The following is a 93,525-nucleotide window of genomic DNA, read 5'->3' as shown; positions in this document are numbered from 1 at the left end:
TGCAATAATCTGACGCCTAATCAGGCTCATTTAGCCAGTGGAGCATTAAAGCGAAGATGGATCGCTAAAAAGAAGGTAAAAACAACAGAAATAGCAGTGTAAAGCTTAATTTGCACATCTGTAAAGCAAATAATGAATTATTTCAATAACCTGTAAAGTCAATCCTGAAACTTCTTGCAAAAACTGTAAAGTTTTTCTGTACTAAGACAGATACCGTCTTGATACCCTTTAGATACCGCTAATCCTACGTTAATCCTACGTTTTTAAACGTAGGATTAACGTAGGATTAGCGGTATCTAAGCGGTGTCAAAGCGGTATTTAAGCGAGACAACAAGAGTGTCCGAAAAGTACTTGATTTTCTCTATTTTGTCTTTATGTTATTAATTGTTTGTAAATCAGATTGTTGTGCTGTTTTTTGAAGGAAGAAAATGCGTATTTTCCGCATGTGTTTTCTTCTTAGCTTTGTGATGTAATCAGAAAAGATCGTTAAACATTCGTATCACTTTTACTTGTGTTTGTCCGACATATTTTGGAAAAATCCGTGCCATTGGCGCGTCTAAATAAATCAGTGTTTCGTTACTGGGGCGGGTGCATAATAGCATCTGTGCTACTAAGCGGAAGCACTAACAATAAACATTTGGTACCTCTCTAAGAGCATTTCGGCAGAGCTAATATTGAGGTAGCAGATAGATCGAATTGGAAGTACCGCTTCCTTTAAAGTTTGATCCTTTTGTCGACTATTGCCTGGATGTGGAACTGTTGGTAAAACAGGTGAGTAAAGATAGATAGGCAAAGAGTAATAGCAGTAAACGTTTATGATGAAAGCAGGATGAAACATGGATACGAGGTAGGTTAGTCGTAGGTTGATCGTATATTGATCTGTTTTAAGCAAACAACATGCGACCAACATACTGATGCTGTAACGAAAATTATGAATTTATTAAACCTGGATACCCCAGTTTGCAATCGCCATTTTTTTGTATATTCGATATACAACCTGTGTTCTTAAAGTTATCAACCCGACTGCTCAAACCATTATTCCCCCCGACCCAGAACTTGACTATAGGACCCAGGCCTGACCGGCGTTTTGTATCAATCATCATATCTTTCTTAACCTACCCTAAATCAAGCAAAACATGAAACCCAAAATCTCCCTCTTAATGATCCTGGCAATCTGCTGGTTCGGTTGCAAGGAAAAGGAAAGCGCTGTTCCTGAAAAGAAAGAGGCGCCTGGTCGTGAAATCAGCGGCAAAGGAAACAATTTCTATTTTCCGAAAGATTATGTGCCTGGTGAGGTGATAAAGATCACCAAAGGGAAATCAGTCCTGTATGTTGAAAAGGCCGGCGACCATTACCGCCTCGAAGGCGATATAATGCTCACACAGGAACAGGTCAATGCATTCCGATCTGACACCAGTGCCCGCGCCGTAATAGGTGATGCCGCAAAACTGTGGCCGGGTGGAGTCGTTCCTTTTACAGTTAATTCAAATGTGACAGGCACAGGCATGAACATGATCAACTGGGCCATCCAGCATTGGGAGGCAACAACAGGCATCGACTTTGTGCCAGGCACCGGTCAGGGTGATTACGTTGAGTTCGAGGGCAGTACTGAGAATTCTTCCGCTGTGGGGCGTTCCGGCGGCAAACAGACGATCAGGTTTACGCAGACTTCCGGTCTTGAATGTGCCCTGATCCATGAAATAGGTCATGCCGTAGGACTGTTTCATGAACAGTCGAGAGCCGATCGTAACAACTTTATTGCCATTAACTGGGACAATATCAGGCCCGGGATGGAACACAATTTCCAAACCTATGTTGATAGGGGTATGAATGGTTTCGATATCGGCACCTTTGACTTTAATTCCATCATGTTATATCCCTCCGTTATAACAGATCCTAATTTCGTTTTTGATGTAACCATTCCTACTATTGAAAGAGTAGATGGTAATCCCTATTGGCCCAACTTCTGCGGCCTCTCTGCGGGAGATCTCGAGTCTGTCGACGCCCTTTACCGGCCTGTTTTCTTAAAGGCGATATATAGCTATGAAGATTACAGCAGTGATTGGGAACAGTATAATATAAGCCATCTTAGTGTAAAGGTGTATGCTGATGCCGCATGCACGGTGGAAATTAATCTCCCTCGCAGATTACAGGTAAAATACAGGCTCTCGCAGTCTATCCATCCCGGGCAATCCGGAGGCTATGATGGTTCTGTGACCATTGAACCGGGTCAGAACCAATATTATATCGCTTCCGCTACAACACATTGCCGTTACGATGGAAGCATGAACCCTGTGCCTGGTTGCACCTGGTCTTCCGTGGGCATATTGGCCGGACCGGGGTATACGTATGCCGGATGGTAGGTGTATGATGATCAGGACCCGTGTATCGGTAGAAGATGATAAAACAGGTAGCTGTATGTAGATGTCCATAAAACAGCGGGAAGAAAGCGGCTTCAAGGTGCCTTCTTCCCGCTGTTTTATGCTATCTATGCCCAGCCGGGCTCATTTTTTCACTAATTGATTATGACTAAAGCAGAATCTTGCGCATATTTTTCTCATAGCTGTTCCATGGGATGTTTCCCTAAGCCATATCTTTGCTCCAGTGTTCTTCTGGCTGGCATGATGGTTCCAAACACGGTCCTTACAAGCTCTAAAAGGGCAGTTTGAGGGGCAGGACAAAGAGGAGTTGATGGATGCCGCTGCAGAACAACGGAACTATATTATATTTAAAAGAAATTCGCTGTGGTGGTGGGGTGAACTGCCGGTTGAACCAAATTGCCAAATAATTGACCTGATTCACAAAGTATTTGTATTCCTGAGATTTCAATTTTGTTTTGTCAATATTGATAATCAATTTTAAGGTAACTACGCGATACAATAAATAAAATAGCTAAATGGTTACTGACTATAAAAAATTTGAGTTGTTTGGGAAAACATTCATTCAAAAGGTAGATATTAAGCCGCCTTTTGAATTTGCTTTCCCTGTGGCAGAACAGGCTTGTTTATTGTACATGTTGAAAGGAGAGACCAAATTTCAATTTGATAATGACTCTATCAATATCCCTGCCAACCACGCATTATTGCTAAACTGCCTGAACTCGGGGAAACAGATTGCCGATTCCAATAACAGCGATGGCGAAATTGTAATCGTCACTTTCCATCCGGACATACTAAAGAAAATTTACGAGAGAGAGCTTCCATCGATATTTCAGAAAAGGGAAAAGATCTCCAACCAGTCAAGCGGAAAGATCAACAACGACTTTTTGATTCAAAAATATATAGAGGGCCTGCTATTTTATTTTGAAAACCCATCTTTGGTAAATGATGAAATTTTAGTTTTAAAACTGAAGGAGATCATTCTTTTGTTATCACAGACACAAGATGCCGAAATCATACAGGTCATACTGTCCCAACTTTTTTCACCAGCAACTTATACGTTCAAACAAGTAATAGAAGCTAACCTGTTTTCCCAGGTCAATGTCGATGAATTAGCACAAAAAACTAATTTGAGCGTTTCTTCATTTAAAAGGGAATTTAAAAAGATATATAATGATTCTCCTGCCAGTTATATTAAAAACAAAAGGCTGGAAAGAGCTGCAGAACTGCTTTTAGTTTCCGATGCACGTATCACAGATATAGCTTTTGACTGTGGATTTAATGACCTGGCCAATTTTACGAAAAGCTTTCATGATAAATATCACACACCACCTTCAGACTTCCGTTTACTAAATAAGACAGATAAGAAAAGATAGAAGGATGATTACGTTTGTACTTTTTCCTGATCTCATTCGTATGTTTTAACCCAAACGCTATAAGGACGCTGTATATCTGTTTGTTGATCCATATTCCCTAAAAATTGAGCTTTTTCACAAAACGCATCTCTTCTTTGTACTGCAACTTTGCCTTGTCAAGGTGATATAACAAAACAACTCGTAAACTGAGCTGCCTTGTGCTGTTACGGTAGTTGTTGTTACCAAAAGGTGAGCATATTGGAGCTGCATAATGCCTGGTCTTACAAAATAGGAACAGGTCAATTCCTTCCTGGTTCATCTTCTCCTGAAGATAAATTAAACAAAGATTTATATAAATATGAAATACGTTAAAGACATAGCGCTTTTATTACTATTGATACTATCCTTAAATTCCTGTTCGAAGGATAACGATGAAGCAGCAAAAGACGGGAATCATTCCACTTTTGTTTTGGTGCATGGTGCCTGGCAGGCATCTTTTGTATGGGATAAGGTAAAAGCATCTTTAGAAGCTGACGGAAATAAAGTTGTTTTGGTGGAATTGTCTGGCCATGGTAACGATCAAACACCTGTTAATGAAATAACCTTTGATGGATATGTCAAACAGGTGACTGATGTTATCAATAGTTTGAATGGTCCTGTGGTCCTGGTCGGACATAGCCTGGGTGGTGCAATAGTTACACAGGCAGCCTGTAAAGTTCCTCAGAAAATAGGAAAATTGATATACGTTGCAGGATTTATTCCTCAAAGCGGTAGCAGTGTGTTCGATTATTCAGCAAAGGACAAAGGAACATCTATTCCTTCTGTATTAGCATTTTCTGCTGATGGAAGTACGGTAACGATTGCAAATCCTGAGGTAAATATGCGTGAGGTATTCTGTAAAGACGGATCGGATGAAGATATTGATCTATTGGTACAAAAGCTTCGCCCGGAACCTGTTGGCGCTGCCGGAACTCCTCTGAATTATAGTAATGAAGTTTACAGCACCATCGCTAATAAATACTACATCTATACAATGGAAGACAAAGCGATCAGCTTTCCGTTTCAACAACAGATGGTTGCTGAAGCACATATTTTAAACACTTATGAGATCAAATCAGGCCATAGTCCTTTTCTATCTAAACCTGGTGAATTAGTTCAGATACTTAACACTATTATAAAAAAATAATAATTCTCTTTTTATAAAGAAGAATAATCCGGACAATATTTAAAGATAGACGGGAAGCGTAATTCAGTCAATATGAAGAAAATTATTTTTAGTTATCTGCTGGCGATAATATCTGTTGGTGCTTGTGCCCAAAACCAGAGATCTGCTAAAGGGCATGAAAACAATCCCTACTATTCAATAACAGACACTACAAAGCTGAACGTGTCCAATGCTGAATGGAAGAAAGTGTTGCCTGCAGACCTCTACGCAGTAGCCAGAGAGAAGGATACCGAGCGGCCATTTACCGGAGCATACTGGAAAAGCAAAACGAAAGGGACTTATTACTGTGCAGCTTGTGGAAACATACTTTTCAGGTCGGATGCCAAGTTTGCCAGCAGTTGTGGTTGGCCGAGCTTCTATGAGCCGTTAAGAAAGAATAGTGTAAGATATGTAGAAGATCATTCTCATGGAATGGATCGTACAGAGGTGCTTTGTGGACGCTGCGATGCCCATCTGGGACACATTTTTGATGATGGCCCTCCTCCAACTTACAAAAGATACTGTATGAATTCCATTAGCCTTGATTTTGAACCAGACAAGATGCCTGCGGATAAATAAACCCTCTACCAAATACATATGACTATAAACAGCATGAGAATACAAGTTTTCCTTTTATGTTTCCTATTGTTGCCTGGTATCATGCAGGCACAGAACATGATTAGCATGTCTTCTTTACATCCCCGAACTGATACGATCGGTGCAGCTATGAAAGAACTCGCCATTCGTTACCCTGGTTTAAGAAAATTCAGCATATCGTTCGATGGTTTTGGTTACAGTGATTTTGATGCAAAACTGGATGATCGTGATTTTGCCAGCGGAAAGATAAAAACCGAACGCATAAGTACTTTTTTCAACGTACCTGTTGTTAAATGGAAAGGGAACTCGTTGTCGGCCAGTATCTATTACGCCTATACATCCACAACGCTAAAAGACATCAGCAATAAGTTTCCAGAGGTCCCATTAACTCCTCTGACCTCAGATAAAAGTACATTCGATCTTGCTTTAAATTATGCCAGGTCGGGCAGGATATTTAATCACCCGGTGGTTTATGCATTAGTTGTCAGAGGAATTACGGACGGAGTAAATAGTTTTCGCCGTTTCAATTTGAATGGTAGTATCAATTTGCCCTTGAAAAAAACCGAAAACACTACATTCTCCGTTGGGTTATTAGCTTTGATAGATCCATCTTCGCCAATACCTGTTGAGCCTATTGTTAACTATTATCATAAATTCATTTCATCCGGACTTGAACTGATCGTAGATCTTCCCACGGGTGTTAACTTGAAAAAAGAGATAGCTAAGAACGCCTGGGTGTCAATCGGTTCCAATCAGCATTCATATTCTATTTTCTATGATCGGCACAATGCTTTCTTAGATGGTAAGGTAAGCTACAATACGATTGAGCTGAAAAATGGGGCAGCGTTTGAATTGCTGTTCGCGAAGACTATTATGCTAACGTTGGATGGTGGACTTAATAGCTTCCTGTCTGCTAAACTATTTAAAGAAGGAGAAAACTATAATAACGCATCCATAACCAGTAGCAATAAGAGTGCTCCTTATGTGAATGTTGGCTTATCACTGGTATCTTTCTAGGGAGATAAGACTTGCTAGCGTTTTCTTTCTGGCGCCAGACGTTTCTGAACCATATTGCCAAATAATTGACCCGGTTCACAAAGTGCATTTCTTCTATTGTTACAATATTTGCAATATTAATTACACATTCAAAAGTTAAGATCATGGGATTATCAATCTTGGGGATTTTCCATACTGTTATAGGCATTATTGCGATTGTCGCTGCAGTTATAGCTTTTACCAAAGGCGGAAAAATAGATCTGGGCAAACTTCCGGGGAAGATCTATTTTTATTTTACACTGATCACTTCATTGACCGCATTAGGATTATCAAGCGTTAAGGGAGTTAATCCGGGACATATTCTTGCATTATTAGTTGTGATACTGGTATTGGTGGCATATCTTCTTTATGCCTGGAAACCTGGAAATAACCGTGCTCGTTATATAGAGACTTTCTTCCTTTCTTTCAGTTTTTTCTTATCGATGATCCCAACTGTAAATGAAACGTTTAACCGTATTCCTGTAGGTCATCCGCTGGCCCATGGGCCTAGTGATCCTTTGATCGCAAAAACACTTCTTTTGCTTTTGATCATGTTTATAATTGGTGCCGTTTTGCAATTTAGGAAGATATATAGGACTAATAAGGCGGTATAAAACCAGGAGTGGAGTTTTTTTTGATACCAAATTGAGGGTAGCAGGGGACATCGGGTCATTTATTGGAATTGGCTCAAAATTGAAAATCCTCCTGATGTTGTTTATTCAACATTGGGAGGATTTTATCTGAGCGGGAAACGGGACTCGGACCCGCGACCTTTAGTTTGGGAAACTAATGCTCTACCAACTGAGCTATTCCAGAGTCTTTTAAATTTTGATTCAGTGCTGGCAATCTTGATAAAAAGCAATTTCTGCTAACTGCTGAGCCCCAGTTCTGCGACTTTTTTAATAAAATATTGGGCGCTGGGACATGCTGGATGCTCTGCTGAAATGCAAAGATCAAGTTCGTGTTGCTCTAACAATCGTTTTACCAATCTCATTTTACCTGCCGCTTTATTACCAATACCTTTTCCCGTGTAATCAACCATTAGGCGATTAATGGTTTGATAAGGTGTTTGCTCAGCTTGAGGAAGTGGAAAGAAAAATTCATCAGTTTTGAGCAGTTGCCTCATTGCAGGAGTACAGGCTAGAAACCATGCTTCAATTTGCTGAACAGCTATTACTACGAGATCTTGCGGACGGGCCTTGATCCGATCTTTGGTGATTGTTATACAAGCATCCTGGTCAAGATCTGTAAGGATAACGATTTTTTTGGCACCGCTTTTTTCTAATAGTTGGATATACGCCTGTATGTTGTGTGGTAGCAAGTTGCCGGAGCCTCCAGCATTAATAACATTCACCAACTCGATGTTATTCTTTAGTAGGAACTCATTAAATAGAGCAGATTTAAGCAGGAAGAATTCTGTATTCCCTTCAACGATGAAGCCTACTTTGATCATAAGACACCTCCTCCAAAAGCGTTTGTAAGCCAGGCTTCATCTGTTTTTATATTAACCGCATCCCCTTTAGTCAGCTGTTTTGCGATAGTAGCCCCATTTACTTTATTCACGAGTATAATTTCCTGTGGTTCCAGACATCTTACCAACGTTCGCGAATGCGTATTAAGTAAAATATGATGCCCTTTTTCTTCGCTTTTTTCCCGGAGAAAATCTACTAATAACTCTATAGCCTGTGGATGAAGTCCATTTTCGGGTTCTTCAATACATAAAAACTGGGGGCTGTCGGTTTGGAACACTACAGCCATTAAGGCGAGTATATTGTTTGTACCGTCGGATATTAGATGTTTGGAGAAAGGTCGGTCTGACGTCTTTTCATACAAGAAAAACTCAGAACTCCCATCAAGGTTAGATTTTCTTATCTCAATATCGTTAAACTCCGGAATAAGTATCCGCAACCATTCTACGAATTCGTCTTTTTTTTCGTTATCCTCAAAGATTTGTGCCAGAATCTGTGACAAGTTTGATGCATCTGTATGCAGTCTTGATTGTAGCTGAGAACTTCTGTTCAAAAAATTTTTACCAACGAATAACCTTGAAAAGTTATCGATGAATATTTCAAATTCATTGTTATACGGAAGTTGTTTCTTTTTAAGGATCTCCAGGAAGTTTGCGCGTTTCAGCTTATCTCTTATATCAAGGAATGAAAACTTTTCTTCTTCCAAATCCAACACAGGGTCATGGCCAATGCCATATGCATCATCAAAGCTAGCAATCTTTCTTTGTGGTGTCGGCAATAGTTCGAATTTTATCTTGAGATTGTCATCAAATTGATAATGGAAGCTCAGATTACTGCGAAGTGGCGCCTGATAGGAATAGATATTTTTTAATCCTCCAAAGAAGGATGTAGCTTCATATGGAAATCTGCAGACATAATTGGTAAACTCCAATGCTTCAAAAATATTACTCTTACCGCTGGCATTCGGTCCAACGACCGCGGCAAAAGAAGGTAGATTCTCCAATTTGAAGTCTACAAGAGATTTAAAGTTCCTGATGTAAAGCTGCTTAATTCTCATGGGCTAAAAATACATCTTATGTAGCTAAAACGGAAAAAGGCTATAGCAAAGTTCGCCTTTTTCTTTGGTAGCGTTGGGTCCGTGAGGGTAAGTTTTTGAAGTTGTATTCGTGATTTGCATCCGTGGAATGCCATTTGAGCGGGAAACGGCACCGGCTCCGCAACCTAGTATCTTTGTTGAAGATATGACAATTACTTAACTACTGTATTTCCGAAAAAGAAATGACATCAGGATATCCCTTAAAAACGGCAGTATCCCAAAGTTCTTCGGTGCAGTTTTTGAGTGTTTTATAAGGAATCTTGTCTTTCCCTTTATAGAATACAAGTAAGGATTCTCCCATCGGTGAAAGGACCTGGAATGATGCTCCGCGGACAAACTTCTGTGCGTCGTTCTCCCATTGGTTATGTTGAATTCTGGGGGGAAATCATTGTTGTATGTTCCCGTGAAGTTTCGCCATAGTCGCAAGTGTTATGGAATAATTGGACCTCATTGCTATGATGGTTAGTCAATATCTTCCGGGAAAACCACAGGTGACCAGGAAATAGGACAGTTATTTCTTATCTTCCTCTTGTACGATTTTATCAATCTTTCTGACAATTTCATCCCGGGATTGATAGAAGGTTTTTGGAAAGTCATAGTCCGGATCATCATTTAATCGTCTTCTTTCGAAAAAATAATTCCGGATAAATATCAGATTCTCCAATGATTTGGCATATACTTTCCGGTCACCAATAGGCACCTGGTAGTAATAATGTTCATTTGTAAAACTAAAAGAAGCATTGATATAGCCACAATGCCCACAGCGGACTTCTCCTTCTGTAGCGTGGTGATATTTTACATTTCGGTGTTCGCAGAAAAAGAGTGCTTTCTTTTCACAGGTTGGGCATACGATTTCAATCGTGTCTATAAAAGTCATGCTGATAGATGTTCTCTGAGCGGGAAACGGGACTCGGACCCGCGACCTTTAGTTTGGGAAACTAATGCTCTACCAACTGAGCTATTCCCGCTTGTATTACCTGTTCCAATTTCTATTTCAAGTGGAACAATGGCATTTTTCATGAAAAATAATGATAGGATAAAATTGACCAATTACCTCTTAGGAAGAAAATCTTTAATTCTTTCCAGCTGCCTATTGGCAATTTCTTGTTTTTTCGGTGCTAATTTCTTTAGATCAAGCGCATTAAGCTTCTCACTAACAGTCAATGTTACTTTCTGCCGAAAAAACTTGTTGTCAAATTTTACACCTTTAGTTTTCATGCTTTAAATTTAAACTTTTTTACAAACTAAATAATTTTTCGCTTCGATATTTTTTTCAAATGGAACAATACCAGATTCAGTTTCGCAGTAAATATCGAATTTTTTTGAGAACTCAGTATAGTTCAAACTTATAACTATCCGGTAAAGCCTGAGTCTTCCCGCTGTACTACCAGTAAAAAACACAATCCTCTTAGGATAAGCTTCTAAGTAAATACTAAGAACATAAATCACTGTTGCAAGAATTTTGTTTCTATCAACATTGTCACTAATTACTTCATCGTCTATCTCACCCTCCACATTGATATCACCAAATACAAGGTTATAAACTGCTTCAAGATCTGTTGGGATGAAAGCTATTCTTTTGGGTGCCACTCCTCTTTTGCCAATACTGAAAAATTCAAACGCCTCATATCCATCTGTGATATATAGATCCTTGTAAATATTATGCTGCATATATTGATTAGATGGTTAACAAATAAATGGTAGCAAACATTCTTCCCCCGTTAGTCTTTGTATACAGTAGTGATCTATATCACTGGGTGAAAGCAATGGTATACTTGTTTTCAAATTTAATGGCAGGCATCGATACAACTTTCATCTGCCTACGAAATGAACAAAATGAACATCTGGCGATGCCTGACTCATAAATTGCTTTGATAATATAGTGGCATATATTTGCGCATCGAATCAGTTATATGCAGCCTCCCGAACAAACTAATTTTTATCTTGTCTCACAGGATCTATCTGTGACGAAATGCGAGAGCTTTGAAGATTGTATCACTTATGAGGACTTCTTTTATGTCATCAAAGAAGTAACAAATCATATTAATAGGTTTAATGTCGAATTGCTGAGTGCATCCGGTGATAAGTTTGTAATGGAAGAAAATGGATGGAAAGTAACAGCAATAAAAGCGGAGTTATTGCTGAAGGGAAGCGAAACCGCACAGATATATGTTAGCATGATGATTGCCGATTCCCTGGGCAATGTTGACGTTATATCTGCCAATAGAGCATATTACAAAGGGATTGTTCAGCTTCACCAACGCCTGAGATATTTATCACTTTCTTCTGATTGGAATACTGCGAATAAACGCAACTACCATATTAGTCTGAAAAATATATTCACCAGGATAAAGAATAGCGGCACTATCCATTATTATTTTAATATAAACCCGGACGAAGACTATTCTATAAACTTATCTTTTAAGAAAGGGCTATTTGTCATGAGCAGTTGTATAAGGACTGGAGATTTTTTGATGGAATATAGAAACGAAGAGGTATACACAAACGCTGACTTCTATCAGTTTATAAAATTTGTATTGAAAAAATTTCCGGAAATTGATCTCAGAGGTCGTTAGTTTACACGCCAAGCCGGTGAGGGCCACCGGTTGCTGAATAGAAAAATCCTGCACCACCAATCCGGTAATGCAGGATTTTTTATAATATCATCAACACTTACGCTATCGAAAATTTCTTCGCCAGCCAGCTCTCCTTCAACGGCAACAGCCAATTCTTCTCCATTTCACCTTTCGTCAGCACCGTATTATTCAAATAGAGCGTATTCTCATCAATAAACCCTTTTTCCAGCGCATAAGGCACCTGTTGCATTGGCAACAGCTGTAACTTATCTTTTACCAGAAAACCCAGCAAAAGCCTGTCAAAAAGGTTCACACTATACTGGCGCTCGATACTCTTAATAATACGCACAGAACTATCCGTGCTACAACCACTCACGGCAACATCCGATTCATCTGCAATCATCACGATCACCTGTTCAAACAGCAATTTGCCCCAGCCCTTCACCGGAGCGCCATGAGCCTGCCATTGTGAGGTGAATTGATGTAATTGTTCATTTATTTCCAGTTGTTCCTTTTCGCTGAAAGGACGGTTACTCTGATATATCCATACACGGGAAGACGGGTGAAAGTCAGCCGGTAGTAATTGTTGAATTTCCTGTTTCATGATGCAAAATTACCGAAAAATTGAGTACAGACTACTGACGAGCGTCATTTTGGTGTCAGGATACTTATAGTAGGGCCTGACGGCGGACATTACTTTTCTGTCCCCTTTGACAGAAACACCTCAAAAGACCCATCCGACCAGGCATTGGAGAAGTATGGCTTATAGGGCGGATAGCGCTTATATCCCATGTACGGCTTCTGTCGCTTATAGCTTTTATAAGGCTCATACTGGGTATACCCTGTAGCCGCCTTTTTCGTATTACCGATCCTCTTACCATCATGATCCCTCACAACGCCCTTTTCATACCAGCCCAGGTGCTTGCCGTTGAAGCCATAGACATCGGCTTCCGAGATGACAGCGACCGGCTCACCGCTGTACAGGTAGATCGTCCGGTCTTTATCTTTGGTGTCAATGTAGGCGATAGCCTTCCCGTCTTTGTTAAACAAGGCCACATCCTGGGCTGCAGCTGTGCAGCAAAAGACGAGCATCAGGAAGGTAAAGAGATGTTTCACGTTATCTGCTGTGCTATCATTTCTGCGATATCCAGCACCTGTACGCTATCTTCCTTTCCTTGTTCTTTCACGCCATCCGTCAGCATGGTCATACAGAAAGGGCAGTTGGATGCAATAACAGCAGCGCCGGTTTCCACCGCCTCTTTGCCACGTTCAAAGTTGACACGGGTAGCGCCTTTTTCTTCCTCCTTGAACATCTGGGCGCCACCTGCTCCGCAGCACAAGCCATTACTACGGCAGCGCTTCATTTCCACTAATTCTGCATCCAGGGCTTCCAGCACTTTGCGGGGCGCTTCATAGATATTGTTGGCACGACCGAGATAGCAGGAGTCATGGTAGGTGATCTTGCGTCCTTTGAATGAGCCGGACTCTTTCATCCTGATCTTGCCTTCATCGATCAGTTGTTGGAGGAAGGTAGTGTGGTGGATCACTTCATAGTGTCCGCCCAGTTCAGGATATTCGTTACGGAGTGTATTAAAGCAGTGAGGGCAGGCGGTAACGATCTTTTTTACCTCATAACCATTCAGGACGGCTATATTGTTCTGCGCCATCATCTGGAAGATGAATTCATTGCCGGCCCTGCGGGCAGGATCGCCGGTACAGCTTTCTTCTTTACCGAGTATTGCGAAGCGAACGCCTACTTTATCGAGGATAGTGGCAAAGGCTTTGGTGATTTTCTGCGCACGTTGATCAAAACTGCCGGCACATCCCACCCAAAAGAGGATTTCAGGTGTTTCGCCGTTGGCGGCGTATTCGGCCATCGTTTTTATTTGCATTGTATATCAGTTTAACTTAACGCTATTATCCATTCATTTCTACGGCCCATTTGTCCCTGTCGTCCGGACTCATTTTCCAGGGGGCCATATTGTTTTCTATGTTGCTGAACATCATGTTCCATTCCTGCGGAGCGCTGGATTCTTCCATCACCAGGTGACGGCGCAGTTGCAGGATGATGTGCAGGGGATTGATGCTCACCGGGCACTCCTGTACACAGGCGTTGCAGGAGGTACAGGCGCGGAGCTCTTCTTCAGTGATATAATCGCGGAGCAGGGTCTTACCGTCTTCAGTAAAGGAACCTGTTTTTGCTATCTGAACACCAATGGCTTCCGCACGGTCGCGGGTGTCCATCATGATCTTACGGGGCGACAGCTTCTTGCCGGTGATATTCGCCGGACAAGCGGCAGTACAACGGCCACATTCCGTACAACTATAGGCATCCAGTAAGTTCTTCCAGGTAAGGTCAGGTACATCTTTGGCGCCGAATTTAGGAATATCCCCGCCGGGAGCCTCTGCCGCGAGGTCTGGCTGCAACATGAGCTGTACTTCCTTCTGTACGGCCGGCATGTTTTCCATTTTACCTTTCGGCCGCAGATCACCGTAATAGGCATTCGGGAAAGCCAGTATAATGTGCAGGTGCTTGGAGTAGGGGAGGTAGTTCAGGAATGCCAGAATACCCAGTATGTGTAGCCACCAGCACGTACGTTCTATGGCGATGAGTGTACTGTCTGATAAGCCTGTAAACAGCGATACAAAAGGGCCTGTCACCCAGAAGGCGCCGGTATTCATATAATGTTCATGCCCATGTTGTTGCAGGGCCTGATCTGCCGTATTCATGGTCAGGAACAGGAGCATCAGCACTATTTCCGTGATCAGGATATAGTTGGCGTCTGAACGGGGCCAGCCATCCAGTTCATGTTGATTGAGACGTTTTACCTTCACAACGTTCCTGCGCACCAGGAAGATGGCGCAGCCAATGAGCACCAGGGCGGCCAATATCTCGAAACAGCCGATCAGCACCGCATAAAGGCTTCCTAATAAAGGGGCGAACAGGCGGTGGGTGCCCAGTATGCCATCCAGGATGATCTCCAGGATCTCAATATTGATAATGACAAAACCCGCATACACGAAGAAGTGCAGCACAGCAACGAGGGGATTGCGGAACATTTTCTTCTGTCCGAATGCAAGCAGTAACATATTCCGCCAGCGAGTGGCAGGTTCGTCATTCAATTGTACATCCCTGCCAAGCAGAATGTTCTGCCTGATCTGCCTCGCTTTCCTGTAAAACAGATATACAGCAATGCCGAAGGCAATTACAAATAATAGCTCCTGAATTATATGCATACGTCAGATTTGACTTCCTAATTTATAGCAATGTAAGGAAAAATAGATCATCCGCCATAGACTATGACCTGCCGACTATGGACTCTTTTTCCTAATTTTACCCCGCTAAACAACCAACATGGAAACTAAGAACGTGATCCTGACCCAGGATGTGATAGAGAAGAAGATCAAACGTATCGCCTACGAGATCTACGAACATAACAGTGATGAACAGGAAATTATCCTGGCAGGTATCTGGGACAGGGGAATGATACTGGCAGAGAAGATCGCAGCGATACTGCAGGAGATCTCTCCCTTGCGTATCAAGCTCTTACAACTGAACCTGGATAAACAACGTCCGGAAGCGGTGAAGCTATCTGAAGAGATGGATTTCAACGGAAGGGCGATCGTGCTGGTAGATGATGTGGCTAACTCAGGCCGGACCATGTTGTATGCCCTGAAACCTTTCCTGCAGTTCCTGCCTAAGAAAATACAGACTGCCGTGCTGGTAGACCGTAAACATAAATCTTTCCCATTGTCAGTGGATTTCGTAGGACATTCACTCTCTACTACCATGCAGGACATGGTGATGGTGGATATGGAAGAGAATGAGATCCGCTCAGCATACCTCGTATAACACTCAGAAATGCAGGAGATGCCCGCGGAATACGCCCCTGGAGGTGAGCTCCAGTGCAGGGGCGGGGAACTTGAACATATTCAGCACCTGGAATAATACTTTAACTCCTTTTCTACGTGTAGGTATCCGGGTGAAATCTATATCAGGTGAAAGATAGAACTGCCGGTAACGGGGAATAGCCGAATAATCGTGTTCAATACCATTGCCGTCCTTCCATATATTATTATCCCCTTTGAGCATGCCGTTGGCGCCATATCCTGCAGCAATATTGAGCCATGCAGGCAGGCGGCTGTGCGGAATGAAAGCATGCAGATTCACTGATACCCAGTATGTTTGTGCATTATAGTCTTTTAAGGTCCGCTCTGCCAGATTATCTCCAAACAACTGATCTGTACGCGTTTTCAGGTAAGGGTCCTGGTATCTTTTGGGATAGGCGGAGAACTTAAGCTGTATCCTTTGCTCATGCCATACCAGTTCCTGACCTATCATGAGTGCCGAGCCACCGGCATTGGCAGCCATATCTGTCCAGGAGAAGCCCCATTCGGCAGAATAGGCGTCCAGGATCTCTATAACAGATTGATAAACAAATCCGCTAAGTCCGCCGATCCAGATCTGCTGCTTTTCCGGCAGCCCGGTGCAGCGCCACATTTCCCTGCTGATCTTCCCTTCCATATAAGCACTGTAAAAGTGGCCGGCCTTGTCCATCTGCAGCCATTCAGGCGTATCATTGAAAGAATGGAAACGCGATCGGGGGTACTGATTGTACCAGGTATTATTGAGAATAGCCAGTGCTCCTCCATACAGCGTGGTGGTAACACCAGCCATCAGCCAGATATTTGAGCGGTTGATGTGGGTAGGTGACTGCGTATCTATAGTGGTATCTCTTTCTGAAGTAGGATTTTGCTGCCCTGCCAGGACGGGGTAGTACAATAATACTACCAGGATAAATAGAAGTATTCCTCTTAAATGTGGCACAGCTGCGGTTTTCATAAGGTATAAAAAAATCCCGGTACTGACGGGTGTATCAGTACCGGGACAAAGATAAAAGAATAATGAAGGATTATTTCAGCTTCATATCCTTAATAATATCCTGAACGCGTTGATCAAGCGCCTGAGTGGCAGCATCAAAGCCGGCTGCATTCTCAAGCTTCTGATTTACACTGAAGTAGAATTTGATCTTAGGCTCAGTACCTGAAGGACGAGCGGAGATCTTGCTACCATCTTCCAGTACAAATTGCAGTACGTTGGATCTTGGCAGATCGATCGGTTTTACTTCACCTGTTTTCAGGTTTTTCACCTGCTGCAGTTCATAGTCGTACAGCGTTACAACCTTAGAACCGTTGATAGTACTTGGTGGGTTCTCACGATAACCACGCATCATATCGGCAATTTCCTCTGCTCCCTTCATTCCTTTTTTGGTGATGGAGATCAGGTTCTCTTTATAATAACCGTATTTTACGTAGATGTCTATCAGTTGTTCATACAGTGATCTTCCCTGACTACGTGCATAAGCCGCCATTTCACAGATCAGTGCAACAGAAGCGATAGCGTCCTTGTCGCGTACATTGTCGCCGATCATGTAACCGTAAGATTCCTCACCACCGCAGATGAATTTCTCTTCACCTTCCTTGCGTCTGATCAGGTCAGCGATCCATTTGAAGCCGGTCAGTACGTTATAGCATTTTACATTATTGCTTGCAGCAAATACATCGATGAGGTCAGAGGTCACCACTGTTTTACATACATAGTCAGTATCGCCAGCCAGACCTTTACGTCTGCGGCCTTCGATGATGTAGTTAAAGAGCAGTACGGCTGTCTGGTTACCATTCAGGAGTGTCCATTCGCCTTTAATATCTTTAACAGCAATACCTACACGGTCAGAATCAGGGTCAGTACCCAGCAGGATAGCTGCATCCAGTTCTTTGGCTTTCTTCAGACCGATGCTCATCGCTTCAGATTCCTCCGGGTTAGGATATACTACGGTAGGGAAGTTACCGTCCGGAGTAGCCTGTTCTTCCACCACATGTACGTTGGTAAAACCATAACGCTTCAGGATCTCAGGCACCAGGGTAATGCCTGTACCGTGGATGGGGGTATAAACTATTTTCAGGTCGTGCTGTTCTTTGATCACTTCCGGCTGGATGCTGAGGTTTTTCAGTTCCTGCAGATAGGCTTCGTCAACTTCCTTACCAATACTAGTAATATTGGCTTCTCCGCCGGACCATTTTACTTCATCAATGGAGGCGATCTTCTCTACTTCACGGATAACGTTTTTATCGTGAGGAGGCACCAGCTGGGCTCCATCGTTCCAGTAGGCCTTGTAGCCGTTATATTCTTTAGGATTGTGGGAGGCTGTCAGCACGATACCACCCTGGCATCCCAGGTGACGGATGGTGAATGACAGTTCAGGGGTAGGGCGGAGGCTTTCGAACAGGTATACCTTAATACCATTGGCTGCCAGTACATTAGCGGCAACTTCTGCAAAATAGCGGCTGTTATTGCGGCTGTCATGTGCGATGGCCAGCTTTATTTCACCGCTAAAGGCCTGCTTCAGGTAGTTGGCAAAACCCTGGGTAGCCATACCAACCGTGTATTTATTCATACGGTTTGTGCCTACACCCATTACCCCGCGCAGACCGCCTGTTCCAAATTCCAGGCTGCGATAAAAAGCATCAGCTAATTCGTCGGGGTTATCCTGTTGCAATTGCTTGATCGTGGCCACGGTATCTGTGTCAAATTGGCCACTGAGCCACTGTGATACCTTACTTTCAATGATATTATCCATAGAACGATTTCGATTTGTTTTCTTATTGAGAAAAAACAAGTGTGTAAATTAAAGCTAAAATCCGGAGAAAATGAATAGCTGGGAAAGAACTCAGCAATTATCAAACCAAGTTATTTTCGGCAAACAAAACAGTAATGTTGATAAATAGAAGTATTCCACACTTAATTGAAAATTGGGGGTATTGGTTAATTTTGCGGGTATGAGGCGGTACGAAGATTCTTACAAGCAAAAAGGATTACGCAGGCAACTGGTCGATAGTATCCGGCAGAAAGGCATTACAGACGAAAATGTATTAACGGCTATCAACAACATCCCACGGCACTATTTCCTGGATACAGCTTTTGAAGGCATTGCCTACGAGGACAGGGCTTTCCCTATCGGGGAAGGTCAGACCATTTCACAGCCCTATACTGTGGCTTATCAGTCACAGCTGCTGGAAGTGAAACCTTTTGAAAAAGTACTGGAGATCGGTACCGGCAGCTGCTACCAGGCTTGTGTGCTGGCTGAGCTGAAAGCTAATGTATTTACTATAGAACGCCAGAAAAGACTGTTTGACCTGGTAAAGCAGTTCCCTTTTAAATCAAAGTACCCTACCATCCGCTTCTTCTATGGCGATGGTTATGAAGGACTTCCCACTTATGCGCCTTTTGATAAGATCCTGGTGACTGCGGCAGCCCCTCAGATCCCGGAAAAGCTGCTGCAGCAATTGAAAGTGGGCGGAAAAATGGTCATCCCGGTTGGCGGTCAGGAAGTACAGCGGATGCTGCGCATCACCAAGATCAGCGATACCGAATATGACCAGGAAATGTTCGATAACTTTTCTTTCGTGCCCATGCTGGCGGGCAAGAAATCATAAAGTGCTGTCCACGGGCTTTTTATCCTTATCTTTTTCCTTATCATCAACATCTTCTTCAGGCACCTCCTGTTTCTTTTTCTTCTTAAACATATCCGGATCCATTTTCCCGAAACGGTAGCGTATGTTCAGACGGATGAAACGGGTGGTCCTTTTACGGGTATAATCCTGGATAAAAGCAGCAGTTTCGTAATGCGAGCTGTAATCCTGCGTATTAAGTACGTCTGAAATGTTCAGGGCGATAGCCAGGGCATTGTTTTTAAGCATTTCCTTACGGATACCCAGATCGATACCGTTCATGGCCTTAAAAGTACCCTGTGGCGCCACTCTTGGTGAACGGTAATGCCCATTCACCTGCAGATTGATCTTTGCCGGCAGGCGTACATTGGAATTAACGGTTACTCCATAGGTGACATACTCATTACTGATACTCGGACCAGTCAGCTTGCTGTACTCCATATTGAGGTTGGTGGTCACATTCCAACCGCGGATAATATGCAGGTTGTAGGTGAAATTAGCTCCCCAGTCCTTATCTGTAGCCAGGTTCATTGGCAGCGTGGTGGTAACACCCGTAGTTGTGTCCAGGAGGCTGATACGGTCTATATCGTCATTCGCCTGGGAATAATATACACCTGTATTCAGGTAGTCTTTTGTACCGGGGAAATACCTGGAATAATTCGCTTCAAATTTATGGGTCAGAGACGGCTTCAGGTCAGGGTTCCCCGCCCGGATATTCTGTGGATCTGAGTTGTTGATATAAGGCAGCAGCTGGTCAAAGCCTGGCCTGTCTATTCGTGTGGAATAGTTGAATATCAGGCTCTGGTTCTCATTCCGCGGCAGGTTATACTTCAGGAATACGCTGGGGAATACGTTCAGGAAACGGTTGTTTACCGAAGTATCCTTGGTGTAGGAGAAGCCCTTAAGATTGGCCTGCTCAATCCTGGCGCCCACCTGGTACCCGAGATTACCGAAAGCATTGGAAAAGTTCATATATCCTCCGTACACGTCCTGCTGATAATAGTAGGTGTTGGAGAGGTCCAGGCTTTTCTCATATTGCTGGGTGGTAAAATTGAACAGCTGGGCATCATAATCGTTGTTGTTATTCTGAAGGGTCACCTTGGCGCCGGTTTCAAACTTCCCCTTCTTGCCTACCGGAGTGGTATAGTCCGTCTGGATATTCCAGAACTGGTTCTGGGAGATCCCTAAATTTCGCTGTAATTGGGCATTTCCAGGCGTACCATCGGCATTTTGATACCGGGTGCTGTAGTTACTATTATTCCGGCCTTTATTGTTACTATAACTGATATATGCCGTCCATTCCTCGTTCTGTTTGTCGGTGGTATGGCGGAAGTTCAGGCTGGTATTATTGTTCGGATTGCGGTAATTGCTCGTATTATGACGCTCGCCGGTCTGGAGGGCAGATTTGTGGGCATCCAGGTAGTTCAGCATAATGTCGTCTGCGCTGTTGCCGGTATTGACATTCAGTCCTTCGGAGATCGTGATGGTATTGTAGTCGTTCAGGTAATAGTCAAGCCCGATACGGCCACCATTGCCGGAGTTGCTGTTCTTATTCCGGCTGTCCTGGGTAAAGAAAGCCGTACCGGCAGTATCGGTCACCAGGTTCTGACGGTTACTGTAACCATAACCTGTCTGGCTGCCATACCAACCGTTATAATTGGCAAAGAAGTTAAATTTCCGGATACGGAGGCTGGCATTGACATTCCCGTTGAGTTGTCCGCGGGTGGCTACGCCGGCGTTGAACATCACATTATAACCAATTGCCTTGTCCTTTTTCAGTACGATGTTGATGATACCGCCGCCGCCCTGGGCCTCAAATTTGGCGGAAGGGTTGTTGATGATCTCCACGCGGTCTATGGTAGACGCAGGGATCATCTGAAGGGCGGTTTTAGCGTCTCCGAACGGGGATGGCTTACCATCTACGTAGATGGTCACGCTTTTGCCACGGAGGGTAATATTATCATCAATATCCACGTCTACGCTGGGAACGTTTTTCAGCACGTCGGTCCCGGAACCGCCTTCCGCAGTCACCATACTGGCGGCATCAAAGACCTGGCGGTCTATCTGCATGGAAAAGGCGGGTTTCTCCGATTTAATCTCCACGGTAGCCAGCACTTTACCGGCGGGTTGTAACCTGAGGGTGCCTGCAAACTGTACCGGCTTGTTGGGAATGATCTTTACGGCTTGTACAAGCTTGTCATACCCCATAAAGGTAATACGGAGCACATAAGTGCCTGCAGCTACGGTATTGAAAGTGAAATCGCCATCCGGTTGCGTGTACATGCCTGTCACTACGGAAGAATCCTGCGGGTTGAGTAAAACAACAGAAGCATATTCCACGGGTTTGCCGGTAACGGCATCCAGGGCTTTACCAACGAGTTTAGCGGAATTATTACCGGTTTGAGCCATAGCAATACTGCCACAGCACATAAACGCTGCCAGGAGTAGACGTTTAAGCATGCATGATGGATGTTAATGAGACCTAATTGTTGAGACCAGGACAAAAATATCTATCTCATATGTAAAGTATTGCTATTTGTGATGAATGGTCAGTTATTGTGGTGTAGGGCAATCCACAGCTGCAGTAATCCGAGGAAAAAACCGATTGCAGCACCTGCGATTCCGGCCAGGCGCAGTTCCCGGCGCAATGAAACAGTGATCAGATTCTTTAGCTGGCCGGCAGAAATGGTGCTGATCTTCCTGCTTACGATAGCCCGGACGTCCAGTTCTTTCTGCGTGCGCTGGAGGTATTGATCGATGATTTCGGGGAACATATTATCCAGTTCTGCGACCAGTACTTTTTTTACCTGCTGGATGGTGCTGTCACCAATGAACATTTTAAAAACGGGCATAGCTTCCGGTAGTTTTTCCCTGAGGAAAGTATCCATATGTGCTTCGACTACCGGGATCATACTTTTAATTTTTTCCGGGTCAGCGAGCTGCTGACGAACATCGTCAAACGAAAATAGTTGCGTAGCAACAAATTCGCCTGTTTGATCTGCCAGTTGCTGCTGGCGTCCGGAGAAGGAGCGGAGCAGGAAGAAGATGGTAATTTTGTTGGTTAGCCAGCCTATAAGCGCTGCAAAAAAAGGAATGATATATATTGACATAGTATGATGATTGAAAAAAGTATGCAAAGAAATGAGAAAATATTTGGAAGTTAAAAATACATTTCGTTATCTTTGCATCCCAATCAAACAAACGGTGGTCGTAGCTCAGTTGGTTAGAGCATCAGATTGTGGTTCTGAGGGTCGAGGGTTCGAAACCCTTCGATCACCCAAAAAGCAGGAAGGCAGCAGAAATGCTGCCTTTTTTTGTGCCCTGAAATGTCACGTGGGGATGGGTTTAGTGACATTCTAGAAAGTTATACCTATGGCAACCAGAGAAGAACTAAAAGTGCAGGTTTACGACGTTCTTTATGAAGAAGAATATGCATTGTTAAGTAAAACTGCCAAAGCTTTTGATGCGGAACCTGACATCCGGCATACAGGACGCTTCGTAAAGAAAAATAACGCAATTATTCCCGATACCGTTACCGCCAAGCTTTTCCCGGAAAGTATGGAACATAGGATGGGCCCTGCAATAGTTGGTATAATAGCATGTGCATTTATTGTATGGTTTATTTTTTTTAATGGCCCGCATGTGCCTGTATGGATCCGTATTTTAGGCGTAGTCTTCTTTTTGGTGGCTACTGGTATCCTCATCGCAAGGGTGATGAAAGCTGATCCTGAAATTTATATTGAAGTATCATCTGCGGGAGTAGGCTGGAATGGTTATAGTTTTACCTGGCAACAAATCCTGGATACCTACATTGTTAAGAGGCCAGGTAGAAACGCACCGGCGGAACTGGTATTACTTTTAGACAATGGCAGCATTTTTAGAGAAAGTCTGAGGAACTATAAAACGGCGTCTTCCATCTGGGCGCCTCAACATGATGAGTTATGCTTTTACATTGAACATTTTAAGGGTAAGATGGTGAACCCGTAAGTTGGCTTGACTATACGAGCGCTTTATTATCTTTAACCGTAAAGAATTTTGGCAGAGGATTCGAAAGAATCGCTTTCTTGTGTCCTTATACTGATATTACCTATGTTGACCAGAGAACAAATCAAGGCTCATTATTATAAGTTATTTCTGGACGATGAGCTATCCTGTCGGGGTTTCGTGAATAGCTTTGTTGGTAGCAAACCAACGATTAAAGATACCACCAGTTATGTGCGCCCCGGCCGCACTCATTTTCCTGACAATGCGACAAGCCGTGTGTTCCGTGAAAGTTTCCTTTACAGGCTACAACTGTTCTTACTTGTAGGAGTGCCGGCTATTGCCCTGATAGGCGTTATTTTTCAGGTAGGTGAGGAGCGCCCTTTGTGGTTAAATAGGTTAGCTGCATTACTGATGCTACTTGCCCTTGTTATTTCCTGGTGGAAAACAATGCAAAGGAAGGAACACAGACGGCTCGAAATTTCTGCAGCTGGTATATCCATAGGACACAGGCATTTCCCATGGATGAACATTGTGGGCACGATGATGGTACGCAGGTTGGGTGAAAATAAAAAATACAAACTTGTGTTGTTACTGGATAACGGAAAAATTATACGGCATGATGTTGAATATTACTATTCATTTTTGTCCCGTTCCCGGAGGGATATCAGTGTGGCAATAGAACATTTTAAGAGTAAAGTACCTGGCTGGTAGGTAATATTTTTTCCTTTTCTCAGCTAATTTCTGTAGATTCACTTTATCCAAAGTGTTATTATACATGTGATTGTGAACAAGAATATTCAAGTTACTCCAAAATAATCTGTCATCCTCTAAACTCCACCGCAATGAAACCGTTCCTTTCTTTGTCATGTCTCATTCTGCTCGTTACTGCCTGTAACAACCCTGAAAGAAAAACTGAAACAATGGGTACCGATAGTACGAAAGCAGCTACGGAATCTTCATCAGATGAAATGAACTACCCGTACACGCTTGACAAGCCATATAAGAATTGGAAACCTGGGGATAAGAAACATACCCTGACTGTATTAAAGATGCTGAAGGCATGGGAGACAAAAAACGCAGCTGAATGTGCTTCTTATTTTGGTGATAGCGTAGATCTGGCGGTTGATTATTTTCATAAAGTGATACCGCATGATAGTCTTATCAGTATGCTGGAAGATTCCTGGAAGGATTATCCCAATGTGAGACTGAAGATGGATGACTGGGAATCTGTTATATCCGATGATAAGAAACACGAATGGGTAACAGTCTGGTACAAACAGACCTGGACCGATAGCAAAGGTAAAACGGATTCCCTCGCTGTAGTCAATGACGCCAAGATCGTGAATGGAAAGATCGTGGTATTTGATGAAAAGATCCGCCACTTTCCGTCCGCTAAAAAATAAACACATTGGCAGGGCTGACCAAAAAGTAATGGTCAGCCCTGTTTTATTCGGCTACCCGATGGAGACTTCTTATTATTTAAGCAATGCAAGAAGCCTTCATTTTACTTTTTGGTCAGCCCCTACTTATATCATCTCGTAGCAGCATCTTTCCCTATCACTGTCCAGTCGTCACCACCATGCCCTTTTGCTATCCATTTGTCCATTTCTGCCGCTATAGCAGGAATGACGGCCAATGTGGTGCCTCCCTCGGCAGCAGCGTCCATGAACAGCTGTGTATCTTTTCTGGCCATATTTAATTCCCAGGATGGCTGATCATATTTTCCTCCGGCTACCCGCTGCAACCTGGCGGCTAACAGTGCACCGGGATTCCAGGAGTCAAACAGCGTGTTCAGATCATCCAAGGGTACATGTAGTGCTTTCGCCAGTGAAAGTGTATCTGCTATGCCGGCTGTAAAGGTGACCAGGAAAAGATTACCTATCAGTTTCATACTGGCGGCTTTGCCTTCTTCTATGCCGAAATTAAGCACCTTGCCTGTCATTTCTGACAGAACCGGCTTCAGTTTGCTGATAACAGTCTGATCGCCGGATACCAGCATATAGCCTGTGCTTTCCAGTGCATTCACGGGGCCCATAAAAACGGGCGCATGTAAATAAATAAATCCCTGTTCCTTCCACTCACGGGTCCGTTGTATGGCGCCTGCGGAAGATGTAGTGGTATGATCGATAATGGTGGCGCCCGGCTTTAACCCTCTGCGGGCCAGGGCCAACACTTCGTTTACGGCGGCATCGTCTTTTAAAGTAAGATGAATAATATCTGCTCCCTTTACTGCTTCCGCAACATCCGCAAATGCTTTAGCGCCGTCAGCTTCCAAAGCTGCTGCTTTTGAAGGGGTGCGGTTCCATACCTGTACGGGTGTTCCCTTTTTCAGGAGTGCTTTTACAAAGTTGGCTCCTAATAGTCCTATACCTAAGAATGCTACCATTGTTTATGTTATTTGTATAAAAATACTACTAGTCCCTTATTTCGAAAAGTGTAAATTAACGGTGAAATGTTGCCGTTTTAGCGCTATTCTTATGATATACATTACCCAGTTGATCTACATTCATGAAGGACAGGAGCATACCTTCCACCAGTTTGAAGATGTTGCCATACCGCTGATAGAGAAGTATAAGGGGAAGTTATTATTACGTCTTCGTCCCTCTGCGGGACAGTTCATTGCAGGAGAGCTGGAAATGCCCTATGAAGTACACCTGGTCAGTTTTCCCGGTGAGGAAGATTTTGATGCATTCAAGCTTGATAAGGAAAGAGAAAAGTTCCTGCATCTTAAAGACGCGTCGGTAAGAAAGATGTTGTTAGTACGGGGGAACGCGTTATAATGTTTAATTAAATTGCAGGCAGGCCATAGGGCCCGCCTGCGAAATTTGTTATTCCGTTCTTAATGCTTTCACAGGATCCATAAGCGCTGCTTTTACCGCCAGCAGGCTTACTGTCAGCAATGCCGTTACCACTGCCAGTATTCCCGCTATCGCTATCATCCACCACTGAATGTTTATGCGGTATGCATATCCCTGCAGCCATTCCTGCATCGCCCACCATATTACCGGCGTAGCGATCAGTATTGCTACCAGTACCAGCTTGATAAAATCCGAAGAAAGTAAGTGCACAATGTTGGTCACTGATGCACCCAGTACTTTTCGTACCCCGATTTCCTTTACACGTTGTTCGGTAGCATAGGTAGCCAGTCCGAAGAGGCCGAGGCAGGCAATGAAGATCGTCAGGCCCGCGAAGGCTGCGAATAATTCACCAAAGCGTGCGTCTTGTTTGTATTGTTTATTGAATGACTGGTCCAGGAAGCTATACAGGAACGGGCGATTTGGGGCAAGCATGCTCCACGTCTGCTCCAGTTCTTTTAAGGTCTGCGATAAATGGTCTGTTTTTATACGGAGTGATAACTTGTTCAGTGACTGCTTTGGCGCCATTCTTATTGCCAGTGGTTCCACCTTCTTATGGAGTGACTGATAGTTGAAATCCTTGATGACGCCAATTACCGTACCCTTGCGTCGCCATTGTTCGAAGCGTTTACCCACTATATCCGCAGGGTTTGAATAGCCGAATTGTTTAGCAGCCGCTTCATTGATGATGAGCGCTTCTTCGGCATCTGTAGGAAAATCGCGTGAATAGGCTCTGCCAGCAGCCATTTTCATCTCGTAAGCGGGGATGAAGTCAAAGTCTATTTCATAGATGGCAGGCGTTTCGTTTTTCATTTCCCCGTTCGGGGATGCTATGAATGTGGTGCCATTGGGGTAGAAATCGCCGGGTACAGCCCTGGATGCGGTGATAGATTGTACCGCAGGATTTTTCGCCAGCATGGCTTTAATAGCCTCAACAGACTCGTTCACCTTCTGATCACCACCATAGTCGATCACCAGCATCTGGTCCTGGCGGAAGCCAAGGGAATGCGACCGGAGATGTTTGAGTTGTGAATAGACTATCATGGTGCCGGCAATGAGCGCTACGGATAAACTGAATTGTACTATTACCAGCGCTTTCCGCAATGCAATGCCTTTATTGGAAGAACGGAACTGTCCTTTCAGCACATCTACAGGCCTGAACCGTGCGAGTACAAGGGCGGGATAACTGCCTGCCAGCAAGCCCAGTAAAAAAGGCATCAATAGGAGTATAGGTGTGATCTTCCAGGAGAGCAGCAGGGAATAATTGAGCGGTTTGCCGGATATTTCCCGGACAACGGGTAATGCTAATATTGTGAATATAATGGCCAGCAATACAGCTGAAAGTGAAATCAGGATAGACTCTGTCAGGAACTGATATATCAGCCCTTGCTGATATGCGCCCACCGCCTTCCTAACACCTACTTCCCTGGCTCTTTCCATAGACCTTGCTGTAGACAGGTTCACGAAATTGATACAGGCGATAAGTAGTACGAATATGGCAATGATCGAAAAGATATAAACATTAGACAGGCTTCCGGTAGGCCCCGGTTGTCGTTGGGCCTTAGAGTGCAGGTATGCTGCTGACAATGGCTCAAATGCGATGGTATAAATGCTGCGATCACTTTCGGGATAATGACGTGCTGCAAATGCCGGGATCTTTGCTTCCAGTGTTTTAATATCCGTATGTTCCGGCATGAGGAAGTAGGTATAGAAATCAATATACCCCCATTCATCGAAGATTTCGGGTCGCCACTTTCTGAAAGTGCTCATGGAAATAAGGCCATTAAAACTCAAATGCGAATTAGCAGGAACATCCTCCATCACACCTGTAACAATAAATGTCTCCTGATTATCCACGCGTAGTGTTTGTCCCAGGGGATTCCCGTTACCGAAATATTTCTGTGCAATGCTCTTCGTTAATACGACGCTGTTAGGCGCTACAAGCGCCACTTTGGGGTTGCCAGCCAGCAGCTTCCAGCTGAAAATATCAAATACGGTTGAATCGGTGAATACGAGCCCTTCTTCCTGGAAACGCTGTTCACCATGTTCCAGCAGGAAGGTATTAGGACTGGTGAACCGTACCATTTTCTTTATCTCCGGAAAATCTGCTGCCAGTGAAGGCGCTACCGGTGCATTGCCCCATACCTGGTAGTCTTCCGGAGCAGGAGCGGTGTTCCTGTCAACATTTTTAGGATTACGGTAGGCATGCAGCACCCGGTATATTTTGTCGAAATTGGTGTTATAGCGATCATACGACAGCTCATCCTGTACGTACAAGGTAATCAGTATACAGCAGGTAATGCCTATTGCGAGACCGGTTATGTTAATCGCGGAATAGGCTTTTTTCCTTAACATGTTGCGCCAGGCAATTTTGAGATAATTTTTCAGCATAAAGCGAGCATTATAGCGGTGATCTTAGAAGTCGGGGGCATAAAGTACAAAAAGATTGCCATTCGGGAATGTTCGCTGCTGTGGCTCATTTCAATTGTCGGCCGGGTGGACGGATGTCCATCAGCGCACGTTAGAGTGGCCGGAAATGGACAGCCCGGGCAGCGGTTGAAAATTTACCTACCTTGCACCGCTATGAGAACGGAAGATGCTATTGAATTTATCAGACATGAAGAACTTGTAATTTCAGGTCCTTCCAACTGGGCCGACCTGGGTTGTGGTTCAGGGACCTTTACCACTGCACTCGCACACTTTTTACAATCGGGTAGTGTAATACATGCGGTAGATCAGCAATTAGCTGCAAACTTGCGTATACCTGTACCGGCAGGCGTTCAGGTAAATACCCTTGAACTCGATTTTGTGAAAAATGAATGGCCATTTGAACAGCTGGACGGCGTTGTAATGGCCAACGCGTTGCATTATGTCAAAGATCAATCTGCCTTCTTAGAGAAGCTAAAAAGATATCTGAAGCCGGAGGGGAAAGTACTCATTGTCGAATACAATACAGACCGGCCCGTGCCTACCTGGGTGCCTTATCCACTGAGTTATCGTTCCCTGGAAAAGCTGTTTAAAACACGTGGTTATAGCCATATTGAGATGATAGGAGAAAGACCTTCCGTTTATGGTAATGCCAACTTATATACGGCGATAATCAGGAAATGACCATTATCAAGAAAGATCTATAGGTTACTAATTTTAGTAAGACAGTGATATGTGTATTCGGATTAATATGTCCGGACAGAAGAGCGCTGTGGAAAAAAAGAAATATATTTTTTTAAATAAATAGTAATTCGTTTCAATCCGTAAGGAGGTACTTCTCTTTTTATTGCCTTCCGAATTTTCATGCCCTTACTTATTTAAGCCCCTTGAACAGACGTGATAACATCTGACAACTTTCTATTATCCAATATGTTATAGTAATTTATGCCCGATAACTTCGAAAAGCAGGATGAGCATTACTCGAAATAACGTTTGGAAGATTTCCCATTTTATTAACCAGTAAGAACGATATACCGTGAAACTAATTTTTCTCTGTGGTTCGCTGGAGCCGGGTAAGGATGGTGTGGGCGATTATTCAAGACGACTGGCGTGTGAGTTGATCCGGAAATCGCACGAGGTAGCAATTATAGCCCTAAATGACAGAGTGAGCGCTTCCCTATATGATGGTCTTCAAAGTAGCAATGGTACTGAGGTGCCTGTTCTCCGTTTACCGGCATCAATGGATGAAAAGGAGCGCTTTTCCCATGCAGGTGACTATATCAGGAAATTTGGTCCTGAGTGGGTTAGTCTGCAATATGTACCTTTCTCTTTTGAGAAAAGAGGATTACCTTTTTCATTCGGCAAACATCTGAAAAGTTTAGGCAGCAATATCAAATGGCACTTCATGTTCCATGAGCTCTGGGTAGGGCTTTATGGATATAGCAGCTTTAAACTGAAGATGCTCGGACTGATGCAAAAGGTGATCATCAAACAGATGCTGGCAGCTATCAATCCCGAATCTGTCACTACCTCCATTGGTATTTATAAAAAGAACCTGGGATGGAAAGAGGTGAACCTGATACCCCTGTTCAGCAACATACCGGTGGCTGGTATGCCGCAGGAAGAGACACGGAATCCTGGTAACCTGACTGCTGTTCATTTTGGCTGTTTTACAGGAGCGTTGGATGATTATAAACGACAGGTGGATTTTCTGACAGCCATAGGAGAGAAGACCGGTAAAACCGTATGCCTGGAGATCATGGGGAATGGCGGACATTATAAAGAAAAGGCGCTTGATATTTCCCGGCGTGCTTTCGGTGAAGAGAATGTAATAGACTGCGGTTTCCTGCCAGAAGAATCTATTTCCAATCATTTGCTCAGGGCTGATATCGGCATCTCACGTGCCGACTATACGCTGTTTGGAAAAAGCGGTTCCGCGATGGCAATGCTGGAGCATGGGCTCCCCTTGCTGCTGAGAGGAGAGCGGCCAAAGGAAGATATTATTGGTAATAACTTTCCGTTTAAGGAACAACTGGTATATCCTGATGATCCTTCGAAGGAATTTGCAAAGAAAGAGCCCGTCTATTTTATCGGTGAAGTTTCCGATATTTTTATGGAAAGTCTTTCTGATAAGGAACATGGCCAACTTGTACTAATAACCGGGTAAATACAAAAAGGCGTCCACTAAACCGGACGCCTTTTTCATTCATCACTTAATGGACTTGAAGAATGAAACATTCCCTGCCATGTCAACCTTAACAATTAGTACTTCACTGTTCTTTCTTAATTCTACGAAATAGTTATCGGCATCGTCAAATGCCATATCAAATAAAGTCATATCCGTTTCGTTGGCTTCATTGTCATCGTACAGGAACGCCCTTTCTACCTTGTAGTCGCCGTATTTTTTCTGAAGGGTACGTTGAGCATTTTCAGGCAGGTCAGCCAATGTCTTGGTTTCCGTTGTGCCGACGAGGTTACTATGGATATCATAGTAAGCTCTCATATCTTTTTGATCCATCGTAAAGGATACTTCCTCGAAATAGTTTGTTTTCTCGTAGCGTATATTAGTCGCTGTTGGGAAATCCTGATAGAACTGGTTCTTTGTAAAAATACTCACGTCCGCATTGTTTTCCCTGCGTATTTCCTTTCTCTCCGCTTTAGTTTTTTTACCTTCGCCCTGAGTATGTGCAAATGTTATGTTAACTGACATGAGCAATACGCCTGCTGCAAAAAAAATCTTTTTCATGACTCATTGGTTTAGTGTTTTTTGAGAATGTGGTACGAAGTTACCAGCGTTGAAGGCACTACTTTTTTCGGAATCGGTCAACAGGCGTTTCCTGTCGGTAGGGAAGGACGACCTGTTGGTAAGAGAATCACAAGTAATGACAAATATTATTTCATCCCTGTTACTGCTGATATCATTCAATATGATGTCTGTTCAAACAGCAGCCCAGACACCCCGTAACCTGTTAAGCAGATTTTCCCGGCAGGAGATCGCCGATGCCTTGCTACCTAAAGCTCTATGGCATCCTTTTCCTGTAAGTATTGCGGAATGGCAGAAAGTGTTGCCCGACTCCGTCCGTCAGAGCATTATGAGGCAGGCGGAAGTATACCAGAAGATCCCTTTTGTGGCTATTCCCGCCACCATGATGATGGAATATCAGCAAAGTGGCGACCGCTCACACTATGAAGAAGTTTCTTTCAGAAAAAGGGACCAGCTGTTTACAATGGCGGTGGCTGAGTCTATAGAACAGAAAGGCCGCTTTATGAATGCTATCATAAACGGCATCTGGTCTTTATGTGAAGAGAGTTACTGGGGAACGCCAGGGCACCTCTATCTGCAGAAAGCAGGCATCAACCTGGCAGATGTCGAAGATCCTTCGGTGGACCTGTTTGTGAGTGAAACTGCCACTGTGCTTGCCCTTACCGATTATCTGCTGGGTAAGCAACTGGATGCTTACTCGATATTGTTGCGTAAGCGCATCTACTACGAGGTAAACAGAAGAATGCTGGCGCCACTGGAGAAAGACAGCGATAGATATTTTTACCTGAAGAAAGGCACAAAAGAATATCCCATTAATAACTGGAATCCGTGGGTGATCAGCAACTGGATGACCAGCCTGCTGTTACTGGAAAAAGATCCTGAACGGCGGATCAGTGAGCTGGAGCATGCACTGCATCTGCTCGATCATTACGTCAATTTTATCGGAGATGATGGTGCGATAGATGAAGGACCTGTTTACTGGTCGGGCGCAACAGGCAGACTGTTTGATGGCCTGACGATCCTGGAAAGCGCTACCGGCGGTAAACTGACGATCTATAATGCGCCTATCATAGCGAACATGGCCGCTTATATCTATAAAATGTATATCGCCGGCAGTTATTATATCAACGTTGCTGACGCTTCGCCCGTGATCAGTACAGATGGTTTACTGTTGTACCGTATGGGACGAGCCCTGCGGGATACTACGCTGACCAGCTTTGGCGCCTGGGCTTTTCATCAATATCCGGTAAGAACACCCATTTCCGGAGATTTTGCCAAACCCAGGATGTTGTTCAATATGCAGGCCTGGACTGACTGCAGCAATAGCAAGGGCCAGGCGCCGGCTATCCCGGATGTCTGGCTGGAAAGTATTCAACTGATGGCGGCAAGGACGGATAAAGGATTGTTCGTTGCCTCCCACGCCGGGCATAATGGCGAAAGTCATAATCACAATGATGTGGGCGATTTCATTGTATTTGCCTCCGGGCAACCCGTTATTATAGATGCAGGGCTGGGCACCTATACCGCTAAGACCTTCTCAAAAGAACGTTACCAGCTCTGGTATAACAGTTCAGCTTATCATAATCTGCCCACTATAAATGGGGTGCAGCAAAGTGCTGGCAGGAAATTCGGCGCCAGGGAGGTGCAATACGTGAAAGACGGCAATAATGTTACCCTGCATATGGATATTGCCGGAGCTTATGGGCCGGGGGCTGGCGTAAACCAATGGAAGCGGGATGTGACCATGGACCGGCAGCAGAACAGGGTAAGGGTTACGGACGATTTTGTGCTGAATGCAGCTGCAACGCTGACACAAACGTTTATGACGGTTTGCCCGGTAGATATACAGCGAGGTACTATCCGGTTTAATATACCCGGAGAAAGGCCGGTGATACTGGAATATGATGCGGACATCTGGAATGTTAAAAAGGAGCAGATAGATTGTAGTGCCCCGGATGAAAAGCGGTTGGCAGATAACTGGTCCCACCGGCAGATAACCCGCCTGCTGTTGCAACGGAAAGAGGGGGTTAGCAGCGGAAGGCATGAATTTATAATACAGCAGTTGTAGGGGATTATTCCGGATCGACGTTTTGTTGTGGTTACCGGATTCCCGGGGTTAAAACCCCGGGCTACAAACACACAACCCCTAGCGGGGTTGATCGATGTTTTGTTGTGGTTACCGGATTCCCGGGGTAAAACCCCGGGCTACAAACACACAACCCTTCCCGGGTTGATTCAATGTTGTTTGGTTACTGGATAATATCCCATAAAAAAAGGACGGCCCATTAAGACCGTCCTTTTCTATATAAAGCAATGATTTTTAGGCCGCTGCGGTTTCTGTTTCCTTGTTGATTTTCACTTTTTCCTTTCTTAATACACGGGAGTAAAGCGACAATTTCGGATCAAAAATGAAGGTAAAGAATAGCTTGGTCCATGATGCGTGCGACAGCAATGTGTCGTAGAAGGCAGGCGCTTTACTTTTGATCTGTGGTAATTTATTCCATGGAATGGATGGAAAGTCGTGGTGTTCGTTATGGTACCCTACGTTAAAGGCTACGGTGTTCAGCGGGCCATAATAACTGTACGTTTCCTGGATTGGGTCCAGCGTCAGGTAGTGTTCCTGTATCCAGCGGGCGCCCAACGGGTGGAGGCCTACGGAAAAGAAGAAACTGATCAGCATGTAAAGCAGGGCTTTAGGTCCGAGGAAGACCACAATTGCCACGTCGAAAGCGATCTGTACGATCCAGTTCACCACGATCCAGCGGTCCAGCAGGGAAATGTTTAACCTGGCGGTACGACAGATCTGGAATACGGGGAAGAAAAGGAACCACAACATCTTTTTGATCGGATTGTTGCTCACCAGGGCTGCCTCCCAGAAATCAGGCAGGTCAGCATCCAGGTCATGCTCTCCCTGATGGGCATGGTGCTTCAGGTGATAGCGCTGAAAAGAAACGGAGCTGGGAAATATATGCGGCCAGTTTGCGATCATGCCGGCAAACAGGTTCGGTGCTTTTCCTTTAAATATGAGTCCATGGGCGGTCTCGTGGATCATCACCCACAATGCATGGCTGATAAAGGCGCCTACGGCATAGGCTACCAGGAAGATCAACCACCAGGAGGCGTCACGTAGCCAATAAGAAAGCCCAACCTGTGCTGCTACCAGGCCGATGATCATATAAATCGTATAGGGGTTTTTCCCTATAAGTTCCTTTACATCAGGATGTTGTTTCAGGATCTGCCTTACTCTAACATGATGTGGGTTCGGCTCATTACTCCACGTGAAGTCAGTCGGTTTGTTACTCATATTCTACAGTGTAAATCTTTTGTTTGAAGGTATCATAGCACAATCCCCGGAGGTTTCCCCCTTACAGTGTTCGCATACTAATTACCTGATAATCTGTACAAATTGGCGAAATTATTTCAGAAAAGGTATAGATTTTCAAATTCACCGGTTAAAATTAAGATTTTTTTATAAATCTGGCTGGCTGATAATGATCATAAAAAAAGAGCCTGCCCTGGTATGACCGGGACAGGCTCTCACTTTTTATTCAATCTTACTATCTGAACAGGTGGACGGTAGCGCCTATTTCAAAGGTACCGTCAACGTAGGTCTTGATGCCTCCTGTCTGGGTGGTATACATCGCCTGTATGCCTACCGTTTTCAGGATATTCACGCCAACACCCGCTGTTACGCTCTTTGTGGTGTGATACATCGCCATGACGTTGGCCACATCATTCAGGAAGGAGACGTTAACGCCTGCATCGAGAATATTGTCAAAACCACGTACGCCACGGTAGCAGACCTTCGGCTCTATAGAAGTGATCGCTTCATTCACCGCAAACCTGTAGGAGGCTGCTGTAAAGAAGATACCACCGCCGTCTACTTCCTTATCGTCGCCGGTAAAGAGACTTCTTACGTTGGGCAGGGATGCCTGGATGGTCAGCTTTGTATCTGTGTAGGCCATACCGTACTCTGCTTCGAAGTAATTGTCGCGGCGGTTGAATCCACTTACGGAAGGATCGTTCGGGTCGCCATTCAGGTTCTTATAATCAATGCGTTGTACGTTCCATGCCAGCGACAGACCGAAGTGCAGTTGCTGGTCAGGATTGGTCAGCGGCAGGTGATAAGCATAGGTGAGGCCAACACGTGTTCTGTTGATGAGGCCTGCCACGTCGTTAAAGACGTGTAAGCCTGCGCCCACCCTGTTACCTACGGCATAGTCGGCAGAGAAGAACTTGGTGACCGGAGCTCCTTCGATGCCATTCCACTGATTGCGGTATGCTGCATTCAGGTGTAGCCCTTTCTCGATCCCTGCCATAGCAGGGTTAGCCAGGTACTGGTTCTGGAAGTACTGGGTAGCAGATGGCTCCAGTAAAGCCTTTGCATTACTGAGCGACTGGCCAACGACCTGGTTGTTAATGCCAGCAGCCAATAAAAGGCTGCTGACAATGAACGAACGTATATTTAGTTTTTTGCTCATAATAAATAGTTGTTACCGGATTAATTTCTGTCTCTAACAATTGTGATATAACCTTTCGCTGTTTTCGCACCACCTTCGATCGTTAAGATATAGTAGTAAGTGCCTTCAGCCAGCGGGCTGCCATTCATAGTACCATCCCAGTCATTGCTGTAATTCCTGCGGGTATATACAAGACGGCCTGCGCGGTCGAAGATCTTCACTTCATTATTAGGATAGCTATCCAGGTTACGGATCACCCATTTATCATTCTTACCATCGCCATTTGGCGTCAGGAGATTTACCGCATCTACTTTGAAGTCTGCCACTACTGTAACTGTGAAGTCAGCAGTATTGGTACAGCCTGCGTCGTTGCTTGCGGTAACATGGTAAGTAGTGTTCTGCATTGGCCTTACTTCCAGTACGGCGCTCTGCTGACCACTGATGATGCCATCGGCATTATCCCACTGGTAGGTAGTACCACCTGTTGCGGTGAGGTGTACAATATCTCCTTTGGAGATGGTGTTGCCCTTATCGCTGCTGATAGTGATTGCTCCCAGGGTAGCCACTTCAATACTGAAGGAACGGCGTAATGTATCAGTACCACCGTTTGCAATACCACCATTATCCCTGATGGTAACTGTTACTGCCGATGTACCGGTTGCGCTGCTCTTCAGCTGGTAAGTGATGAGACCTGCTGCGCTTACGCTCAGCTTGTCGAAGTTGGCCGCTTTGTCGGTGATGATGGTGAAGCCATAAGTCTGACCTGGCTCAACCGCAGAAGCGCCTGACAGCTGGATGGTGTGTTCCTGACCATCGGGACAGATCGTTACGTTGTCTATCGCGTCGAGGGTTGGAGACTGGTTCACCATTAGCACCTGTATAGTTACCGGTGCGGCAACGCTGGTGTTCAATCCGTCGCTGACAGTGACAGTCAGGGTAACGGTGGTGTTCACCTTGCTGTTCAGTTTAGCCTGATCGGCCACCTGGATGTTACCATTGGCATCTATTGAGAAGGCGCCGTTGGAATCATCAGATGCGATGGTCCAGTTCTGGAATATGCCTGATGCATCGGTGGCGGTTACCTGACCAACCTGTGTACCTACTGCGCTTCTTTCCAGGATGTTGAATGACAGACCGCCATCAATAGCTGGTGCAGTTGCGTCGTAAGTAAGCGTCAGTGTGTTGGATGCTGTGTTGCCGTTAGACACAACGTTCTGTGCCTGAGCGGCTGGCAGCTGGATGGTAACAGCACCTTCTGCAGCTGGTGTTACCGTTAATGTGTAAGTGATATTGTCTGTTGTTTGCAGAGCGCTGGCGGTACCGTTGGTCACGGTGAAGTCGCCTGCTGCCAGACCAGTTACTGCTTCATTGAAGACAGCAGTTACTGTAAACGGAGCGTTCACGCGGGCTGCAGCAGTAGTAGACAATTGTACTGATGGAGATCCTGTGTGAACAAATACGTTGGTAGTGCTACCCACATTATTCAGGGTAAGGATCGCGTCATTCGTTGCGTCATCTTTAATGGTGCTGCCATTTAAGTTGAGCGTACCGAGTGCGATGCCGTCCAGATCCATATCCCCTGGTTGTACTGTGTAGCTGAATGACAGGCTGTTCGCGGTAGCGACAGTGTAATCAGCTCTCACAGTACCTGAGCCAAGGACAACATTAAGATAAGGAGCACCGCCTGCGGTGTTGAGGCTGATGTTTTCACTGAAGGATAAAGTGAAGTTCAGTACATCACCTGCTTTATAGTAAGCACTTACAGGTACGACTACAGCCGTTACATTTGGCTTAGTGCCATCGTAAGTGAAGTTGAGCGTATTGGAAGGAGTGTTAGCATTACCTCCAATGTTTACAACTGCATTAGCTGGCACCTGTATGGTTACCGGGCCATCGGCAGTTGGTGTTACGGTGATGGTGTAAGTGATGTTGTCTGGAGATGACAGGCCGGAAAGCGCACCGTTGGTGACTAAGAAATCACTTGCGGTCAATACTGTCACTGCTTCACTGAAGGTCGCTGTTACGGTGAACGGTGCGTTGACCAGCGCATTGGCAGTAGAAGACAGTGTCACGCTCGGGTTAGTAGTGTTTACTCTTACCTGAGTGGTGTTACCGATGTTGTTCAATGTCAGATCTGCGTCGTTATCAGCAGCGTCTTGTATTGAGCTGCCGTTTAAAACAAGTGTGCCAACAGTGATACCGTCCATATCCTGATCTCCATTCACTACAGTATAGCTGAAGTTCAGTTCTCTTGCTGAGGAAGCACCGGCGTAAGTAGCATTTACAGTCGCGGCACCGATAGTCAGTGTGAGGTAAGGATCAGCAGCTGGCGGCATGTTCAGGTTGACGTCTTCATCGAAGTTAACGGTGAAGTTCAGTACCTGACCTGCGTTGTAATATTTATCCGCTGGTACTGTTACGGAAGTAACAGTTGGTTTAGTGATATCGTAAGTGATACTTAACGTATTGGATGCAATGTTGCCATTGTGTCCAATGTTCTCAGCCACATTTGCCGGAATGTTTACGGTCACTACACCTTCTGTTGTCGGCACAACAATGATGCTGTAATGCGCATTGTCGATCACCGTTACAGGGCTTGCGTTTCCATTTGTAACCGCAACGTCAGCGCTGGTAAAGCCGGTCACGTTTTCGCTGAAGGCGATATCTACGGTGAATGGTGTGTTTACGCTTGCAGTAGCTGTGGTGCTGATAGTTACTGACGGATGGGCAGTGTTCACAAATACACCGGAGGTGTTGCCAACATTATTCAGCGTTAAGTCTGCGTCGTTGGTAGCGGCGTCTCTGATAGTGCTTCCTGCGGCGTTGAGGGAAACCACCTGAATACCGTCCATATCCATCTGGCCGTCCAGCACAACATAACTGAAGTTCAGTCCATCTGTACCGTTTGTACCCGTGTATGCAGCATTAACCACTGTACCGCCGATGTTGAGTGCCAGGGTTGGCGTACCACCGGTAGTATTGATGATCACAGGTTCATTGAAACGAACGGTGAAGTTAAGTGGTGCACCTGCGTTGTAGTAGTCATTTACCGGAACTGTCACAGCTGTAACTACCGGAGTGGTACCATCTACGAGTACACCTGAAGTAGGCGCTATGTTGTTAAGCGTGAGGTTAGCGTTGTTGGTAGCTGCATCCCTGATAGTTGCACCGTTTAATGTCAGTGTATTTACTGTGATACCGTCTGTGTCCAGATCGCCGTTTGCTACGGTATAGGTAAATACCAGTGCGTCAGTACCAGCAGTACCGGCGTAAGCAGCCTGCACCGCAGTAGTACCTATAGTAAGGCCCAGGGTAGGTGTACCGCCTGTGGTATTCAGGATGATGTCTTCGCTGAAATTAACAGTGAAGCTGAGTGTTTCACCCGATACATAATACCTGTTGGCAGGTACTGCTACAGATGTAACCGTTGGCGCGGTAGCATCATAGACGCGGGTCAGCGTATTGGAAGCCGTGTTGCCATTGTCGCCGATGTTCAACGTTGCATCTGCTGGTAAGCTGATACTTGTCAGTCCGTTGGAGGCTGGGAAGAACAGCAGCGTATAGGTGATATTGTCTGCAGTGTTCAGGCTGCTGAGTGTCGCATTTGACACATTGAAATCAGCTAAATCCAGGCCGGTCACTGCTTCGCTGAAGGTAACTGTAACAGTGAATGGCGCATTTGTCGGATCAGCCGCAGTAGTTGACAATGTTACTGTCGGGATCGATGTATTTACCCTTACAAGGGTAGTATTACCGACATTATTCAAGGTCAGGTTAGCGTTGTTGGTTGCATCATCTTTGATAGTAGCACCATTCAGCACCAGGTTGTTTATAACGATACCGTCCATGTCCATATCTCCGCTTTGTACAGTGTAACTGAAATTCAGCCCATCTGTACCGTTAAGACCAGTATAGGCAGCATTAACAGTTGCCGTACCGATGGTGAGCGCCAGACCTGGATTACCACCGCTTGTATTCAGCGTGATGTTCTCGCTGAAACGAACAATGAAGTCGAGCGTTGTACCTGCTTTATAATATCCATTTGCAGGAACTGCTACAGCAGTAACCGTTGGAACGGTACCATCATAGGTATTGTTGATGGTGTTGGAAGCGGTATTGTCATTGTCGCCGATATTTACTGCGGCACCTGCTGGCAGGCTGATGCTTACAGGACCATCTGCAGTAGGAGTAACCAGTACAGTATAAGTGATATCATTTGTAGTGGCCGGGGTACCTACTGTTGCATTCGTTACATTGAAATCGCCTGCAGTAAGGCCGGTTACTTCTTCGCTGAAGGTGACAGTCACTGTGTATGGAACATTTACCAGCGCAGGTGCCGTCGTAGATAATGTTACTGACGGATGCTGGGTATTGACAAATACGCCTGCGGTATTAGCCACATTATTCAATGTCAGTATTGCATTGTTATTTGCAACGTCCCTAATGGTGCTGCCATTTAACAGGAGCGCACTTACCTGAATACCATTCATGTCCATGTCGCCGTTCACTACAGTATAGCTGAAGTTCAGCCCATCTGTGCCGGAAGTACCGTTATAGGTAGCATTTACGGTTGATGAACCGATGATCAGGCTCAGGGTGGGGGTACCACCACTTGTGTTCAGTGTAATGTTTTCACTGAAATGAACAGTGAAGTCCATGATGGTAGCTGCTTTATAATAACCGTTGACAGGTACGTCTACAGCTGTTACAGAAGGAGGAGCCACATCATAGATGCGGGACAGTGTATTGGAAGCGCTGTTGCCATTTGCTGCAATGTTCTCAGCCACATCTGCTGCTATATTCAGAGTCACGGTTCCGTCGGTGGTTGGTGTAACCAGCACGGTGTAAGTGATATTGTCTGAAGTGGACAGGTTGCTAAGGCTTGCGTTGGATGTTGTGATATCGCTGGCCACAAAGTTGAATGCTGCCTCACTGAAAGTGATAGTCGCCGTATATGGCGCATTCACGATAGCTGGTGCCGCAGAAGAGATGGTTACGGAAGGATGTGCTGTATTTACAAACACGCCCGTAGTTGGCGCCACGTTGTTCAGCGTCAGGTTGGCGTTGTTGGTAGCCGCATCTCTGAGCGTTGCACCGTTTAATGTCAGCGCATTTACAGTGATACCATCCATGTCCATATCTCCGTTCACTACGGTATAGCTGAATGTCAGCGCATTGCTGCCTGAGGTGCCCGTGTAAGTGGCCTCTACAGGAATAGCACCGATGGTAAGACGGAGGGAAGGTGTACCGCCTGCAGTATTCAGTATGATATTCTCACTGAAATTGACAGTAAAGTTGAGTGTTTCACCTGCTCTGTAATACTTATTAGCTGGTACTGCTACGGATGTAACCGTTGGCGCAGTAGCATCATAAGTATAAGTGAGCGTATTGGAAGGTGTGTTAGGGTTTCCTCCAATATTAACAGCTGCACCTGACGGTAGACTGATATTCCGTGTTCCGTCTGAGGATGGCGTCATTAATACGGTGTAAGTGATATTATCTGAAGTCTGCAGGTTGCTGACTGTGGTATTCAATACATTGAAATCACTTACAGTGAGGCCGCTTACTGCTTCGCTGAAGGTAGCTGTAACTGTAAACGCTCCATTGGTAGGCATCGGCGTAACTGTAGACAGCGTAACTGACGGTATAGAGGTATTTACGCGTACAAGGGTGGTATTAGCAACATTCTGCAATGAGGTAGATGCATCGTTACCCAGCGCATCTTTGATAGAGCCGCTGTTGTTCTGTACCAGTGGTTGTACGGAGATACCGTCCATATCCATTTCGCCCTGCTGTACGGTGTAACGGAATGTCAATTCGCTTGTACCCGTACCGCCAATATAAGGAACCTGTACTGCATCAAGACCGATAATGAGATTGATATACGGTGTACCTGCAGTCTGATCTACGATTGCCGGTTCATTGTATCTCACTTTGAAGTCAAGGTTCTGACCTGCCCTGTAGTATCCATTTGCCGGAACACCTACGCTGGTGATCTGCGGACCGGTGGCATCAATTGTCCAGTTATAAATTGCTGGTGTAGCATCAACGTTGCCTGCAGGATCAACCGCCCTTACAGAGAAGGTATGTGCACCTTCCGCCAGACCTGTAAAGGTACGTGGAGAAACGACTGCCGTATATGCGCCACCATCCAGGCTTGCTTCAAAAGTAGCGCTGGCGTCGTTGGACGTGAACGTAAAGGTGGCGGTTGTGGAGTTGGTGCTTGAAGGCGGAGTACCTGTCAATGTGGTGTTAGGCGCCGTCAGGTCTAATGTGATATCATCGCTGTAACCAGCAATGTTACCTGCAGCGTCTCTCAGACGCACATCTACTGTTCTCGTACCTTCTGTTGACGGTAATGTCAGTGCTTTGGTTGTTGCAAATGCTTCATACGTAGTATAAGCGCCCCCATCGATAGAGAAGGCCATCTGCAATGGAGGGTTTGCATCACTGCCTGTAAGGGTCAGTGTTACATTTGGATTGTTGGTCACACTGGCGCCACCATTGATGAGGATTGAACCAGTAGGTGCAACCCTGTCGATAATATATACCTGTCCGGTGTACGGAGCGTTGGCAACCGTAGGTGATATGCCTGTTCCGTTGACGTTCAATCCGATGGTGCCGGAGCCTGTGCCGGTGTTAACAGTCACGGTATAAGTAGTACCGCTGCCTGTTACACCTGTGATGGATGCGCCTGAGACCCCGGTTGGAACGAGGGTGAATGCGTTGGTTGTCACGCCGGCAGCGGAACCACTGAAGGTGACGGTGTAAGTAACAGATGTTGCGTTAGTAGGATTAGCTGATGCACGTACTACGCCTGAAACGTTGATGTTGGGAGGGGAGAGTTTAACGACTTCTCCACCATTTTCACCGTCGTTGGCAAATATGTTGCCATTAGGCATGATAGCTAATCCCCAGGGAAAGAAAGTTCCCGTGGTCTGGTGAAGATCTGAATACAATACTTGACCTGTTTGTGTCAGGTCAGTATATTTTACTATCTCGTATTTATTGGCATCGCCTGGATTTGCTTCAGATGTATAAAAGTTATCAGTAGCGTCTATTGCAAGCGATGAGAATCCTCTGCCGCTAGCCAATTGACTGGCGCCAAATCCTGGTGCAGTCAATTTGACAATGCGCCCGCCGCTGTTCTCATGAAAGTCTGTTAGGTAAATATTGTCATGTGAGTCAACGACAATATTGGTCGGATAGGTAGCCGGAGTAATTAAGTTACCCGCTCCGTCATTAGGGTAAGTAAAGCCATCCCAGACAGGGCTACCAGCTAACTGCTCGGCTCCGAAAGGATAACGCATGAGCTGGTATGTCTGGGAGCCGGCATTGTATTCCATTGCCAGCAGGTTATTGCTATTATCAACAGCCAGCGCGGAATAATAATTACCTGTGTGAATTACAGAAGCTGTATAAGTCGGAGCTGCTAGTTTAATGATGCTCCAGGCTGTACCCTGATCGGGATTGGTAACAAATACATCTCCTAAGTCGTTGACCGCGAGTCCCCATGAATAAATTTCGTTAGCACTCGCGTCAATAAGATTAGAGTAGATCACCTGTGGTGTGCCTGTGCCATTTGTGTATTTGGCCACCTCGTAATTCGTGGTCGAGCTGTTGTAGCGCACCACGTAAAGGTTGCCAGAATTGTCTTTGGCCATAGCACTGTAGTAGCCTCCTGTTTCCAGGCTGCTCTTCGTGTACTGCGCAAAGCCCTCAAAGCCGGCAACCATGAAGAAAAGTATCAGCAGTATTCTGCTGATACCTCGGGTAAAAGTATCATTCATATAAAACTGTTAAATGCAGAGAAAAGGGTTTTGCCAGCCGGTCACAGATTCGTTGTGAATCATTTCAAATTCCTTCGCATCATAGCGCATTCCTGCTCCCTGATCAAGAATTAATTTGTTTATTTTATTACCAGTTGTACTGATCTTGAGTATGTTGGCTGTAGGCAGCGCAAATCCTGAAGCGGGGTAGAAGTTCTTCTGTCCCCGGGGGCCATCAATAACGCCGGTGCGGAGTTGCTGTTTTACCGTCTCCCAGTCTTTTTTCTTAGCGTAGGGCAATAATTCCCGCCACATCAAGCCTGCCTCATATCCCATTAATGCGTAGATATTGGCAGGTTGCTGAGCCATGCTTTCGAACTTCTTTACAAATTGTTGATTCGCCTTGTTCTGGTCTTCACGCATCCACATCATGGACGTATAAATTTCCAGGTCTACATGTTTAATATCTTCCAATACATCATCATATGCCATCGTTTCGTTGATCAGCAGCGGGATTTTTTTATGAAAGCCGCTTTGTATCCATTTTTCAAGAAAACGTGTACCCATGCTACCAGCGAAAATGGCATGGACATATGGTGGGGGATCTTTGGCGAGCGTTGTAAAGAGTCCATCCAGCTCCATTCTTTTGGGATCACTCTCATTGTATGGTAATACCGTAAAACTTATCTGCGTGCTGCCGGCCGCGGTAACACCTTCTTTAAATGCACTATGCAGGTGGTAACCTGCTTCATACACGGGCATGATCATATGCCCTCCATCTCCGAAATGGTTATGCGCCCACTTCCCCAATGCATATTCCGATTGCCACAACTGATGTGAGGCATAGAAAACATCTGGACTGAGATAAGGGAAATGAGGGATATACTCGCCCATGTCAAAGAAGAAAGCTGGTCTTTTTGTATTCTCCACTAAGGGGATAATATCTGGTGCTATCTTGTAACTGATAAGACCAGACAGTATATCAACATTGTTGAAGAAAAGCAGTTTGCGGGCAGCAGCTACAGAAGCATCAGCGCTTCCCATGTGGGTATATTCTGATGTAAACTGCACTGTTCTTTGCCGCACGGGATCTAAGCCCATACCCAGCAGCCAACCTGTTACCAGGTGGGCAGAATAGGCAGGATATACACCGGAATAAGGAGTAAGGAACCCAATAGAAAGCGCTGATTGCATATAAGTTTATTAGTTACGGCTAGGGAAAATACCTTCTGTGGCAATGATATAGTTCATACCGAGATAAGGGTTCATGATGCTGAATGGCTGGCTGCCGCCTGCAATACCTATGTTCACAGTACCTGTTACATTAGTAGTAGGCGCCAGGTAGGTAGTATTGTCAGGAACACCATATCCTTTGATCGGCTGTGCGCTTGGACCGCCTCCGATAGTTGGCAGTAGGGCCGGCACGACAGTAGAACCGGGAGTGGCAGTTGTTCCGGCAGCAGCAGTTGCAGCCTGCGCTACAGAGGCTGATGCAATAGTACCTGTGTGGTTGTGCGCAGGCATGTTGGAAACCAGCAGCGTGGTGGTAGGTGTACCCGCCATCTCACCGAGGTTAACGTAAGGTAATCCGGGACCCTGTCCGGTACCCAGCGGGAAACGACCTCTCAGGTCAGGCAGTGCGAAAGTGGTTTGTCCGTTACCTCCAAAGGTAGTGCCTAACAAAGAGAACAGTGCGGTATTCTGAGCAATGCTCAAAATCTGGCCCCAGCAAAGAGCCCAGCTTCTTGGTGCGAAGTTTCCGGCAAAAAGAATAATCGCTGCCATTAATGGTGTGTCCATAGATCCAGTTTTTTGACGTAGTGTTTAAATTATATAATCGGGTTTCTAAACTTTGGGAATTGCACAGTCGCCCCTCCGCGTTGTGCAGAAAGTGCAGCCATCGGTGCTATGATGCTGTTGCTGGCAGCAGCATATACAGACAGTTCATCGCGCTGCTGCATTACACCCACAAATTCCTGTAATGCCATTGCATAGCTATTCCCTTCCTCTATCTGCCTGTAACGTGACAGGTTTGCCTGCTGTGCATATTGATTTATGTAAGGTTTGCCCGGTTCCCATATCTGGTTAACAGGGTTACTATCTTCCAGGTAAATGCGGTTGAAAAGATCAACCCAGGAGCCATTACTGCCGTTCACATGAAACCCGGTGGAAACAGGTTGTGTTTCCCCGGCATCCATCTGCAGCCACACCTTTTGTCCCTGTTGGGTGGTGAGGCAAATAGCGTTGACTTCTCCCCTGGTAAAGAACAAACGGGTATGTCCTTTACCAGAAAGTGGCTTGTTGATCGCGTATTGCCGCTTTTGTTGAACTACCTGCAGAGACACATATGTATTCTCTTTTTGCAGATCCAGTATTCTGGCAACTGCTGCTGCAGGGTAAACGGGGTAGGACATAGCCGCCTTATCATGCGTGGCTGGCAATACATGATGGCTGGCGCCGGCATGTATTGACTCCAATTCACCGAAAACACCTTCCTGCACCATATTGGTAATGGCCAGCAGGTCGGGGCGGTAACTGTGCTCGTCCAGCGTAAAGTACTGGCAACGTGTCTGCTCACTGATGCGAACAATGTCCTGGTGCTCTTCAAGCGTAGTCCCCACTACGGAGCCACAGGCCACATGTTTACCGGCGAGCATCGCCGCTTTTGCAATACTGTAGTGCTGGTGCCAGGGGGCCGCAATAACAACGGCATCAATGTCCTGACGGGAGAGTAAAGTCTGGTAATTGTCCCGGTAAATGTCCGGCTGATGGTAACCTGCCTCTTTAAATAATGCAAGGCTTCGGTTGACTGCGACCGGATCGGTCTCACAAATTGCTCTTACGTCCAGATCTTTGTGTTGGAGTGCTTGTTTCAGGTACTGCTGTCCCCACATGCCAGTACCTATGAAGGCGATACGAAACTTCGACCCTGCTCCCGCCGTCAGGTAAGACGGTAGAAAGGTAAGTACAGGGGATAAAATAGCGGCATTCTTTAAGAAATGCCTTCTGCTCTGTATATGCATAAGGAATGATTCCTAAGTTTGGTATCGAACAATAAAGTAGGCTCCAAAAAACAGATGTAAAGTTAGTCCCCTCTAAAAGACAGAAATATTACGTTATGGTCGTTGCAGGTTTTCAAAAGATCAGGGTTAAAACTCGAATACAAAAAATGCTGGGACAAAGATATATCTCTTTTTTTTTAACAAACAAATAATTTTTTAATGGAAACTTAACATTATATGAAGTAGGTTAGCAGCCTATTTTCTTCTATAGCCGGCGTTTCCTATGGATGAGCCTTCCTGCGGACGATAGTATTCTGCTGTATTCACGCGGGCTTCCAGCGGGGTCTGAAATTTCTTGTTCTCTTCGTTACCGGTGCCTTCTTCAGCGTCACCGCCCTGTTCTACATAAATGTAGTTCCTGACGTGAGCACCCTTGCCGCCATTGGGCGCAATGAATGCATTGGCATTGACGATCTGTTTACCTTTCATACCGGTATAACCATTAATACGGAGGCTATTGCCTTTGGTGCAGGCTATTGTATTGTTGGTAATGCGCACGATGGCATTGTCGGTTCCTCTCATACTAATACCGTCACCCTGGTTGTCTGTAAAAAGGTTGTTGCTGATGATATGCGTAGCCCCGTTTTCTCCCGAGCCATAGAACTGACAGAACTCTCCCCAGCCATCATGCACATGGTTATCATGTGTATTGGTGTTAGTGGTACGGCCTCCAATAAGGATGCCGCCATTATGGCCAGGGTTGCGTTGTGTGCCCCATTGGGTGACTTCATTGTGGAAGATCTCCAGGCCATCAACAGCTGCTGCCTGTATACCATCCAGGCCGGTATTGCTGACCAGGTTATTGTAGATCTTCACGTTCTCCCATTTGGCTGGTTGTACGTAATCATGGCCGGGAGTGAAGTTTGAAGGCGAGCCATAGTAAGGCTGATTAACGGTATGGTCCCAGTAGGTAGCCGTATGACCGATATACATGCCTTCATTCTTCGTGCCCGTAACGGTCACGTTATGTATCAGCAGATTGCGGATTACCAGGGTGGGGTGGACGGTGCCCGGATCTCCTTTTACAGGATCTGTCTTCGCTACAATACCATTTCCACCGTTCATGATGGTCAGAAAACTGATCTCTATGTTATCTGTCCTATTGCCGATATGAAGGTTGTGATACGCTTCCCTGGCCGCCTGCACTGAACCATTGATCACTAAGAGGCTACGGTCTGACTGGCCGCCAAAACGAATGTAATGACAGTTAGAAAATTCACAGGCAGATGAATAACCACCTCCGTTCCAGTTGGGCTCACCAATCTTCACAACCGTATTGCGATAGTTACGGATGACGATCGGTTTGGCGGCAGTGCCGCTCAAATTGGCAATGAAGATTGACTTGAAATTGCCTTTGAGGTTTAGTATATCTCCGGGACGGTAAGTGTTCCTTGAATTGTCAATATTGAGCCTCCCCCTGATATCCGGTACGAGGGTATATTCTCTGGCAGACGTCTCAACGGTGTCTGTCAGGCTGGAAGAATGTATATTACTGCCTGGGGTTAGTCTTGTTTCGGTGGAATAACTAACAACCAAATATAGAAGGGCTGCTACTATCATGTTGTAATCCTGAGATGTCCAAGATAGGTCAATTTTTGATCCTGCGAATAGGCTGCTATTGAAAAAGAGGTATTTTCTTTTTGCCTCGCTGGTTATCTGATTCACTATGAATAACATAGGTTAACGGTCGTCCGGTATTATTTTTTCCTGATCCGGAAACCTCGTCTAATGCTTGTATTCCGGCATAGTAACGCATTATACAAACGCTGGTGTAAACTAGTGTTAATGGGCTTTTATAAGAGTCGATGAAGTTAACTGCTTACAAGAGCCGTTTAACCGGTTTTAATGAGCTTATAAAAGCGATTTAAATGCCAATATAACAAGAGCGAATTAACCGGAACCAGAATTGCAAGGTGTAACTTTACGTATGGCAAAACAAAGCGCAGGGATACTACTCTACCGAAAAAAGGGCAAACAGCTGGAAGTCTTCCTGGGACATCCAGGCGGGCCTTTCTGGGCTAAGAAAGACACTGGCAGCTGGTCGGTACCTAAAGGAGAATACCAGGAAGGGGAGGAGCCTTTACAAGCCGCTATCCGGGAATTTGAAGAGGAAACAGGATACCGGCCTTCGGGCAATTTCATTCAACTGTCGACCATTCGTCAAAAAGGACATAAAACAGTGCGTTGCTGGGCGGTAGAAGGAGAGCTGGACGCAGAGAGCATAGTAAGCAATCTCTTTGAAATTGAATGGCCACCACGTTCAGGTAAAATGAAAACCTTTCCGGAGATAGACCGGGCGGCCTGGTTCCCTGTCGATATTGCCCGTGAAAAGATCAATGAAAGGCAGGCCGGTTTTATTGATGAACTGGTAAAGCGCATTGGTGAATAGTTTCCACAACATCCCCGGTTTCATTTCATTTATGTTGCATGTTTACCCCCGCTAAAGGGTGTTTTTTACGTTTTTTAATGCTCCTGGTTCTGGCTTGATTTTTCGGTCGTTTCCGGTATGGAAAACAATGCAACAGGTAATCTTAAAATATCGAGTACCGCATTTGATCATGAAGGTGTAATTCCTTCGAAATATACCTGCGAAGGAGAGGATGTGAATCCCCCGCTGCAGATAGACCAGATGCCGTCGGGTACAAAGACACTGGCCATCATCGCCGAAGATCCTGACGCGCCTAAAGGCACTTTTGATCATTGGGTGATCTGGAACATTCCGCCTGCCAAACTGATAGGAGGAGATACTGTATCAGGTGTATGCGGAAAGAACGGGAGCGGTAAGACAGGTTATTACGGCCCTTGTCCGCCGTCGGGATTCCACCGTTATTATTTTCATGTGTATGCGCTGGATGCAGAACTTGATCTGGAAAACGGAGCTGAGAAAGCCGAACTGCAACAGGCTATGCAGGGGCATATCCTGGCGGAGGGAGTACTGATGGGGCGTTATCAGAAGCACGGTTTATAAGTTATGCATGCTTTAATAATAAAGGGCTGACAGGATTGGGAAACCGTCCTGTACAGCCCATTTTTTATTACAGAGAATGATGTTGTACCATTCCTGTACTTCGATGTTCTAATGATCTACAGGTTCTTCGCTCGCCTGCGCATTGATCTTACTTTCTGCAATAATAGTCAGTGTAGCGTCTGTTTCTTTTTCTTCCGTCAATACAGCTCTCAGCATATCTGCCACTTCTATTTCACCTAGTGTGGCGGCCAGTGTTACCAGGCTTCCGTAGCAGGCAATTTCGTAGTGTTCAACTTTCTGAGCGGCAATGATCAACGCTACATCTCTCTGGGCAGAGCCTTCTTCCGTTTCATCTATTACCTGCCAGCCTTCATCGAATAATCCCTGTAAACCCATGCTGGGTTCTGCCTGCGGTGGTATTCCCAGCACTCCGAAGGCGCGTTCTACTATTTTTACATGTTCTTCAGTCTGTTGCCTGTGTTGATCAAATGCCTGTATCAGTTCATCATTAGTGGCTGCGCCGGTCATCGTAGATAGTACATTTACGAGGTGCTGTTCTGACCAGTATATTTCCTGTAACATGGTAACGAAAAATTCTTCCAGCCTCGAATTGGTGGAAGTGTTGGATAGTATCTGCATAATTCAAGGTTTTTAAGTGTTATCAGGAGCAAAAGTCCAAATACTATACCGTGAGCAGTGGCAGTACGTATCTTGTAAGATAAGGACGTTTTTGTAGAAACATGTACATAAGCAGGCGGCGCATTCTCTACACAGATCATAGTGCTTTTAACATCCACACACTACACCCGAAGTGGCCGGAAGCGCCCAGTGCCTGTGGCAGGTAGGCAAATCCCATTTTTTCGTATAAGGGAATGGCAGAAGTGAGCTCCGGCATTGTTTCCAGGTACATATGTGTGCATCCGTTTTCTATGGCGGCATCAAAACATTGCTGTATGAGTTGTTTGCCGAGGCCTTTGCCTCTTGCTGCAGGCAGCAGATATAGCTTCACGAGTTCGCAGTAATGCGGAGGCAGGCCATTGGTGGGATAGATACCGGCTCCGCCGATGATATGACCATCCTGTTCGAGTACCCAATAGGCGGCATGCGGATAAGTGAATAAGGAGTGCAGTTCATCCAGGCTTGTATCAAAATAAGCAGTGCCGGGTTTATTCGCCTTAAATTCGGTTAGCACCTCCCTGATGATGCGGGCGATATGTTTGTTGTCTGAAGGCTGTATTGGCCTTATTATTATTTTTTCCACGGAGGCAAAGCTACGCTTCCCTCCTTAGTAAAATTTGTATGAAATTAACCTACCGAAAAAAATAGTAAACCCTGCCGGATTGCTGCCGGAGAGCATGTTTTAATGTTACCTTTGTATTGTTAATCTCAATACGAATACCCCATGACAGTCACCAGTGAACAGCTGCAGGCTATTATGCCGCAGGCGGATGCACAGAACATCCAGAAATATCTGCCTTACCTGAACCAGGTAATGCCCGTTTATCATATTGATACACCCGTAAGAGCTGCCGCTTTTCTCGCGCAGCTGGGCCATGAGAGCGGTCAGTTCAGTATGGTTATAGAAAACCTGAATTACCGGGCAGATCGTTTAGTGACCGTATTTCCGAAGTATTTCCCTACGCCGGATATTGCACAACGATACGCCGGCAAACCGGACAAGATCGCCAATAAAGTATACGCCAACCGCCTGGGCAATGGCCCCGAGACCAGCGGGGATGGCTGGCGGTTCCGCGGACGCGGATTGATCCAGCTGACAGGCCGGGCCAGTTATGACGACTGCAGTAAAGGCCTGACGGGCAATACGCACACTTTCGAAGACGCCCCGGACCTGCTTGCTACTCCACAGTATGCCGTGGCCTCAGCGTGCTGGTTCTGGACCGTGTATAAGACGCTGAATGATGTAGCTGACCAGCCCGATAACTGGACCACCATGTATAAAAACAAGCTTTACAGTAAATTCCAGTGGCTGACGATACGCATTAACGGCGGCCTGAACGGATATGACGACCGCCTTGCGCTCTGGGAAAAAGCCAAAACAGTATTAAAGTGAACATCGCTTTACAATTAGATTACAGAGCAGGTTGGGATGAAACTTTCAAAACGTGTATATTTGCATTCTTCCCATTAGATCGCTATACTACTCCCATTGAATAACTTATTGTAAAACAAGCAATTGTGCCCGCTATTGCCGGCGTCGGTATATGTCTTTAAGGCATTTTACGGCGTCATCCGCAAGCGGAAGGGGAAACTTATATACCCGAAAAAGCCGTTTGGCGACCAGGAATTGGTTGAAAAGGCTGTTTAAATGAAGAAACGATTTAATAAGATAAATATATGGATAAGCTAAAACTGAAATTACAGGAATATTATCAGCGCTGTCAGCAGCAGGAGACGCGGACTAAGACCAGCAAGGAACACGCGGGTGGTACAAGTGTGCTGGAGATGGAGAATGATATTCTGCTGCAGTTCGGCTTGCCTGCATCCAAGCGTTTTGTGCAGATCCTGCACGATTTTGTCAGCCAGCGTGAAGTGAACGATCATTTAATTGATCATGTGAGTAAGAAATTACGTACAGCAGCCCGTAAGTATCTGCTGGCTCCGGTGGTTTCTGATATGGAACAGCTGGACCAGGCAAAAGAACAAAAGAGAAGTCCTTACGATCTGTTGCCGGAACTGGGCTACCCTGTGAATGACTATTCTGTCTTCCTGGTAGGCGAATTGTTGTACCGCCGGAACCTGGCGGCTGCAGATGTGCTGGATGAGGTCAAAAAAGCGCAATATGCTGATGTTTGGGACGATGTGCTGCTGCTCAGCAGGATCGTCAATTACAATACACATGAACTGTATCACCGCCTGAAAGGCCACGATCTGCGTTTCATTGATGATTATGTACAGCATGCGGCCAAACAGCACGTTTCCAGAACGGCTAATAAGAAGGCAACACCGGCTTCGGAAGGATATACCCCCAATTATCGCACAGTAAGTAAGGTGCAGGTGGAAGACATTCTGTTTGATGAACACCAGACGCCGAGTATCATTGGAAAACTGAAGTCAGGGAGCCGTTATCTACGTGTTACAATGGTAATGGAATTCTCTCAGCTGAACCAGATCCTCACCAGCAGCGGCGAACTGGGAATGGAGATCAGCCATTTCATCAAAAAGCTGATGGCAAGTCCGCAGAAGGGAAGGCCGGCATCTATCGATGTAAGGTCTGAATTCGGAGAGGTATTACACCTGGACAGTTGTTATCTGGAGGTGTACAAACCGCAGCATCAGTCAAGGGGGAAATGGGTAGAGACAAAGGATAATTTTTACTTCGTTGAAAAGATCCTTTCCAAGAAGGAATATGATAAGAAAAGTAAGGAAGCCGAGATCAGAGAGAAGATTGAAGAATGCCTGGAACTGATCGGCGGATCATATGGTTATTATCAGCGTATGCGCCGTTTGGGCATTACGGATGATGAGGCGAAGCTGAGAGCAGGTTTACAGGATGAGCTGTTGTTTAAATTGTCTACATTCCTGCATAAGTTGAAAGACTAGCCGAATTGACGGAGCCATCATATTATTTGCAAAAGAAAAAGGTCTCGTGAAAACGAGACCTTTTTTTGTATTAGTTGGTTTTTGATTTGTTTGACCACAGTATTTACTGACAGCCATATTAATGTGTAGTAATCTACATTATTCCCCCTCTAGTATTTTGGCCATGTTCCCAGGGTAGCATAATGCGTTTAAGTATAATAAGTCCGGTGTTTTTATTTACGTGTTTGGAGTTTGAATTGTTCCTGAAGGAAACCCTTAACCCCCAAGCCCTCACACATTTGTATGAGAGGCCTGGAAGTAAAGGACAACGTGCTTTTGCTTTTATCAATACAAACATACCGCGAAAAAATAAGGGAACTGTTAACGCACTGTTAATCTGTTAGTTAATCGCTTGTTAACAAAAAAGAAGCGCCTTTTATGTGTGGTAACAGCGTATAAGGTCAATCGTTATATTAGCATTAAAGCCCCATGAAAGGTGCTTTGGAGAAATGGTAAAGTGATAAAACAGTTTCTCTTACTTATGTACTTACAGTGAGAAACCCGGTAATGAACATTCACCTGAACGAGACGAATATTATACTATTTTAACATTTCCGGGAAGAGTGGACTGTTTTTCATGGCAAGATTTCCGGGCGACTATCGTATAAGCGCCACAGATAAGTCGTTTGCTTATGAAGTACACGACGTAAAGACGGCTTTTACATGGATTTGAGTTGGACTTGAGGTGGACTTAATTGCCAGTCAAAATGGGTAAAATAATATGATCATTTATAGATTGTCCGTAGCAGTTCCTTGTACGGCGCATATTTGTGATGGATGAAAATATCCTTTCCATCAAAGATATATTTTCTATCGTAAACACTGTCCGGATAAAGAATAACAGGCGTTCCCGCCGGTGTAAAATTGTGGCTACTGACAAAGGAAGGTGGAGCGTAACCAGTCATGGTATTGCGCACACGTGCTGCAAGACGTTTGCCCAGCAGTTTTTGCATGCGCCGGCTGGCTTTCTTCGTGCTCCGGTCCATCCTGTTATACATCGCATTCAATACAAGACGTACGAAGAATTTCTGCTGCTTCAGGGCGCCTTTCACGTTCATGAAGGGGTTTGGTGTATTAAAATCGCTGGTGGTTTGCAGCGAGAAGGGCGTTTCCGGTACCCAGTCCCGGGGATTGACCACACGAAAACCCCAGCCATCGCGGGTGATAAAATCGTAATCGTACGCGTAGTAGAGATTACCTGGTTTGGGCGCAGCACTACAATAGGTTTTATAGATGATATCTTTAGGAAAACCAGGTTCGTTGAGGTATTGCAGGTAGGAGCGGAGCAGGAAGCAGATAGCGCCTCCCTGGCTATGACCGCTTAACAGGAAATTACGGATACCTTTCCCGTAATACTCCCGGATATGCGCCACAATATCCGGCGCCATGCTACCCAATGCCAGGGCCCATCCTGCATGAACATACGCATTGCTGTCTTTCGACAGGCGGTAACGGAAAACAGCGCTGTCGCTTAGCCGCAATTCTCCGATGGCGGGTATCATACCTGCATGGAAATTCTCCAGCCACGATTCCATCTTCCCGACAGTACCCCTGATACTGATAATGGCTGTCTTATCATCGCGTAACCACATGTCCCAGCGATTGAACAGGCCTGTTATGGGAGAACGGTATACGAGCCGCGCATGTGTGGGGGCCGGTACCTGATAGTTAATCCAGGGAGTATCTGCGTGAAGGAAATTGATATCGAGCAGCTCACTATATTCCTGCGGGTCAAAACCGGGTTTAAGCGGCTGAGCTGTAAGAGTAGGAACCTGAAGGAATATCCAGAGGGTGACAATAAATGACCGGCATATACGGGTTGGGGCCTGCCAGCCTTCTGAGATACTGTGTACGTTATTCATATCCTGGCATGTTGTATAAATAAAAATAGTCCATAGTTGTTGAACTATGGACTATTTTTTTGTCAGCCAGTGGGCTATGCTTATTGTAAAAGTTGTTCTGTGCGTCCTACTGAACCATCTTCACCCATACCTTCCACTACTATACGGAAACGTCTTGTGAAGTCGTTGTTATAGAAGGAAACCTTGGCAGTATGAGTCAGGGAATCTGCTATCAGGTTTGGATTCCAGTAGAGAGTCAGCCTTTTATCCTGCAGGATGTGAATTTCCTTACGAACGGTATAATCCGGTGCGTAGAATTCTTTCACGATGTTGTAACCACCTTTCCTGTATTTCTCGAAGCCGCGTGTATCCACATCCGCTTTGCTGTCACCGCCTTTTCTGGTGTATACTGCGATAGCGCCGGAGCTACCACCGAAACCACCTACGAAGGTTGGACGTAAAACCTTGATGAAAGCCACATCGCCGATGTTAATGTTGCTCAGCATGCTGATGTTGGTTGGCATTTCATTCAGGAACAGTACGGGAGGACCACCACGCCAGTTCAGGGCTGGTCCGTTAGGATCGGTCAGGTTGATGCTCAGACCAGGTACTTTGGACTGGAGGTACTGGAAGATACTGAGGCTGCCTGCTTCATCCCTGGTGAGGTCAAATGCATAACCATCACCGGCATTGAACATACCTGTAGCATAACGTTGCTCAACAGATTCTGTTTTGCTCAGACGTTTTTCGCGTACGTTCACCTCTTTCAGGAAGATCGGTTTGTTAGCGATGGATCTGGTTACTGCAGTATTTTCGGCTACAGTGGAGAGATAAGTGGTTAATACCCTATGCTCTATTTCCACGGTAGTTCTGAACGGATAAGGCAGTGTTACCGCTTCTTTTTTCTCAAAGAAGTGAGGTTCGAATTTCACGTTCACGTCTTTCCAGGCTTTGTTAGGATCGTTAGCGCGGTAGAATACGTTGATCGTATCTACGAACTGCAGACGGTCTACGGCAAATTCACCTTTATCGTTGGTAGTAACGGAAGAGAATGCGGTGGAAGTATCGATCGGCTGTTTCAGGATGAAGTCCACCTTACCATTTGCCAGGGCAGCAGCACCTTTGTTGGTGGTAGCCACACCTTTCAGCAGTAAGCCCTGTTCATAAGGGTACTTAATGTCAGGCATGTAGTTGTGGAGGATCTTTTCCCAGCTGAACCTTCTCCAGCCATTGGTCATCATGATCAGGTCCAGCCCCTGGAGGGTAGCCGGATCCATATCTTTGAAGTACTGGGCCGGATTAGCGATGTAACCTTTCAGATCGGAAGTAAGGAGCAGGTTGGAGACGATGTTGTTCTCATCCTGATCTTTCACGATATTGTCAGCATCGGTAATGGAAACGGACAAGCTGGTAAGCATGGTGTCCGGTATTTTTATTTCCAGTGTGTTTTTCTGTCTTGGCTGTGTATTAACCGCAACATTCTGCAGGGTCATGGCCAGGAAGTCGTTCTTTCTTACGAAAGCAAGTCTTTCTGCCATTGGCAAACCTTCAGCATTAAAGATGGTCAGCTGAACGATACCGGAAGGAAGTTCTTTGGTAGGTATGAAACCACTCATCTGGCCTTCCGCTGCATTCAGTTTCGCTTTGTATACGATGTGCTGCTGCATCTGTGCAACGATCATCATGTTGTTATAAACAGGATTGTCTTTCGTTGCAGGTAAGGTTTGATAGAAGATACGGGTGCCCTTGTTGAAGACCTTAAGACCTACGCCAGATGTTTTTACCACTGGCAGCAGTATTGTTTTCTGCTGACCTTTGCTGGTCTGGATCAGTGCTTTGTAAGTTTCTCCGGCAGCCGGGGTGAGATCGAACATACCCATACCATCGCGGGTAGTTTTCACTAAAGCCACCGTTTCTCCCTTCAGGTTCTGGATGATACCATTTACTTCCTGCGGATAGCCGTGCTGATCGATTGCTTTGAAAGCAACGCGGCCGGCAACACCTGCAATCAGGTTACCACCTTCAGGGAAGAAGTTGACAGCGAAATCAGTAGCAGGCGCTTTTGGTGTAGGGCCAATTGGTTTCGCCGGGTCGAATATTTCAATGTTTTTGTAGAAGAGGTATTCTGAGTCAAAGTTCAGCATCCATGCAGTGTATGCACGTACCTGGTATTGACCCGCTTTAAAGTTGTCCGGCAGTTCGAACGCACCAGAGCCGGTAGCACCACCGATAGAGATTAATTTTTTACTTACCACATTTCCGGATTTGTCTACCAACTCTACATACAGGTTGGTTGCCGAAAGGGAAGGCTGGCCTTGTAGCAAAACATACGCTTTGAACCACATGGTTTCCCCAGCGGCGTAGTAATCCTTATCCAGGTGCAGGTAAACCTTTTCCTGGGGGAAGCGTTTGCTGTACTGTTCCAAGGCTTGAGTGATTTTATCCTGCCATTCATCGGCGGGGTAAAATGCAAGGGCGCCGGTTATGCCCAGCAGACAGACTGGGAGGAGCCACTTTAGTTTTTTAGAGAACACAGATTGCATGTGGAACAACATTTTGCAACAATATAGTATCAAAAATTATAATATGCAAAATAGAGCTAAAAATTTATATATACAAATAATGTTATTGGTATTTAATAAATTACAATCTCCCGGCTTTGGATTATTATTGCTGCGGGATAGTGATTTTGGAAAAAGTCAGTGACATAAAAAGATGGTAAACAAGAGATTAGTAGTTATAGGGGGTGGAGCGGCCGGTTTTTTCTGTGCTGTAAATGCTGCACGTCTTCATACTCAGCTGGAAGTCATATTAATAGAAAAAAGCAGTAAACTTTTATCTAAAGTGAAGGTATCGGGCGGAGGAAGGTGTAATGTAACACATAATGCCCCCGATATATTATATATGTCAAAACGCTATCCGAGAGGCCAGCACTTTGTAAAGAAGGCTTTCAGCCGCTTTTTTGTACAGGACACTATCGCCTGGTTCAAAGAACGCGGAGTGTCATTGAAAGCCGAGGCTGATGGGAGGATGTTCCCGGTAACGGACAATTCCCAGACCATTATCGACTGTCTTCTGAAAGAGGCAGACAGGTACGGCGTAAAGATTAGAATGAATGCAGCAGTCAGTGAACTGGTCCGGGGAAATAACGGATGGGAAGTCCGCTTACAGGACGGAGCGGTGCTGAAAGCAGACCAGGTATGTGTAGCTGCCGGCGGTTATGCCCAGCTGGACAAGTTTGCCTGGTTGCAGGCTATAGGCCATCAGGTCGAGCCTCCCATGCCATCCCTTTTTACCTTCAATATGCCGGGTAATCCTGTCACGACCCTGATGGGTGTGAGCGTGGAGGAGGCCCATGTGAAGATAGCAGGCACCAAACTGCAGGAAAAAGGCCCCCTGCTTATCACTCACTGGGGTATGAGCGGGCCTTGCATATTGCGGCTTTCCGCATGGGGAGCACGGGAACTGGGTGCATTGCAATACCAGTTTACAGCATTGGTCAACTGGCTGCCTGCATTCAATGAAAATAGTTTACGGGAAGAAATGCAGGGACTGCGGTTTTCCCTGGGAGGCCAGAAAATGCATCATAAGAACCCTTTCGGACTACCCCAGCGTTTATGGCAGTTCTTCCTGCAGCAATCGGGGATAGGAGAGGACGTGCGCTGGGCCGATATGCCGGCAAAAGAGCAGCATAAACTGATCAGATACCTGACTGCTATGGAGTGCCCGGTAAAGGGAAAGACAACCTTTAAAGAGGAGTTTGTAACCTGCGGAGGCATCCGTTTATCTGAAATAGATCCTGCTACCATGGAGAGCAAGCTGGCGCCGGGATTGTTCTTTGCGGGGGAAGTGATGGATGTGGATGGGATCACAGGTGGATTCAACTTCCAGCACGCCTGGACGAGCGGCTGGATTGCGGCAAGCGCTATCGCAGAAAGATAAAAAAAGGACTCCGGTAAGCGTGTGCCTACCGGAGTCCCGGTTTTCCATTGTTACTGTAAGCTTCTGTACCTTATATCACTCTTAATTATCTTTTAACCTTCAATGCCGTTCGTTTTGTCGGGTATATAGCTGGTCGTCTTTTCTGTTCTACACTACAAAATTACTTCACCCTGTCTTATAGAGCAAAGCAATATTATTTATTTCCCGATAGATAATCTTTATAGATAGTGGATGCCTGGTTCGTAATCCTTATCCAGGGCCTTCAGGAGTCTATCGAAGTCCGCCGGGTTCTTTACGAAGTCAACCTTTGTCATGTCCAGCATCAGTGTGCGAACGGGATGCTGACGGATGTACTGCATATACATATCATGCACGCTCACGAGATATTCGTCTGCTATCTGCTGTTCATAGGAGCGGTTCCGGTGCTTAATGTTCTGCTGCAGCTTAGGCACGGGGGCATTGAGAAAAATGAGCAGATCCGGCTGCACCAGCTGCGGATTGATGATATCGAACAGTTTCTGATAAAGGCTGTATTCTTCCTCTTTCAGATTGATCTTTGCAAACAGGAGGCTCTTGATAAAAAGATAATCAGACACGACGAGATTGCTGAACATATCCTGCATCTGCAGCATGTCTTTTAATTGCTTGTAACGTTCCGCCATGAAAAACAGTTCCAGGGGGAAGGCGTATTGCTGGGGCTTTTCGTAAAACTTCGGCAGGAAAGGATTATCGGCAAATTCCTCCAGGATAAGTTTAGCGTTGAAATGTGCAGCGAGTTTGGTCGCCAGGGTGGTTTTCCCTGCGCCGATATTACCTTCTATCGTGATGTATTTATAATTCATGGACCGGTGAATGGTTTAGAGTACGCCCTCGTATTTTCTGGCGGGTAACTGGTCTGTACAGTTTTCAAGCAAGGTGCTGACAGACTGGTGTAATATGGGATGCTGCCAGTCAGGAACGATCTCCCGGAGGGGAACCAGTACAAATTGTCTGAACTGCATCTGTGGGTGAGGGATTTTCAGGTCGGGCTCATTGATGATGGCATCGTTGTAGAAGATGATATCTATGTCGATCACCCGGGCGCCCCATTTCTGACGGCGGATGCGGCCGATATTGTGCTCTATGGCCAATACCGTTTGCAGCAGAGTTCGTGCATCCATTCCGGTTGACACCAGGAGGGCCTGGTTGAGGTAATCCGGCTGCTCCACATGGCCCCAGGCAGCCGTCTCATAAAGGGCGGAAATTTTTTCCACCTTGCCTACCTGCTTATCTATCTGCTCCACAGCCTGTTGGAGATGACCGGTACGGTCTCCCAGATTGCCACCTATAAGTAATATTGCTTTATTCATGTATCTTCAACGGCCCAAAAGTATACATATTCTTTATTTTTGGAAAAAGAAGACGACCGGTAGGTCCTTTTACATTAAATCTTCCATAATGCGTAGTTTTTTTAAAATTTTCTTTGCCACCCTGCTGGCTTTCATTGTGATCATCTTTTTTGGGATGTTCATACTGATGGGTGTAATAAAGTCGGCTGTCAGCCCTGAAGAAGTTACCTTATCGCCAAATGGAGTGCTGGTGCTTGAAACCAGTCAGCCTTATGCCGAACAAAAGATTGTAGACCCCGTAAATGCCGTATTGCGTCAGGGACCCAAAGAAACCCCGGGGCTTTATGATGTGGTGCGCCTGATCAGACATGCAGAAACTGACGATAATATAAAAGGGATCTATCTGAAGGCAGACAACAATGCCAATGGGTTTGCCACCAACGAGGAAGTGCGTAATGCGCTGCTGAAATTTAAACAATCCGGTAAGTTCATTTATGCCTATGGTGAGGTGATGGACCAAAAGAGTTACTATGTAGCTTCCCTGGCAGACAAGGTATATGTGCATCCGAAAGGAGGTATGGAATTCAGCGGTTTCTTTACCCAGCTGACCTTCCTGAAAGGAACGCTGGACAAACTGGAAATCCAACCGCAGATCTTTTATGATGGCCGCTTCAAGAGCGCTACAGAGCCTTTGCGGGAAACACAGATGACGGTGGCTAACCGCATCCAGACAAACGCTTACCTGGGCGACCTATACGCCAATTTCCTGAAAAATATCGGCGCTTCCAGAAAAATAGACACCGCCACACTGCACCAGTATGCTAACGGGGGGCTGATCCAGGAAGCGAATGATGCGCTGAAATACAAGCTCGTTGATGGGTTGAAATACAATGACCAGGTGATGGATGAAATCAAGTCAAGACTGGGACTTGGTGGGGATGAGAAAATTAATTTTATCTCCCTCTCCAAATATGAAAGTGCAACGGATGCATCTACCGGCAAAGGCGAGGATAACAGGATTGCCATTATTTATGCGCAGGGAAATATTGTGGGTGGTGACAGCGAGAAGGACGAGACTATCAGCAGCGGACAATTTGTGAAGCTCATCCGCGAGGCAAGACAGGATAAGGATGTAAAAGCGATCGTATTCCGTGTGAACTCTCCCGGTGGTAGTGCACTGGCATCAGAGTCTATCTGGAGGGAGCTGACACTGGCTAAAAAGAGCAAACCGGTGGTAGTGTCCATGGGAGACTATGCGGCTTCCGGTGGTTACTATATTTCCTGCATGGCCGACTCTATTTTTGCACAGCCGAACACGCTGACAGGTTCTATCGGCGTTTTTGCCGTGTTGCCGAACCTGCAGGGATTCTTTAAGAACAAACTCGGAGTAACCTTCGATGGTGTTAAGACAGCACAATATGCTGATCTTGGCAATACCTCCCGTCCATTGACAGAAATCGAAAAGAAATTCATACAGAACTCAGTTGATAGCATCTACAGCACCTTTAAGGGGCGTGTGGTGGAAGGCCGCAAACTGAATGGGGTAATCGTGGACAGCATTGCCCAGGGCCGCGTATGGAGTGGCATACAGGCAAAACAACTGGGACTGGTGGACCGTATCGGTGGTATTGACGATGCCATTAAATGTGCTGCGAAACTGGCGAAGATCAGTGGTTACCGTTTAAGGGAATATCCTGAAGCGGAGCAGCCGTTCGAAAAATTTGTGAAGTCCTTTGCAGGGGATGCCCGTATGGAGACTGCCATTAAAAAAGAGCTGGGAGATCAGTATGCTGTTTATCAGCAGATCAAACATCTGAAAGAAATGAGCGGAGAGATCCAGGCAAAGCTGCCTTATGTGGTGGAAATCAGATAAGAAGATACTTACAGACTTAAAATAGTATTAAACCTGCCCCTCAAGGGCAGGTTTTTTTATGGAAATGGGTAAAACAATAGTAGTTTTATGCGATTTTTTAAGAATAGACCAGCGTTTAAGTAAGTATGGCGGTTAAATACAATCAATGGAAGGCGCTGTTAGCCATGTCCAAAGCAAGCCTGATAGGAATAGTGAGAAGCCCTTCAGCAGTGATCTTCAGTCTGGGATTCCCTTTGGTGTTCATTCTGGTGTTTGGTTTTATCGGCGATAACGGTATATCAGTGAAGGTTGGGGTGGATGCCGCTACCGATACCAGCGGTTACCTGTACAGGCAACTGGCCAGTGAGAAAAGCCTTAAGCTGGTGACGGGACAGGCAGCTGCAGAAATGGAGGATGATCTGAAAAAAGGACATATTACCGCCATTATCCGTATTACTTCACGTCCCGCCCAGGGTAATGCACCTGCCTGCGATGTGAAGGTGCGTACTTCCACGGCTGCGGCAGACAAGATCTCTTTATTTCAGACTATACTGAGCGGAATCATTTATAAAGCAGATGACGTGTATTATCCCAGGGGTTCCATTGCGAAACTGGAACCGGTGGAAGTGTTGCCGGGACGCCGTTATCGTACGATCGACTTCATTCTGCCCGGTCTGCTCAGCTTTTCCCTGTTGAGCGCGGCTGTATTCAGCACCGCATTTCTCTTCTTCAGCCTGCGCCAGACGCTGGTATTGAAACGTTTCTTCGCCACACCCATCCGCAGGCTCCATATTGTACTGGGAGAGGCCCTTGCCCGCCTGATATTCCAGGTAGCGGGAGCAGTGCTGATCATTGCCATTGGTTATTTTGCCTTCGGGTTTACACTGGTACATGGGTGGAGCACTTTTCTTGAAATGCTGGTGCTAACGGCCTTCGGCGTGATCGTATTCATGGGCTTTGGATTTGTGGTAAGCGGCATTGCAAACAGCGAGAGCGCCATACCACCTATTGCCAACGTGATCACCTTGCCACAGTTCCTGCTGGCAGGCACCTTTGTTGCTGTGGATGCTTTCCCTTCGTGGCTACAGCCGGTATGCCGTGTTATGCCGCTGACCTACCTGAATGATGCATTCCGCAAGATCGCTTTCGAAGGACAGCACTTATGGAATGTAGGGCTTGAGCTTGGCGTAATTGCCCTCTGGGGAGTGGTTGTATATATCGTAGCAGTAAGGGTTTTCAGGTGGGAATAGGGAATAGTCTGGATTTTTTCCTACCTTTTGTATATGCAAGCCTTATTTATCATACTTGGAGCACTTGGAGTGCTGATACCAGGTTTGTGTATTGTTAGCATGTTCCTGCCTGCTACAGTGAAAGTAGTACGTGTCAGGTCCATTCCTGCGTCTCTTTCCGTCGTTTTTGATCAGGTGAATGTATTGCGTAACTGGGAGAAATGGTCGCCCTGGCACCAGGTTGACCCTAAAATGAAACTGTCGTACAATGATAAAATGAGCGGGACAGGGGCCGGCTATCAGTGGATAAGCAGGAAGCGGAAGGTAGGTAAGGGGTCAGTTACAATTGTAGCTTCCCGGCCATATGAGCACATTACAATCGAAATGCAGTTCATGGAGAGTAAGGCGACAAAAGGTTTTTTTCGTTTCGAACCCTCTGGCAGAGGTACTCATGTTACCTGGGGCATCGCAATGGAAGTAGGCAGATATCCTGCTGCGAAGATCAGGGGATTGATGCTTGATAAATTGATTGGAAAAGATTTTGAAAAAGGGTTAGAAAACCTGGAGAAATTAGTAAAATAGATATGCGTTTCGTCAAATTATTGTTGTTAAGTGTTCTTTGTTTTGGGATACTGATATTTCTCATTTCCCTGTTAATGCCCTCAAAGGCGATCGTTGAACGATCGGGAGTAATAGATGCTCCTCTGACTACCGTTTATGCTGAGATCAATAACCTGAATACCTGGCCTGAATGGAATCCCTGGGCTGCTCCTGGTGTAGCGCGGAAAATTGAATTTTCCAACCCGCCTGCGGGAGAGGGAGCTTTTTATACCTGGTCCGGTATGCAGCAGGACAGGCCTGTGTCAGGCAAAGTGCTCATAAGGGAAAGTGCACCCGGGAAAGGGGTCTATTATAACATGGAGTTCAATGCCATGAAACCCGTAGTGGCAGCGTTTGAGCTGAAGCCTTCCGCTGATGGGAAAGGAACAGCTATACAGTGGCGCCTGGAAACGCATCTGGGAATGTTGCCCTGGTGGAAGCTGAAAGGTTTCCTGTCAGACAGGCTGACCGGTCCCTTACTGGAGGACGGGTTGACTAAACTGAAAAATATCTGCGAAAGGAAGAAGTAGGCATGAATGTGCAGACTGCTATCGCATTTTAACACTGAATTGTTATGAATGGTAAGTTTGTTATGAATGAAAAGGTATATTTTTCATATAATTCAGAACAGTAAAACAAATTACAACCATGAAACACGTTCTATTATTTTTCGCATTACTGGCAGGAACATGCAGTTTTGTGTCTGCACAGGAGAAAGCACCTAAAAGCCCACGTATCACTGCTGAAGGGAAAAATGTTAAGATAGCTTACGGACAACCGTCTAAAAGAAACCGCGTTATTTTCGGTGAATTGGTGCCTTATGGTAAAGTATGGCGTTTAGGCGCTAACGAGGCTACTGAGATCACCTTTGCTAAAGATGGTAGCTTCGGCGGCAAACCTGTAAAAGCTGGTACTTATTCCCTGTTCACTATTCCTGAAGCCAATGAATGGACATTTATTCTGAACAGTGAGCTGAAACAATGGGGCGCTTACGATTATGACAAGATCAAAGCAAAAAATGTAGCAGAAGTAAAAGCAAAAGCTACTAAAACCAGTGCACCTGTTGAGAAACTGACCATCACTGTACCTGCAGACAAAATGGTAGTAGAATGGGATAACACCCATGTAGAAGTACCGGTAAAATAAGTGTTGAAAGTATTCAATAAAAAAGTCTCCGTTTCTCAGCGGAGGCTTTTTTATTGCACATATCTTTATGCTGAATGCAGGAGTGCCTGTATCCGTGCATCGCTGGTGATTATTTTAGCCTTCAGATCACTCAGAATAGAATATAAACCGAAATAAGTACGGTTGATATACAATGAGTGTCTGGAACCTCTCGCTACCTTGGAATCCCTTACTTCTTTGAGGTTGTAGAGATAATCCATATAGGCATAGATCTCCGTGAAATAAGCTTCGTCTCCAAAGTCAAACTCTTCCAGTGTAAAGGGGCGGGTCAGCATATCGATCATTCTCTGGAACAAGCCGGAGAAGAAAACCACTTCCTTTTCTGTATCGCTTGGGTGGATCATCTCGAGGTTGGTATAGATCTCTCTGCGCCTTAATTCGTCTTTCAGTATATCCTTGTCCACCAGGAGGAAATAATTGGTGTAGAAGTCTTCCGGTATTTCCTTGATACAGCCAAAATCAAATACGCCAACGGTACCATCATCGCGCATCAGGAAGTTGCCGGGATGCGGATCTGCATGTACCTTTTTCAGTTTGTGTACCTGGAACTGGTAGAAGTCCCACAGTGCCTGACCGATCCTGTTACGGGCATCCTGTGATGGATTACGTTCCAGGAATTCTTTCAGGTGGAATCCTTTCAGCCAGTCCATGGTGATGATCCTGTCGCTGGACAGTTCCGGGTAGTAAGCCGGGAAGACCAGGTTAGGAATGTGGGCGCATTGGGCCGATACTTCCATGGAGCGTCGCAGCTCCAGTTTATAGTCTGTTTCTTCCAGCAGTTTGCCTTCTATTTCCTGGAAGTATTTATCCATATCCACTTCATTCATGCCTACGATGCGGAGGGCAAAAGGCTTGACGATGCGGAGGTCAGATTTTACGCTATTGGCCACGCCGGGATACTGGATCTTTATTGCCAGTTCCTTGCCCCATTTGGTAGCTTTATGTACTTGTCCGATAGAGGCGGCATTAGATGCCTGTATATCGAACTTGTCATAGAGCTGACTGGGCGATTTTCCCAGTGTTTTAACGAAGGTATTGATGACCAGCGGGCCGGAAAGGGGAGGAGCGCTGTACTGTGACATGGCAAAACGTTCAGAGTAGGCTTTGGGCAGCATGCCTTTATCCATACTGAGCATCTGCGCCACTTTCAGTGCGCTTCCTTTCAGGTTGCTGAGAGTATCATAAATGTCTTCTGCATTGTCGGCATGGAGTTCTTCCTTGCTGATGGAAGGATCTATGAGTTTTTTGGTATAATGTTTAAGGTAGTTGGTACCTACTTTCAATCCTGTTGTTACAAATTTGCTGGCACGTTCAACTTTACCGGTAGGGATGTTCGTCTGTTCTTTCATACTGTCTTATTTCCTTGCAAACATGAATTTTCCGAAGTCCAGAATGCTGTCAAGCGTATTGGAACTGATCAGCTGGAAGCTGAGGTTTACCGCTTTTTCTATGGCAGCATCTGTCATTTCGAAGCGTTCACTGTCATCTTTTGTCCAGTAGCGTAACACGAAAAGCGCCTGCAGCCAGAAGCCGTGTACGTACTGATCAGAGATGTATTTACGTTCTTTCACCTCACCTGTCTGGTAACCTTCTTTGATCAGTTCACGGATATAATCGTAAAAAGCGATGCGGAAAGCTTCCAGTTTGTCCAGGTGCAGGCCCGGTACCAGGTATTTGTCTTTCTGCTGGAGGATATAACTCCTGTTTTCCTTCAGTTGCTGTACCCAGAGGAAATAGAAGGTGAGGAGTTTTTCGCGGGCGGAATAATTCCGGTACGTCTCATCTTCCTTCAACTTTTCTATTGTGTCCTGGAAGAAGGAAAGCCATATGTCCTTTTCCAGTGCATCAAAAGAGGAATAGCTGTCGTAAAAGGTTGTTTCAGGTACATTCAGCTGTTGGCAGAAGGTGTACACAGAAACGGGTCTTTTACCGTTTTCCAGCCAGTATGTTTTATAAGCGTCGCGTATGATTTTTTTTTCCATGATCCAGGGTTTAGTGCGTAAGTAAATACATGACAGCGCGCTATGCGGGTTGGACATAGGTTGCTTCTGCAAATTTACGCTACAAACGCCGGATAAAGATCATTTCCACGGTCCTGACTGTTAAGAAAAGCCTAAATTGATGGTATCGTTTCTTATAGTTTGGAGAAGGTGATGCCGTTGTCGATCTTATGGACAGTGATCCTGACCCTGGTTGGTACGGACGGTTGGTTTCACCTGTCTTTGCTGGGTGGTGTACCGGTAAATGTCGGCAGACAGCTCCTTATCATCTGGTAACATCTTTTTCAGCACGCTCAGTTTCTCTTCTCTGCCCGCAGCTATTTGTGGGCTAATGACCTCGAACGCTATTTCTACAGCGGTATGCTGCGCCGCTTCGTTCATGCTTTTTCTGGATGCAAGGAAGATCTCTACCAGATGGTCTATTTTATGCTTAGGTGTTTTTTGTTCATAGATGATTCGCATTTTACCGGGAAAGCTGTCTTCATCTATTGATTTGGCAAGATGGAGGTACTGCGACAGGCAATCCTTGTCCTGATTACCATGCTGCCAGCCATCTAACAACACCTCGCAGGCCTCTTCCGGTTTTCCTGATTTATGTTGCAGGATGCGGGCAGCTTCCAGGTGATCTTTTTTATGCATGGCGGCATCGACTGCCAGCTGGAAGTATTGTTGTGCCGGTTTTTCCTGAGATAGTTGTTTGTACAGGTCGCCAGTCTTCTCATATTTTTCCAGCTTTTTATAAATGTTGATGGCCTCCAGCAGCAATCCGCCTTTTTCAAAACATTCAGCAGCCTTTACAGGTTGTCCGAGGCGATCCATATACAGCGCGGCCGCCTCGTGGTAGAATCGCCCTTCTTCCAGCACAGTAGCTGCCCGGTGAAGGTTGCGCAACAGGTGAGCGTAGATATAGGCGGCCTTTCTGTGGTCGCCTTCTTCCAGTGCTTTTGCTGCCTGTTGTTCATATTTCCTTGTCAGCAGTGTTTTGTAACTTTCTGCAGTGGCCCATGTATCTACCGGTCTGCTGCCCAATAATTTTCCGAGGTTGAAATTGGTATCCTGTCTTGACAGCCTGGAATACTGTGGCGCCATGCCTCTGCCAAGTGCAGGATCTTCACCTAGTGGTATAGCAAATTTAAGCGCCTCGTCTCCGTCTTTGTCAAACATTTTAAGCAGGCGGTCAAGTTCACTCTCTCTTCTTTCCTCAATATCGCCCAGTGTTTTCTCTATCCATTTGTGTAGCGTTTGTCTTAGTCCGGTGGACACTACATGTTTGGTTTCATTCTCCTCATCTGCACCTGACCTGCGTGAAACACGTTTACCTGGACCGCCGGCATCCGCGTAGTGGCCGTGAACCAGTGTCCCGGGAACACCCCGCAGTAAAAAGGAAACGATATTGAACATTGCCAGCAGGAACCGCAGAAAACATCTGACCATCCAGTCAATAAAGCGCATAAACAGGCTCCTGCGGGGCTTTTTACCTGGCAATTCAGATAATGGTAGTGTGATCTGGCCATGATTTAAAAGGTCCGTCAGTTCCAGCTGTTCAGGCATGGCAACACTGATAGTGTGCAGATGTGCCAGCGGAGGTATACCGGGATGTGCATAGTCCCAGCTTCTTTCTCTCGCATGGCCTGGCGCCAGGAAGCTGCTTATTGCACGTTGGTCTTCTTTGTCAAAGCCGACAAAACCTATTACAGGGTGGAATACCTGTACATGCCATATCAACAATGTGCGCATCTCTTCTGGAGACAGTGCCGGCGTCAGTGTAGCATCCACGGGGATAAAAAGATTGCCGTTGATGGCACCGTAAGGATGGCTTATTTTTCCCGGCGCAGGTACATGGTCTTTGAAGATGACCAGTAGCCCGCCGGGCGTCATTGTATTTTTATGTTCGGGCAACAGAAAACACGTAAGTCCTTTCAGGGGAATCTGCCAATCGTTCATTTCGCGGAACCATTGCTCGGCGGAATTACCACGGAGAAAGGCAGCGTTTGTTTTGTGCCTGGTTTGCGGATTATATGACAGCTGGAGTTCCATGATGTTGAATAATGTCGATAAATGGTTTGATGTATACGTGGTGAAAGACGTTCGGTTCGAATATTTCAATATTCTGTTGATCGTCTGGTCTGAAATAGGAATCCCCGCAGATAGCGCCATCCGCGGCCCAACAAGACGTAGCGTGATTGACAATGAGCACAATAGTGATTTCCGGCAGTCGTTTTTCTGAGCTACGCAGGTGCAGCATATGTCTGTAACTGTCAAACCACGCTTCGCTGCCATCGGGCCATGTATATTTTTGGAAGGTTTGCCGGCTGCCGGATACTCTGACAGTCTGCATATTCTGAAGGCCATGGCCGGAGGTGCTGGCGTCCGTTGGAACGAGATTCACACTGTTATCGCTGAATAAGATTTCGTGTTTATTGATTACAATATTGCCTTTCCCGTTAATAGCCAGGTGTTTAAGGCTGTTGATCGTATTAAATGAGTGCCAGTACCGCTGGTTAGTTTCTTCATGCTGAGCTTTCATCTCTTTTATCATTTCTTTTGTGACCTCAGGATGCAGAGTCGTTTCTCCGGACTCCACATTGACTGCTAATGCATCCGTTATTCCAATAGTAAAATAAAAGAACCCATAGGCAGAAGTACCCATCTTAAATGCTATGTCCCTGATAGCATTGCGTCTTAGCTGAGGGAGGGCTCGAAGAGGTTTTACCTCTATGGAGAACAGCTCCTGTGTACTTCTGTTAAAATGATAGAGAGAAAGATGTTCAGATCCCTTAGTCTGAAATAGGATAAAGGAAAACTCACGGTCATATCCAAAGAAATAACCATGGGCATCAGGAAAATCAGCAGTGATCTCCCTGGCGCCCTTTCCTTGTTGTGGCCAGAATAATAGTTGTCTGTGTTTTGTGACAGCTAAGCCGCCTGCATGTTTTGAGAAATAACTGTCCTTTTGATTAAGATTTACCAGTTGGTACGGTATGAAAAGCGGGAAGGGGCGGTGCTTCAGGAACTCCGGTAACCCAACCCCTTCACTATGCATGCGTTTAACAGCAACATGTTTTGTTGTTACTTCCGGCATTTCCACGCTGATCTTCGCTGTACTTAGCAGCTTCCGGTGACCGGTGGTGTACCTGTACAACTGTATCCGGCACTCCCTGTCCACTGTGATCACAAAACCATCCGTGCGTCGCAGTACTGCGAATGATTGCTGAAACGCAGCTGTATGAAAAAGCTCATCACTGGTGATGAGAAAATATTCCTGTTGTCCTTTTAGTATATGTGCATCCGTAAATGAAGACAATGCCTTTGAACTGTTCAACGCTGGCGACAGCAATTGCATGCTGGCCATGATCTCTGCTTTGGAAGAGAGGTCCATGGGTTCGTAGCGATCTCCCAGCAATGCAAAAGGTAATATTTCTGCATGCTGCCTGTTGTCGATAGCACATGCCAGTGCAGCCGCCATTGCCAGCAGGTGAGGCGTTCCCCACAGTTTAATACTTTTATCCACGAGTATAAAACGTTGTCCCCGCTCATTGTCAGGCAGCTCTTCCCGCCTCAGGTAAAGCGCCTCGTTATTGGCCAGTCTTACCATCAGGGTTTCATTGTCGTGCGCCAGTTCACTCAGCAGCAGCCGGTCGAAATTACCCTTGTTGGTAATGTCAGACACGCCTCCGAAAGACGTTTGACTATATCCTTTGGTATGCATCGGTAGATGTAATGCAGCAATGAGGCGTTGTGTCAGCAATGCCAGCAATGCGGTCTGATCATCTTCAGCAAGCACCTGTAACAGTTCTTCTGCCTGCGCCGGTTTGGGAAGATCTTCAGGAACCTCTATGGGGGCCGGTACGGGAGGGGATGGATTGACTACTTCGTCCAGTTTTTTCTCCAGTGCAGCAGTGTTCGGATAACGTTTTAATATTTGCTGCAGGATGCTTACATCACCTTTCAGCTGTGATAAAGGATCTATGGAGGTGCTATGAGCAATCACATAATCGTAAGCCCCCCGCTGGCATATAGACAGCATTTCTTTTGCTGTTTCCCCTTGCAGGAATGTTTGAACATCTTCAAAAAGAGTATTCAGCAGTAATTCCCTGTCAAGGCCTTTCCAGTATCGGCCGGGAAGAGGGCGAAGCAACGTGAGGAAGTTAGAAATGATCGTTTTAATTTCGTCTGAAGGACTATCATCCCACGAATCCCCGAAAATGAATTCAGTTTCATGCCCTGCCAGATCCTGCGCATATTGATGTAGCGTAGCCTGTATGGCCTGTGGTCCGGGAGCGGGTTTACCCAGCGCAATGACCAGCAAGAGCGGCCCAAGTGGCGGCAGATGATTGGTTATTCGTGAAAGGTCGTTCAGCAGTTCTGTTTTATAACAGATCGTGCCTCCGCCTTTGCTCCATTCAATGACTTCCCCCTCTTCCGCCCATTGCCAGAAGTAATCTTTTGTAGACTGAAAATATGCTACGGTCATGTCATGCAGCTGCGACATTTCAGAAAGTATTGGTGAGACGGATAGCGCTTCTGGAAGCGCGTACAAAAACGTGTCCGGGAATCTTCTCCCATTGACCATCTACATGAAACAGCAGCAACGTATCGCTCTCCGTTCCGGACCAGGTGCCAATGAACTGGCCAATGGCGGGCGGATCAAAATCATAACCGGCCGGTAACAGTATATTATCCCGCAACGTAAATACCTTGCCCGGCATAGAAGGTACCGGTGTACCGATGATCAGCACTTCGCCGGCTTCACACACCGCGAAGCTTAATCTTTGCAGCCTGACAAGCGGTGCTGTGTCAGCATAGGCCTTCCAATGCTCAAGCGTTGTCAGTACGGCAAAAGGCTCCGCTGTTTGTGTTGTGGGTGCCAGCCGCACTGTATGTCCTTCGCCAACGCGGGCGGGCATGGCCGATACAGGCAGTTCCACGGTGATGAAAGAGGCAATGGCTTCCCATGACATCTTCGTAAGAACGTCGTGAGGTGTATGTTTTCCGGGCACGAATAAACGTTCCTGTGCATCTGCCAGAAAAGTTTGTTTTACCGGCAGTTTACGGAGCTTAATATCTGTTGTATCGGGTGGGATGCTTCTCACCCATATCTCGTCTCCGGTAGCTGCTACCAGTAGTCCCGGCCATGTGCGTATACTGCCAAGGGCTGTGATATCAGCCATGGCAAGCACGATGATCATCTCTTTCATGCAGATTGCATTATTTTCTTCCAGAGGGCGTCTATGGGTTGCAATACATAGTTGCGCTGCGTGGTATTGCTGATCCATTCACAGCGGCTGTTCAGACTGCGCAGCCGGTCTTTGATCAGTGCACGGGCAGCCGCCGGAGTATCGGGATCGTCCCATTGTACGTGCAGTTGTTGTACATCGCGGTAAATCGCTTCCGGATCGGGCGTTCCGCTGTTGTGGGCGCGGGGATGTTCCTGCGGATGTGTAATGGCTTTCTGTACAGATGCATTCACGATACCTGCAATGATCTCGATCTGCTCCTCCGTATCCCAGATGTAGCGTAGCACCCAAAGGTCTGAAAGGATAGCAGCTTTGCGTTTGCAGAGCAAGGCACTTGCTGCGATGAGGCGTTGCAGCTTCACCGCGCGCCTGTCAGAGATCTGAACGCCTGCATTGCGCAATTGTTCTATCAGCATGATATATTCAGCCCTGATGGCGCCGAGGTCTATTGTTGTATTCAGTTGCTGCAGGGTACGCAGCTCTTCAGCAGGAATGCCATTATTGCCGGTAGCCTGCTTTTGTTCCAGTCCCCAGCCGGCCTGCAATACATTATCCAACAGGGCAGGATCTACGTTTTCACAGCGCACCCTGATCAGGAACCGGTCAAACAGCGCCTGCAGGGCTTCATCTTCCGGAAGATGGTTACTGGCGCCAATGAAGATCAGTGCAGGCAGCTGTCTGGTTTCCTTACCCCTGCGGAAGATCTTTTCGTTGAGCGACATGAGCAAGCTGTTAAGGATAGCGCTGTTCGCATTCAGCAACTCATCGAGAAATACAAGTGAGGCTTCGGGCAGCATGCCATCTGTATTGGTCACCAGGTCGCCATCACGCAGTTTGCGGATATCGAAGGGGCCGAAAAGCTCATTCGGTTCTGTAAAGCGGGTCAGCAGGTATTCAAATGTCTTCACATCCAGCTGGCGGGCCAGTTCACGCACCATAGCACTTTTAGCTGTACCCGGAGGGCCGAACAGGAAGAGGTTTTCCCGCCCTGCCAGGCAGATGCCCATGAGATCGATAATGTCATCCTTGCCGACAAAAGTCTGTTTCAGTTGCTGTAGTACGTCATTCAGTTTGTCTACCAGCGGGGATTCAAAGGTAATAGGTTCCATTGTTTATATATGAACAGTTAGGTCAATTTCAAATTCAGGCCAGAGCATCGCGGCATATGAGCCAAGGGCTTCCTGCACCAGGGGCAGGCATTCCGGGTGACGGCACTTGCGCAAGTCCTTTGCCTGGATGATCCTGTCGATGTAGGCTGTTTTCAGTGAGGGATGCTGCATGATGACGGAGAGATCTTCCGGTACAACGGCTGGTATGGCGGCCATGGAAAACGGCCACTGTGCGGCCATGACCTCCAGTTCTTTTACCAGCGGATCTTGCGGGGATAGTCCTTTCGCCAGATCAAAAAGACCTGGCATATAGCGAAATGTCAGATCAGCCGCATATATGGCAGCGGCAGAGGGGATACCGGTAAAAGGCAGCAGGTGCGCCTTTATATCCTCCTCACCCAGCCGCCGGATCAGGACAAACTGGACGGCCCTGTAAAGGTAACAGGCAGCCCAGAGAGCGGCCTCCGGATCGTAAGGCGGTACCTGTCCGGGCATATCCGTGCTATCGTCATCGTAATGTTGCTGCAGATGCACGCCGGCCAGACGGAGGTCCTCTACGTCAAACGGTTCAATGGCCGGTGCAACTAGTACTTTACCTTCATTGATCAATGATGATATAAATGCAGTCAGTGTCATTCTCTAATGCGTTGGTATGTATACGCGCGGGCGTAGGCGTTCTCGTTTTGTCAAAGGATTATTTATGTGCGGTAACGGCAATTCACCTGTCGCCGTTTTGTCCCGTAGAGGTCAACATGAACAATAATTCTCCAACATACTTTGAATTCTAAATCTAAGATACTGACAGCGATGGATATATACAAATCTATTGTTATGTAATTAAAAATGATGGCCGGATTGCTATTTGTGGGATCTATTTTTAACTTAGGGAATTAAATTATTGTGATCATGTACAAGAAAACGTTTGCAACGGCTGCTGCTGTTGTGCTCTCAGCCACGTTATTTGCGCAGTCGAAGCCTGAAGACACGGAAGTATGGGAACCGGTACCGACAGTTGTAACACCCGGAAAGGTGACTACAGAAGCACCTTCCGACGCTATCGTCCTGTTTGACGGGAAAAGCCTGGACCAGTGGGTCTCTGTCGACAATCCTGAGCAACCTGCAAAATGGAAAGTAGCAGGAGGAATCTTTACGGTGGATAAAAGCACCGGTAACATCCAGACGAAGAGATCGTTCACCAACTATCAGTTACATATCGAGTGGCGTGTACCAAAAGATATCACCGGTACAGGACAGGGTAGAGGTAACAGTGGTTTATTCCTCGCTTCCACCGGAAAAGGCGATGATGGTTATGAACTGCAGATCCTGGATAACTACAACAACAAGACATATGTGAATGGCCAGTCTGCCAGTATCTACAAACAGACTGCCCCGCTGGTAAATGCTAACCGCAAGCCGGGAGAATGGCAGACATATGACATCGTATGGACCGCTCCCCGTTTTAACAGCGATGGTTCCCTGCAGTCGCCTGCAAGAGTCACCGTTTTCTTCAATGGTGTGCTGGTACAGAACAATACTGAATTGCAGGGTCCTACCAGATATATCGGAAAGGCATCTTACGCAAAAGCACATGGTGCATGCCCTATCAAGCTGCAATCACATGGCGATAAGAGTGAGCCACTGAGTTTCAGGAACATCTGGATCAGGGAGTTATAATATGGATGACGAACGGGATTGTATCCTGTTTTATGCAATATATTTTCAAGGGTGCCTCCGGGCACCCTTTTTTATTGGCAACCAGGTACATGTAACGCCTCTACGGTTACAATAAGTGAATAATGGCGACGTATATACTAATTGTATGGTAGTGTCCGTTTTATAGGTCATAAAATGACAGGGACGGGCAGCAAAGAAATCGTGTCTTCGTAAGGGGTTTAAATTTTAATACCTGTAAAGCAAGGAGTTATGAAATGAGGAAGCACCCACCTACAATACACTTGTTAATTCCTCGTTTATATTATGAATTCTGATTATATTAATATAGATTTACAGGAGTAAGGGGAAGCAAATAAGTCATGCAAGTTCGTAAGCATTAATTCAATTATATCACAAATCAATTAAAATCTCTATTCTATGAGAAGACCACGTCTCTCCTTTGCTCGTAGCAAAGCTACTCTGTTATTACTTGCTGTGGCCGCAGGTATTTCTTTCGGCGTTACTTCCTGCTCGAAAGAAGATGACACTAAAGGAAATTCTGGCGTAACACAGGAACAAGCCGCTACTGTAGTATCACAGACTGTTGTTAGTCAGGGTGGTATCGTTGAACAGATAGGCCAGACTACTTTGGCCGTGTCTGCAATGGAAGCAAGACAGGCAGGTGGTAAGCTGAGCGATTTTTGTGGTAAATCTACTGACGGTAGCATTGGTGCTGCCGGTACCGCAAACGGAATCACTTACGATTACAAATTAAGCTGGCTGTATTCACTCGCTTGTAATGGCGATGTTCCAACCGAGTTCACATTTAACTTCAACGGTAAGACAGCTATCGAAACTGACAAATTTAAAACGAATGACAGCTGTACTTCAACTTACAAGTTGAAAGGTTTAGGTACCTCCAGCACTTCCTGGGAAGTTAGCCAGACCTTTGACCGTGCCGGTAAGTTTGTATCTAAGACAACTGATCTGCCTTCTTTTACCAGCGCTGTTCACTACGAATCAGTTAGTATCAAGATTGACAAACAAACCAGGGAAATCGTTTCCGGTACTGCTACAGTGAAGATCACCGGTGCAGATTCAAAAGGTAATGTTTTCAAATATGAAGGTACTATTTCATTCCAGGGCAACAGGAAAGCTGTATTCATCGTGAATGGTGGCAGCAATTTCCAGCTAAGCTGGTAAGCGAATTATTTACATAAAAACGGGAACCCGTCTCAGAAATGAGGCGGGTTCTTTTTTATGTAGGTGTGTATGATTAATGCGACTAGTTATTGGCCATTATATTCAAAGCAAATGGCTGTTCAATAACCGGTGTTGGACTGGTCAATCCCTGCGCTACCACGGTGTAAAGCTTGCCGGCAGTCAGCACAACACTGGAACGGCTGATGATGCTTTCGCCGTTGGCGGCATTATTCAGTTTTATTGTGTAAGTACCTGCAGCCAGCTGTTTAAATCCGGTAGCAGATTTATATGCAATACTGCCTTGCAGCAGACTGTCATTCGCAAGGAAGTTAACAGCAGGAGCATCGCTTCCCGCATGTACAAAGCGGATCGCGGCCATACCTGATGCCGGTGCGCTAAGATCATCTTCCGTAAGAATTCCTACAGTTGTGTTGCCATCAGTTTCGCCAGCGGCGAACAGTGAGTAACTTTCACCTTTTTCAAATTTTACGGGTGCCGATAATACCGTGTTGCCCGATACTGAAGCTTTAAAATCAAAAGTAGCATCCCCCTTTTTTATATTCATATAACCGGTAGATTCGCCATAAGCAATGGCGGAGGAATTCAGCTTGCTTGATCCGTTAAATACATCAACGCTGCCTGCATCAGGCAATACATTTACAATTTTTACAGTTGCATCAGGATCAACAGTTGTGTCATCATCGTCTTTACTGCATGATGAGAAGGTAAACAATCCTGTCAGGGCTAAAATGGTTAACAGACCCTTGCTGGCATGATTCAGAGGTGTCATAATCTGGAGCTTTTTAAAAATTAAGAATAGTTTATCTCCTGAAAAAACATAAACTATGCCATGTGTGACATGTATTGTATGTATCCAACGGTTATGGGAAATTTTACACATCTTGTAGGATGTCTATGCTTTTCTTTCCTCAAACTATGTAAATCTGTTTAACCACATAAATTACTGCGATAAATAGAAATGCCGCGGAGTGCTTTCTCCGCGGCATTTTCGCTATATTCTGATCTGACCTTAGTTTCTGATCATTTCTTTTTCGTCCAGCTTCCATTCGTTATTGTAAAAGCCAGCTGTTCTCACTGCTGCAGTATTTCCTTTCAGCAGGTCAACATTAAAGATCATATAGTCAGGAAAACCGCTACCACCGGCAAAATACTGGTTAGCATCTGCAGCACGCATACCTGCTAATCCTGTACCCGCAATAACGGCAACAGAAGCAGTTTTGCTGTCAGCTCTTGGCCACATGAAGTAAGCAGCTAAGCCTTCTCCTGAATATTCCTGCTTACCCACTGTTACTTTACCGCGTGTTACCTGTACGGGCGCGGCTTGCAGCAATTGTTTCCATGCCTTGTTGGTGCTTGCATTACCATAGATAATGATACCGCGGTCGGGATATTTTGCAGCATCGAAGTCTTTATCTGCAACAATATCTACTGCACCATTGCCTCTGTAATACCATGTTTCTGCGTCGTAGCGAGCTTTGTTCAGCGACCATTCATTCTCTGTGGGTTGTCCGCCAGTACTGTACACAAACACCATACGGTGATTGAATGCTTCTTTGAACGTACCGTTCCGCACAGCGCCTTTGTCGGTAGCTGCTGGCGCCGCGCCGGCAGTCCATTGTGTGCCGTTATGCAGATACAGCAGGCTATCACCGGCTTTACGGGTATAAGTCACTGCTGGTTTATTATCCAGTGTAATGCTGAGTGTATTACCTACAGGCACGTCTTTCACATCAATAGCCAGTGTGTGGATATTGGAAGTAGTACCGGTAATAGCATTACGCGATTTGTTCCTGCTGAGCTGTATACGGCTGTATTCCAACGCGTGCTCTTGTTGTAAGACGCGTACCCAGTGGTGTGCTGCAGAGATAGCGGGATTGGCGGTAGTGAAATCAATTTCATTCACGCTGGTATCTGCGGGAATCGTATGCCATTTGAAGTACTGGAATAAAGGACCCCAGTCCACGCAGGTATCACCATACCAGTGTTCTCCGCCAGGATATTCATAATAGCTGTAGTCTTTATGGAAGTCGGCCAGTATCTTTTTCATTTGCCTTGCATAGTCGACAGAAACGACTTTATCGCTGTCGCCATGAAGAACATACACACCGCCTGCCTTGTAGTTGGTTGCCAGTTTAAAGGTGTTGCTTGGATTGCTTGCCCTCAGCAGTACCTGTTCAGTACTGTTGCGTGGAGAATCAGGGATCAGTCCATCTGCTGAACCGTATCCCATCAGGGTAGGATAACCCGAACAAGGAGCAATAGCAGCCCATTTACCGGCGTATGTAGCACCCAGGTACCACGTACCGTGTCCACCCATTGAGTGACCCGTCAGGTAGATCCTTTCAGGATCAGGACGGAAGCTGTTGATGCCGATATTCAACACTTCCAGCGCATCGAGGCGACCCCAGTCTTCCCAGTTGAACCCACGTGGACGGCGGTTGGTAGGCGCTACCAGCACACCCCAGTCTTTGTATTTATAGGCGCTTGCCTGGTTAATAGCCTGTACTTCCGCGCCGTGTACAGAAAGGAAAAAGGCAGGTGCTTTGCCGTTAGGATTTGCCTGCGGCGATACGGCGTAGTATTGTACACTGCCATCTATGTCACTTACGAAAGTATTGCTGTAATGGTCTTTGTTGGTGACTGCTTTCAATGCGAAAGTTTTGGTATCGACAGTGGCCTTCTGATTGTTTAACACCAGTGTGCAATTATAGCCGTTGTTTGCCGCACCGGATGCATCGAACTTAAAGCCTACTTTACGGGTGCTGAGCGCCGCTATTTCCGGGATCGTTGAAGTAACGGTTTTACCGTTTACAGTGGCTTGTATCTGCAGGTTTTTGAGTGATTGTGCAGAAGTGTTCACGACTACAACCGCACCCCACAGATCACTATTATTATTGCCTGCTACGACGAATGGCATAGTAGAATCGGCGATACTGATATACACTGGTTTTTCGGGAAACAGCAGCCGGGCTTTGATACCTTGTCTGCCGAAGCTGCGGCCCGTGCGGATATAGAATTCATTATTGCCCCGGCGTAATTGTACCGGGATGTACATCCAGCCATAGCGATACATATCACCGGCATGTGGAGTACCATTTACATACACCATCTGGTGACCGGTAACGTTCAGGATGGCTGTCTGTGCCTTTGGCGCGTTGTAGGAAACATACAGGTAGCCATTGTTGATCACACGGCCGGCAAAAGAACCTTCTGCATTGGCTGTAATACCCTGCCATTGCTGTTGTGTGCCTTTTTCGTCCGGAAAAGAGGCAGCATCTTTTACAGGCGTTTTCAGCTCTCCATTGCTGAGCGCCCATGCCAGCTGATCTGTAAATAACGCGGTCCGGCCATATTGATGGCAGGGGCCGCTGATCAATCCGTCCTTAAACACATAGGTCTGTTGGGCAAATAGGCCATATCCTGGCAACAGGAGGGCCAGGAGAAATAGAATCTTCCGCATATAAATCATTTGTGTACAAAATAGAAAGCGAGGAGTACAAATACATACAAATGATGACCGGTGGACAGGTAGTAGGAAGAACGGTAGGTGTCTCCCAAGAGCTATATCCATACAGGATTCCAGCTGATATTTTTCACTTAATGGATAATATGATTTTAACGCGCTTCCGGCGGAGCAGGCACGATCACTTTCAGTGCCTGAGGCAGTATATTGGCGCGTACCAGTTTGGTTTTACCCAGGTATTCACCGTCTATCTGGAAGTGCGCCCGCTTCCGGGTACTGATAGTTACCTGGTCGGCCTGGAGGATCTCTGTCTTGGCGGGGTCAAAGGGGCGATGCCTGAATAACATCTTCAGCAATTCAGCAATGGACAGCTTTCGTAAGATCACTACTTCGAACAAGCCATCAGTAAGGCTACCGTCAGGATTGATGCTGGCGCCTGTTCCATACATCCGCGCATTGGCCAGCACGATCATATGGGCATGGCGAACGATATGCATCTTTCTGTTCTCTATTTTTACTTCCAGCCGCCTGTTCTTCAATAACGTTTTGAAAGCGGATAACGCATAACCCAGTTTCCCGCGGATGCCTCTTTGCTCGAAGTGCTTTACGAGTAACGCATTCAGTCCTACGTCACTCAGGTGGATGCAGATCTCTTTACCATTTATCTGTATAAGGTCTATATCCATCACAGTAGATGGCTGTTCCCTGGTAATGAGGGACAGCACCTGCTCCCAGTTTGCCGGAATATATAATTCTGTGGCCATGCCATTGGCAGAACCGGCTGGAAGGATACCCATGGGAATGCCTGTATATAATAGCTGCTCTGCCACCATCTTCACAGTTCCATCGCCGCCGACAGCAATTACACAACCGGGCTTTATTTTTTTAATAACATCTCTAAGCGGCTGTTGTGGCCTATCCAGCGTGAAAAAGTGGACTTCTTCCTGTCGTTCACGGAAATAATTTTTGATGAATGTTTCAGGATCGGCCTTCTTTTTGCCGCCTGAAACAGGATTGATCACAAAAAGGAGCCGGAGCTGCATAGATGTTTGCTGCGCCATGTGCTTTATATGTAATTAATACTCTCTGTTCATTACAAAATAAGCGCCTGAATGTCTGTATGGAACAAAATTCTACACTGGCTGGGTTTGGAAGGAAGAACTCACATCAGAGTTTACCACGGGATAGGCGGTGTGGAACAGCTGGAAATATTCGGTCATGTGCTGGACCGGGGACCATTACCAGCCATGCGGTACAGCCGCTTCCCATTGTTCAATATGATAGCCCTGTTGCGGTTATTCATGGTAAAGCCAAGGGAAGGGGCGCAGGTGCAGCTGGAATGGGATGGACAGACCATTACTGCAGTGACGGAGTCGGATGGCTTTTTTCATCTGCAGTGGGTACCAGAGGCCATGCCGGAACCTGGTGATCATGTAGTGGAGGTCCGGATCACGAATGTGGAAGAAAGCCCGGTAACACGTGCTATAGGTGTAGTAATAATTCCACATCGTAGTCAGTTCGGATGTATTTCCGATATTGATGATACCTTCCTGGTATCGCATTCTGCCTCTTTTCTCAAAAGGCTGCATGTGCTGTTTACCCGCAATGCGCGTACACGTAAGCCTTTTGAAGGCGTGGTGCATCATTATAAAATGTTGAGTGATGCCGTGAATAAAACACGTCCGCCACGTCCATTCTTTTACGTATCGAGCAGTGAATGGAACCTGTACGCATATATCCGGGAGTTCTGCCGTATGAATGGACTGCCGGAAGGCGTGTTCCTTTTAAGTCAGCTGAAACCTTTGCTCATGTTGCTGAAAAGCGGACAGCAGCATCATGCTACAAAGTTCACGAGGATCAGCCGTATACTAAAGCATTACCCGCATATGCGGTTTATTTTGCTGGGAGACGATTCGCAGGAAGATCCGCATATTTACGAGGCTATCACCAAACATTTCACTTCACAGATCGTTGCTGTTTATCTGCGCCATGTCAGAGGCAGTCGTTACGCCGCTACACAGGAAGTTGCCGGCGTGATCAGTGGGAGAGGTATTCCCTGTTGCTATTTTAAACATAGCCGGGAGGCCATCGCCCATTCAAAGAAACTGGGACTGGTCACTGACCATAAATGAATGTATGTTAATTATGAAGTGTGTTTTTATCTTGTTACTAACTATTGTATGTTACACCACAGCACGGGGGCAATTCAGTGATTCTATTCATTACTACGGCAAGTTCTCTTCCACAGGATCTATCAACAGAACGCAGGACGGCAGGTCATATCTGCTGAATAATAACTTTAAATTAGGTGTCAGCAAGAAAAAGATTGCATTGAATGCCAGCGGTGGATGGGTGTATGGTGAGCAGGACAGTGTGAAGACTAACAACGACTTTGCTGCATCCATGGACTTTAGTTTGTTCAGGGCCGTGCGGCAGATCTATTACTGGGGACTGGCAAACTACGATAAAAGCTACTCACTTAAGATCAACGACCGTTTCCAGGGAGGGGCCGGCATTGCGTACAATGTCCTGGACAGAAAAAGCGCTTATCTTTCACTCAGTGATGGCATCCTGTTTGAAAACAGCGATCTTTTCCTGAAAGATACCATCCGGGATGTTTATCATACTTTCAGGAATTCTTTCCGCCTGTCGTATAAGTTCGTCATACGTGATATTATTGTTATTGATGGTATTCATTTCCTGCAGAATTCTTTGCAGCACAGCAGTGATTTCAATATCCGCTCTACATCGAATCTTTCTATTCTGTTGCGGAAATGGCTAAGTATTACGGCAACGATGACATACAACAAGTTAAATCGCACGGCGAGGGAGAACCTGTTGTTTAATTATGGGCTTACGGTGGAGAAATACTTCTGAGGTGAATGTTATGTAAACAAAAATCCCGGCCTGTATGTACAGACCGGGATTTTTTTATTTACAATATCTGCTTATTTCGATGTGGATCTTTCGCGTTGCTGATTGCTACGTTGCTGTTGTCCATGTCGCGGCTGACCATTACCATTACCTTTGTCTTTATGTTGACGTGGCGCCACATGTCCCTGCCGGTTGCGGGAGAAACCTCCTTTCTTATCGCGGGGATGCTGCTGCTTAGGTTTCTGTGCTACGGGACGCTGTACTGGAGCCGACATACTGTCGCCATTGTGAAAAGGATGTTCTGTCACAACAGGAATATCGCGTGCAATGAGCTTCAGGATATCTTTCAGAAATGCCTTTTCTTCTCCCTCACAGAAAGAGATCGCCATTCCTTTCGCGCCGGCACGGCCTGTACGGCCAATACGGTGGACGTAAGTTTCAGGTACGTTTGGCAGCTCGTAATTGATCACGTGTGTCAGTTCATCGATATCGATACCTCTGGCGGCGATGTCTGTAGCTACCAGCACTCTCGTCTGCTGTGACTTGAAATTGCTCAAAGCACGCTGACGGGCGTTCTGTGATTTATTTCCATGAATGGCTTCAGCGGTGATCTCTGCTTTGTTCAGGTCTTTTACCACCTTGTCTGCACCATGTTTTGTACGGGTGAATACCAGTACTGTCCGGATAGATTTATCCTTCAGGATGTGGAGCAGCAGATTCCGTTTGTCGCTTTTGTTCACGAAGTACATGGACTGTGTGATGGTCTCTGCGGTAGAAGACACCGGTGTTACTTCTACTTTGGCAGGATCACGCAGGATAGCGTTTGCCAGTGTCTGTATTTCCGGAGGCATGGTAGCAGAGAAGAACAGCGTTTGCCGTTGTTCAGGTAATTTGATGATGACACGTCTTACATCATGTACAAATCCCATATCCAGCATTCTGTCGGCTTCATCCAGGATGAAGTATTTAATATCTCTCAGTGTGATATAATTCTGACTGATAAGATCCAGCAGACGGCCCGGTGTGGCGATGAGAATGTCTACGCCTCTTTTGAGAGCTTCTGTTTGCGGATGCTGGGAAACGCCACCAAAGATAACAAGGCTTTTCAGGTCGAGGAACCTGCCATAGGCAGTGAAGCTTTCCTGTATCTGTATCGCCAGTTCGCGGGTGGGCGTCAAGATAAGCGCTTTAATATTGCGGGGGCCTTTGCGTGAAGCCTGTTGGTCTTCATGCATTAATTGTAGCAGGGGTATCGCAAAAGCGGCTGTTTTACCGGTACCGGTCTGGGCGCAACCCAGCAGGTCCTTCTTATCAAGTACAAAGGGTATGGCTTGTTGCTGAATGGGCGTTGGAGAGGTATAACCTTCATGTGCCAAGGCCTTCAGCACGGGCTCGATGAGCCTTAACTGTTCAAATGACAAAATCTTGAGTTTTTAATGATAAATATTGGTAAGGCTATCAGCAGTGGAGCTTGTCCGGTGATGTTGCTGATACTTTACCCGCCTTACTCGCAAACCAACACAATATTTTGAAGGGTAACTGCAAAAGCTGGTGAGGAAGAGAATAAAAGTGACGCAAAGGTATGGTAAATAAATGATATCAGGTTATTTCTTTAATGATAAGTAATTATCTTGCAGATTATGAGCAACGGACCAACAGTATTGATAGAAGAAGCCAACAGCCGCTACACCATGTATGCGGTGGTAGAGCAGGACGAACGGACAGCTTATTTTTACCTGTATCCTGCTGAATTGCATAGCAAGAAATATCGTATGCGTGCCTGCTGGCTACGCAATTTACAGCCCGGCCCTGCACAAAGGGATAGTGCAGCTATGGAGAACGGAGACGCCCCTATGCTGGAAGCACGCTTCACTAATCATCCTGAAGGGAGCGCACCTTTAAAAGCAGAATTATTATCTATCGTGTGGATGCCGGAAGAAGACGGCGCTGCAGTACTATATGACGGAAAACCGCTGGGCGTAATACCCGGCTGGAGCCTGTATACAGAGGAACCGGTAGCTTATGCGGCAGATTGTATTGATTCAGATGCCAATGCACTTGTATTCCCGCTCGGTCAACCTGGTAAAAATGAACAGCATAAACATGTAGCAGATGCCGTACAGTTCAGACAACAGTGGGCGAATGCTGAGACGCCCCAGTGGCCGGTGATACAGGAACAATTTATTGCCACCTACGAACGCCATTTCGGCAAGATGCTGCAATATTTTGCAATAGATAATAACCAATGGCCGCCAATGGCACTTGGAAAGTTTGAGAAAGATAATGTGGTTTATTTCCTGAGCATGGGTGTGAGCATCCGCCCGATGCCATGGGTATCCTACCTGTACAACGACAATGCACCTGCTTACAGAAGAATGGAGATCGCACTCGCTGTGAGTAAAGATGACTATACAGACGAAGAGATCACCAGGATGGCGGAAGGCATCTCCGGTATGGCAGACATACCCTGGAGGCATATCAGCTGGCTGGGAGAAGGGCATACCATCGGTTCCGGTAAACTACCGGCGCCTTTTGAAAGTATCGTATTGTCTGCCGCACTGTATAATGGCGAAGGCATTGCGCTGCCGGAAATGTATGGCGACAAAGTGAATCTTTTCTGGGCAAGTCCTGTCACACTGAGTGAGCGGGAATTTGCTCATCGCCAGCCTAATGGAGGATACGAACTGCTGGAGAAGATGATAGAGGGAGATGTAACCCATATTGTGCGGAAGAGAGACGCAATCGTGTAAGTCATATACAACTATAATATTTTTAAATTGGCTGCATGGCAGTCCGGGGCAACCTACACTGTACTCTGCAAAAAGAGAGTAAAGGGAAGTGGAAATTATTTTTTAAAATTGACTGCATGACAGTCCTGGGGTAACCTACACTGTACGCTGCGAAAAGAAAGTAAACGAAAATGAAAATCAGAAAACTCTTGAAACTGACAGCATGTACGCTGCTAATCAGTGGAAGCACAATGAGTGCATACTCCCAGGGATTTAAAGACGGCAAGATCTGGCTGAACGAAGATGGCAGTAACTACTTCAAGTTCACATTAGTGTCGCAGATCTGGCTCAGAAATACAGACATGAACCCCGGTACTACGATCAACGGGTATGCGAAAGACAACTTTACCGACATTGGGGTGAGAAGGGCGAGATTTCAGGCCTTCGGACAAATTGCCGACCGTGTGTTTATCTATTCGCAGATCGGTATGAACAACTTCAACTATTCTTCCGACAGGAAAGCTGGTTTCTTCATTCATGATATCGTCGGTGAATATGAAGTGGTAAGAAAACATTTATCCCTCGGTGGTGGTCTGAGCGCCTGGAATGGCCTGAGCCGTTTTTCAGCTCCTTCAGTTGGTTCGATCATGGGGGTTGATGCTCCTTTGTTTGAGCAAAGCACCAACGACGTGACAGACCAGTTCCTGCGTAAGCTGAGCATCTATGCAAAAGGTAAGCTGGGCAAACTGGATTATCGTGTAGTAATGAGCAGTCCGATGGCGGTACAGAAATCCAATGGGTATGTGCCCACCGTTGGTACTCATTCTTCTTTTTCTGCCAAACCTGCTAAAATGCAGTGGCATGGATATTTCCAATGGCAGTTCCTCGATCAGGAAGCGAATACTACCGCATACGCCACCGGTACTTACTTAGGTACCAGGAGAGTATTTAATATCGGCGCCGGTTTCCAGATCCAGCCTGATGCGATGTGGCGTGCGGGTAACAACGGAGATACCGTAGAGACCAATATGCAGCATTTCGCAGTAGACGTCTACTATGATGCGCCTATCAATGCAACAACGGGGACGGCGCTGAGCGCTTATGCGTCTTATATTAATTTCAACTGGGGTAGAGGTTATATCCGTAACCAGGCTACAATGAATCCCGCTAATGGTACAACCAGGACAGATATCCTCAATGGCAGCGGTAATGGTTATCCTTCCTTTGGAACCGGTAACCTGTTGTACGGACAGGTGGGTTATAAGTTTAAAAATAACCTGATCGGAAAGACAACCATTATGCCTTACGCCAGTTTACAATATGCACATTACGACAGACTGAAAGATAATATGGCATTCTGGGATGGAGGTTTCAGCTGGCTGCTGAAAGGGCATACATCCAAATTGACTTTTGCTTACCAGAGCCGCCCCATATATCAGGTGGATGCAGCCACACAGGATGCGTTCAAGATTGATCGAAAAGGAAGTTTTATTCTTCAGTATCAGGTGTTCCTGAACTGATGAATAAAGACCGGTTGGTCTGCAGAATAATAATATCGCTATTGAACATCATATAAATAACCCGGCTTTTGGCCGGGTTATTTTATTTTGAGCCTGGGTATAAGTATACCCCTCCCTGGATTGTCATAGAATATGTTTGGAATCTATTGCGGTTCAGGGGGGATATCATAGATGTCTCCGGAACAGGAGACATTGCAGTCATGCGAATGTTTGCCTTTATGATGGTTTATATAGACAGTGAAGAAACAATGAGTATATCAACCAGGACAACCAGTTGAAAGACACTTTTTGAACATTCAGGCGGGACTTCAGGAGGCCCGCCTTTTTTTGTAATTTTGCCCCTTCAATTTGGACGGTGACTCATTTTACCTCCCGAAGATCGTTTTACGGTCCCTGAAGAGGCTGATATCCGGACATCGCTTTGATTCAAATAAACAAGCAACCTTGGTAAAGATTGACAATATTGTGCTGCCCGACTTCCCCTTACTGCTGGCGCCTATGGAAGATGTGAGCGATCCTCCCTTCCGCGTTGTGTGCCGGGAGAACGGGGCCGACCTGATGTATACGGAGTTCATTTCCAGCGATGGATTAGTGAAGGATACGGACAAATGTCGCCGGAAACTAGCCATTTTTGACGAGGAACGCCCTGTTGGGGTACAGATATTCGGAGGAGACGAGGAAAAGCTGTCTATGGCCGCCAAAATCGTGGATATGACGCAGCCAGACCTTCTGGATATCAATTTTGGCTGTCCTATTAAGGGGATTGTGAGCAGGGGCGCCGGTTCAGGTGTGTTGAAGGATATTGATCTGATGGTCCGGCTGACTGCCGCCTGCGTAAAGGCTACCAGCCTGCCCGTAACGGTTAAAACCCGCCTCGGCTGGGATGAGGATACCAAAAACATTGAAGAAGTAGCAGAACGCCTCCAGGACACCGGTATTAAAGCCCTCGCCATCCACGGACGTACCCGTACCCAGATGTATAAAGGCGAAGCCAACTGGGAGCTGATCGCTAAAGTGAAGAATAATCCCCGCATACATATACCGATTTTCGGTAATGGAGATATTGACAGTCCACAGAAAGCCCTGGAATACAAAAACCGCTACGGCGTAGATGGTATTATGATTGGAAGGGCAGCGATAGGTTACCCCTGGATCTTCCGGGAGGTAAAACACTACCTGCGGACAGGGGAGATGCTAGCAGCACCCACGCTGGAAGAACGCATAGGCGTTTGCAAGCGCCAGCTGGAAAAATCCGTACAATGGAAGGGCGAAGTAGCGGGTATTTACAGTATGCGTAAGCATTATTTCAATTATCTGAAGGGATTGCCCGACTTCAAAACATTCAGAAGCAGATTGGTCACTCCTACCGATCCACTTGAAATTATGACCGTCCTGGATGAAATAGGAGAGGCGTATGCCGGCTTTGAATTCAGCCAGACTCCGATTAAATTGATCAACTATCACGAGAATTGTGCGCTTTAAATACTGTTTTAGCAGGAATATCAATGAAGCAGTGTAACGCCTGAAGTTTCGGCTTCGGACCTGAAATCAACAGAATCTGTTAATTGTTCCTCAGATGTGTCGTATATGCGTGTCAATTGTATGGGTATCCCGATGTCTTATGGCATTCACACTACAGGAGGAAGTCTGTAAGTACTGCGGTTTCAGGTGGGAAGCACTGGCCTTAGTTGATTGAAGCTGTCCGTACGATTGATCGGGATTTAATATTTAAAAGCCCACACTATTTCAGATGTTCAATAGCTAGCGCTTCAAAGAACTACAGCCAGTGGTCCCAGCCTGAAACCGAGGTATCATCAGCAATATTCACCATACAGAATCTTGATATTAAATAAAAATATCTATATCTTTGCCGCCGTTTATAAACAACGTATTTCAGCGCAAAGCACCTTAAGATCCTTATACCCCTTACCCCGGCTAAGACAAACAGTATCAGCAGGCTCCTTGCAGGACTGGAACACCAACAGGCAGTACTCCTGTTTAAACTTAATTTTATTATCTGAAAAAACAATTTGACATGGCCTATATAATGGTTGATGTGGAAAGCGATGGGCCTATTCCCGGAGATTATTCAATGATCTCACTGGGCGCTATTAAAGTGGACAACGCCCTCGATAAGACGTTTTACGGCAGATTAAAGCCGATATCAGACAAGTTTGTACCCGAGGCGCTTGCCGTATCCGGGCATTCCCGGGCGGAGACCCTTACATTCGACGACCCCCGCAAAGTAATGGCTGATTTCAAACGGTGGATCGGCAACGTATGTACAGACAGACCTATTTTCATCAGCGACAATAACGGTTTTGACTGGATGTTCGTCTGCTGGTATTTTCATCATTTCCTGGGCGAAAACCCTTTCGGGTTCAGCTCCCAGAACCTGGGAAGCGTGTACAAGGGAATGGAGAAGGATATGTTCAAAACCTTTAAACACCTGCGGCGCTCAGCGCACACCCATCATCCTGTGGATGATGCGAGGGGAAATGCCGAAGCCCTGCTGACCATGAAACAAACAATGGGTTTGAAACTGAAACTCTAGTCTTTATCTTTACATCAAATAAGGTTGACTGCTATATGTGCGATTATGCTACATGTATGCAGTCATTTTTATTTAACAATTAATTCATACATCCGGTAGTACTATAGTATTTTAAAATGACTACCTCGCAGAAAAATTAAGGAGATGGGTATAATACGTTCCTGCGTGCTGGCAGGCTTTTTAATGACAGGCAGCCTGGTATCCGCAGCACAGTCTGAGGAAGAACCAACCGTATCATTGATCCGCGGACCATACCTGCAGGCCGGATCTGCACATAGTATGACCATACGCTGGCGTACCAATACTGCTACCAGGAGCAGGGTGCAGTATGGTGAAAAAAAAGAAAGCACAGACCATACTGTCAATGACTCCACACTAACTACAGAGCATATTGTACGACTGGAAGGATTACAGCCACATACCCGTTACTACTATAAAATAGCCGATTTCACCAGCGTATTGCAGGGAGACAGCGCCAATTATTTTTACACGCTGCCCGAACAGGGCAAAGAAGGAATGTACCGCATCGGCGTGTTTGGCGATTGCGGAAATAATTCCGTGAACCAGCGTAATGTGAAACGATCTGTCCTGCAATACCTGGGAGAAAACTATATGGACGCCTGGATACTGCTGGGCGATAATGCCTATAACAGCGGTACAGATGCCGAGTTTCAGGCGAAGTTCTTTAATGTATACAAAGATGACCTGTTAAAGCAATATCCCATGTTCCCGGCGCCGGGCAACCACGACTATAACGACAGGGACTTCCCGGGTGCAGTGGCGCAGGCACAGCGTACACACCAGACAGCCTACTATCAGAACTTTACCATGCCCACAAAGGGTGAATCTGGCGGAGTACCTTCCAATACACAGGCATTCTATTCTTTTGATATCGGGAACATCCATTTTTTATCGCTGGATTCCTACGGAAAAGAAGCCGAGCAATACCGTCTGTATGATACGGCCGGTCCACAGGTGCAGTGGGTAAAGCGTGACCTGGAAGCGAATAAGAATAAGCAATGGGTGATAGCTTACTGGCATCATCCTCCTTATACGATGGGGTCCCACAATTCGGATAAAGAAATGGAGCTGGTACATATCCGTGAGAATTTTATCCGCATACTGGAACGTTATGGCGTAGACATGGTATTATGCGGTCATAGCCACGATTACGAGCGTACCCGCCTGATGAAAGGGCACTACGGCATGGAGGCTACATACAGTGCCGCACAGCATAATTTAAGCCAGTCCTCAGGATTGTATGACGGCAGTGACAATTCCTGTCCATATGTAAAAGATAGCTCCAACCAGGGCACCGTATATGTACTGAGCGGTTCTGCAGGTAAGCTGGGAGGTACACAGCCCGGCTATCCGCACGATGCCATGCAGTATGCCAATGCAACAGATGGCGGCGCTACGCTGCTCGAAGTGCAGGGCAATCGTCTTGACCTGAAATGGATCTGTGCGGATGGTGTGATCAGGGACCATTTCACGGTGATGAAGGAAGTGAACAGACACACTGTATTGCGCGTGAAAGCTAAAAGTAAAGTAACGCTGACCGCTTCCTTCACGGGCAATTACAAGTGGAGCGAAAAGGAGCAGCAGACCAGGAGCATCACGGTTGTGGCCCGCTCAGGTAAAACTGAATACACTGTGCAGGACAACCAGAGTTGTCTGAAAGATACTTTTACGATCATTACCACAAAATAAAACATATGCGTTGGCGAGTGGCGTTCCCCGGTATTTGTGTATTGCTGTTGATAGCAGTAATACTTACATCTCAGGGGGAACGCCATGCCTCTTTATCAGATGGAGTGGTGGCCTATTTTAAAAGGCAGCAACCTGTCTTTGCGCAGAAGACAGTACTGCTTCAGCAGTGTATAGAACAGCTACATGCCGGTGACAGTACCTCTTTATTGGCGGCAAGGCAGGCTCTGCGTGAATGCAGGATCAGTTACAAGTCTATCGCTTTCTTCCTGGAATATTTCTTCGCAAGTGAAGCCTATGTTTTTAATGCGCCGGCCAAATATGAAATAGAAGAGCCTTATATCGAATATGAAGAACCGGTAGGTCTGCAGCAGATAGAGGCCTTGTTGTACGATCCACAGGTATGGCAGCACAGACAGGAACTGGCCGCGCAAGCTGCCGTGCTGGTGCAGACGGCACAAGACCTGAATGCTTTGTTGTACCAGTTCTCTGCTACCAGTCCCCGGGTAATGGAAAGCATACAACAGGAACTGGTAAGGATCATGACCCTGTACATTACAGGATATGACGCACCATTACTAAAAAGCGGTATAGCAGAGGCTGCGGCGGCCATGAAAGCCATTGATACCATCCTGACCCCTTACCAGGATCTGGATAAAAAGGACAGCATCAGATATTACTTACAAGCGGGCATTCGCATGCTGACTATGCAGCCGGATTTTGACTCATTTGACCGGCTGTCTTTTCTGGTAAACTATGCCCTGCCTTTACAACGTTTATTGCTGAATAGCAACTATGATCTCTTTAGTCCTGCAGCACTCAAAACGGATGTTTTCCCGCACAACGGCATAACAGGAGACACTGCGCTTGGCAGACGTTTATTCTTTGAAAAAGCGCTGTCAGGAAATGCGACCCGCAGTTGTGCTACCTGTCATCAGCCGGGACGTTATTTCACAGATGGCCTTGTCAGGAACAGGAGTTTTGTAGATAACAAGGAATTACCACGGCATACGCCGGGCCTTTTATACGCCGGTTACCAGTATTCCCAGTTCTGGGACGGCAGGGTGCAAAGCCTGGAGGAGCAGGTAAAAGCAGTGATGCATAGTCCGCAGGAAATGAATGCCAATGATGACACTGTCCTGCAAAGGTTACGCAACATGCCTGCGTATGGAAGCATTTCCCTGTTGCAGGTACAGGCGGCCCTGGCGGCCTATCTGCGCACGCTGGCGCCTTTCAACTCACCCTTTGATCACTACATGGCAGGCAATAAAAAAGCATTGACAAATGAGCAACGGGAAGGAGGGAACCTGTTCATGGGAAAAGGACTATGCGCTACTTGTCACTTCGCTCCCTTATTCAATGGACTGATACCACCGCTTTATAACAGAACTGAATTTGAAGTATTGGGAGCACCTGCTAATGACGATCTTGCTCACCCGTTGCAGGATGAAGATAGCGGGCGCCTGGCATTCTTTCCCATTGATTTTTACAAAGGCGCTTTCAAAACGCCTACTGTACGAAATGCAGCCGTGACAGCCCCTTACATGCATAATGGCGCTTTTCGCAATATGGAACAAGTGATTGATTTTTATGATAAGGGAGGAGGTAATGGCATCGGATTATCTGTATCGAACCAGACACTATCCGCAGTGCCGCTTCAGCTCACAGCAAATGAAAAGAAAGCGCTGATCGCTTTTATGGAAGCGCTGACAGACAAAGATCGTTGATGCACCAGGGGGTATATGTAGGTGTGATAACACTTATCAGTATAACATGTTAATCTTTGCTAAAACGGTATAGATATGACTTCTCCGGCTATATGAAAACTTTCCGCAGTCTACTTGTTACAGTAAATTTATCTGCGTAGAAATACGTAATACGATTTTGCGTGATAATACGCTGTATCCTGGAAATGCTTACTGGCAAATGGTTTCATTTGGTGAACAGTGTTAGGGAATTATATGATCATATAAGGTTGTATGATAAGGTCATAGCAGCTTTTTGGAAAATTCCTACCTTTAAAGGATGAGTGAGGTTTTGCGGTCTTATATTAATAGCTATGCTTCAACTACCTTAACCGATACCGAGTTCGAGATAGTCATGAAAGCATTTACATTTAAGAGGCTAAGGCGAAAGCAATATCTTTTGCAGGAGGGGGACGTTTGCAAATTTTATGGCTTTATACTTAAGGGAGCAATGCGGCAGTATAGTGTAGATGCCAGGGGAACGGAATATGTCATCAATCTGGGACTGGAAGAATCCTGGGTCGGAGACCGTGAAAGTTTTTTTATGCTGACTCCCAGCCGGTACAACATTGATGCATGGGAAGACACAGAGCTTTTACTGATCACCAATGAAGCTTTTCAGCGC

77 protein-coding genes and 2 tRNA genes (1 of these 79 only partly in view) are annotated in these 93,525 nt (G+C 46.0%); 38 read left to right on the top strand and 41 right to left on the bottom strand.

Annotation, left to right across the window (positions count from 1 at the left end; translation table 11 throughout):
- Positions 1-1,136 precede the first annotated feature (1,136 nt).
- The 6 genes from L3C95_RS29150 (at position 1,137) to L3C95_RS29125 (ending at position 7,183) form a co-directional block, all read left to right on the top strand.
- On the top strand, positions 1,137-2,363 hold the full coding sequence (locus L3C95_RS29150) for a M12 family metallopeptidase (RefSeq protein ID WP_236393751.1): 1,227 nt from the start codon (positions 1,137-1,139) through the stop codon (positions 2,361-2,363).
- A gap of 533 nt (positions 2,364-2,896) precedes the next feature.
- Entirely contained in the window at positions 2,897-3,754 is an 858-nt protein-coding gene (locus tag L3C95_RS29145; RefSeq protein ID WP_236393748.1) for a helix-turn-helix domain-containing protein, read from the top strand.
- Positions 3,755-4,091: 337 nt separating this feature from the next.
- Positions 4,092-4,919: an alpha/beta fold hydrolase gene (locus tag L3C95_RS29140; protein ID WP_236393742.1), complete on the top strand. Its 828-nt coding sequence runs from the start codon at positions 4,092-4,094 to the stop codon at positions 4,917-4,919.
- A 72-nt stretch (positions 4,920-4,991) separates the two neighbouring features.
- The gene (gene msrB, locus L3C95_RS29135) at positions 4,992-5,516 is read left to right on the top strand and encodes a peptide-methionine (R)-S-oxide reductase MsrB (RefSeq protein ID WP_236393741.1); all 525 of its coding nucleotides are present in this window, start codon (positions 4,992-4,994) and stop codon (positions 5,514-5,516) included.
- A 33-nt stretch (positions 5,517-5,549) separates the two neighbouring features.
- Positions 5,550-6,551, top strand: coding sequence for a hypothetical protein (locus L3C95_RS29130; protein ID WP_236393739.1), 1,002 nt, complete (start codon positions 5,550-5,552; stop codon positions 6,549-6,551).
- A 143-nt stretch (positions 6,552-6,694) separates the two neighbouring features.
- The gene (locus L3C95_RS29125) at positions 6,695-7,183 is read left to right on the top strand and encodes a hypothetical protein (protein WP_236393737.1); all 489 of its coding nucleotides are present in this window, start codon (positions 6,695-6,697) and stop codon (positions 7,181-7,183) included.
- A 254-nt stretch (positions 7,184-7,437) separates the two neighbouring features.
- On the opposite strand, the gene L3C95_RS29120 is transcribed toward L3C95_RS29125, so the two are convergent.
- From L3C95_RS29120 to L3C95_RS29095, 6 genes are all read right to left on the bottom strand, one after another.
- Positions 7,438-8,022, bottom strand: a complete 585-nt coding sequence (locus L3C95_RS29120; protein ID WP_236393736.1) for a DUF4276 family protein — start codon at positions 8,020-8,022, stop codon at positions 7,438-7,440.
- Positions 8,019-9,095 carry an AAA family ATPase gene (locus tag L3C95_RS29115; RefSeq protein WP_236393734.1) on the bottom strand — a complete coding sequence of 359 codons (1,077 nt, stop codon included), beginning with the start codon at positions 9,093-9,095 and terminating at the stop codon, positions 8,019-8,021. The genes L3C95_RS29120 and L3C95_RS29115 overlap by 4 nt, the downstream gene beginning before the upstream one ends.
- A 550-nt stretch (positions 9,096-9,645) precedes the next feature.
- Positions 9,646-10,011, bottom strand: coding sequence for a hypothetical protein (locus tag L3C95_RS29110; protein WP_236393733.1), 366 nt, complete (start codon positions 10,009-10,011; stop codon positions 9,646-9,648).
- A gap of 18 nt (positions 10,012-10,029) precedes the next feature.
- Positions 10,030-10,102: transfer RNA gene (locus tag L3C95_RS29105), tRNA-Gly, on the bottom strand.
- Positions 10,103-10,184: 82 nt separating this feature from the next.
- On the bottom strand, positions 10,185-10,352 hold the full coding sequence (locus L3C95_RS29100) for a hypothetical protein (protein WP_236393732.1): 168 nt from the start codon (positions 10,350-10,352) through the stop codon (positions 10,185-10,187).
- Between the two features lie 9 nt (positions 10,353-10,361).
- A complete protein-coding gene (locus tag L3C95_RS29095; RefSeq protein ID WP_236393731.1) occupies positions 10,362-10,805 on the bottom strand; it encodes a DUF6934 family protein in 444 nt (147 codons plus the stop codon).
- 242 nt (positions 10,806-11,047) lie between these two features.
- Between L3C95_RS29095 and L3C95_RS29090 the strand changes: the two genes are divergently transcribed.
- Entirely contained in the window at positions 11,048-11,710 is a 663-nt protein-coding gene (locus L3C95_RS29090; protein ID WP_236393730.1) for a hypothetical protein, read from the top strand.
- 97 nt (positions 11,711-11,807) lie between these two features.
- On the opposite strand, the gene L3C95_RS29085 is transcribed toward L3C95_RS29090, so the two are convergent.
- The 4 genes from L3C95_RS29085 to L3C95_RS29070 form a co-directional block, all read right to left on the bottom strand.
- Positions 11,808-12,314, bottom strand: coding sequence for a hypothetical protein (locus tag L3C95_RS29085; protein WP_236393729.1), 507 nt, complete (start codon positions 12,312-12,314; stop codon positions 11,808-11,810).
- An 89-nt stretch (positions 12,315-12,403) separates the two neighbouring features.
- Positions 12,404-12,826, bottom strand: a complete 423-nt coding sequence (locus L3C95_RS29080; RefSeq protein WP_236393728.1) for a 4-fold beta flower protein — start codon at positions 12,824-12,826, stop codon at positions 12,404-12,406.
- A complete protein-coding gene (locus L3C95_RS29075; protein WP_236393727.1) occupies positions 12,823-13,602 on the bottom strand; it encodes a (Fe-S)-binding protein in 780 nt (259 codons plus the stop codon). Before L3C95_RS29075 ends, L3C95_RS29080 begins: the two co-directional genes overlap by 4 nt.
- Before the next feature lie 25 nt (positions 13,603-13,627).
- On the bottom strand, positions 13,628-14,947 hold the full coding sequence (locus L3C95_RS29070; protein WP_236393726.1) for a (Fe-S)-binding protein: 1,320 nt from the start codon (positions 14,945-14,947) through the stop codon (positions 13,628-13,630).
- A gap of 118 nt (positions 14,948-15,065) precedes the next feature.
- On the opposite strand from L3C95_RS29070, the gene L3C95_RS29065 reads away from it, so the two are divergent.
- Positions 15,066-15,563, top strand: a complete 498-nt coding sequence (locus L3C95_RS29065) for a phosphoribosyltransferase family protein (RefSeq protein ID WP_236393725.1) — start codon at positions 15,066-15,068, stop codon at positions 15,561-15,563.
- A gap of 3 nt (positions 15,564-15,566) precedes the next feature.
- Here L3C95_RS29065 and L3C95_RS29060 read toward each other — a convergent pair whose 3' ends face one another.
- Both L3C95_RS29060 and L3C95_RS29055 read right to left on the bottom strand, forming a co-directional pair.
- Positions 15,567-16,553, bottom strand: a complete 987-nt coding sequence (locus L3C95_RS29060; RefSeq protein ID WP_236393724.1) for a DUF2279 domain-containing protein — start codon at positions 16,551-16,553, stop codon at positions 15,567-15,569.
- A 70-nt stretch (positions 16,554-16,623) separates the two neighbouring features.
- On the bottom strand, positions 16,624-18,348 hold the full coding sequence (locus L3C95_RS29055) for a phospho-sugar mutase (RefSeq protein ID WP_236393723.1): 1,725 nt from the start codon (positions 18,346-18,348) through the stop codon (positions 16,624-16,626).
- A gap of 199 nt (positions 18,349-18,547) precedes the next feature.
- On the opposite strand from L3C95_RS29055, the gene L3C95_RS29050 reads away from it, so the two are divergent.
- Positions 18,548-19,204 carry a protein-L-isoaspartate(D-aspartate) O-methyltransferase gene (locus tag L3C95_RS29050; RefSeq protein WP_236393722.1) on the top strand — a complete coding sequence of 219 codons (657 nt, stop codon included), beginning with the start codon at positions 18,548-18,550 and terminating at the stop codon, positions 19,202-19,204.
- Here L3C95_RS29050 and L3C95_RS29045 read toward each other — a convergent pair.
- Positions 19,199-21,679, bottom strand: coding sequence for a TonB-dependent receptor family protein (locus L3C95_RS29045; RefSeq protein WP_236393721.1), 2,481 nt, complete (start codon positions 21,677-21,679; stop codon positions 19,199-19,201). The two genes, L3C95_RS29050 and L3C95_RS29045, sit on opposite strands and share 6 nt — an antisense overlap.
- Positions 21,680-21,768: 89 nt before the next feature.
- Positions 21,769-22,329, bottom strand: a complete 561-nt coding sequence (locus L3C95_RS29040; RefSeq protein WP_236393720.1) for a DUF445 domain-containing protein — start codon at positions 22,327-22,329, stop codon at positions 21,769-21,771.
- Between the two features lie 94 nt (positions 22,330-22,423).
- Here L3C95_RS29040 and L3C95_RS29035 point away from each other — a divergent pair.
- From L3C95_RS29035 to L3C95_RS29020, 4 genes are all read left to right on the top strand, one after another.
- Positions 22,424-22,497: transfer RNA gene (locus L3C95_RS29035), tRNA-His, on the top strand.
- A gap of 94 nt (positions 22,498-22,591) precedes the next feature.
- Entirely contained in the window at positions 22,592-23,206 is a 615-nt protein-coding gene (locus tag L3C95_RS29030) for a hypothetical protein (protein WP_236393719.1), read from the top strand.
- Between the two features lie 102 nt (positions 23,207-23,308).
- Positions 23,309-23,914, top strand: coding sequence for a hypothetical protein (locus tag L3C95_RS29025; RefSeq protein WP_236393718.1), 606 nt, complete (start codon positions 23,309-23,311; stop codon positions 23,912-23,914).
- A gap of 131 nt (positions 23,915-24,045) precedes the next feature.
- Positions 24,046-24,606 (top strand): hypothetical protein, encoded by a 561-nt coding sequence (locus L3C95_RS29020; RefSeq protein ID WP_236393717.1) that lies wholly within the window; start codon positions 24,046-24,048, stop codon positions 24,604-24,606.
- Between the two features lie 128 nt (positions 24,607-24,734).
- Here L3C95_RS29020 and L3C95_RS29015 read toward each other — a convergent pair whose 3' ends face one another.
- On the bottom strand, positions 24,735-25,589 hold the full coding sequence (locus L3C95_RS29015; RefSeq protein WP_236393716.1) for an NAD(P)-dependent oxidoreductase: 855 nt from the start codon (positions 25,587-25,589) through the stop codon (positions 24,735-24,737).
- A 91-nt stretch (positions 25,590-25,680) separates the two neighbouring features.
- On the opposite strand from L3C95_RS29015, the gene L3C95_RS29010 reads away from it, so the two are divergent.
- Positions 25,681-25,983 carry a DUF1330 domain-containing protein gene (locus L3C95_RS29010; protein WP_236393715.1) on the top strand — a complete coding sequence of 101 codons (303 nt, stop codon included), beginning with the start codon at positions 25,681-25,683 and terminating at the stop codon, positions 25,981-25,983.
- A 48-nt stretch (positions 25,984-26,031) separates the two neighbouring features.
- Here the strand turns inward: L3C95_RS29010 and L3C95_RS29005 are convergent, their stop codons facing one another.
- Positions 26,032-28,413 carry an ABC transporter permease gene (locus L3C95_RS29005; RefSeq protein ID WP_236393714.1) on the bottom strand — a complete coding sequence of 794 codons (2,382 nt, stop codon included), beginning with the start codon at positions 28,411-28,413 and terminating at the stop codon, positions 26,032-26,034.
- Positions 28,414-28,641: 228 nt separating this feature from the next.
- Here L3C95_RS29005 and L3C95_RS29000 point away from each other — a divergent pair, with 228 nt between their 5' ends.
- Together L3C95_RS29000 and L3C95_RS28995 are read left to right on the top strand one after the other, a co-directional pair.
- Complete coding sequence (locus L3C95_RS29000) at positions 28,642-29,169, top strand: class I SAM-dependent methyltransferase (RefSeq protein ID WP_236393713.1); 528 nt, start codon at positions 28,642-28,644, stop codon at positions 29,167-29,169.
- Between the two features lie 352 nt (positions 29,170-29,521).
- Positions 29,522-30,652: a glycosyltransferase gene (locus L3C95_RS28995; RefSeq protein ID WP_236393712.1), complete on the top strand. Its 1,131-nt coding sequence runs from the start codon at positions 29,522-29,524 to the stop codon at positions 30,650-30,652.
- Between the two features lie 42 nt (positions 30,653-30,694).
- Here the strand turns inward: L3C95_RS28995 and L3C95_RS28990 are convergent, their stop codons facing one another.
- Positions 30,695-31,231, bottom strand: coding sequence for a hypothetical protein (locus tag L3C95_RS28990; RefSeq protein ID WP_236393711.1), 537 nt, complete (start codon positions 31,229-31,231; stop codon positions 30,695-30,697).
- A gap of 136 nt (positions 31,232-31,367) precedes the next feature.
- On the opposite strand from L3C95_RS28990, the gene L3C95_RS28985 reads away from it, so the two are divergent.
- Positions 31,368-33,317 carry a heparinase II/III family protein gene (locus L3C95_RS28985; RefSeq protein ID WP_236393710.1) on the top strand — a complete coding sequence of 650 codons (1,950 nt, stop codon included), beginning with the start codon at positions 31,368-31,370 and terminating at the stop codon, positions 33,315-33,317.
- Between the two features lie 252 nt (positions 33,318-33,569).
- Here L3C95_RS28985 and L3C95_RS28980 read toward each other — a convergent pair whose 3' ends face one another.
- From L3C95_RS28980 to L3C95_RS28950, 7 genes are all read right to left on the bottom strand, one after another.
- A complete protein-coding gene (locus tag L3C95_RS28980; protein ID WP_236393709.1) occupies positions 33,570-34,553 on the bottom strand; it encodes a fatty acid desaturase in 984 nt (327 codons plus the stop codon).
- A gap of 253 nt (positions 34,554-34,806) precedes the next feature.
- Positions 34,807-35,730, bottom strand: a complete 924-nt coding sequence (locus L3C95_RS28975) for a PorP/SprF family type IX secretion system membrane protein (protein ID WP_236393708.1) — start codon at positions 35,728-35,730, stop codon at positions 34,807-34,809.
- 20 nt (positions 35,731-35,750) lie between these two features.
- On the bottom strand, positions 35,751-43,499 hold the full coding sequence (locus tag L3C95_RS28970) for an Ig-like domain-containing protein (RefSeq protein WP_236393707.1): 7,749 nt from the start codon (positions 43,497-43,499) through the stop codon (positions 35,751-35,753).
- Positions 43,500-43,508: 9 nt separating this feature from the next.
- Positions 43,509-44,672 (bottom strand): ABC transporter substrate-binding protein, encoded by a 1,164-nt coding sequence (locus L3C95_RS28965; protein WP_236393706.1) that lies wholly within the window; start codon positions 44,670-44,672, stop codon positions 43,509-43,511.
- A gap of 9 nt (positions 44,673-44,681) precedes the next feature.
- Positions 44,682-45,278 carry a phage tail protein gene (locus tag L3C95_RS28960; protein ID WP_236393705.1) on the bottom strand — a complete coding sequence of 199 codons (597 nt, stop codon included), beginning with the start codon at positions 45,276-45,278 and terminating at the stop codon, positions 44,682-44,684.
- 29 nt (positions 45,279-45,307) lie between these two features.
- The gene (locus tag L3C95_RS28955; protein WP_236393704.1) at positions 45,308-46,501 is read right to left on the bottom strand and encodes a Gfo/Idh/MocA family protein; all 1,194 of its coding nucleotides are present in this window, start codon (positions 46,499-46,501) and stop codon (positions 45,308-45,310) included.
- A gap of 234 nt (positions 46,502-46,735) precedes the next feature.
- Positions 46,736-48,100 carry a right-handed parallel beta-helix repeat-containing protein gene (locus L3C95_RS28950; RefSeq protein ID WP_236393703.1) on the bottom strand — a complete coding sequence of 455 codons (1,365 nt, stop codon included), beginning with the start codon at positions 48,098-48,100 and terminating at the stop codon, positions 46,736-46,738.
- Positions 48,101-48,467: 367 nt separating this feature from the next.
- On the opposite strand from L3C95_RS28950, the gene L3C95_RS28945 reads away from it, so the two are divergent.
- Positions 48,468-48,929 (top strand): NUDIX domain-containing protein, encoded by a 462-nt coding sequence (locus L3C95_RS28945; protein ID WP_236393702.1) that lies wholly within the window; start codon positions 48,468-48,470, stop codon positions 48,927-48,929.
- Between the two features lie 117 nt (positions 48,930-49,046).
- On the top strand, positions 49,047-49,508 hold the full coding sequence (locus L3C95_RS28940; RefSeq protein ID WP_236393701.1) for a YbhB/YbcL family Raf kinase inhibitor-like protein: 462 nt from the start codon (positions 49,047-49,049) through the stop codon (positions 49,506-49,508).
- A gap of 108 nt (positions 49,509-49,616) precedes the next feature.
- Here L3C95_RS28940 and L3C95_RS28935 read toward each other — a convergent pair whose 3' ends face one another.
- Together L3C95_RS28935 and L3C95_RS28930 are read right to left on the bottom strand one after the other, a co-directional pair.
- Positions 49,617-50,147: a ferritin-like domain-containing protein gene (locus L3C95_RS28935; RefSeq protein ID WP_236393700.1), complete on the bottom strand. Its 531-nt coding sequence runs from the start codon at positions 50,145-50,147 to the stop codon at positions 49,617-49,619.
- 136 nt (positions 50,148-50,283) lie between these two features.
- Complete coding sequence (locus L3C95_RS28930) at positions 50,284-50,769, bottom strand: GNAT family N-acetyltransferase (protein WP_236393699.1); 486 nt, start codon at positions 50,767-50,769, stop codon at positions 50,284-50,286.
- Positions 50,770-50,910: 141 nt separating this feature from the next.
- Here L3C95_RS28930 and L3C95_RS28925 point away from each other — a divergent pair, with 141 nt between their 5' ends.
- Both L3C95_RS28925 and L3C95_RS28920 read left to right on the top strand, forming a co-directional pair.
- Positions 50,911-51,579 (top strand): glycoside hydrolase family 19 protein, encoded by a 669-nt coding sequence (locus L3C95_RS28925; protein ID WP_236393698.1) that lies wholly within the window; start codon positions 50,911-50,913, stop codon positions 51,577-51,579.
- A gap of 284 nt (positions 51,580-51,863) precedes the next feature.
- Positions 51,864-53,069, top strand: a complete 1,206-nt coding sequence (locus tag L3C95_RS28920) for a hypothetical protein (RefSeq protein ID WP_236393697.1) — start codon at positions 51,864-51,866, stop codon at positions 53,067-53,069.
- 764 nt (positions 53,070-53,833) lie between these two features.
- Here L3C95_RS28920 and L3C95_RS28915 read toward each other — a convergent pair.
- Both L3C95_RS28915 and L3C95_RS28910 read right to left on the bottom strand, forming a co-directional pair.
- Positions 53,834-54,970 (bottom strand): lipase family protein, encoded by a 1,137-nt coding sequence (locus L3C95_RS28915; RefSeq protein ID WP_236393696.1) that lies wholly within the window; start codon positions 54,968-54,970, stop codon positions 53,834-53,836.
- 80 nt (positions 54,971-55,050) lie between these two features.
- Complete coding sequence (locus tag L3C95_RS28910) at positions 55,051-57,375, bottom strand: MG2 domain-containing protein (RefSeq protein ID WP_236393695.1); 2,325 nt, start codon at positions 57,373-57,375, stop codon at positions 55,051-55,053.
- 289 nt (positions 57,376-57,664) lie between these two features.
- Here L3C95_RS28910 and L3C95_RS28905 point away from each other — a divergent pair, with 289 nt between their 5' ends.
- A complete protein-coding gene (locus L3C95_RS28905) occupies positions 57,665-58,891 on the top strand; it encodes an NAD(P)/FAD-dependent oxidoreductase (protein WP_236393694.1) in 1,227 nt (408 codons plus the stop codon).
- Positions 58,892-59,109: 218 nt separating this feature from the next.
- On the opposite strand, the gene L3C95_RS28900 is transcribed toward L3C95_RS28905, so the two are convergent.
- Both L3C95_RS28900 and folK read right to left on the bottom strand, forming a co-directional pair.
- Complete coding sequence (locus L3C95_RS28900) at positions 59,110-59,733, bottom strand: deoxynucleoside kinase (RefSeq protein WP_236393693.1); 624 nt, start codon at positions 59,731-59,733, stop codon at positions 59,110-59,112.
- Between the two features lie 15 nt (positions 59,734-59,748).
- Positions 59,749-60,240: a 2-amino-4-hydroxy-6-hydroxymethyldihydropteridine diphosphokinase gene (gene folK, locus L3C95_RS28895; RefSeq protein WP_236393692.1), complete on the bottom strand. Its 492-nt coding sequence runs from the start codon at positions 60,238-60,240 to the stop codon at positions 59,749-59,751.
- 88 nt (positions 60,241-60,328) lie between these two features.
- Here folK and sppA point away from each other — a divergent pair, with 88 nt between their 5' ends.
- From sppA to L3C95_RS28870, 5 genes are all read left to right on the top strand, one after another.
- Positions 60,329-62,092 (top strand): signal peptide peptidase SppA, encoded by a 1,764-nt coding sequence (gene sppA / locus L3C95_RS28890; RefSeq protein WP_236393691.1) that lies wholly within the window; start codon positions 60,329-60,331, stop codon positions 62,090-62,092.
- Between the two features lie 125 nt (positions 62,093-62,217).
- Complete coding sequence (locus L3C95_RS28885) at positions 62,218-63,321, top strand: ABC transporter permease (protein WP_236393690.1); 1,104 nt, start codon at positions 62,218-62,220, stop codon at positions 63,319-63,321.
- 33 nt (positions 63,322-63,354) lie between these two features.
- A complete protein-coding gene (locus L3C95_RS28880) occupies positions 63,355-63,882 on the top strand; it encodes an SRPBCC family protein (RefSeq protein WP_236393689.1) in 528 nt (175 codons plus the stop codon).
- A gap of 2 nt (positions 63,883-63,884) precedes the next feature.
- On the top strand, positions 63,885-64,430 hold the full coding sequence (locus L3C95_RS28875) for an SRPBCC family protein (protein WP_236393688.1): 546 nt from the start codon (positions 63,885-63,887) through the stop codon (positions 64,428-64,430).
- A 118-nt stretch (positions 64,431-64,548) separates the two neighbouring features.
- On the top strand, positions 64,549-65,046 hold the full coding sequence (locus tag L3C95_RS28870) for a DUF2911 domain-containing protein (protein ID WP_236393687.1): 498 nt from the start codon (positions 64,549-64,551) through the stop codon (positions 65,044-65,046).
- A 65-nt stretch (positions 65,047-65,111) separates the two neighbouring features.
- On the opposite strand, the gene L3C95_RS28865 is transcribed toward L3C95_RS28870, so the two are convergent.
- The 7 genes from L3C95_RS28865 to L3C95_RS28835 form a co-directional block, all read right to left on the bottom strand.
- Positions 65,112-66,434 carry an ABC1 kinase family protein gene (locus tag L3C95_RS28865; protein ID WP_236393686.1) on the bottom strand — a complete coding sequence of 441 codons (1,323 nt, stop codon included), beginning with the start codon at positions 66,432-66,434 and terminating at the stop codon, positions 65,112-65,114.
- A gap of 6 nt (positions 66,435-66,440) precedes the next feature.
- The gene (locus L3C95_RS28860; RefSeq protein WP_236393685.1) at positions 66,441-67,067 is read right to left on the bottom strand and encodes a TetR/AcrR family transcriptional regulator; all 627 of its coding nucleotides are present in this window, start codon (positions 67,065-67,067) and stop codon (positions 66,441-66,443) included.
- Positions 67,068-67,253: 186 nt separating this feature from the next.
- The gene (locus tag L3C95_RS28855; RefSeq protein ID WP_236393684.1) at positions 67,254-69,122 is read right to left on the bottom strand and encodes a hypothetical protein; all 1,869 of its coding nucleotides are present in this window, start codon (positions 69,120-69,122) and stop codon (positions 67,254-67,256) included.
- Positions 69,100-71,577 (bottom strand): hypothetical protein, encoded by a 2,478-nt coding sequence (locus L3C95_RS28850; protein WP_236393683.1) that lies wholly within the window; start codon positions 71,575-71,577, stop codon positions 69,100-69,102. Before L3C95_RS28850 ends, L3C95_RS28855 begins: the two co-directional genes overlap by 23 nt.
- 1 nt (position 71,578) lies before the next feature.
- Positions 71,579-72,283, bottom strand: coding sequence for a hypothetical protein (locus tag L3C95_RS28845; RefSeq protein WP_236393682.1), 705 nt, complete (start codon positions 72,281-72,283; stop codon positions 71,579-71,581).
- Positions 72,280-73,431, bottom strand: a complete 1,152-nt coding sequence (locus L3C95_RS28840) for an AAA family ATPase (protein ID WP_236393681.1) — start codon at positions 73,429-73,431, stop codon at positions 72,280-72,282. Before L3C95_RS28840 ends, L3C95_RS28845 begins: the two co-directional genes overlap by 4 nt.
- A 3-nt stretch (positions 73,432-73,434) precedes the next feature.
- Entirely contained in the window at positions 73,435-74,067 is a 633-nt protein-coding gene (locus L3C95_RS28835; RefSeq protein ID WP_236393680.1) for a hypothetical protein, read from the bottom strand.
- 270 nt (positions 74,068-74,337) lie between these two features.
- On the opposite strand from L3C95_RS28835, the gene L3C95_RS28830 reads away from it, so the two are divergent.
- Together L3C95_RS28830 and L3C95_RS28825 are read left to right on the top strand one after the other, a co-directional pair.
- Positions 74,338-75,105, top strand: a complete 768-nt coding sequence (locus L3C95_RS28830; RefSeq protein ID WP_236393679.1) for a DUF1080 domain-containing protein — start codon at positions 74,338-74,340, stop codon at positions 75,103-75,105.
- A 417-nt stretch (positions 75,106-75,522) separates the two neighbouring features.
- On the top strand, positions 75,523-76,287 hold the full coding sequence (locus L3C95_RS28825; protein WP_236393678.1) for a hypothetical protein: 765 nt from the start codon (positions 75,523-75,525) through the stop codon (positions 76,285-76,287).
- 82 nt (positions 76,288-76,369) lie between these two features.
- Here the strand turns inward: L3C95_RS28825 and L3C95_RS28820 are convergent, their stop codons facing one another.
- From L3C95_RS28820 to L3C95_RS28810, 3 genes are all read right to left on the bottom strand, one after another.
- Positions 76,370-77,077, bottom strand: a complete 708-nt coding sequence (locus L3C95_RS28820) for a DUF4397 domain-containing protein (RefSeq protein ID WP_236393677.1) — start codon at positions 77,075-77,077, stop codon at positions 76,370-76,372.
- Between the two features lie 240 nt (positions 77,078-77,317).
- Positions 77,318-79,768: an alpha/beta hydrolase-fold protein gene (locus tag L3C95_RS28815; protein ID WP_236393676.1), complete on the bottom strand. Its 2,451-nt coding sequence runs from the start codon at positions 79,766-79,768 to the stop codon at positions 77,318-77,320.
- A 155-nt stretch (positions 79,769-79,923) separates the two neighbouring features.
- Positions 79,924-80,832: a diacylglycerol/lipid kinase family protein gene (locus tag L3C95_RS28810; RefSeq protein ID WP_236393675.1), complete on the bottom strand. Its 909-nt coding sequence runs from the start codon at positions 80,830-80,832 to the stop codon at positions 79,924-79,926.
- Between the two features lie 87 nt (positions 80,833-80,919).
- Here L3C95_RS28810 and L3C95_RS28805 point away from each other — a divergent pair, with 87 nt between their 5' ends.
- Together L3C95_RS28805 and L3C95_RS28800 are read left to right on the top strand one after the other, a co-directional pair.
- Positions 80,920-81,903, top strand: a complete 984-nt coding sequence (locus tag L3C95_RS28805) for an App1 family protein (RefSeq protein WP_236393674.1) — start codon at positions 80,920-80,922, stop codon at positions 81,901-81,903.
- Positions 81,904-81,916: 13 nt separating this feature from the next.
- Entirely contained in the window at positions 81,917-82,648 is a 732-nt protein-coding gene (locus L3C95_RS28800) for a DUF481 domain-containing protein (RefSeq protein WP_236393673.1), read from the top strand.
- Between the two features lie 71 nt (positions 82,649-82,719).
- Here L3C95_RS28800 and L3C95_RS28795 read toward each other — a convergent pair whose 3' ends face one another.
- Positions 82,720-84,066, bottom strand: a complete 1,347-nt coding sequence (locus tag L3C95_RS28795; RefSeq protein WP_236393672.1) for a DEAD/DEAH box helicase — start codon at positions 84,064-84,066, stop codon at positions 82,720-82,722.
- A gap of 219 nt (positions 84,067-84,285) precedes the next feature.
- On the opposite strand from L3C95_RS28795, the gene L3C95_RS28790 reads away from it, so the two are divergent.
- The 7 genes from L3C95_RS28790 to L3C95_RS28760 form a co-directional block, all read left to right on the top strand.
- Positions 84,286-85,395, top strand: coding sequence for a suppressor of fused domain protein (locus L3C95_RS28790; protein WP_236393671.1), 1,110 nt, complete (start codon positions 84,286-84,288; stop codon positions 85,393-85,395).
- 170 nt (positions 85,396-85,565) lie between these two features.
- A complete protein-coding gene (locus L3C95_RS28785; protein ID WP_236393670.1) occupies positions 85,566-86,894 on the top strand; it encodes a hypothetical protein in 1,329 nt (442 codons plus the stop codon).
- 444 nt (positions 86,895-87,338) lie between these two features.
- Positions 87,339-88,376 carry a tRNA dihydrouridine synthase DusB gene (gene dusB, locus L3C95_RS28780; RefSeq protein WP_236393669.1) on the top strand — a complete coding sequence of 346 codons (1,038 nt, stop codon included), beginning with the start codon at positions 87,339-87,341 and terminating at the stop codon, positions 88,374-88,376.
- Between the two features lie 553 nt (positions 88,377-88,929).
- Positions 88,930-89,448 (top strand): 3'-5' exoribonuclease domain-containing protein, encoded by a 519-nt coding sequence (locus L3C95_RS28775; protein ID WP_236393668.1) that lies wholly within the window; start codon positions 88,930-88,932, stop codon positions 89,446-89,448.
- A gap of 144 nt (positions 89,449-89,592) precedes the next feature.
- On the top strand, positions 89,593-91,158 hold the full coding sequence (locus L3C95_RS28770) for a purple acid phosphatase family protein (protein ID WP_236393667.1): 1,566 nt from the start codon (positions 89,593-89,595) through the stop codon (positions 91,156-91,158).
- 5 nt (positions 91,159-91,163) lie between these two features.
- A complete protein-coding gene (locus L3C95_RS28765) occupies positions 91,164-92,882 on the top strand; it encodes a cytochrome-c peroxidase (protein WP_236393666.1) in 1,719 nt (572 codons plus the stop codon).
- A gap of 298 nt (positions 92,883-93,180) precedes the next feature.
- A protein-coding gene (locus L3C95_RS28760; protein ID WP_317207722.1) for a Crp/Fnr family transcriptional regulator crosses the window boundary here: on the top strand, positions 93,181-93,525 show its 5' portion. It continues 240 nt past the right edge of the window; 345 of the gene's 585 nt are visible here — the first part of the coding sequence; it begins with the start codon at positions 93,181-93,183; its stop codon lies off the right edge, out of view.

It is taken from the genome of Chitinophaga filiformis, from assembly GCF_021646545.1.
Lineage (GTDB): Bacteria > Bacteroidota > Bacteroidia > Chitinophagales > Chitinophagaceae > Chitinophaga > Chitinophaga filiformis_A.
The sequence above is the reverse complement of the archived record's forward strand: the minus strand, read 5'-3'. Positions and strand labels throughout refer to the sequence as shown.

Coding starts and splice junctions, on each gene's coding strand:
- L3C95_RS29150 (WP_236393751.1), top strand. CDS start 1,137: ATGAAACCCAAAATCTCCCTCTTAATGATCCTGGCAATCTGCTGGTTC.
- L3C95_RS29145 (WP_236393748.1), top strand. CDS start 2,897: ATGGTTACTGACTATAAAAAATTTGAGTTGTTTGGGAAAACATTCATT.
- L3C95_RS29140 (WP_236393742.1), top strand. CDS start 4,092: ATGAAATACGTTAAAGACATAGCGCTTTTATTACTATTGATACTATCC.
- msrB (WP_236393741.1), top strand. CDS start 4,992: ATGAAGAAAATTATTTTTAGTTATCTGCTGGCGATAATATCTGTTGGT.
- L3C95_RS29130 (WP_236393739.1), top strand. CDS start 5,550: ATGAGAATACAAGTTTTCCTTTTATGTTTCCTATTGTTGCCTGGTATC.
- L3C95_RS29125 (WP_236393737.1), top strand. CDS start 6,695: ATGGGATTATCAATCTTGGGGATTTTCCATACTGTTATAGGCATTATT.
- L3C95_RS29120 (WP_236393736.1), bottom strand. CDS start 8,022: ATGATCAAAGTAGGCTTCATCGTTGAAGGGAATACAGAATTCTTCCTG.
- L3C95_RS29115 (WP_236393734.1), bottom strand. CDS start 9,095: ATGAGAATTAAGCAGCTTTACATCAGGAACTTTAAATCTCTTGTAGAC.
- L3C95_RS29110 (WP_236393733.1), bottom strand. CDS start 10,011: ATGACTTTTATAGACACGATTGAAATCGTATGCCCAACCTGTGAAAAG.
- L3C95_RS29100 (WP_236393732.1), bottom strand. CDS start 10,352: ATGAAAACTAAAGGTGTAAAATTTGACAACAAGTTTTTTCGGCAGAAA.
- L3C95_RS29095 (WP_236393731.1), bottom strand. CDS start 10,805: ATGCAGCATAATATTTACAAGGATCTATATATCACAGATGGATATGAG.
- L3C95_RS29090 (WP_236393730.1), top strand. CDS start 11,048: ATGCAGCCTCCCGAACAAACTAATTTTTATCTTGTCTCACAGGATCTA.
- L3C95_RS29085 (WP_236393729.1), bottom strand. CDS start 12,314: ATGAAACAGGAAATTCAACAATTACTACCGGCTGACTTTCACCCGTCT.
- L3C95_RS29075 (WP_236393727.1), bottom strand. CDS start 13,602: ATGCAAATAAAAACGATGGCCGAATACGCCGCCAACGGCGAAACACCT.
- L3C95_RS29070 (WP_236393726.1), bottom strand. CDS start 14,947: ATGCATATAATTCAGGAGCTATTATTTGTAATTGCCTTCGGCATTGCT.
- L3C95_RS29065 (WP_236393725.1), top strand. CDS start 15,066: ATGGAAACTAAGAACGTGATCCTGACCCAGGATGTGATAGAGAAGAAG.
- L3C95_RS29060 (WP_236393724.1), bottom strand. CDS start 16,553: ATGAAAACCGCAGCTGTGCCACATTTAAGAGGAATACTTCTATTTATC.
- L3C95_RS29055 (WP_236393723.1), bottom strand. CDS start 18,348: ATGGATAATATCATTGAAAGTAAGGTATCACAGTGGCTCAGTGGCCAA.
- L3C95_RS29050 (WP_236393722.1), top strand. CDS start 18,548: ATGAGGCGGTACGAAGATTCTTACAAGCAAAAAGGATTACGCAGGCAA.
- L3C95_RS29045 (WP_236393721.1), bottom strand. CDS start 21,679: ATGCTTAAACGTCTACTCCTGGCAGCGTTTATGTGCTGTGGCAGTATT.
- L3C95_RS29040 (WP_236393720.1), bottom strand. CDS start 22,329: ATGTCAATATATATCATTCCTTTTTTTGCAGCGCTTATAGGCTGGCTA.
- L3C95_RS29030 (WP_236393719.1), top strand. CDS start 22,592: ATGGCAACCAGAGAAGAACTAAAAGTGCAGGTTTACGACGTTCTTTAT.
- L3C95_RS29025 (WP_236393718.1), top strand. CDS start 23,309: ATGTTGACCAGAGAACAAATCAAGGCTCATTATTATAAGTTATTTCTG.
- L3C95_RS29020 (WP_236393717.1), top strand. CDS start 24,046: ATGAAACCGTTCCTTTCTTTGTCATGTCTCATTCTGCTCGTTACTGCC.
- L3C95_RS29015 (WP_236393716.1), bottom strand. CDS start 25,589: ATGGTAGCATTCTTAGGTATAGGACTATTAGGAGCCAACTTTGTAAAA.
- L3C95_RS29010 (WP_236393715.1), top strand. CDS start 25,681: ATGATATACATTACCCAGTTGATCTACATTCATGAAGGACAGGAGCAT.
- L3C95_RS29005 (WP_236393714.1), bottom strand. CDS start 28,413: ATGTTAAGGAAAAAAGCCTATTCCGCGATTAACATAACCGGTCTCGCA.
- L3C95_RS29000 (WP_236393713.1), top strand. CDS start 28,642: ATGAGAACGGAAGATGCTATTGAATTTATCAGACATGAAGAACTTGTA.
- L3C95_RS28990 (WP_236393711.1), bottom strand. CDS start 31,231: ATGAAAAAGATTTTTTTTGCAGCAGGCGTATTGCTCATGTCAGTTAAC.
- L3C95_RS28985 (WP_236393710.1), top strand. CDS start 31,368: ATGACAAATATTATTTCATCCCTGTTACTGCTGATATCATTCAATATG.
- L3C95_RS28980 (WP_236393709.1), bottom strand. CDS start 34,553: ATGAGTAACAAACCGACTGACTTCACGTGGAGTAATGAGCCGAACCCA.
- L3C95_RS28975 (WP_236393708.1), bottom strand. CDS start 35,730: ATGAGCAAAAAACTAAATATACGTTCGTTCATTGTCAGCAGCCTTTTA.
- L3C95_RS28970 (WP_236393707.1), bottom strand. CDS start 43,499: ATGAATGATACTTTTACCCGAGGTATCAGCAGAATACTGCTGATACTT.
- L3C95_RS28965 (WP_236393706.1), bottom strand. CDS start 44,672: ATGCAATCAGCGCTTTCTATTGGGTTCCTTACTCCTTATTCCGGTGTA.
- L3C95_RS28960 (WP_236393705.1), bottom strand. CDS start 45,278: ATGGACACACCATTAATGGCAGCGATTATTCTTTTTGCCGGAAACTTC.
- L3C95_RS28955 (WP_236393704.1), bottom strand. CDS start 46,501: ATGCATATACAGAGCAGAAGGCATTTCTTAAAGAATGCCGCTATTTTA.
- L3C95_RS28950 (WP_236393703.1), bottom strand. CDS start 48,100: ATGATAGTAGCAGCCCTTCTATATTTGGTTGTTAGTTATTCCACCGAA.
- L3C95_RS28945 (WP_236393702.1), top strand. CDS start 48,468: ATGGCAAAACAAAGCGCAGGGATACTACTCTACCGAAAAAAGGGCAAA.
- L3C95_RS28940 (WP_236393701.1), top strand. CDS start 49,047: ATGGAAAACAATGCAACAGGTAATCTTAAAATATCGAGTACCGCATTT.
- L3C95_RS28935 (WP_236393700.1), bottom strand. CDS start 50,147: ATGCAGATACTATCCAACACTTCCACCAATTCGAGGCTGGAAGAATTT.
- L3C95_RS28925 (WP_236393698.1), top strand. CDS start 50,911: ATGACAGTCACCAGTGAACAGCTGCAGGCTATTATGCCGCAGGCGGAT.
- L3C95_RS28920 (WP_236393697.1), top strand. CDS start 51,864: ATGGATAAGCTAAAACTGAAATTACAGGAATATTATCAGCGCTGTCAG.
- L3C95_RS28915 (WP_236393696.1), bottom strand. CDS start 54,970: ATGAATAACGTACACAGTATCTCAGAAGGCTGGCAGGCCCCAACCCGT.
- L3C95_RS28905 (WP_236393694.1), top strand. CDS start 57,665: ATGGTAAACAAGAGATTAGTAGTTATAGGGGGTGGAGCGGCCGGTTTT.
- L3C95_RS28900 (WP_236393693.1), bottom strand. CDS start 59,733: ATGAATTATAAATACATCACGATAGAAGGTAATATCGGCGCAGGGAAA.
- folK (WP_236393692.1), bottom strand. CDS start 60,240: ATGAATAAAGCAATATTACTTATAGGTGGCAATCTGGGAGACCGTACC.
- sppA (WP_236393691.1), top strand. CDS start 60,329: ATGCGTAGTTTTTTTAAAATTTTCTTTGCCACCCTGCTGGCTTTCATT.
- L3C95_RS28885 (WP_236393690.1), top strand. CDS start 62,218: ATGGCGGTTAAATACAATCAATGGAAGGCGCTGTTAGCCATGTCCAAA.
- L3C95_RS28880 (WP_236393689.1), top strand. CDS start 63,355: ATGCAAGCCTTATTTATCATACTTGGAGCACTTGGAGTGCTGATACCA.
- L3C95_RS28875 (WP_236393688.1), top strand. CDS start 63,885: ATGCGTTTCGTCAAATTATTGTTGTTAAGTGTTCTTTGTTTTGGGATA.
- L3C95_RS28870 (WP_236393687.1), top strand. CDS start 64,549: ATGAAACACGTTCTATTATTTTTCGCATTACTGGCAGGAACATGCAGT.
- L3C95_RS28865 (WP_236393686.1), bottom strand. CDS start 66,434: ATGAAAGAACAGACGAACATCCCTACCGGTAAAGTTGAACGTGCCAGC.
- L3C95_RS28860 (WP_236393685.1), bottom strand. CDS start 67,067: ATGGAAAAAAAAATCATACGCGACGCTTATAAAACATACTGGCTGGAA.
- L3C95_RS28855 (WP_236393684.1), bottom strand. CDS start 69,122: ATGGAACTCCAGCTGTCATATAATCCGCAAACCAGGCACAAAACAAAC.
- L3C95_RS28850 (WP_236393683.1), bottom strand. CDS start 71,577: ATGTCGCAGCTGCATGACATGACCGTAGCATATTTTCAGTCTACAAAA.
- L3C95_RS28845 (WP_236393682.1), bottom strand. CDS start 72,283: ATGAAAGAGATGATCATCGTGCTTGCCATGGCTGATATCACAGCCCTT.
- L3C95_RS28840 (WP_236393681.1), bottom strand. CDS start 73,431: ATGGAACCTATTACCTTTGAATCCCCGCTGGTAGACAAACTGAATGAC.
- L3C95_RS28835 (WP_236393680.1), bottom strand. CDS start 74,067: ATGACACTGACTGCATTTATATCATCATTGATCAATGAAGGTAAAGTA.
- L3C95_RS28830 (WP_236393679.1), top strand. CDS start 74,338: ATGTACAAGAAAACGTTTGCAACGGCTGCTGCTGTTGTGCTCTCAGCC.
- L3C95_RS28825 (WP_236393678.1), top strand. CDS start 75,523: ATGAGAAGACCACGTCTCTCCTTTGCTCGTAGCAAAGCTACTCTGTTA.
- L3C95_RS28820 (WP_236393677.1), bottom strand. CDS start 77,077: ATGACACCTCTGAATCATGCCAGCAAGGGTCTGTTAACCATTTTAGCC.
- L3C95_RS28815 (WP_236393676.1), bottom strand. CDS start 79,768: ATGCGGAAGATTCTATTTCTCCTGGCCCTCCTGTTGCCAGGATATGGC.
- L3C95_RS28810 (WP_236393675.1), bottom strand. CDS start 80,832: ATGGCGCAGCAAACATCTATGCAGCTCCGGCTCCTTTTTGTGATCAAT.
- L3C95_RS28800 (WP_236393673.1), top strand. CDS start 81,917: ATGAAGTGTGTTTTTATCTTGTTACTAACTATTGTATGTTACACCACA.
- L3C95_RS28790 (WP_236393671.1), top strand. CDS start 84,286: ATGAGCAACGGACCAACAGTATTGATAGAAGAAGCCAACAGCCGCTAC.
- L3C95_RS28785 (WP_236393670.1), top strand. CDS start 85,566: ATGAAAATCAGAAAACTCTTGAAACTGACAGCATGTACGCTGCTAATC.
- L3C95_RS28775 (WP_236393668.1), top strand. CDS start 88,930: ATGGCCTATATAATGGTTGATGTGGAAAGCGATGGGCCTATTCCCGGA.
- L3C95_RS28770 (WP_236393667.1), top strand. CDS start 89,593: ATGGGTATAATACGTTCCTGCGTGCTGGCAGGCTTTTTAATGACAGGC.
- L3C95_RS28765 (WP_236393666.1), top strand. CDS start 91,164: ATGCGTTGGCGAGTGGCGTTCCCCGGTATTTGTGTATTGCTGTTGATA.